Annotated in this window: 100 protein-coding genes, 1 tRNA gene and 4 pseudogenes (2 of these 105 running past the window's edge); 58 read left to right on the top strand and 47 right to left on the bottom strand. The window is 71.1% G+C overall.

All coding sequences use genetic code 11. The features are described 5' to 3' along the window. On the top strand, nt 1-132 hold the end of the coding sequence (locus ACIQCZ_RS28840; protein WP_402286221.1) for a glycerophosphodiester phosphodiesterase. Its footprint begins 552 nt before the window's first position; 132 of the gene's 684 nt are visible here — the last part of the coding sequence; its start codon lies off the left edge, out of view; the stop codon is at nt 130-132. 12 nt (nt 133-144) lie between these two features. Here ACIQCZ_RS28840 and ACIQCZ_RS28835 read toward each other — a convergent pair whose 3' ends face one another. After that, on the bottom strand, nt 145-693 hold the full coding sequence (locus ACIQCZ_RS28835; protein WP_402286218.1) for a GNAT family N-acetyltransferase: 549 nt from the start codon (nt 691-693) through the stop codon (nt 145-147). Between the two features lie 165 nt (nt 694-858). Here ACIQCZ_RS28835 and ACIQCZ_RS28830 point away from each other — a divergent pair, with 165 nt between their 5' ends. After that, nucleotides 859-1245, top strand: coding sequence for a VOC family protein (locus ACIQCZ_RS28830; RefSeq protein ID WP_402286216.1), 387 nt, complete (start codon nt 859-861; stop codon nt 1243-1245). Nucleotides 1246-1283: 38 nt separating this feature from the next. On the opposite strand, the gene ACIQCZ_RS28825 is transcribed toward ACIQCZ_RS28830, so the two are convergent. Continuing rightward, nucleotides 1284-2702, bottom strand: coding sequence for a PLP-dependent aminotransferase family protein (locus tag ACIQCZ_RS28825; RefSeq protein ID WP_402286215.1), 1419 nt, complete (start codon nt 2700-2702; stop codon nt 1284-1286). 104 nt (nt 2703-2806) lie between these two features. On the opposite strand from ACIQCZ_RS28825, the gene ACIQCZ_RS28820 reads away from it, so the two are divergent. The 7 genes from ACIQCZ_RS28820 to ACIQCZ_RS28790 all read left to right on the top strand — a co-directional run bounded on the left by ACIQCZ_RS28820 (nt 2807) and on the right by ACIQCZ_RS28790 (nt 8371). After that, entirely contained in the window at nt 2807-4060 is a 1254-nt protein-coding gene (locus ACIQCZ_RS28820; protein ID WP_402286213.1) for a Tm-1-like ATP-binding domain-containing protein, read from the top strand. A gap of 30 nt (nt 4061-4090) precedes the next feature. Continuing rightward, nucleotides 4091-4915, top strand: a complete 825-nt coding sequence (locus tag ACIQCZ_RS28815; protein WP_402286210.1) for a phosphoenolpyruvate hydrolase family protein — start codon at nt 4091-4093, stop codon at nt 4913-4915. A 139-nt stretch (nt 4916-5054) separates the two neighbouring features. Then, nucleotides 5055-5648, top strand: a complete 594-nt coding sequence (locus ACIQCZ_RS28810; RefSeq protein ID WP_402286208.1) for a DUF5134 domain-containing protein — start codon at nt 5055-5057, stop codon at nt 5646-5648. A gap of 85 nt (nt 5649-5733) precedes the next feature. Next, on the top strand, nt 5734-6669 hold the full coding sequence (locus ACIQCZ_RS28805; RefSeq protein ID WP_402286205.1) for a M56 family metallopeptidase: 936 nt from the start codon (nt 5734-5736) through the stop codon (nt 6667-6669). Nucleotides 6670-6702: 33 nt separating this feature from the next. Further along, nucleotides 6703-7401 (top strand): phosphatase PAP2 family protein, encoded by a 699-nt coding sequence (locus tag ACIQCZ_RS28800; protein ID WP_402286202.1) that lies wholly within the window; start codon nt 6703-6705, stop codon nt 7399-7401. Between the two features lie 19 nt (nt 7402-7420). After that, entirely contained in the window at nt 7421-8122 is a 702-nt protein-coding gene (locus tag ACIQCZ_RS28795; RefSeq protein ID WP_402286196.1) for an HAD family hydrolase, read from the top strand. Nucleotides 8123-8191: 69 nt separating this feature from the next. After that, on the top strand, nt 8192-8371 hold the full coding sequence (locus ACIQCZ_RS28790) for a hypothetical protein (RefSeq protein ID WP_351082413.1): 180 nt from the start codon (nt 8192-8194) through the stop codon (nt 8369-8371). 131 nt (nt 8372-8502) lie between these two features. Here the strand turns inward: ACIQCZ_RS28790 and ACIQCZ_RS28785 are convergent, their stop codons facing one another. Continuing rightward, on the bottom strand, nt 8503-9993 hold the full coding sequence (locus ACIQCZ_RS28785) for an LVIVD repeat-containing protein (RefSeq protein ID WP_402286194.1): 1491 nt from the start codon (nt 9991-9993) through the stop codon (nt 8503-8505). Between the two features lie 157 nt (nt 9994-10150). Between ACIQCZ_RS28785 and ACIQCZ_RS28780 the strand changes: the two genes are divergently transcribed. Together ACIQCZ_RS28780 and ACIQCZ_RS28775 are read left to right on the top strand one after the other, a co-directional pair. Then, nucleotides 10151-10837, top strand: coding sequence for a DUF305 domain-containing protein (locus tag ACIQCZ_RS28780; protein WP_402286192.1), 687 nt, complete (start codon nt 10151-10153; stop codon nt 10835-10837). 77 nt (nt 10838-10914) lie between these two features. Then, nucleotides 10915-12333 (top strand): FAD-dependent oxidoreductase, encoded by a 1419-nt coding sequence (locus ACIQCZ_RS28775; protein WP_402286190.1) that lies wholly within the window; start codon nt 10915-10917, stop codon nt 12331-12333. Nucleotides 12334-12335: 2 nt separating this feature from the next. Here ACIQCZ_RS28775 and ACIQCZ_RS28770 read toward each other — a convergent pair whose 3' ends face one another. The 10 genes and pseudogenes from ACIQCZ_RS28770 to ACIQCZ_RS28725 form a co-directional block, all read right to left on the bottom strand. After that, entirely contained in the window at nt 12336-12716 is a 381-nt protein-coding gene (locus ACIQCZ_RS28770) for an ArsR/SmtB family transcription factor (RefSeq protein WP_376293482.1), read from the bottom strand. A 189-nt stretch (nt 12717-12905) separates the two neighbouring features. After that, nucleotides 12906-13322, bottom strand: coding sequence for an acyl-CoA thioesterase (locus ACIQCZ_RS28765; protein WP_402286267.1), 417 nt, complete (start codon nt 13320-13322; stop codon nt 12906-12908). 139 nt (nt 13323-13461) lie between these two features. Further along, nucleotides 13462-14523 (bottom strand): LacI family DNA-binding transcriptional regulator, encoded by a 1062-nt coding sequence (locus ACIQCZ_RS28760; protein WP_402286188.1) that lies wholly within the window; start codon nt 14521-14523, stop codon nt 13462-13464. Between the two features lie 93 nt (nt 14524-14616). After that, on the bottom strand, nt 14617-15678 hold the full coding sequence (locus ACIQCZ_RS28755; RefSeq protein WP_402286186.1) for an ABC transporter permease: 1062 nt from the start codon (nt 15676-15678) through the stop codon (nt 14617-14619). Then, on the bottom strand, nt 15675-16646 hold the full coding sequence (locus tag ACIQCZ_RS28750) for an ABC transporter permease (RefSeq protein ID WP_402286185.1): 972 nt from the start codon (nt 16644-16646) through the stop codon (nt 15675-15677). The genes ACIQCZ_RS28755 and ACIQCZ_RS28750 overlap by 4 nt, the downstream gene beginning before the upstream one ends. After that, nucleotides 16643-18274 carry a sugar ABC transporter ATP-binding protein gene (locus ACIQCZ_RS28745; RefSeq protein ID WP_402286183.1) on the bottom strand — a complete coding sequence of 544 codons (1632 nt, stop codon included), beginning with the start codon at nt 18272-18274 and terminating at the stop codon, nt 16643-16645. Before ACIQCZ_RS28745 ends, ACIQCZ_RS28750 begins: the two co-directional genes overlap by 4 nt. A 131-nt stretch (nt 18275-18405) precedes the next feature. Beyond that, nucleotides 18406-19491 carry an ABC transporter substrate-binding protein gene (locus ACIQCZ_RS28740; RefSeq protein WP_402286181.1) on the bottom strand — a complete coding sequence of 362 codons (1086 nt, stop codon included), beginning with the start codon at nt 19489-19491 and terminating at the stop codon, nt 18406-18408. A 668-nt stretch (nt 19492-20159) separates the two neighbouring features. Next, entirely contained in the window at nt 20160-21257 is a 1098-nt protein-coding gene (locus ACIQCZ_RS28735; RefSeq protein WP_402286180.1) for an NADH:flavin oxidoreductase/NADH oxidase, read from the bottom strand. Nucleotides 21258-21435: 178 nt separating this feature from the next. Next, entirely contained in the window at nt 21436-21816 is a 381-nt protein-coding gene (locus ACIQCZ_RS28730) for a hypothetical protein (protein WP_402286179.1), read from the bottom strand. Nucleotides 21817-22149: 333 nt separating this feature from the next. Beyond that, nucleotides 22150-22500 (bottom strand): annotated as a pseudogene (locus ACIQCZ_RS28725) (fibronectin type III-like domain-contianing protein); the annotation flags it as partial. Between ACIQCZ_RS28725 and ACIQCZ_RS28720 the strand changes: the two are divergent. Then, nucleotides 22500-22838, top strand: a pseudogene (locus ACIQCZ_RS28720) (substrate-binding domain-containing protein); the annotation flags it as partial. The pseudogenes ACIQCZ_RS28725 and ACIQCZ_RS28720 overlap by 1 nt on opposite strands. Before the next feature lie 11 nt (nt 22839-22849). Next, complete coding sequence (locus ACIQCZ_RS28715) at nt 22850-23392, top strand: GNAT family N-acetyltransferase (protein ID WP_402286177.1); 543 nt, start codon at nt 22850-22852, stop codon at nt 23390-23392. Here the strand turns inward: ACIQCZ_RS28715 and ACIQCZ_RS28710 are convergent. Continuing rightward, nucleotides 23380-24096 (bottom strand): cupin domain-containing protein, encoded by a 717-nt coding sequence (locus ACIQCZ_RS28710; RefSeq protein WP_402286174.1) that lies wholly within the window; start codon nt 24094-24096, stop codon nt 23380-23382. The genes ACIQCZ_RS28715 and ACIQCZ_RS28710 overlap by 13 nt on opposite strands. Nucleotides 24097-24277: 181 nt before the next feature. On the opposite strand from ACIQCZ_RS28710, the gene ACIQCZ_RS28705 reads away from it, so the two are divergent. Beyond that, complete coding sequence (locus ACIQCZ_RS28705) at nt 24278-25366, top strand: WD40/YVTN/BNR-like repeat-containing protein (RefSeq protein WP_402286172.1); 1089 nt, start codon at nt 24278-24280, stop codon at nt 25364-25366. Between the two features lie 263 nt (nt 25367-25629). Here ACIQCZ_RS28705 and ACIQCZ_RS28700 read toward each other — a convergent pair whose 3' ends face one another. Continuing rightward, nucleotides 25630-26307 (bottom strand): uracil-DNA glycosylase, encoded by a 678-nt coding sequence (locus ACIQCZ_RS28700; protein WP_376273633.1) that lies wholly within the window; start codon nt 26305-26307, stop codon nt 25630-25632. Nucleotides 26308-26451: 144 nt separating this feature from the next. Here ACIQCZ_RS28700 and ACIQCZ_RS28695 point away from each other — a divergent pair, with 144 nt between their 5' ends. Both ACIQCZ_RS28695 and ACIQCZ_RS28690 read left to right on the top strand, forming a co-directional pair. Further along, entirely contained in the window at nt 26452-27534 is a 1083-nt protein-coding gene (locus ACIQCZ_RS28695; RefSeq protein ID WP_402286170.1) for an N-acetylglucosamine kinase, read from the top strand. Between the two features lie 112 nt (nt 27535-27646). Then, nucleotides 27647-28570 (top strand): sirohydrochlorin chelatase, encoded by a 924-nt coding sequence (locus ACIQCZ_RS28690; RefSeq protein ID WP_402286168.1) that lies wholly within the window; start codon nt 27647-27649, stop codon nt 28568-28570. Nucleotides 28571-28695: 125 nt separating this feature from the next. Here ACIQCZ_RS28690 and ACIQCZ_RS28685 read toward each other — a convergent pair whose 3' ends face one another. Then, nucleotides 28696-29766, bottom strand: coding sequence for a lactonase family protein (locus ACIQCZ_RS28685; RefSeq protein ID WP_402286264.1), 1071 nt, complete (start codon nt 29764-29766; stop codon nt 28696-28698). 145 nt (nt 29767-29911) lie between these two features. Continuing rightward, complete coding sequence (locus tag ACIQCZ_RS28680) at nt 29912-31417, bottom strand: FUSC family protein (RefSeq protein WP_402286165.1); 1506 nt, start codon at nt 31415-31417, stop codon at nt 29912-29914. A 485-nt stretch (nt 31418-31902) separates the two neighbouring features. Here ACIQCZ_RS28680 and ACIQCZ_RS28675 point away from each other — a divergent pair, with 485 nt between their 5' ends. The 4 genes from ACIQCZ_RS28675 (at nt 31903) to ACIQCZ_RS28660 (ending at nt 38573) form a co-directional block, all read left to right on the top strand. Further along, complete coding sequence (locus tag ACIQCZ_RS28675; protein ID WP_402286164.1) at nt 31903-32388, top strand: Lrp/AsnC family transcriptional regulator; 486 nt, start codon at nt 31903-31905, stop codon at nt 32386-32388. A 293-nt stretch (nt 32389-32681) separates the two neighbouring features. Continuing rightward, nucleotides 32682-34007 carry a protein kinase gene (locus ACIQCZ_RS28670; protein ID WP_402286263.1) on the top strand — a complete coding sequence of 442 codons (1326 nt, stop codon included), beginning with the start codon at nt 32682-32684 and terminating at the stop codon, nt 34005-34007. Nucleotides 34008-34111: 104 nt separating this feature from the next. Beyond that, on the top strand, nt 34112-34675 hold the full coding sequence (locus ACIQCZ_RS28665; protein ID WP_402286162.1) for a hypothetical protein: 564 nt from the start codon (nt 34112-34114) through the stop codon (nt 34673-34675). A gap of 415 nt (nt 34676-35090) precedes the next feature. Continuing rightward, nucleotides 35091-38573, top strand: coding sequence for a M28 family peptidase (locus tag ACIQCZ_RS28660; RefSeq protein ID WP_402286261.1), 3483 nt, complete (start codon nt 35091-35093; stop codon nt 38571-38573). A 58-nt stretch (nt 38574-38631) separates the two neighbouring features. Here ACIQCZ_RS28660 and ACIQCZ_RS28655 read toward each other — a convergent pair whose 3' ends face one another. Further along, the gene (locus ACIQCZ_RS28655) at nt 38632-40086 is read right to left on the bottom strand and encodes a helix-turn-helix domain-containing protein (RefSeq protein ID WP_402286159.1); all 1455 of its coding nucleotides are present in this window, start codon (nt 40084-40086) and stop codon (nt 38632-38634) included. 628 nt (nt 40087-40714) lie between these two features. On the opposite strand from ACIQCZ_RS28655, the gene ACIQCZ_RS28650 reads away from it, so the two are divergent. From ACIQCZ_RS28650 to ACIQCZ_RS28635, 4 genes are all read left to right on the top strand, one after another. After that, a complete protein-coding gene (locus ACIQCZ_RS28650) occupies nt 40715-41419 on the top strand; it encodes a DedA family protein (RefSeq protein ID WP_402286157.1) in 705 nt (234 codons plus the stop codon). A gap of 203 nt (nt 41420-41622) precedes the next feature. Beyond that, the gene (locus ACIQCZ_RS28645; protein WP_402286154.1) at nt 41623-42729 is read left to right on the top strand and encodes a sensor histidine kinase; all 1107 of its coding nucleotides are present in this window, start codon (nt 41623-41625) and stop codon (nt 42727-42729) included. Continuing rightward, entirely contained in the window at nt 42729-43364 is a 636-nt protein-coding gene (locus tag ACIQCZ_RS28640; RefSeq protein ID WP_402286259.1) for a response regulator, read from the top strand. The genes ACIQCZ_RS28645 and ACIQCZ_RS28640 overlap by 1 nt, the downstream gene beginning before the upstream one ends. Before the next feature lie 318 nt (nt 43365-43682). Next, entirely contained in the window at nt 43683-45011 is a 1329-nt protein-coding gene (locus ACIQCZ_RS28635) for a geranylgeranyl reductase family protein (RefSeq protein ID WP_402286151.1), read from the top strand. Nucleotides 45012-45221: 210 nt separating this feature from the next. Here the strand turns inward: ACIQCZ_RS28635 and ACIQCZ_RS28630 are convergent, their stop codons facing one another. Next, complete coding sequence (locus tag ACIQCZ_RS28630; protein WP_402286150.1) at nt 45222-46013, bottom strand: LysR substrate-binding domain-containing protein; 792 nt, start codon at nt 46011-46013, stop codon at nt 45222-45224. A gap of 58 nt (nt 46014-46071) precedes the next feature. Here ACIQCZ_RS28630 and ACIQCZ_RS28625 point away from each other — a divergent pair, with 58 nt between their 5' ends. Both ACIQCZ_RS28625 and ACIQCZ_RS28620 read left to right on the top strand, forming a co-directional pair. Further along, entirely contained in the window at nt 46072-46476 is a 405-nt protein-coding gene (locus ACIQCZ_RS28625; protein ID WP_376214659.1) for a DUF5997 family protein, read from the top strand. A gap of 44 nt (nt 46477-46520) precedes the next feature. Next, nucleotides 46521-46868 (top strand): hypothetical protein, encoded by a 348-nt coding sequence (locus ACIQCZ_RS28620; RefSeq protein ID WP_402286147.1) that lies wholly within the window; start codon nt 46521-46523, stop codon nt 46866-46868. 153 nt (nt 46869-47021) lie between these two features. Here the strand turns inward: ACIQCZ_RS28620 and ACIQCZ_RS28615 are convergent, their stop codons facing one another. Next, a complete protein-coding gene (locus ACIQCZ_RS28615; RefSeq protein WP_402286146.1) occupies nt 47022-48200 on the bottom strand; it encodes a PucR family transcriptional regulator in 1179 nt (392 codons plus the stop codon). A gap of 194 nt (nt 48201-48394) precedes the next feature. Between ACIQCZ_RS28615 and ACIQCZ_RS28610 the strand changes: the two genes are divergently transcribed. After that, complete coding sequence (locus ACIQCZ_RS28610) at nt 48395-50122, top strand: aldehyde dehydrogenase family protein (protein WP_402286145.1); 1728 nt, start codon at nt 48395-48397, stop codon at nt 50120-50122. 183 nt (nt 50123-50305) lie between these two features. Here ACIQCZ_RS28610 and ACIQCZ_RS28605 read toward each other — a convergent pair whose 3' ends face one another. The 5 genes from ACIQCZ_RS28605 to ACIQCZ_RS28585 form a co-directional block, all read right to left on the bottom strand. Beyond that, complete coding sequence (locus ACIQCZ_RS28605) at nt 50306-51457, bottom strand: glycosyltransferase family 4 protein (protein ID WP_402286142.1); 1152 nt, start codon at nt 51455-51457, stop codon at nt 50306-50308. A gap of 16 nt (nt 51458-51473) precedes the next feature. Beyond that, nucleotides 51474-52214 carry an FkbM family methyltransferase gene (locus ACIQCZ_RS28600; protein WP_402286140.1) on the bottom strand — a complete coding sequence of 247 codons (741 nt, stop codon included), beginning with the start codon at nt 52212-52214 and terminating at the stop codon, nt 51474-51476. Between the two features lie 382 nt (nt 52215-52596). After that, nucleotides 52597-53562 carry an aldo/keto reductase gene (locus tag ACIQCZ_RS28595; protein ID WP_402286256.1) on the bottom strand — a complete coding sequence of 322 codons (966 nt, stop codon included), beginning with the start codon at nt 53560-53562 and terminating at the stop codon, nt 52597-52599. 734 nt (nt 53563-54296) lie between these two features. Continuing rightward, on the bottom strand, nt 54297-56174 hold the full coding sequence (locus ACIQCZ_RS28590; RefSeq protein ID WP_402286138.1) for a transketolase: 1878 nt from the start codon (nt 56172-56174) through the stop codon (nt 54297-54299). A gap of 156 nt (nt 56175-56330) precedes the next feature. Beyond that, a complete protein-coding gene (locus ACIQCZ_RS28585; RefSeq protein ID WP_402286135.1) occupies nt 56331-57101 on the bottom strand; it encodes a dienelactone hydrolase family protein in 771 nt (256 codons plus the stop codon). Nucleotides 57102-57384: 283 nt separating this feature from the next. Between ACIQCZ_RS28585 and ACIQCZ_RS28580 the strand changes: the two genes are divergently transcribed. Next, nucleotides 57385-57783 (top strand): DUF6221 family protein, encoded by a 399-nt coding sequence (locus ACIQCZ_RS28580; RefSeq protein WP_351080680.1) that lies wholly within the window; start codon nt 57385-57387, stop codon nt 57781-57783. Nucleotides 57784-57925: 142 nt separating this feature from the next. Here the strand turns inward: ACIQCZ_RS28580 and ACIQCZ_RS28575 are convergent, their stop codons facing one another. The 5 genes from ACIQCZ_RS28575 to ACIQCZ_RS28555 form a co-directional block, all read right to left on the bottom strand. Then, nucleotides 57926-58192 (bottom strand): metal-sensitive transcriptional regulator, encoded by a 267-nt coding sequence (locus tag ACIQCZ_RS28575; protein WP_402286132.1) that lies wholly within the window; start codon nt 58190-58192, stop codon nt 57926-57928. 46 nt (nt 58193-58238) lie between these two features. Next, the gene (locus ACIQCZ_RS28570; protein WP_402286130.1) at nt 58239-59159 is read right to left on the bottom strand and encodes a sulfite exporter TauE/SafE family protein; all 921 of its coding nucleotides are present in this window, start codon (nt 59157-59159) and stop codon (nt 58239-58241) included. Further along, nucleotides 59156-59740, bottom strand: a complete 585-nt coding sequence (locus tag ACIQCZ_RS28565) for a rhodanese-like domain-containing protein (protein WP_402286128.1) — start codon at nt 59738-59740, stop codon at nt 59156-59158. The genes ACIQCZ_RS28570 and ACIQCZ_RS28565 overlap by 4 nt, the downstream gene beginning before the upstream one ends. 116 nt (nt 59741-59856) lie before the next feature. Beyond that, nucleotides 59857-61245 carry a rhodanese-like domain-containing protein gene (locus tag ACIQCZ_RS28560; protein WP_402286125.1) on the bottom strand — a complete coding sequence of 463 codons (1389 nt, stop codon included), beginning with the start codon at nt 61243-61245 and terminating at the stop codon, nt 59857-59859. A 96-nt stretch (nt 61246-61341) separates the two neighbouring features. Beyond that, a complete protein-coding gene (locus tag ACIQCZ_RS28555) occupies nt 61342-61668 on the bottom strand; it encodes a rhodanese-like domain-containing protein (RefSeq protein ID WP_402286123.1) in 327 nt (108 codons plus the stop codon). Nucleotides 61669-61838: 170 nt separating this feature from the next. On the opposite strand from ACIQCZ_RS28555, the gene ACIQCZ_RS28550 reads away from it, so the two are divergent. After that, nucleotides 61839-62054 carry a hypothetical protein gene (locus ACIQCZ_RS28550; RefSeq protein WP_402286121.1) on the top strand — a complete coding sequence of 72 codons (216 nt, stop codon included), beginning with the start codon at nt 61839-61841 and terminating at the stop codon, nt 62052-62054. Between the two features lie 132 nt (nt 62055-62186). On the opposite strand, the gene ACIQCZ_RS28545 is transcribed toward ACIQCZ_RS28550, so the two are convergent. Then, nucleotides 62187-62915 carry a tetratricopeptide repeat protein gene (locus ACIQCZ_RS28545; protein WP_402286120.1) on the bottom strand — a complete coding sequence of 243 codons (729 nt, stop codon included), beginning with the start codon at nt 62913-62915 and terminating at the stop codon, nt 62187-62189. Nucleotides 62916-63092: 177 nt separating this feature from the next. Continuing rightward, a complete protein-coding gene (locus ACIQCZ_RS28540; RefSeq protein ID WP_402286118.1) occupies nt 63093-66467 on the bottom strand; it encodes a CHAT domain-containing protein in 3375 nt (1124 codons plus the stop codon). An 81-nt stretch (nt 66468-66548) separates the two neighbouring features. Here ACIQCZ_RS28540 and ACIQCZ_RS28535 point away from each other — a divergent pair, with 81 nt between their 5' ends. Further along, nucleotides 66549-66920: a hypothetical protein gene (locus tag ACIQCZ_RS28535; protein WP_402286116.1), complete on the top strand. Its 372-nt coding sequence runs from the start codon at nt 66549-66551 to the stop codon at nt 66918-66920. After that, a complete protein-coding gene (locus ACIQCZ_RS28530; protein ID WP_402286114.1) occupies nt 66917-67723 on the top strand; it encodes a hypothetical protein in 807 nt (268 codons plus the stop codon). The genes ACIQCZ_RS28535 and ACIQCZ_RS28530 overlap by 4 nt, the downstream gene beginning before the upstream one ends. A 225-nt stretch (nt 67724-67948) precedes the next feature. Here ACIQCZ_RS28530 and ACIQCZ_RS28525 read toward each other — a convergent pair whose 3' ends face one another. Next, on the bottom strand, nt 67949-70180 hold the full coding sequence (locus ACIQCZ_RS28525; RefSeq protein WP_402286111.1) for a serine/threonine-protein kinase: 2232 nt from the start codon (nt 70178-70180) through the stop codon (nt 67949-67951). Between the two features lie 902 nt (nt 70181-71082). Between ACIQCZ_RS28525 and ACIQCZ_RS28520 the strand changes: the two genes are divergently transcribed. Beyond that, nucleotides 71083-72180 (top strand): hypothetical protein, encoded by a 1098-nt coding sequence (locus ACIQCZ_RS28520; protein WP_402286110.1) that lies wholly within the window; start codon nt 71083-71085, stop codon nt 72178-72180. 359 nt (nt 72181-72539) lie between these two features. After that, nucleotides 72540-73184 carry a protein-L-isoaspartate(D-aspartate) O-methyltransferase gene (locus ACIQCZ_RS28515; protein ID WP_402286109.1) on the top strand — a complete coding sequence of 215 codons (645 nt, stop codon included), beginning with the start codon at nt 72540-72542 and terminating at the stop codon, nt 73182-73184. Between the two features lie 4 nt (nt 73185-73188). Here the strand turns inward: ACIQCZ_RS28515 and ACIQCZ_RS28510 are convergent, their stop codons facing one another. Then, nucleotides 73189-73641, bottom strand: coding sequence for a YbhB/YbcL family Raf kinase inhibitor-like protein (locus ACIQCZ_RS28510; RefSeq protein ID WP_376214618.1), 453 nt, complete (start codon nt 73639-73641; stop codon nt 73189-73191). A gap of 110 nt (nt 73642-73751) precedes the next feature. On the opposite strand from ACIQCZ_RS28510, the gene ACIQCZ_RS28505 reads away from it, so the two are divergent. After that, complete coding sequence (locus tag ACIQCZ_RS28505; protein ID WP_402286107.1) at nt 73752-74312, top strand: nucleoside-triphosphatase; 561 nt, start codon at nt 73752-73754, stop codon at nt 74310-74312. Nucleotides 74313-74921: 609 nt separating this feature from the next. On the opposite strand, the gene ACIQCZ_RS28500 is transcribed toward ACIQCZ_RS28505, so the two are convergent. Further along, the gene (locus ACIQCZ_RS28500; RefSeq protein WP_402286105.1) at nt 74922-75827 is read right to left on the bottom strand and encodes a hypothetical protein; all 906 of its coding nucleotides are present in this window, start codon (nt 75825-75827) and stop codon (nt 74922-74924) included. A gap of 93 nt (nt 75828-75920) precedes the next feature. Here ACIQCZ_RS28500 and ACIQCZ_RS28495 point away from each other — a divergent pair, with 93 nt between their 5' ends. Then, nucleotides 75921-79061, top strand: coding sequence for a tetratricopeptide repeat protein (locus ACIQCZ_RS28495; RefSeq protein WP_402286102.1), 3141 nt, complete (start codon nt 75921-75923; stop codon nt 79059-79061). Between the two features lie 535 nt (nt 79062-79596). Here the strand turns inward: ACIQCZ_RS28495 and ACIQCZ_RS28490 are convergent. Next, nucleotides 79597-80019: a secondary thiamine-phosphate synthase enzyme YjbQ gene (locus ACIQCZ_RS28490; protein ID WP_402286099.1), complete on the bottom strand. Its 423-nt coding sequence runs from the start codon at nt 80017-80019 to the stop codon at nt 79597-79599. Nucleotides 80020-80111: 92 nt separating this feature from the next. Here ACIQCZ_RS28490 and ACIQCZ_RS28485 point away from each other — a divergent pair, with 92 nt between their 5' ends. From ACIQCZ_RS28485 to ACIQCZ_RS28460, 6 genes and pseudogenes are all read left to right on the top strand, one after another. Continuing rightward, nucleotides 80112-80195, top strand: coding sequence for a putative leader peptide (locus ACIQCZ_RS28485; RefSeq protein WP_350692898.1), 84 nt, complete (start codon nt 80112-80114; stop codon nt 80193-80195). Nucleotides 80196-80448: 253 nt separating this feature from the next. Then, nucleotides 80449-80771: pseudogene (locus tag ACIQCZ_RS28480) on the top strand (ABC transporter permease subunit); the annotation flags it as partial. After that, nucleotides 80744-81514, top strand: coding sequence for an ABC transporter ATP-binding protein (locus tag ACIQCZ_RS28475; RefSeq protein WP_402286096.1), 771 nt, complete (start codon nt 80744-80746; stop codon nt 81512-81514). The pseudogene ACIQCZ_RS28480 and the gene ACIQCZ_RS28475, both read left to right, overlap by 28 nt. Nucleotides 81515-81571: 57 nt before the next feature. Next, the gene (locus tag ACIQCZ_RS28470; protein ID WP_402286094.1) at nt 81572-82207 is read left to right on the top strand and encodes a hypothetical protein; all 636 of its coding nucleotides are present in this window, start codon (nt 81572-81574) and stop codon (nt 82205-82207) included. Beyond that, nucleotides 82204-83412, top strand: a complete 1209-nt coding sequence (locus tag ACIQCZ_RS28465) for an LLM class flavin-dependent oxidoreductase (protein WP_402286091.1) — start codon at nt 82204-82206, stop codon at nt 83410-83412. Before ACIQCZ_RS28470 ends, ACIQCZ_RS28465 begins: the two co-directional genes overlap by 4 nt. 368 nt (nt 83413-83780) lie before the next feature. After that, nucleotides 83781-84902, top strand: coding sequence for an NAD(P)-binding domain-containing protein (locus ACIQCZ_RS28460; RefSeq protein WP_402286254.1), 1122 nt, complete (start codon nt 83781-83783; stop codon nt 84900-84902). Between the two features lie 124 nt (nt 84903-85026). On the opposite strand, the gene mltG is transcribed toward ACIQCZ_RS28460, so the two are convergent. Next, nucleotides 85027-85875: an endolytic transglycosylase MltG gene (gene mltG / locus ACIQCZ_RS28455; RefSeq protein ID WP_402286089.1), complete on the bottom strand. Its 849-nt coding sequence runs from the start codon at nt 85873-85875 to the stop codon at nt 85027-85029. A 386-nt stretch (nt 85876-86261) separates the two neighbouring features. Further along, nucleotides 86262-88067 carry an ABC transporter ATP-binding protein gene (locus tag ACIQCZ_RS28450; protein WP_402286086.1) on the bottom strand — a complete coding sequence of 602 codons (1806 nt, stop codon included), beginning with the start codon at nt 88065-88067 and terminating at the stop codon, nt 86262-86264. Nucleotides 88068-88209: 142 nt separating this feature from the next. Between ACIQCZ_RS28450 and ACIQCZ_RS28445 the strand changes: the two genes are divergently transcribed. From ACIQCZ_RS28445 to ACIQCZ_RS28425, 5 genes are all read left to right on the top strand, one after another. Beyond that, nucleotides 88210-88653, top strand: coding sequence for a MarR family winged helix-turn-helix transcriptional regulator (locus tag ACIQCZ_RS28445; protein WP_376214604.1), 444 nt, complete (start codon nt 88210-88212; stop codon nt 88651-88653). An 81-nt stretch (nt 88654-88734) separates the two neighbouring features. Further along, nucleotides 88735-91686, top strand: coding sequence for an FAD-binding and (Fe-S)-binding domain-containing protein (locus ACIQCZ_RS28440; RefSeq protein ID WP_402286083.1), 2952 nt, complete (start codon nt 88735-88737; stop codon nt 91684-91686). Between the two features lie 236 nt (nt 91687-91922). After that, complete coding sequence (locus ACIQCZ_RS28435; protein WP_402286080.1) at nt 91923-93377, top strand: Gfo/Idh/MocA family protein; 1455 nt, start codon at nt 91923-91925, stop codon at nt 93375-93377. A 181-nt stretch (nt 93378-93558) separates the two neighbouring features. Next, nucleotides 93559-95454: an ABC transporter transmembrane domain-containing protein gene (locus tag ACIQCZ_RS28430; protein WP_402286077.1), complete on the top strand. Its 1896-nt coding sequence runs from the start codon at nt 93559-93561 to the stop codon at nt 95452-95454. Continuing rightward, on the top strand, nt 95451-97232 hold the full coding sequence (locus ACIQCZ_RS28425; protein ID WP_402286075.1) for an ABC transporter ATP-binding protein: 1782 nt from the start codon (nt 95451-95453) through the stop codon (nt 97230-97232). The genes ACIQCZ_RS28430 and ACIQCZ_RS28425 overlap by 4 nt, the downstream gene beginning before the upstream one ends. 310 nt (nt 97233-97542) lie before the next feature. On the opposite strand, the gene ACIQCZ_RS28420 is transcribed toward ACIQCZ_RS28425, so the two are convergent. After that, nucleotides 97543-98217: an ABC transporter substrate-binding protein gene (locus tag ACIQCZ_RS28420; protein ID WP_402286073.1), complete on the bottom strand. Its 675-nt coding sequence runs from the start codon at nt 98215-98217 to the stop codon at nt 97543-97545. Between the two features lie 115 nt (nt 98218-98332). Here ACIQCZ_RS28420 and ACIQCZ_RS28415 point away from each other — a divergent pair, with 115 nt between their 5' ends. Further along, a complete protein-coding gene (locus ACIQCZ_RS28415) occupies nt 98333-99391 on the top strand; it encodes a LacI family DNA-binding transcriptional regulator (RefSeq protein WP_402286070.1) in 1059 nt (352 codons plus the stop codon). Between the two features lie 28 nt (nt 99392-99419). On the opposite strand, the gene ACIQCZ_RS28410 is transcribed toward ACIQCZ_RS28415, so the two are convergent. Continuing rightward, nucleotides 99420-100211, bottom strand: coding sequence for a metal-dependent hydrolase (locus tag ACIQCZ_RS28410; protein ID WP_351084779.1), 792 nt, complete (start codon nt 100209-100211; stop codon nt 99420-99422). Nucleotides 100212-100289: 78 nt separating this feature from the next. Here ACIQCZ_RS28410 and ACIQCZ_RS28405 point away from each other — a divergent pair, with 78 nt between their 5' ends. Together ACIQCZ_RS28405 and ACIQCZ_RS28400 are read left to right on the top strand one after the other, a co-directional pair. Further along, nucleotides 100290-102863, top strand: coding sequence for a DEAD/DEAH box helicase (locus ACIQCZ_RS28405; RefSeq protein ID WP_402286068.1), 2574 nt, complete (start codon nt 100290-100292; stop codon nt 102861-102863). Nucleotides 102864-102913: 50 nt separating this feature from the next. Then, complete coding sequence (locus ACIQCZ_RS28400; RefSeq protein WP_402286066.1) at nt 102914-103117, top strand: hypothetical protein; 204 nt, start codon at nt 102914-102916, stop codon at nt 103115-103117. A gap of 80 nt (nt 103118-103197) precedes the next feature. Here ACIQCZ_RS28400 and ACIQCZ_RS28395 read toward each other — a convergent pair. Further along, nucleotides 103198-103271 (bottom strand) — tRNA-Gln (locus ACIQCZ_RS28395). A 116-nt stretch (nt 103272-103387) separates the two neighbouring features. Here ACIQCZ_RS28395 and ACIQCZ_RS28390 point away from each other — a divergent pair. After that, a pseudogene (locus ACIQCZ_RS28390) lies at nt 103388-103556 on the top strand (acyl-CoA thioesterase); the annotation flags it as partial. A 12-nt stretch (nt 103557-103568) separates the two neighbouring features. Here ACIQCZ_RS28390 and ACIQCZ_RS28385 read toward each other — a convergent pair. Further along, nucleotides 103569-103808 (bottom strand): DUF6011 domain-containing protein, encoded by a 240-nt coding sequence (locus ACIQCZ_RS28385; RefSeq protein ID WP_402286064.1) that lies wholly within the window; start codon nt 103806-103808, stop codon nt 103569-103571. Nucleotides 103809-103877: 69 nt separating this feature from the next. Here ACIQCZ_RS28385 and ACIQCZ_RS28380 point away from each other — a divergent pair, with 69 nt between their 5' ends. Next, nucleotides 103878-104585 (top strand): hypothetical protein, encoded by a 708-nt coding sequence (locus tag ACIQCZ_RS28380; RefSeq protein WP_402286062.1) that lies wholly within the window; start codon nt 103878-103880, stop codon nt 104583-104585. Between the two features lie 34 nt (nt 104586-104619). Here the strand turns inward: ACIQCZ_RS28380 and ACIQCZ_RS28375 are convergent, their stop codons facing one another. From ACIQCZ_RS28375 to ACIQCZ_RS28365, 3 genes are all read right to left on the bottom strand, one after another. Beyond that, nucleotides 104620-104916 (bottom strand): SHOCT domain-containing protein, encoded by a 297-nt coding sequence (locus ACIQCZ_RS28375; RefSeq protein ID WP_402286060.1) that lies wholly within the window; start codon nt 104914-104916, stop codon nt 104620-104622. A gap of 87 nt (nt 104917-105003) precedes the next feature. After that, complete coding sequence (locus ACIQCZ_RS28370) at nt 105004-105381, bottom strand: DUF6325 family protein (RefSeq protein ID WP_376285463.1); 378 nt, start codon at nt 105379-105381, stop codon at nt 105004-105006. 556 nt (nt 105382-105937) lie between these two features. Beyond that, nucleotides 105938-106375, bottom strand: a complete 438-nt coding sequence (locus ACIQCZ_RS28365; protein ID WP_402286058.1) for a hypothetical protein — start codon at nt 106373-106375, stop codon at nt 105938-105940. A gap of 157 nt (nt 106376-106532) precedes the next feature. On the opposite strand from ACIQCZ_RS28365, the gene ACIQCZ_RS28360 reads away from it, so the two are divergent. The 3 genes from ACIQCZ_RS28360 to ACIQCZ_RS28350 all read left to right on the top strand — a co-directional run bounded on the left by ACIQCZ_RS28360 (nt 106533) and on the right by ACIQCZ_RS28350 (nt 108399). Next, nucleotides 106533-107114 (top strand): helix-turn-helix domain-containing protein, encoded by a 582-nt coding sequence (locus tag ACIQCZ_RS28360; protein ID WP_402286057.1) that lies wholly within the window; start codon nt 106533-106535, stop codon nt 107112-107114. Between the two features lie 40 nt (nt 107115-107154). Further along, nucleotides 107155-107733 carry a GNAT family N-acetyltransferase gene (locus ACIQCZ_RS28355; protein WP_402286055.1) on the top strand — a complete coding sequence of 193 codons (579 nt, stop codon included), beginning with the start codon at nt 107155-107157 and terminating at the stop codon, nt 107731-107733. Nucleotides 107734-107910: 177 nt separating this feature from the next. After that, nucleotides 107911-108399, top strand: coding sequence for a glutathione peroxidase (locus ACIQCZ_RS28350; RefSeq protein WP_402286053.1), 489 nt, complete (start codon nt 107911-107913; stop codon nt 108397-108399). A gap of 47 nt (nt 108400-108446) precedes the next feature. On the opposite strand, the gene ACIQCZ_RS28345 is transcribed toward ACIQCZ_RS28350, so the two are convergent. After that, nucleotides 108447-109673, bottom strand: a complete 1227-nt coding sequence (locus ACIQCZ_RS28345; protein WP_402286051.1) for an acyl-CoA dehydrogenase family protein — start codon at nt 109671-109673, stop codon at nt 108447-108449. A 175-nt stretch (nt 109674-109848) separates the two neighbouring features. Between ACIQCZ_RS28345 and ACIQCZ_RS28340 the strand changes: the two genes are divergently transcribed. Beyond that, complete coding sequence (locus ACIQCZ_RS28340) at nt 109849-110499, top strand: TetR family transcriptional regulator (RefSeq protein WP_376221062.1); 651 nt, start codon at nt 109849-109851, stop codon at nt 110497-110499. Nucleotides 110500-110511: 12 nt separating this feature from the next. On the opposite strand, the gene def is transcribed toward ACIQCZ_RS28340, so the two are convergent. Next, the gene (def, locus tag ACIQCZ_RS28335; protein WP_402286049.1) at nt 110512-111057 is read right to left on the bottom strand and encodes a peptide deformylase; all 546 of its coding nucleotides are present in this window, start codon (nt 111055-111057) and stop codon (nt 110512-110514) included. 114 nt (nt 111058-111171) lie between these two features. On the opposite strand from def, the gene ACIQCZ_RS28330 reads away from it, so the two are divergent. The 3 genes from ACIQCZ_RS28330 to ACIQCZ_RS28320 form a co-directional block, all read left to right on the top strand. Next, nucleotides 111172-112410 (top strand): MurT ligase domain-containing protein, encoded by a 1239-nt coding sequence (locus ACIQCZ_RS28330; RefSeq protein ID WP_351084807.1) that lies wholly within the window; start codon nt 111172-111174, stop codon nt 112408-112410. Between the two features lie 34 nt (nt 112411-112444). After that, entirely contained in the window at nt 112445-113173 is a 729-nt protein-coding gene (locus ACIQCZ_RS28325) for a type 1 glutamine amidotransferase (protein ID WP_402286047.1), read from the top strand. A 131-nt stretch (nt 113174-113304) separates the two neighbouring features. Further along, nucleotides 113305-113531, top strand: the start of a protein-coding gene (locus ACIQCZ_RS28320) for a 6-phosphofructokinase (RefSeq protein ID WP_402286045.1). Its footprint extends 799 nt past the window's final position; only the first 227 of its 1026 coding nucleotides appear in the window; it begins with the start codon at nt 113305-113307; the stop codon falls past the right edge of the window.

The raw sequence follows: 113531 nt of genomic DNA, 5'->3' as shown, positions 1-113531 counted from the left end.
GCCGAAGGACTGAAGGTCATCGGCTGGGTGGTGAACACCCAGGATCATCTGCGGCTGGTACGCGCCCTGCGGCTGGACGGCGCGACCACCGACTACCCGGAGATCCGCCGCGCCGGCCGCTTCACCGCTTGATCGCCGCCCCGGTCAGACCAGCTCCTTGACCAGGAGTTCGAAGGCGAGATCGTCACGCTGCGGGATGCCGAAGCGCTCATCGCCGTACGGGAACGGGCTGAGCCTGCCCGTACGGCGGTAGCCGCGGCGCTCGTACCAGGCGATCAGTTCCTCGCGCACCGAGATCACGGTCATGTGCATCTCCGTCACCCCCCAGCCGTCCCGGACGGTGCGCTCGGCCTCGGCGATGATCACCTTGCCGAGGCCGGCCCCCTGCAGCTCGGGACGGACCGCGAACATCCCGAAGTAGGCGGCGTCGCCGCGGTGTTCGAGCTGGCAGCAGGCGATGAGCGCGCCATCGCGCTCCACCACGAGCAGTCGGCTGCCGGGCGCTTCGACGACCTGGCGGACGCCGTCCGGGTCGGTCCGCTGCCCCTGCAGGAGGTCCGCCTCGGTGGTCCATCCGGCCCGGCTGGAGTCCCCGCGGTAGGCCGACTCGATCAGCGTCACGAGTGCGGGCACATCGGCGTCGGCCGCATCGCGGAAGGTCAGCTGCGAGTCCTGGGCGGGGGCTATGTCCATGGCGATGGCTCTCCGTTTCTCTGCTGTGGCCGTGCCGGAGCAGCGTAACGCGCATGTTCCGGCCCCAGGGCGGCTCGTTCGGGTCACGCCCGGCTCTCGTGCCCCGGCGCCCATGACGCCGGGAGCCCGCTCGCCATCGTGCACCAGGCCGTTAGAGTGCGGCGCATGGTTCATGTGCTGAGCAGCCGGATCCTGTTGCGTCCGGTCGATCCCGAGCGGTCACGGGCCTTCTACGGGGAGTCCCTCGGGCTGCCCGTCTACCGGGAGTTCGGCACCGGCCCCGAGCGGGGCACGGTCTACTTCCTCGGCGGCGGTTTCCTGGAGGTCTCCGGGCGCGCCGCCGCACCGCCGGTGCCCGGTCTCGAACTCTGGATGCAGGTCGCCGACGTCCGGGCGGCGCACGAGGAGCTGTCGGCCCGCGGCGTCGAGGTGCTGCGACCGCCGGTGCGCGAGCCGTGGGGGCTCGTCGAGATGTGGATCCGTGACCCGGACGGGCACCGGATCGTCATGGTGGAAGTGCCGGCGGACCATCCGTTGCGCCACCGCCCCTGACGGGGCCGCCCGTACAAGGGGCCGCCCGTACAAGGCCGTCAGTGCGGGGCGCGACTGCGCTCCGCACAGTCGACGAGCACGGGCAGGGCCCTTTCCAGGCTGCCGTCGTGGTCCGCGAACGGCAGGCGCAGATGGTGACGGAAGCCGTCCACGGCGGAGAACGCGGGGCCGGGCACGATCAGTACGCCCGCGCGGCGGGCCAACTGGGCGGTGGCCTCGGCATCGGCGCCGGGCATCTCCACCCAGAGGGCGGAACCTCCCGCGGGCCGCTCCCATCGCCATCCGGTGCGCTGGGCACGCAGGAGCCGTTCGGTCTCCGTCAGGCGTTCACGCAGCCGGGCACGGCGCGTGGCGCGCGCCTCCGGGAGTTGCCGGAGCAGCTGCACGGCCAGCATCTGGTCCACCACCGGGCACGAGAGGTCGACGGACTTCTTGATGTCGGCCAGACGGCGGACGACGGTGGAGGAGGCGCGTATCCAGCCCAGTCGCAGGCCGCCCCAGAAGAGCTTGGACAGGGTGCCGACGGTGGCGGTGGCGGCGGGCGGAAGCCGGGCGGCCAGCGAGACCGGTGCGTCGTCGTGGCACAGGGACAGTTCCGCGTAGGCGTTGTCCTCCACGGTGTACAGGCCCTGTTCGGCCAGCACGGCGGCCCAGGCACGGCGGGTGTGCTCGGCCATACCGCGTCCGGTGGGGTTGTGGACGGACGGCTGGAGATAGACGAGGCGCGGGCGGATGTGGCCGGCCAGCCGTGCGAGTGCGGCGGCGTTGTCGCCGTGGGCGGTATCGGCGGGCAGCGGGACCAGCCGCGCACCGCGGGCCCGCAGCGCTTCGAGGGCGCCGCGATAGGTCGGGTCCTCCACGATCACGGTGTCGCCGGGCTGGACCAGCCCCTGGGTGATCAGCCAGACGGCCTGCTGGGACCCGGCCGTCACCAGGATCTGTTCCGGCGAGGTCGGCAGGCCCGCCGAGCGGTGGTACTCGGCGATCCCCTCGCGCAGTTCGGGCAAGCCGTACGGCTGGTACCCGTCACCGGCCAGCGCGGCGGTGAGATCCCGCGCGGACAGCGCGCCGACCGCCTCCGCGACCGCGGGCAGGCCGTCCAGCGCACCGCTGGACAGGTCGATGACCCCCTCTCGGGTCCCGAAACTGGCCAGGCGCCCCTCGGTCGCCGGCCCGCCCACCGCGCCCGAACCCCGTAGCCGGGAGCCGCTCCCCTGCCGGCTGTCCAGCCACCCTTCCGCCTCCAGCAGCCCGTACGCCGCCGTCACCGTGCTCCGGCTGACACCGAGCGCCGCCGCGAGGGCGCGCTGCGAGGGCAGCACCGTGCCCGGGACGACGTCTCCCCGTTGCGCCAGCTCGCGCAGCGCCTCCGCCAGCAGCAGCGGCATCGCACCGGCACCGCCCTTGGACCACCCGGTCAGCAGGCGCGACAGGCGGGTGGGAGGAATGCGGTCCATGCCCCCATCATCACCCGCCGCAGGCCAATTGCCGCCAAGTGGTCTTTGCCGCTCTCCGGCGCCCGGCACATGATCGGGCGAACGCCGTTGCAAAGGAGCAGAACATGGCGACCGTGGTGCTCGTCGGGACACTGGACACCAAGGGGGCGGAGTACGCATGGCTCTCGGCGCGCCTGCGTGAATCGGGATGCGATGTCGTCCTCGTCGACGCCGGTGTGATGCCACCACCGGTCGGTGCCCCCGCGGGGGACGTCGACGCCGCCGCCGTCGCACACCGCGCGGGGCATGATCTGGAGGCGCTGCGCGCCGCCGGGGACCGCGGGGCGGCCGTGACCGCGATGGCCGAGGGCGTCGAACTGGTCGTCGGCGATCTGCACCGGGAGGGCCGGCTGCACGCGGTGCTGGCGGTGGCCGGCAGCGGCGGGTCGTTCATCGCCGCGCGTGCCATGCAGGCGCTGCCCGTCGGCGTCCCGAAGCTGCTGGTGTCCACCATGGCCGGCGGGGACGTGTCGCCGTACGTGGGCAGCAGCGACATCACCATGATGTACAGCGTGGTAGACGTCGCGGGCATCAACTCGGTGTCGTCCCGGATCCTGGGCAACGCGGTGGCCGCGGCGGCCGGCATGGCCGCCCACCACGAGCGGAGCGTCGACCGGCCGGACCCCGGCGGGCGGCCGCTGATCGGTGCCAGCATGTTCGGCGTCACCACGCCGGCGGTCGACGCCGCCCGGCGGCGTCTGGACGAACTGGGTTACGAGGTCCTGGTCTTCCACGCCACGGGCGCGGGCGGCCGGGCGCTGGAGAAGCTCGCCGGGGGCGGGTTCCTCGCCGGTGTCCTGGACCTGACCACCACCGAACTCGCGGACGAACTGGTCGGCGGCGTACTGAGCGCCGGACCGGACCGGCTGACCGCGGCCGGGCGGGCGGGCATCGCGCAGGTCGTCGCACCGGGCGCCCTGGACATGGTCAACTTCGGGGCCGCTCGGACGGTTCCGGAGCGCTTCGCCGAACGCCGCCTCCTGGTGCACAACCCCACCGTCACCCTGATGCGCACCACGGCCGACGAGATGGCGGAGCTGGGCACCCTCATGGGGCGGAAGCTGGCCTCGGCACGCGGCCCGGCAGCGGTCCTCTGGCCGCTCGGCGGCGTCTCCGCCGTCGATGCCCCGGACGGCCCCTTTCACGATCCGGAAGCCGACGCGGCGGGGCTGGCGTCCCTGCGTGCGGCTCTCCGGGGCAGCGCCGTCGAGCTGCGCGAGATCGACGCGCAGCTGAACGACCCGTCCTTCGCCGTGGCGGCCGCCGACCGTCTCCACGAGCTGATCACCGCTCAGGACCGTTCGTCCGCGAGCGTCTGACTCACACGATTGCCGAAGAGGAGCCCTTCCATGAACCGTAACCAAGCCCTGGCACGCCTGACCGACCAGGTCGGCGCGGGCAAGGCAGTCATCGGCGCAGGCGCGGGCACCGGTCTGTCCGCCAAGTGCGCGGAGGCCGGTGGTGTCGACCTGCTGATCATCTACAACTCGGGGCGCTACCGGATGGCCGGCCGGGGTTCGCTGGCGGGCCTACTGCCCTACGGCGACGCCAACGCGATCGTGCTGGACATGGCCGGCGAGGTCCTCCCCGTGGTGCGGGACGTCCCCGTGCTCGCCGGTGTGTGCGGAACCGACCCGTTCCGGATCATGGGCAACTTCCTCGACCAGCTGAAGGCCATCGGCTTCACCGGTGTGCAGAACTTCCCCACGGTCGGTCTGTACGACGGGAAATTCCGCGAGAACCTGGAAGAGACCGGCATGGGTTTCGGTCTGGAGGTCGACATGATCCGCCAGGCACACGAGCGCGACCTGCTCACCGCCCCCTACGTCTTCGACCCCGAGCAGGCCGCCGACATGGCGCGGGCCGGTGCGGACGTGCTCGTACCGCATGTCGGGCTGACCACCAAGGGTTCCATCGGCGCCTCGACCGCGCTCACGCTCGATCAGGCCGCCGCCGCCGTGCAGGACATGCACGACGCCGCCAAGCGCGTCAACCCCGACATCATCGTGCTCTGCCACGGCGGCCCGATCGCCGAGCCGGAGGACGCCCGTTACGTCCTGGAGCACACGTCCGGAATCGTCGGCTTCTTCGGTGCGTCGTCCATGGAACGGCTTCCCACCGAGCGGGCCATCACCGACCAGGCACGTGCCTTCAAGTCCCTCACCCTCGGCTGACCCGGCCGGGTGAGTACGGCGCGCGGCGGGGAACACCCCCTCCGCGCGCTCCCCGTGCACCTCAGTGCGCCGCGTACGACGTTCCCGGTCCGGGCATCGACTAGGAAGACCGAGTCGTACGTCCTGGGGGAGGTGCGCCGTGCACGGACCGGCGATGTCCGGCTGGCTGCTCATGGCGTTGTGCGCAACGACGGGCGTGTACTGCCTGTTGCGCACACACAGCGAGACCGCGGAGGAGCGCAGGACCGCGCGTGCGGAGGCCTTGATGGGCTTCGGCATGGCGGCCATGGCGATGCCGGCCGCCGTCGTCACACCACCCGGGTGGGGGTGGGCGGTGTACGCGGTGCTGTTCGGCGCGGCCGCGTTGCGCGCGCTGTGGTTCTCCCGGCGCAGCGGGCACCATCTCCACCACCTGGTCGGGTCGTCGGCGATGGTCTACATGGCGTTGACGATGGCGCCCGGCGACGGAGGGGGACACGGCGGGCACACGGGCCATGGCGGCATGGAGACGGCCGGGGGCATACCCCTGCTGACCGGACTGCTGCTGGCCTACTACGCGGTGTACGTACTGCGGTCGGGGGCCCGGCTGATACCGGTGGCCGCCACGGCGGGAGGCGGCGGACCGGTCGGGGAGGTGCCGGTCGGGGGCGGCTGGGGCACACGGCCCGAGCTCGCGCTCGCCTGCCGGCTGACAATGGGGATCGCCATGTTCGCGATGCTGCTCACTCTGTGAGACAGGGGGGCGAGCAAACCGTGGCGTACGTCACTTGCCGTGCACAGCCATACCGTGGCCACCGCGCCGCTCATAGGCTGACGCCATGTTGGTCTCCCTGGCCCTGCTGCTGCTCGGCGCACTGACCGCCGTCGTGACCCCGCGTCTGATGGCGCGGGCGCAGTGGCCGGAACGCGAGCCGGTCGTCGCGCTGTGGTTGTGGCAGTGCGTGGTGGCCGGAGTGCTGGTCTCCTTCGCGCTCTCCATGACCTTCAGCGCGGCAGCGGCCTGGCAGGCGGTACGCGGGCATGTCTTCGCACCGGCGCCGCGCGGCGTGGTGGAGGCGTACGCGCTGAGCGGGCACGGACAGTGGTCCGCGGCCATGGCGGTGCTGCTGGCGCTCGGCGGGGTGTGGACGGCAGCGATGCTGACCCGGGAGATCCACCGGGCTCAGGTGCGCCGCAGGCAACGCCGGGCGGAATTGCTGGTGCGTTCCCCGCTGATGCCCGGGGAGGAGCCCGGCAGCGGTCGGCTCGTCGTCCTGGAGGGAGAGCGCCCGGGTGCCTGGTGGCTGCCTGGTGCGGCGCCTCAACTGGTCATCACCACCGCGGCACTCGGCCGCCTGAAGGGCCGTCAGCTGGATGCGGTGCTGGCCCATGAGCAGGGGCACGCGAAGGCCCGGCACGACTGGTTGCTGCACTGTTCCGGCGCTCTCGCGACCGGGTTTCCTCAGGTTCCGGTGTTCGCCGCCTTCCGTGACGAGATGCACCGGCTGGTCGAACTGGCGGCGGACGATGTGGCGTCGAGACGCTTCGGACGGTTGACGATCGCCCTGGCCCTCGTCGAACTCAACGAGGATCGGGGGGTGTTCGGCCCGTGCCCGTCGCCGGACGCGCAGTTGCCGCGGCGGGTGAACCGGCTGCTGACCCCGGTGGAGCGGCTCACCGCGGCCCGTCGGCTCCGGCTCACCGCGGCTGGCGCCCTGGTACCGGTGGTTCCGCTTCTGGTGGCCTTCCTTCCAGGACTCAGCGCACTGGGATAGGCGGATGCGCGGATCTTCCGGGAAGATCGCCCCATGCCCTCCCCGCCCCTCGCACCGTCGGGCCGCACCCGTTTCCGCGCCACGCCGTTCGGCACGGCCACGGTCTGCGCCGCCCTCGCGCTGATCCTGCTGATCCTGGTCGCCGTGCGCTGGTCGCCACTGATGTCGGTCGACCGCACGGTCGCGGACGCCCTGCACCGCAGGGCGGTCACCGAGCCCGGTCTCGTCCACGTGAACCGGATCCTGACCGACTGGGTGTGGGATCCGTGGACCATGCGCGCGCTGATCGCGGTGGCCGTGGTGGCGGTGTGGTGGCGTGGGGCGCAGGCCCTCGCGGTGTGGGTGGCGGTGACGAGCGTGCTGTCGGCCCTCCTGCAACAGGGACTGAAGTCCGCGGTCGGCCGGGAACGGCCGCGATGGCCGGATCCGGTGGACTCCGCCCACTACGCCGCGTTCCCCTCCGGCCACGCGATGACGGCGACGGTGAGCTGCGCCCTGTTGCTCTGGCTGCTGCACCGGCACGGCACGGGGCCCCTGGTGTGGCGGACGGCTCTGGTGGTGGGCTGGGTGTCGGTGATCGGGGTCGGTGCCACCCGGCTCTATCTGGGGGTGCACTGGCCGAGTGACGTGCTCGGCGGCTGGCTGCTGGGGGCGGCCCTGGTCGGGTTCTCCGTCGCCGGCTTCGCCCGGTACGAGGGACGCGGCGGCCCGGCCTTGCCTCGGCGTTCCTGATCCGGGGAGGATCGCACCCATGCAGATCAAGGGTGTGCTCTTCGACTTCTCCGGGACGCTGTTCCGCATCGAGCCGATCCGGTCCTGGCTGCGCGCGGTCCTCGCCGAACGGGGGGTGACGGTCGACGGGGCCGACTTCGAGCGGTACGCGCGGGGACTGGAGGACGCCGGGGCACTGCCGGGCGGTCCGCCTCCACGGCAGGTGCCCACCCGGCTCGCCGCCTTGTGGGCCACCCGTGACGAGAGCGCGGAACTCCACCGGGCGGCGTACACCGGGCTGGCCCGGCAGGTGGCCCTGCCGGATCCGGGTCTGTACGACGCGCTGTACGAGCGGCACCGGTCCCCCGCTGCCTGGCAGCCGTACCCGGACGCGGCGGAGGTGCTCGGCGCACTGCGCGAGCGCGGCACCCGCGTCGGCGTGGTCAGCAACATCGGCTGGGACCTCCGGCCGGTGTTCCGGGCGCACGGGCTGGACGCCCTCGTGGACACCTACGTCCTGTCGTACGAGCACGGCGTCCAGAAGCCGGACGCACGGCTCTTCCACAGAGCCTGCACACTCCTCGGACAGGATCCGGCACATGTGGTGATGGTCGGCGACGATCCGCACGCGGACGGTGGGGCGGCAGCACTGGGCTGTGACGTGCGGTTCGTACGGCATCTACCGGTGGAGGAGCGGCCCGACGGGCTGCGGACGCTCGGACTGCTGCCAAGCGTTGCCTGATGAACATGTGAGAGATGTCCCTGACGCGCAATGGGTCCGATTGTCACATCGGGGCCTTAGCCTGTACGCATGTCCCGTTCTCCGTGCTCCTCCGATTCCGTGCGTACCCCCGCCGTGGTGAACAAAGAGATTCGTGACCTGTGGCAGCGCTCCGGCGGCTGCCTGTCCCCCGAGGACGAGGAGCATTACCAGCGACTGCTGGTGGAGTGGGCGGCGGCGACCGGCGGGAGCGCCAGGCCCGCCGCCTGACGCGGCTGCCGTCCCCGAGCGGCTCCTGGATGCGCCGTGCCTCCCGCCGGGCGGGGAATCCGCCCGGCGGGAGGCACGGGTGCGCGCCGGGGCCGACCGGCGCAGGTATGGTGGGGCGACCCGGGGCCGTATCAGCGGTCGAAGTAGTCCGGCTGCGTCTGCACATTGAGCTCGTCCAGTCGCACCTGCTTCGCCGGGTCGGTCCGCCGGTCGTCGAGCTTCAGGACGTCGAAGCCCTTGGCGATGTCGTTGGAGTAGATGTAGCCGTTGTAGTAGTACGCCGACCAGGAGCCGGCCGTGGTGACCGCGTCGGTGCTGACGGGGCCGCGCTCGAAGTAGCCGATCTCCTTCGGCTTGGAGGAGTCGGTGAAGTCCCAGACCGAGACTCCGCCCTGGTACCAGGCCTGCACCATCACGTCACGGCCCTTGACCGGGACGATCGAACCGTTGTGGGCGACGCAGACCTCCGTGTCGGCCTGCGGGCGGTCGATCTTGAAGTAGCTGCGGAAGACCAGCTTGCGGTGGTCTCCCTTGCCGACGATGTCGTAGATGCCGTCGGCACCGCGGTTCGGGCCGACCTCCTCGTTGCAGGTGGCCGCGCCGCCGCCGCCGAGTTCATCGGTGAAGACGACCTTGTCGGCCTTCTGGTTGAACGTCGCGGAGTGCCAGAACGCGAAGTTCACGTTGTCCTGCACCTGGTCGATGATCTTCGGGTGCTCCGGGTCCTTGATGGAGAACAGCAGACCGTCGCCCATACAGGCTCCGGCGGCCAGATCCTTCGAGGGCAGCACCGTGATGTCGTGGCAGCCGCTGGTCTTGGAGACGCCCGGGTTGGTCGGGGCGCCCGGGTTGCCGCCGTCCGGGAAGAGGACCGGGAAGTTCACCACGGCGGCCTTCTCGGGTGCGTTGCGCGGCACCTTGATGATGGAGATCCCGTCGTGCGGCGGCTGGCAGTCGGGGAACGCCTCGCTCGGCGCGTACGAGGAGACGTACACGTATACGTTCTTGCGTTCGGGGACCAGCGTGTGGGTGTGCGATCCGCAGGCGGTCTCGACGGCGGCGACGTACTTCGGGTTCCGCTTGTCGCTGATGTCGAAAACCTTCATGCCCTCCCAGGAGGACTTCTCCGTGGCGGGCTGGGTGGTGCTGGTGCAGGAGTTGTCACTGCGCGAGGAGTCGGTGGACAGGAAGAGCAGGTTCCCCGAGACCGAGATGTCGTTCTGCGAACCGGGGCAGAGGACCTGTGCGACGGTCTTGGGGGACTTGGGATTGCTGATGTCATAGATCCGGAAGCCGTCGTAGTTTCCCGCGAAGGCGTACTTCCCCTGGAAGGCCAGGTCCGTGTTCAGCCCCTTGAGCGCGTCCTTCGGGACGTTGGCCAGATGGGTGATGTTGCCGCTGTGGACCACCTCGTCCACGCCGGGTATCTCACCGCTCCTGATGGCGGCCGCGGCTTCGGCTTCCTGGGCGGCGGAGACATCGGTACGGGCGGCGGCCGCGTCACCGGGGTCGGGCGTCGCGGCCGCGGGACCGGCCAGGAACAGCGTGGCCAGCAGCCCGGCGACCGCCGCGGCGGCCCCGAGGCGTCTGCGCCGCACCGGGCTCGTGTGCAACGAAATCACTGCGTCCTCCCATGTATCCGAACGTAGTTGAACGGTTCACGGACCTCGGCAGTATCGTCCTTCCCATGGCCATCCCAACAGATGGCAACAGAGACGTAATGAAAGTTTCTGATCACTGTCGCGCGGAAGCGTGTTAGGACGGTGGGCAACCACCCATATGGCAATGGAGGTCCACTTGTTGATCCGCCGTCAGACCATGTGTGTCCGCCGCTTCGTGTTCGTCGCGGCCGTCATGTCCGTCGCTCTCACCCTGGGCGCATGTGACGCGGGGAGCGGTGACAGCGGTACGAAGGCGCAGGCGGACGGAGGCCCTTCGGTGGTGGCGCCCGGAAAACCGGGAGAGCCGGCGCGGACCCTCTCCGCCGAGGAGGCGCTGAAGGCCGCCGGGGACGACACCCCCAATTCCGCCGACTTCCGGTACGTGCAGATGATGATCCAGCACCACGCACAGGCACTGGAGATGACCGAACTCGTTCCCGGCCGCTCCGGCTCCGCCGCCGTCGAGCGGCTCGCCGAACGCATCACCGCGGGCCAGAAGCCGGAGATCGGCGCCATGCAGGGCTGGCTCGAGCACAACGGCGGATCCGGGCGCGCGAGCGGCCACGACCACGCGGCGATGCCCGGCATGGCGACCCCGGCGCAGCTCGAAGAGCTGCGTGCGGCGAACGGCGCGGCCTTCGACAAGCTCTTCCTGAGGCTGATGACCACCCACCACCGGGGCGCGATCACGATGGCGACCGAGGTGCTCTCGCAGGGGAACAATGTGCAGGTCGAGGAGATGGCCGGGGACGTCGTCGCCCAGCAGACGGTGGAGATCGACCGGATGCGCACACTGTCGTCCTGACCGCGCCCCGGGCGCGCCTCCCCTGCGTCCCGGCCGCCGGTGTCATGCTGGAGGCATCCCGCGGGAAGAGGTACGCCGTGCTCCGTGTCGCCGTCGTCGGCTCCGGCCCGAGCGGGGTCTACACCGCGCAGGCCCTGGTCGAGCAGGACCGGGTGCCCGGTGTCCGGGTCGATGTGCTGGACCGGCTCCCCTGTCCGTACGGCCTGGTGCGCTACGGCGTGGCCCCCGATCACGAGAAGATCAAATCGCTCCAGAACAGCCTGCGGACCGTCCTGGAGCACGAACGGATCACCTTCCTCGGCAATGTCGAGGTGGGCGGCGGCGGGGTCCCGCCCGAGCGGATCGGTGAGCTCTACCAGGCGGTCGTGTACTGCGTCGGGGCCGCGACCGACCGGGCCCTCGCCGTCCCCGGCGAGGACCTGCCCGGCAGCTTCTCCGCGACCGAGTTCGTCTCGTGGTACAGCGCGCACCCGGACGCCGCCGCCAACGGCTTCGCGCTGCGGGCCCGTTCGGTCGTGGTGATCGGTGTCGGCAATGTGGCGGTGGACGTGACACGGATTCTCGCGCGGGGCGGGGAGGAGCTGCGCCCCACCGACGTACCGCACGGAGCGCTCGGCGCGCTGGCCGGCAGCCGGGTCCGCGAGGTCCACATGGCCGGCAGGCGTGGGCCCTCGCAGGCCAGGTTCACCACCAAGGAGCTGCGGGAACTGGGCGGGCTGCCGCACGCCCGGGTGGTGGTGGACGAGGCGGAGCTGGCCCTCGATCCGGCCTACGTCGATCCGTCCGCCGGGCCGGCGACGGCCGTGTCCGCTCCACCCGACGTGCCGCCCCTGACGGCGGCGGCGCGGCGCAACGTCGAGGTGCTGCGCGGATGGGCCTCGGCCGGCGCCCTGGGCGCGGGCCCGGGAGCAGATCCGGCGCGCACCATACACCTGCGGTTCTTTCTGCGGCCCGTCGAACTGCTGGAGCGGGACGGCCGGGTGGCCGGGGTGCGGTTCGCCCGTACCGTGCCGGACGGCAACGGAGGTGTACGCGACTCCGGGGCGTACGAGGACATCGGCGCCCAGCTCGTGCTGCGGGCCGTCGGCTACCGGGGGCTGCCCCTGCCCGGCCTCCCGTTCGACACGGCGCGCGGGACGGTGCCGCATCTGGCGGGACGGGTGCTGCGCGACGGCGTGCCGTCGCCCGGGGAGTACGTCGCCGGGTGGATCAAGCGTGGGCCGACCGGGGTGATCGGCTCGAACCGGTCGTGCGCCAAGGAGACGGTGGCGTCCTTGCTGGACGACGCCCCGCTGCTCACCGGGCGCCCGTCCGTGCCCGATCCGGTGACCGCTCTGCGGGCGTGGGGGCTGCGGCCGGTGGAATGGAAGGGCTGGCTGTCCATCGAGCGGGCGGAGGCGACGCTGGGCCGGTCACTGGGCCGGGGGCCGGTGAAGATCCCGGACTGGGCGGGGCTGCTGGACGCCGCGGAGGGTGCCGAGCGGGGCGGATCGTGAGGCTATCGGTCCTCGCCGATGCGCTGCACCTGCCGGTTGGCAGCGTCGAGGACGGTGTCGAGGAGCCCGGGGAACAGTGCTTCCAGATCGTCCCGGCGCAGCCCGTTCATCTTGGCCGTTCCGCGGTAGAACTGCTGGACGATGCCGCTCTCGCGCAGCACCCGGAAGTGGTGCGTGGACGTCGACTTGGACACCGGCAGGTCGAAACGGGAGCAGGTGAGCTCGGAGTCGGCGACGGCCAGCTCACGGACCACGCGCAGCCGCATCGGGTCGGAGAGCGCGTGCAGCACCGTCTCGATGCGGATCTCGTCCCGCGTGGGATGGTCGAGCGCGCGGCCACCGACCGCAGCGACGCTTTCGGCGGGGGCGCTGGCTGGGGTCACGATGGCTCCATTCCCTGGCTTCGTCCGGCCTCCCATAATACGAGACTCTTCGTAGTTCAAGGTGCGCCGTAGGACGAGTGCGGCCGCGCATCACCCGCTGCGATCGGCGCGCGATACCGCTCCACGGGCGTCGGTGGGCTCCTCCATGCGGAGCGCCGCGCGGGCGCGCACCGGTCGCGGCGCGGCCGGTCAGCCGCTGAGCAGGTCCGGGTTCCCGGCGAGTGAGGCGAGATGCCCGGCCGGATCGGCGATCAGCCTGCGGGCCGTCAGATCGAGCAACCCCGCCACGCCCGTGACCTGCGCCGCGACCGTGCCGTCCTCCTTGAGGATCTCCTGCGCCACCGCGAACGTCTTTCCCTCGCCGTATTCGAACCGGCAGGTCACCCGAACCCGGTCACCACCCCTCAGTTCGCGCAGGAACTTCACCGTTGTTTCGAGCGCCACCGGCCCGACCCCACTGGCCAGCAGCTTCTCCTGCGGCAGGCCGGCGGCGCGCAGCAGTTCCCAGCGCGCGTGCTCGGCGTACTGCAGGTAGACGGCCTGGTTCAGATGTCCCTGCGTGTCGAGTTCGTAGCCCCGGACGGTCACGTCCACAGAAAAGGTCATGGACATCCCAACATCGTGACGCATTCCGTCATTCCCCGTTCCCGGGATCCGCGCGACTGCCCACGCCACAGCCCCTTGCGCACCTGTCATGCCCCGGTGAACGCGGCGCCGGGCAGGATCGGCGCCGCGGGCCCGTACCTCAAGCAGCGGGACCGGAGGCGGGGGCCCGGTCCTCGCGTGGGGCGGGCCCCCGCCGGGGCACGGTGGACTCGCGGACGACGAGGGCGTAGCCGGGGCGGGGCCGGCGCGGTTCGGGAACCGGGTTGCCGGAGAGGCGTTCGACGAGGCTGTCGACGGCGAGCCGCGCGATGGCTTCCTTGTCGGGGGCGATGGTGGTGAGGGTGGTGGCTCCGTACAGGCTCTCCTCGATGTTGTCGAAGCCGACGACGGCGACGTCCTCGGGAATGCGCAGGCCGCGTGCGGTGAGGGTGCGCATCGCGCCGATGGCGATGAGGTCGTTGTACGCGAAGACCGCGTCGGGCCGTTCTCCCCGGTCCAGGAGTGCGGCCATGGCTGTGGCTCCGTCCTCGCGCCCGTAGCCGTCGGTGACGACCACCAGTGACTCGTCGGGCTCGATGCCGGCCGCGGCCAGTTCCTCGCGCCAGCCCCGCAGCCGCAGGTGGGCGGGCTGCCGTTCGCGTCCGGTGCGGGAGCCGAGGAAGGCGATCCGCCGGTGGCCGCGGTCGATGAGATGGCGTACGGCGTCACGGGCGGCGGCCACGTTGTCGATGGCGATGTGGTCGTACGGGGCCTCGTACTCCCGCTCGCCGAGCAGGACCAGGGGCGCGGTCTCGGTGCGGGCCATGAGGTCCTCGGTCTCCAGATGGATGGGACTGAGGATGAGGCCGTCGATGACATGGGAGCGGAAGCCCTGGCTGACCAGGAGTTCCTTCTCCCTGAGGCCGGCGGTGTGGTCGACCAGCACGGTGTAGTCGTGCCGGGCGGCCGCGTCGACGACCGCGCCGGCCAGTTCGGCGAAGTACGGGTTGCCGAACTCGGGCACCGCCAGGGCGATGATGCCGGTACGGCCCTTGCGCAGATGGCGGGCGGTGAGGTTCGGCCGGTAGCCGAGTTCGTCGATGGCCCGTTGCACCTTGGCGCGCATCTGCGGTGTGACGTGCTGATAGTTGTTCACCACGTTGGACACGGTCTTGATGGACACGCCCGCCCGTTGCGCAACGTCCTTGAGGCTGACGCCCACGGCACTCCCTGACTCGGCTCGGTGCGCACCGGTGCGCACTGGATCGGCTTGGCTCGCGCTTCGAGGGCCGGGGGCTGCCCCGTCCGGCACGGCTCAGCTGGTTCTGCGGCCGCGCGCAAGCCAGCGCTGGGCCACCACGACAACGATAAGGAAACCTCCGCTGACCACCGACTGGTAGGAGGAGTTCAGCGAACCGATCTGGTTGATGAGGTTCTGGATGACGGCCAGCAGCAGAACGCCCCAGAGGGTGCCGCTGATCGAGCCGGCGCCACCGACGAGGAGGGTGCCGCCGATGACGACGGCGGAGATGGCGTCGAGTTCCATGCCCGCACCGACGATCGTGACGCCGGAGGACAGTCTGGCCGCGTTCAGCGCGCCGGCGAGTCCGGCGAGCAGCCCGCTGAGCGTGTAGACCAGGAGTTTCGTACGGGCCACGGGCAGGCCCATCAGGGCGGCCGCGTCGCTGCTGCCGCCGATGGCGAAGAGGGACTGGCCGAACGAGGTGCGCTGCAGAAGCAGTCCGCCGGCGCCGAACAGCACCAGGGCGATCAGGACCGGGTGTCCAAAACCTCCTATGCTGCCCTGGCCCAGTTCGGCGAAGGCGGAACCCTTGGGGACGAGATAGGTGGTGGCGCCCTCGTCGGTGAGGGCGAGGAGAATGCCACGGGCGGCCAGCAGGGTGGCGAGAGTGACGATGAAGGGGGCCATCGAGGCACGGGCGATCAGGAGGCCGTTGAGCAGACCGATCGCGCCGCACATCCCCAGCGGCACGAGCAGCGCGGGCAGGAGGCCCCCCTGCGAGGCCCAGGCGGCGAGCACACCGCCGAGGGCGAAGACGGAACCGACGGACAGGTCGATGCCGCCGGTGATGACGACCATCGTCATCCCCAGGGCGACCACGGCGAGGAACGACGCCTGCACGGTCACACCGCGGGCGTTGTCCAGCGTCGCGAACGTCGGGTAGACGAACGAGGCGGTGATCACGACCGTCAGCAGAACGGCGAGCACGCCCTGGCCCTGCAGGAGTTCGGCGAGCCGCCGTGTGATCGTCGGCGCGGGACCGGATGCCGGTCGGGGCTCGCCGTCCCCCGGCACCCCTGGGCTCCTTCGTGGTGCCGGGGACTGGGCGATCGCGGCAGGTGTGGTTTCGTTCATCGGGACCGACGCTCCCGGGCGACGTAGACGGCGGCGATGATGATGGCCGCCTGGGCGATCTGTGCGGTGGAGTCGGGCAGGTCGTGCTTGACCAGAGTGGCGCGCAGCAGCTGCATCAGCAGGGCGCCCGCGACGGTGCCGAGCACGCGGACGGAGCCGCCGTTCAGCGGGGTGCCGCCGACCACGACCGCCGTGATGGCGGAGAGTTCCATGAGGGTGCCGAGCGAGGAGGGATCGCTGGCGGTCAGCCTGGCGGTGGCGAGGATGCCGGCCAGGGCGGCCAGTACGCCGCAGAGCACGTATACGCCGATGAGCACGCGTCGTACGGGCAGGCCGGCGAGGGCCGCGGCCGAGCGGTTGCCACCGACGGCGACGACCTGACGGCCGAACGTGGTGCGCTGCACGAGGAAGGCGACGGCCGCGGCGAGGACCGCGGCGATCAGGACGACCAGCGGGACGCCGAGGAGGGAGCCGGTGCCGAGCGAGAGCAGATCCGGGTTGGCGATCTGCTTGAGCTGCCCGTCGGCCATGACGAGGGCCAGGCCCCGGCCTCCGACGAAGAGCGCGAGTGTGGCGACGATCGGCTGCAGCCCGATGAGCGAGACCAGTGCGCCGTTGACCGCGCCGACGACGGCGCCGGCGAGCAGCGCCACGACGAGCGCGGGCACGAGCCCGTATCCGAGGTAGAGCGGCAGGAGCGCGGTGGCGAGCGCCATCGTCGAGCCGACGGACAGGTCGACGCCCTCGGTGCCGATGACCAGGGCCATGCCCAGGGCGACGATGACGACGGGGGCGACCTGGACGAGCTGGGTGCGCAGATTGTCGGCGGTCATGAAGTGCTCGGTGAACAGGGCGTTGAAGACGAGCACCACCGCCACGGCGACGTACACGCCGTACTCCTGGTACCAGGCGGGGTCGCGCAGTCGCGCCAGGGGGCGGGCGGAGGTGGCGAGGGCGGCCTGGGTCATCGGGGATCCTCCTGGGCGGCCGGGGTCTTTCCGGCGGGCGCTGGCACGTGGTCGGCGAGCACTTCGAGCAGATGGCTCTCGGTCACCTCGTCGCCCGTGAGTTCGCCCGCCACCGAGCCGCCGCGCAGCACGACGACGCGGTCGGCGCCCTCGACGAGTTCCTCGATGTCGGAGGAGATGAGCAGGACGGCGAGGCCCTCGCGGGCGAGCTCGTCGACGAGACCCTGGACCTCGGCCTTGGCGCCGACGTCGATGCCCCGGGTCGGTTCGTCGAGCAGCAGCACCCTGGGTTCCAGACAGAGCCAGCGGGCGAGAAGGACCTTCTGCTGGTTGCCTCCGGAGAGTTCGCCGACCTTCTGCTCGGGGCTCGCCGCCTTGATCCTCAGCCGCTTCATGAAGATGTCGACGACGCGGTCCTGCTTACGGCGGGAGACCACCCCGAATCGGGAGAGCCGGGGCATGGCGGCCAGCACGATGTTCTCGCGCACGGAGAGACCGGGCACGATGCCATCGGCCTTGCGGTCCTCCGGCAGCAGGCTGATTCCGCGGCGGATGGCACCGGCCGTGCCGATCCTGCGCAGCTTCCTTCCCCCGATGACGAGTTCGCCGGAATCCAGGCTCAGCGCACCCGCGAGGGCCTTCGCCGTCTCGCTGCGGCCGGAGCCGAGGAGGCCACCGAGCCCGAGCACCTCGCCGCCGTACAACGACAGCGATACGTCGTGGAGTTGATGGCGGCGGTGGAGGCCGGTCGCGGTGAGTACGGGGGTACGTGCCGCGTCGTGTCCGCCGTTGCCGAAACCGGTGAGGCCGGTGCGGCGGACCTCGGACAGATCGCGGCCGAGCATCATGGAGACGAGCCGCATCCGGTCGAGGCCGGCGAGGTCGCCGGTGTGGATGTGGCGGCCGTCGCGCAGCACGGTGACGCGGTCGCAGATCCGGTAGAGCTCGTCCATGCGGTGGCTGACGTAGAGAACGGCGATGCCCCGGCCGCGCAGGTCGTCGATGACCCGGAAGAGGGTCTCCACCTCGCGCGGCTCCAGCGAGGAGGTGGGCTCGTCCATGATGACGACCTGGGCGTCGACCGAGACGGCACGGGCCAGGGCGACCATCTGCTGCGTGCCGATGCCCAGTGTGTGCAGGGGCGTTCGGGGGTCGACACGTACGCCGAAGCCCTCCAGCAGTCCCCTGGTCTCGCGGTGCATCCGGGAGAAGTCGATGAGGCCGAGGCGGTTGTTGGGCTCACGGCCGAGGAAGATGTTGCGCGCCACGCTCATCAGCGGGACGAGATTCACCTCCTGGTAGATCGTGGAGATCCCGGCCTGCTGCGCCTCGAACGGCCGGGCGAACGCCACGGGGCGACCGCTCAGCCGCAGTTCGCCCTCGTCGGGGCGGTGGACGCCCGTCAGCACCTTGATCAGGGTGGATTTGCCCGCGCCGTTCTCCCCCACCAGGGCGTGGGTCTCCCCGGCGCGCAGGGCGAAGGAGACGCCGTCGAGGGCGACGACGCCGGGGAACCGCTTGCTCACCGAGCGGGCTTCGAGGACGGTGCCGGCGTCGGGGTGGACGGTCACGTCCGCCGGGTGGACGGCGGGATCCGGCACCTGCGGTACTGCTTCGGGTGATGCCATGGACGGTATCGGCCTTCCGCTGCTCCAGGGGGTGGGCCCGTGCCGCCGCGACGGGGCGGGGGGCGGCAGCGAAGGGCTTCGCCGCCGCGGCGGTGGACCAGGACGTTGCGGGTCCCTGCGGACCGCCACGGTCAGAACGCGCCGCCGAGCGAGGCCTTGGCGTTGGACTCGTCGTACGCCCGGTCGGAGATGATGACGTTCTCCGGGATCTCCTCGCCGCTGTAGAACTTCTGAGCGGTCGCGAAGGCGAGCGGCCCGAAGCGCGGGTTCGACTCGATGACGGCGTTGTACTCGCCGTCGACCAGGGCCTGCACGGCATTCCGGGTGCCGTCCACGGACACGATCTTGATGTCCTTGCCCGGCTTCTTCCCGGCCGCCTTCAGCGCGGTGACCGCGCCGAGCCCCATCTCGTCGTTCTCCGCGTAGACGGCGGTGATGTCGGGCTTGGACTGGATCAGCTGCTCCATGACCTGCTGCCCCTTGTCACGTGCGAACTCGCCGGTCTGCTGGGCGACGATCTCCAGGCCGGGGGCCTGCGCCTCGAGTCGGTCGACGAAGCCCTTGGTGCGGTCGGTGGTGACGTTGTTGCCCGAGGCGCCGAGGAGGACGGCGACCTTGCCCTTGCCGCCGGTCGCCTTGATCATCGCGTCCGCTGCTCGCCTGCCCTGCTCCACGAAGTCGGACCCGAGGAAGGCCACATAGTCCTTGCACGCGGTGGAGTTGACCTTGCGGTCGATGGTCAGGACGGGGACCTTCTTGGCCGCGGCCGCCTTGAACGCCGGCTCCAGCCCGTCGGAGTTCAGCGGGGCGACGATGAGGAACTGGGCACCCTGCGACAGCATGTCCTGGATGTCGCTGATCTGCTTGGAGAGTTGCGACTGCGCGTTGGTGGTGAGCAGCTTCCTCACACCGACCTTCTCGGCCTCGTCCTTGATGGACCGTGTTTCGGCGATACGGAACGGGTTGGCCTCCTTCTCCGACTGGGAGAAGCCGACCACCGCGTCCTTGAGGTCCAGCTTCGGCGCGCCGTAGGCCCGCAGCGAACAGCCCGAACCGGAGCTGCTGTCCGGGGACTTGGCGGTCTGAGCCCCTTGGCCGCTGTCACTCCCCGCGTTGTCCGAGGTTTCCGACTTGGCGCAGCCGGAGGCGGCCAGCGTGACGCTTGCCACGAGCAGGCAGGCAACGGCGAGGGGACGGGATCGGCGCTGGATCATCATGCGCGGGACGCTCCTTGGCGGGGTGACGGCACGCTGCGAGGCGTGCGGTCGGGGCATGACCGGACGATGCATCAACCGCCGGGCCGCCGATGCCGCCGCATTCCTCACGATCCCGCTCCGAGCTGCCTGAACAGCCGTGGAAACGGTGGTCATGAGCGCCTGCGCGGCCTGTCGGCTGCTCGGTTTACAACGTTATATAGGCGGTGTGGCGCGGGCGGCAAGAGTGCGTACGGCGGGATTCCGAAATGTGCCGGAGGGCTTCCTGCCGGCATCGCACCGTTGCCGCGCCGATACCGCCGGGAGCTCTCGGTTTCACCCAAGTCGCCCTGTACGGAGCGAAGTTCATGGCCCTCCACAGGGCTACGACCCGGCGTTCGGGAGTCACACCGCGTCCGCCCCCGATCCACCGGGCCGCATCGCCACATCGCCGCATCAGGAACTGCCGCACCACGGCGCCGAGATCGCTCCACCACGCGGCCCCTTCCGCGCCGGGCAGCGGCGACGGCGCCCGGCGCACCCCCTCCCCCGCGAGGGAACGCACCACCGGGCCTCCACCGGAAGTACGGCGGAGGCCCGGATGCATACGGTGCCCGACACGACGTCAGCAACGACGGTGGACAGGGTGCCCGGTTCGAGGCGAGGTCCGGGGCCGAAGCGGAGTCGTACGGTCAGACCGCGCGGAGGTACTGGTCCGGTGTGCGGAGTTCGCCGCCCAGTTCACGGGCCGCGTGCTGGGCCCACGACGGGCTCCGCAGCAGCTCGCGTCCGAGGAGGACCGCGTCGGCCCGGCCCTCGGTGATGATCTTCTCGGCCTGCTGCGGCTCGGTGATCAGACCCACGGCCGCCACCGGGAGCGAGGTCTCCGCCTTGACCCGCTCGGCGAAGGGAACCTGGTAGCCGGGCCCGGTCCCGATACGGGCGCGCGGGGCGTTCCCGCCGCTGGAGACGTCCAGCAGGTCGACGCCATGGGCCTGGAGCTCCTTGGCCAGCCGCACGGTCTCGTCGACGGTCCAGCCCTCGCGCTCGTCCTCGTCGTTCTCCGTGAGCCAGTCCGTCGCGGAGATCCGGAAGAGGACGGGCAGTTCCTCCGGCCAGACCTCACGCACCGCGTCCACGACCTGAAGCGCGAAGCGGACGCGGTTCTCGAAGCTGCCGCCGTACTCGTCCTCACGCCGGTTGCTGTGCGGGGAGAGGAACTGCCCGATGAGGTATCCGTGGGCTCCGTGCACCTCGGCGACCTCGAAGCCCGCGTCGAGCGCACGGCGGGCGGCTTCACGGAACTGGTCGACGACGCCCCGGATCTCGTCCACCGTCAGCTCGTGCGGCACGGGGTGGCCGTCGTCGAACGGCAGCGGGCTGGGGGCGACGGGCGTCCAGCCGTGCGCGTCCGGGCCGACGGGGTCGCCGCCCAGCCAAGGGGCCGCCGTCGACGCCTTGCGACCGGCGTGCGCGAGCTGGACGCCGGGAACCGACCCCTGCCCCTTGAGGAAGTCCGTGATCCGGCGGAAGGCGGCCACCTGGGTGTCGTTCCAGATGCCGAGGTCCGCCGGGCTGATCCGGCCCTCGGGGCTGACGGCCGTCGCCTCGGTGAGGATGAGCCCCGTTCCGCCGATGGCGCGCGCCGCGAGGTGGGCGAAGTGCCAGTCGGTCGCGACGCCCGCGTTCGGCCCCACCGGTTCGGCGCTGTACTGGCACATGGGCGCCATCCACACCCGGTTGGGAATGACGAGCGACCGCAGGGTGTAGGGCTCGAAGAGGGCACTCACGTCGGACTCCGTTTCGACGGTACGAAAGACTCGCTAGTACGATACATACCGTACTACGAGACCTGTCAAATTACGAAGCCTCTCGTACAAAGGCATGGATGTGCGTGGGGCCCGTTCCCTGCCGGAATCCGGCAGGGAACGGGCCCCACGCGCCGCTCGGGGTTCGCGCGCACGCGGCCTATCCGCGACGTCTGAGTGTGATGACCGCCTCCGCGTCGTACCCCTGGGTCCAGCTGCGTCCGGCACCCGACTTCCAGGTCACATGAGCGGTGGCGCCGTCGACCCTGACGCTCTCCACCGTCATGGCCCGGTCGCCGTCCCGCACGTCCCCCCGGCGCAGCTCGCGCGCCCGGACGGTGACGGGCTCCGCCGACTCCGCACTCTCGGCCCCGTCCGCCGCCAGGGCGAGGGCGGCCGCCAGTTCCCGGGCGCGGCCGGGCGTACAGACCAGCACGAACTCGCCCGCCGGCGCCGTGACCCTGACCTCGACCCCCGAGCCGACGGGGACCACTTCCAGGTCCACACCACGCCCCTCGCGGTCCTCGATCCCACGCGTCACAGCTCCGCCTGTCCTCATGCCCGTCGCACCCCTCGGCCGGGTGCGGCCTCAGGCTCTCCGGCGGACGCGGACCACTGAGCCCCCGGCCACCGGCGCCGACCACCGGGTCCAGGACAGCACCACCGGGTCGGCCACCCAGAATTTCAGCACACGCCCCGACCCGTCGGAGGGCGGGTCATCAGTGCGCGCCGACCGGCACGAACGACCACCGGCCGGTCGGGGCGCCCCCCTTCGAAAGTTTCGGAACCTGCCCCGGACGGGCGGCAACAGGGACGGACCTCCACACCGGACTCCCCGGAGCGGGGAGGCTCTCGGAGGGACGAGGACGGGGTGTCAGTTCCCGGACGGGGCCCGCGTGACCTCCTCGACAAAGCTGTCGCAGACCAGCCGACGCCGGTGGTCGACCGTGCGCTCGGGGCCGGTCGGCCTCAGCCGCACCGTCCGGCGGACGTCGCGCTCCGCACTCGACGCGGCGAGCCGCAGCTCCAGATCGCCGGGCTCGACGACGCGTCGGCCGCCGATACCGGCGAAGGACACCAGATCGGCATGGAATCGGAAGCGACCCTTCCGAGCCTCTCCGGCGGCGAGCTCCACCCTGGCGTAGCCGATGAGCCATGCCCGCGGACGAGTGGTCTGGGCGACCGGGTCATGGACGTACAGCTGTACGACCTCGGCCCCTTCGCGACGATCTCCAGGCCCTGGATGCCTACGAGGCCGCCCGCGAACTGGGGCCGCGCATCCCCGAGGACCTCAGTGTCGTCGGCTTCGACGACCTGCCGCTCGCCCGGTGGATCGGGCCGCCGCTCACCACGGTGCGGCAACCGCTCATCGAGATGGCCGAGACCGCCGCCCGTCCGGTCCTCGATCTCGCACGGGGCGAGCGCCCGGCGACCACCCGCGTCGACCTGGCCACCAGGCCGGTGGTCCGCAGCAGCCCCGCCGCTGATCCCTTCCGCCGGGCCCCGCTCACCCGGGCCGGCCCGCACTCCTATTCCATTGCGGCCCGGACCGGCGCCACGTAGCGTCCCGCCTCATGACGACCCCCACCCTGCGCACCGGGCGGCTGACGCTGGAGCCGTACACGCCCGCGGACGAGGACGACTTCGTGGCGCTCTTCCAGGACAGCCGGGTCTCCCGGTGGATGGGCGACGGACCGCAGACCGAGGCCGAGGACCGCGCCCTGTTCGGGCGGGTCTTCAGCAAGGTGTACGCGCGGTCCCTCTTCGACGTGTGGGCCGTGCGGCTCGGCGATCGCCTGGTCGGCCACGCGGAGATCAAGCCCTCCCCGTCCCCGGAGGTGGACGGCCACGAGATCGTCTACGCGCTGGCTCCGGCCGAGTGGGGGCTGGGGTTCGGTACCGAGATCGCGCGGACACTGACCTCGTACGGATTCGACTCCCTCGGGCTCAACGAGGTGTACGCGACGGTGGCCGCCGAGAACGCGGCGTCGCTGGCGCTGCTGGACCGGATCGGCTTCCGGCACGTCGGGGACGCTCGGGAGGACGACGGCCGCATGATCCGGATCCTGGTGCGCCCGGCGGGCGGTGACGGCCCGCGGGCCGGTCAGCCGCGGTAGACGTCCAGACGCCCGCACATCCCGAACCTGCCGTGCGCGGAGGGGTGTTCGGCGTGCACACAGGCGTCGGCGAGATATCCGGCGTCGCCGCGCGCCAGAGCGTCGAGCCGGCCGCCGGTCGCCTCGGACGCGGCGGCGGCCCCCTTCCGCCAGCGCTCCCGCCAGTCCTCGGTTCTCGGACGCACGAGTGCGGCGGCGGCCCGGTGGAAGGCGGCGAGCGGTTCGGGGTCGCCCGCCTCGGTGGCCCGGCGCAGCGCGAGAAACCCCTCGACGGCGAGGTCACGGCGGGCGCGTGCGGCCCGTTCCTGTGCCGCCTCGGATCCGTCGACGGGGAGGGCGACCGCCGCCCGGTAGGCGTCGGGGTCCGCCAGGTGACGGGGCGGCAGGGTGAGGACGGCGTCACCGGCCTCGGGCAGTCCGCTGTTCTCCATGAGGACGACGATGCGCAGTCCGTCCTCGTTGACGAGGCGGTGGATCGTGCCGGGCGTGAACCGGACAAGGGCGCCCGGCGCCAGCGGTGTCCGCCGGAACCCCGACGCGGTGAGGGTCTGCACCGAGCCCGTGCCCGCGACCACCACATACCCCTCGGAGCAGGCGAGATGGACGTGGGGCGTCCCGCCGCGCAGGCCGTCCTCGGCGGGCCAGTCGTATACCCGCAGATGGGAGACGGCGACGGAGCCGGGCAGCCCTTCGAAGGTCGGCACTGGTGCTCCTCGGTCTCTCCGTCACGGTGCGGGGCAAGCGCTTTCCACGTCTGCTGCACCGTACTTCACCGGCCGTGGAAGCAACAGGGCTTGGTGTCCGGGGCCGCCCTGCGGGCCTCTGTCAGTGGCGGGGTGCAGACTTTCCCATATCCGACACAACGGCGTTTCGGGAGGTTCGGCCATGACCGACGTACTGCTCACCGTGGGCACCCGCAAGGGACTCTTCATCGCCCACCGGCGCGGTGGCGCATGGGAGTTCGACGGCCCGCATTTCAATGCCCAGGCGGTCTGTTCGATCGCCATCGACACCCGCAGGCACGTCCCCCGGCTGCTCGTCGGCGGGGACAGCGCGCACTGGGGCCCCTCGGTGTTCCATTCCGACGATCTGGGTGGTACCTGGGTCGAGCCGCAGCAACCGGCCGTGAAGTTCCCGCGGTTCATCGAGGCATCGCTGGAGCGGGTCTGGCAGTTGCACCCCGCGGGCCCCGAAGCGCCCGATGTCGTCTACGCCGGGACGGAGCCCGCCGCGTTGTTCCGTTCCCAGGACGGCGGGGCGTCCTTCGAGCTGGTCCGGCCGCTGTGGGAGCATCCGACGCGTTCGAAGTGGGTGCCGGGCGGGGGCGGCGAGGGTCTGCACACCATCCTCACGGACCCGAGGGACGCCCGCGCCGTGACGGTCGCGGTCTCCACGGCCGGGGTGTTCCGCACCAAGGACGGCGGCGCGAGCTGGGCTCCGTCGAACAAGGGGGTGTCGGCGGTCTTCCTCCCCGACCCTGAACCCGAGTTCGGCCAATGCGTCCACAAGGTGGCCCGGGACGCCGTCGATCCGGACCGGCTCTACCTCCAGAACCACTGGGGGGTGTTCCGGAGCGACGACTCGGGAGACCACTGGACGGACATCGGCCGGGGCCTGCCGTCCGATTTCGGCTTCGCCGCTGCCGCGCACCCGCACCGCGCGGACACGGCGTACGTCTTCCCGATCAACGCCGACATCGACCGCGTACCGGCCGAGCACCGCTGCCGGGTGTTCCGCACCGGCGACGCGGGCAGCACCTGGGAGCCGTTGTCGGCGGGCCTTCCCGAGGAGACGCATTACGGCACGGTGCTGCGCGACGCGCTCTGTACGGACGACGCCGACCCGGCGGGCGTCTACTTCGGCAATCGCAACGGCGAGGTGTACGCGAGCGCGGACGACGGGGACACCTGGCAGCAACTCGCCTCGCATCTGCCGGATGTCCTCTGTGTCCGGGCCGCGGTCGTCGGTCCCTGACCACCAAAGGGCGCTTCGTCGCCACCATCGGCCGCCCGCGCCGGCTCATGACGGGTTCCGCCCCGGCTTCGCGACAGGGATGCGTGTACCCGGACGCGATCCCCGCCGGGGGCGGATCCGTCACGTACTCCCTGCCGCCCGAGCACGGCTCCGGAACGCCACGTCACTCCCCCGCACGCCCGGGGTGACGGGGCATCGGCGCGGCCCGTGCACACGTCGGTGCCACGCCACCTCCGGCGCAACGCCCCTGCGACCGCCCCGGACTACGGCAGTTGCCAGTCGACCGGCTGGGCCCCCTGGCGGAGCAACGCCTCATTGGTGCGGCTGAACGGGCGCGAGCCGAAGAAGCCGCGGTCCGCCGACATGGGCGAGGGGTGTGCGGACTCGATGGCCGGAAAGCCGTCGAGGAACGGCCGCAGATTGCGCGCGTCACGACCCCACAGCACGGACACCAGCGGCTTGCCGCGTGCGGCCAGAGCCCGGATCGCCTGCTCGGTCACTTCCTCCCAGCCCTTGCCGCGGTGCGCGCCGGGTTTGCGGGGCGCCGTGGTGAGCGCCCTGTTCAGCAGCAGCACGCCCTGCCGTGTCCAAGGCGTCAGATCCCCGTTGGACGGCCGCGGAAGGCCCAAGTCCGTATGCAGTTCCCGGAAGATGTTCTCCAGACTGCCGGGCAGCTGACGCACCTCGGGGGCCACCGAGAAGCTCAGTCCCATCGCCATCCCGGGTGTCGGATAGGGGTCCTGACCGACGATCAGGACGCGTACGTCGTCAAAGGGCTGCTGGAACGCGCGCAGCACGTTCGCTCCGGACGGCAGGTAGGTGCGACGTGCCGCTACCTCCGCACGCAGGAAATCGCCCATTGCGGCGATCTGTCCGGCCACGGGGGCGAGCGCGTCGGCCCAGCCGGACTCGACTACTTCGTTCAACGGTCGTGGTGCCACGAAACATCACTCTACCGGCGTACACGACCACCTTCCCGCCACGGAGCCACCGCATGGAGGCCGATCAGCCACGCCCCCGGTCACGGCTCGCGGCACCGGGGGTAGGCTGCCGCCGTCCTTTTCTCTTCTTCCTGGAGCCGGTCCATGAGCTCAACCGGGCGTTCGCCGGAGAACAGCGCCGCCGGCGCGGGTCGGGACGGGTCGACCGGCGCGACGGGTCCGTACGTGCTCGGCGTGGATTCGGGCGGCTCCGGGCTGCGGGTGGCGCTCGGCACCGTCGGCTCGTCCGCCCCGGTGGGCACGACGGTCTGCGCCGAGCCGGTACGCACCGGAGCCACGGGGATCGACGCGGGCCATCTGCTGGAGCAACTGCTGCCCGCCGCCCGTCAACTGCTGGAACGGCACGGCGCGGGCACCGGCTCCCGGATCGCCGCCGTGGCGGTCGGAGCCGCCGGTATGGCGACACTCGGCGGACAGTTGCGCGCCGAGCTGCCCTCGGCTCTGGAGCACGCGCTCGGGGTGCGCCGACTGGCTCTGGCCGCCGACGCGGTCACCGCGTACGCGGGTGCGGTCGGTCAGCGCCCGGGGGCGGTCGTCGCGGGTGGCACCGGCATGATCGCGCTGGGCACGGATCTGACCGGCTGGCACCGGGCCGACGGCTGGGGGCATCTGCTGGGTGACAGCGGCGGCGGCGCCTGGATCGGGCGGGCGGGCCTCGACGCGGCCATGCGCGCCCATGACGGGCGGCGCGGCGGCTCCGTCGCGTTGCTGGCCCGGCTGGAGGCGGTGTTCGGACCGGCGCCGGAACTGCCCGGACTGCTCTATCCGCGCACCGACCGCCCTGCCGTGCTGGCCTCGTTCGCGCCCGAGGTCGCCGCGTGCGCCGGGCACGATCCGGTGGCCGCGGGCATTCTGCGCGAAGCCGCGGGGCACATCGCGGAGGCCGCCGCGGCCGTGTGTCCGAAGGCCGGAGCCGACGACGAACGGTACGAAGTGGCCTTGACGGGTGGCCTGTTCCGGATGGGCGATCCGCTGCTCGTACCGCTGCGCGAGGAACTGTCCCGACAGGTCCCGCAGGCACGGGCGGTCCCCGGTTCGGGTGATCCGTTGACCGGTGCGCTGTCCATCGCCCAGGCGTTGGCCACCGGGGATCTGCGGCTGCCGCACCATCCGACGCTGCTCCGCGTACTCGGTGACGATCCTGGGCAGGGCCTGAACAGCCACTGACAGAGCGGGACAGTCGACCAGTAAGCCTCTCATCGGATAAAAGCGGACAGATAACACCCGACTGGGCCCTCCCCGAACGGAGGCGTACCCAAAACCAGTAGCATGCGGCGCCATGAGCACCCCCACTGGGCCCGCTTCCGGCCTGCCTGTACGAATGCCGCGACCTCGCCAGTCCGGACGGCACCGCCGCCCGGAGCCCGTGGTCGCACCCGAGGGCGCCGCCGCGCTCGTTCTCGCCGTTCCCGGCACCCCCTCCTCGGCCACGCGCGGCCTGGCCGAGGAGGTGATCAGCATCGCCCGTTCCGAGCTGCCCGGCCTCAATGCCCGGATCGGCTATCTCGACGGTGACGACGACGAGTACCCCACGCTCTCGTCCGTACTCACCCACAGCGCCGCCGAGCGCGTCGCGCGCTTCGAGCAGGCGCAGGCCGCCGGCCGCGAGGTCGCCGAGCCCGAGGGCCCCTCCGCCGTCGTGGTGCCGTTGCTCGCGGGGCCGGACAGCGCCCTGCTCCGGCGGATACGGCAGGCCGTGATGGACAGCGGTACGCAGGTCGAGCTGACCGATGTGCTCGGGCCGCACCCGCTGCTCGCCGAGGCGCTCCACGTACGCCTTTCGGAGGCCGGGCTGGCCCGCGCCGACCGGGCCAGGCTCTTCACCGTGGCGACGGCCGCCGACGGCATCGTGCTGGCCACGGTGGGGGGCGAGGAGGCCGTGCAGGCCGCCGGGATCACCGGCATGCTGCTCGCGGCCCGGCTCGCGGTACCCGTGATGGCCGCCGCACTCGATGTGGAGGGTTCCGTCGCGTCGATCGCCGAGCAGCTGACGGGCTCCGGCTCGGCGCAGCTCGCACTGGCGCCGTACCTCGTCGGCCCCGAGGTGCCCGAGGGGCTGCTGGACGCCGCCGCGAAGGAGGCGGGCTGCGCGACGGCCGAGCCGCTCGGCGCCTATCCCGCGATCGGCAAGCTCGTGCTGTCGATGTACACGACGGCGCTCGGCATCGCGCCGACGACGGCGCAGGGTGCTCAGGCACACTGACCCGATGCCGGGCACGCCCGGCAGGATGTGCGTCCCCGATCGCCGGACGGCCCTGGTTTCCCGGGCCCGTCCGGCGATCGCGTCATGCGTGGCGTGGTCTCGTGACGCCATGTCGTGCCGTGCTCTCAGACGAAGATCACGCAGGACGCGGCGGGGGCGTCCAGGGAGCCCGCGTGACGCGGAACGCCGGTCGCCGGGTCGATCGTGAACCAACTGACGTCGCCGGACCGCTCGTTGGCCGCGTACAGCCGTCGGCCGGTGGGGTCGAGGGCGAGGTCGCGCGGCCAGTGCCCGCCGCAGCCCACGGTCGTGACCAGGGACGCCTTCGCGCCCGCCGCGTCGAGCGCGAGGACGGATATGCTGTCGTGGCCCCGGTTGGCGGTCCAGAGGAACCGTCCGTCGTGCGAGACGACCACCTCGGACGGGTATGTCACCGTGCCCCCGTCCCCCGTCGCCGCCTCGGGCAGCACGGATGTCTCACCGACCGGTTCCAGGATCCCGGTGGTGGCGTCCCACACGCATACGGTCACGGTCGGTTCGAGTTCGTTCAGGACGTAGGCGTGAGCGCCCGCGGGATGGAAGGCCAGATGACGCGGGCCCGTGCCCGGCCGCAGAGCCGTCTCCCCGTGCAGCCGCAGCGCCCCCGTGGCCGCGTCGAGTGCGCAGATCCGTACGGAGTCGGTCCCGAGGTCCACGCTGAGCACCCAGTTCCCCGAGGGGTCCGGGAGCACCTGGTGGGCGTGCGGGGCCTGTTGACGGTCGGTGTTCGGACCGCTGCCCTCGTGCCTGAGCACGGAGGCGGCGGCGCCGAGGGAACCGTCCGCCCGCACGGACAGTGCGGTGACGCTGCCGGAACCGTAGTTGGCGGTGAGCAGATGACCGCCCGCGAGTGCGAGATGGGTCGGGCCGTCGCCCTCCACCGGCCGGATCCGGCCGATCGGCTCCGGCACCTCACCGGTGACGTCGAGGGCGGCGGCCGCCCCGTGCTCCGTCTCGCTGACGGCGTAGAGCACGCGGCCGTCCGGACCCGGGCCATGGCCCAGGGCCAGGTACGAGGGGTCGGGAACGGCGTCCGTCGCGCCGAGGACGGTCAGCGCCCCGGTCTCCCGGTCCACGGCGGCGACGGTGATCCCCCGTCCGCCCGCCGAGGTGAAGGACCCGATGAATGCCCGCCCCGCGCTGTCGTCGCAGTCCATCGCACTGCTCGTCACCACAACCGCCCCCTCTTCGCCGACTGACCACGGCCGTTCCCGCCGTCGCGATCTTCCGGGGCGACGGTAGCAGCCACCCTCTCAGGTCCAGACCAGACGTCGGTGACCCGTAGGCTCCGTGGCAGCCGCTTCACACACCGATCGACGGGGCGCGCGGATCGCTGCGCAGCGGTGCGGCGAGTTCGGCGAGGGCCCGCTCCAGACCGTGCAGATGGGCGAGCGCGGGTTCCGCGACGGCCGGGTGCGGCGGGATGCCCGGCACGCGGTCCCTGCGCGGCAGGTCCGGGGCCGTCAGTTCCTCCACGGCGGCCTCCACCCGCCAGCAGGCGGCCGCGAGGCGCGCGTCGTGGGAGGCTTCCGGGTCCGCCGCGACACCGGCCAGCCCGCGCACCTCCCGTGCGCACGTGTCCAGCAGACCGAGCACCTGTCGGGCACGGGCCTTGCGGGCGCGCAGCGGGCTCAGCGGATGCACCAGCGGAGCCAGGGACAGCCTCACCCGCCCCAGCAGCGCCTCCAGCTCGGCGATCCGGGGCGCGGGGTCGGCGGTCGCCGAGCCCGCGAGTCGCGCCGCCGCTTCCGCCGTGCAGGTGTGCACGCAGCGCAGGGCCCGCTGGATCCACGCGTCGGTCGTGGCGTGCGTGGTGACCGGCAGCACCAGAAGCACCGCGAGCATCGCGGCGAGCGCTCCCGCGACGGTCTCGGTGAGCCGCAGCACGAGCAGGGCGGGATCCAGTACGCCGAGCAGTCCGTAGAGCGCCCCGGCCAGGACCGTCACCGAGAACACCATCCAGGTGTACGAGACCGCCGCGGTGTAGAAGATCCCGAAGACGCCGAGCGCGACGAGGACCGCGCTGGGCACGGCCGAGCCGTGCAGCGGCACGACGACGGCCAGGCCCACGGGGACGGCGATCAGTGTTCCCAGGATCCTGCGGTAGCCGCGCACCAGCGTCTCGCCGCGCGAGGCGGTGTTCACGAAGACCCACCAGGTGGCACCCACGGCCCAGTACCAGCGCTGCTCGGAGAGGAGCAGTCCCGCGGCCAGGGCCACGGCTCCGCCGACGGTCGCCTGGATCGCCTGGCGTGTGGTCGCGCGGGCCAGCCCCTCACCGGTCGTCGGGACGGGCGGGGCGGCGACGGGCAGCCGTCGCTCATAGCACCAGAGCCCGAAGCGGACGGTCGACGAGGCGAGCAGGGAGAGAGCGACCGCGGAGTACAGCTCCGGCAGTTGTCCGGGCAGTGTGTGGAGGAACTGGGTGGTGAAGAAGGCCATGAACGCGAAGACGCCCAGCGAGTGACCGCGCGGCCCCCATCGCCGGGCGTACACGCCCAGTCCCATGACCGCGAGAAAGGCCGCGTCCCGCGCCGGCGGACAGTCGTGCAGCAGCGCGGCGAGGGCGAGCACGGGGAAACCGACGGCGGGCAGCAGCGCGGTGGTGATCGCCTGGTCCCGCACCGTGGTGTCGAGCACCGTGAACAGGGCCAGCAGCGCGGCGAGACCGCCGGTGACGGCCGCGACGAGCGAATGACCGGCCAGGCCGCACACGGTGACGGCCGAGCCGATACCGAGGACGGCCCGGACGGCGCTGCGCAGCCGCGATCGGCCCGGGTCCGGGGAAACGAACATCCTCTTCAGCACGGCTTGCTCCCGCTTCTGCACACCGGCCCTGCGCACCGGCATGAAAAAGGCGCCGCGGGAATCCGCAGCGCCATCGACGGATCCATCACAACATCTTTGCGACTCATGGCTCAACCGAAAGGCGAACCAGTGAGCCATTGGCCCAGTCAATGAAAGATGGAAGGTGCCATCATTGGGCCAACGGACGGCGATCGAGCCCAACCGGCCCGAATCCCGCCCCGCGCCACCTCAGGGTCACCCGCCGGGCGGGCGGGCGGCAGCACCCGGCGCGGAACGGCCGGGCCGGACCCGCGGAGCCCGCGGCGCGCCCGCACGCGCGCTGCCGGGCAGTGCGCGCGGAACCGTCGCGGGCCGCCCCTCCCCCACCGCCCCCACGGGTACGGGACGCGGGCCGGGCTGTGCGGAATCCGTCCGGAAGGGCCGCCGACCCGGCCATTGGTACAGTCGCAGCCCGGATCGGCCTACCAGGAAGAGACCAACGGACCATGGCGGTGGACGCCCTCGACACCCGCATCCTGCGCCTGCTCATCGAGCAGCCGCGTACCAGCGTCCGTGAGTACGCGCGCCTTCTCTCCGTCGCCCGGGGCACCCTCCAGGCCCGTATCGACCGACTGGAGAGAGACGGCGTGATCACCGGCACGGGGCCGGTCCTGTCCCCTGCCGCCCTGGGTCACCCGGTGCTGGCCTTCGTTCATCTGGAAGTCACCCAGGGGCATTTGGACGAGGTCGGCGAGGCGCTCGGCGCGGTGCCGGAGATCGTCGAGGCCTTCTCGACCACGGGTGGCGGCGATCTGCTGGCCCGGGTGGTGGCCCGTGACAACGGGCATCTGGAGGACGTGATCCAGCGGTTGATCCGGTTGCCCGGTGTGGTCAGGACGCGTACCGAGGTGGCGCTGCGCGAGCGGGTGCCGCACAGATTGCTGCCGCTGGTCGAATCGCTGGGCCGCACGGCCGTCGGCAACTCCGGGTGACCGGCGGCTCGGCACACCGGATGTCCTGACTTCCCGGCACATTCCCCACCCACCTGGTGAGGAATCCGCGGCGCCTCCTTCTCCTGGCCGGCGCCGGTGGACGGCGGGGAGGGTGATCGGCGTGCCGTCGAGCTCCGGGGCCCGATATCCTGATCTTGCCGCGCGCCCCCCACCCGTCCCGATCCCGGTCGGGACGCCGCCGTGGCAGTCGAAGCGGCCCACAATTCGAGATTGGTGTACAGGTGCTGGTAGCAGGTCGGTACCGCTTGGTGTCCTCCATCGGCCGAGGCGGCATGGGCGAGGTGTGGCGCGCCACCGACGAAGTGCTCGGCCGGGCGGTGGCCGTGAAGCTGCTGCTGGGCGACCAGGCGGACGAGTCGGCCACGGCCCGATTCCGTCTGGAGGCACAGACCGCGGCCCGCCTGAGCCACCCTCACCTGGTGGCGGTCTTCGACTTCGGTGCCTGGGAGGACCGCTTCTTCCTCGTGATGGAGCTCGTCGAGGGCAGAAGCCTGGGCGATCTGCTGGCGGCCGAGGAGCGGCTCGGCGCCGAGCAGGTCGCCAGGATCGCGGGACAGGCCGCGGCAGGGCTCGCCGCCGCCCATCGGCAGGGCATCGTGCACCGTGACATCAAGCCCGGGAACCTGATGCTGGATTCCCAAGGATCCGTCAAGATAGGCGACTTCGGCATCGCCCAGTTCGTCGACGACCCCTCCGCCGCCCTGACCACCGCCGGGCAGATCGTCGGCACCAGTCTCTATCTCGCCCCGGAACGCGCCCTGGGCCATACGGCCGGTGCGGCGTCCGACATGTACTCCCTGGGCTGCGTGATCTACCAGTTGCTGCTGGGCGATCCACCGTTCCGTTCGGACACGGCGACCGCCACGCTCTATCAACATGTCGATACGGCACCCGTGCCGCTGAGACAGCGGGGTGTCGACCTCTCCCCGGCCTTCGACTCCTATCTGCTGGGGCTGCTCGCGAAGCAGCCCGAGGACCGGCCCACCGCCCAGCAGGTCGCCGACTGGTTCCAGAGCGACGCGTGGCGGGGGCAGCCGGAGCCCCTGCCGCTGTACGCCCCCATGCCCCCTCCCGCTTCCGCTTCCGCTTCCGCGGCAGCCGGCGTTCCCTATGCCTCGTCGTCCACTCCCGCGTTCAGCCCCACCCCGACGCCCGCTTCCACGCCGCAGGCCGACGGCATGACGTACCGTCTGCCACAGACCGGCGGGCACAGGCGACGTGCGGCGGAACGCCCCGCGCCCGTCAGGCGGCGTACCAGCGCCCGCGAGGCGATCAGGCGTCGCCCCAGGGTGGCCAGCGCCATAGCCGGCACGGTGGCCTTCATCGCGGCCGTCTATCTGGGGATGAGCCTGTTCTCGCCGGATTCCAGCTCGGCCGGCACCCCGGACACCGGTGCCACCACGACCACCGGACCCGAGGCACCGGCCCCCGACGGGCCGACGCCGGACAGCGGAAACAGCGAGAACGGCGAGAACGGCGAGAACAACGGGAACGGCCGGAACAACGGCAACGGGAACGGGAACGGGAACAACGGGAACGGCTGGGGCAACGGGAACAACAGGGACCACGGAGACGACGGCGACGACGAACAGGACTGAGGCGCGGCCCCGACCGTCAAGCAGCCGTCAGGACCGGCGGTCGGGGCGTCAGCGCTTCATCAACGAATGCCGACGGGCCGGCCGGCTTCCCTAACGTCGCAGCCATGGATCGACGTGACATCCGGGCCGTACCCGGCGCTCGCACCGGTCGGGCACAGCCTCCCGGCGACACGACCGCGCACGACCACGGCTGGGCAGGGGACCTGCGATTCGCGGTCCACTGCGCCGTGACGCTCCTCGGGCTGCTGCTGGCCGTCGACGTGGCGGCCGGCCGCTTCACCTGGCCGCGCGCACTGTTGTGGACGAGCTTGGCCGCCCTGCTGTTCGTGGTGCTGGTGCCGCCGCGGATCCGTGCGGGTGCGGGGTGGTTCTCCCGCCGGGGCCTGGTGCGCGAACACATCGTGCGCACCGACCGGCTGGTGTCGGTGCACTGGTCGGACGGTGTCTCCCAGCGCCTGGTGCTCCGTGACGCGGACGGCCGCCGAGTCGAGCTCGACCCCCAGGTGCTGCTGGACAATCCGGCGCTGTGGCACCGGCTGGACGAGGACGCACGCGGCTGTGTGAAGCGCGGGACACTGCGCTGCGGGGTGACGGCGCTGCGGCAGCTGGCCGACCGTATCGACCGCCGGACCGCGCGTACGGTGTTCACGATCTCCGGTCTGGAATAACGGCCTGGTGCACGACAGCGAGCGGGCTCCCGGCGCCGTGCGACTTCTCCTCCGGCATTGACGTCGGTCGACGACGCTCCGCGTCGCCTCCCTCCTCCGCCTCGGATCCGAAGCCGCATGACACCGCTCCCTGATCCACTCTCCCTCGTGCGCCAGGCCGTAACCTCCCCGCCTTGCACGGCAGTTGTGCGATCCCACCACCGCCGCTTGACCAAACTTGCCAAGTCCCGCCGCACCGTTCGCAGTTCGTTGACGCGGCCATGGCGGCATGTGAGTGTTCGGTCGCTCGATCACGGACGACGGCGACGCGGACGACGGGGCCGGTCCTCGACGGCCGGAACAGAGGTGCCGCCGTATGCCACCGCCCGTGATCGAGACCCCCCCGACTCAAGGAGCCTCGATGAAACGCAGACCGATGACGGCCGGGACGACCCTGGCCGTCCTCGCCGGAATGCTCGTCGCCACCAGCGGCCAGTCGGCTTCCGCCGAACCCTCTCCACCGGCCCCGACCGCCCTCTCGGCTGCTGTGTCGGCGGCCGACCGGGCGGCGGCCGGCGGTCTGGACGCCCTGGCCAAGGGGCCCGACGAGCGCTACGAGCGGCAGATGGTGACCCCTTGGGTCAAGGGCATGTACTCCGTCGCGTATCAGCGCACCTACCGCGGTTTGCCGGTCGTCGGCGGGGACGCCGTGGTGGTGGCGGACTCCAAGGGGCGGGTACGCGGCTCCCAGTCGGCCGTGTCCCGGCGGATCAACGTGCCGACCACACCGACCGTTTCCGCCAAGGCGGCCGAAACCGCCTCGCGCAAGAAGCTCACTACGGTCAAGAGGGTCGACTCGCACCGCCTGGTGGTCCGCGCCATGGGCAGGACCTCCAGGCTGGCCTGGGAGACGGTACTCACCGGGCGCACTGCCAAGGCGCCCAGCCATCTGCACGTCTTCGTCGACGCGGGCACCGGCAAGGTGCTCGACAGCTACGACGACGTCAAGGCGGGTACCGGCAACAGCCAGTGGAACGGCCCCTCCCCGTTGGCCATCGACACCACTGCCTCCGGCAGCAGCTACTCGCTGCGCGACCCGAACCGGCCCGGTCTGAGCTGTGCCGACTACAGCACCGGCAGTGTGTTCAGCAAGTCGAGCGACTCCTGGGGCACCGGCAACGCCTCCAGCAAGGAGACCGGCTGCGTCGACGTCATGTGGGCGGCGCAGCACGAGTGGAACATGCTCAAGGACTGGCTGGGCCGCAACGGACACGACGGCAACGGCCGCAGCTGGCCCGTCAAGGTCGGACTCAACGACGTCAACGCCTACTGGGACGGGGCCACGGTCTCGATCGGCCACAACAACGCCAACCAGTGGATCGGCGCGATGGACGTGGTGGGCCACGAGTTCGGCCACGGCATCGACCAGTACACGCCGGGCGGCGCGAACAACGAGTCCGGGCTCGGCGAGGCCACCGGCGACATCATGGGCGCCCTCACCGAGGCGTACACCAATGAGCCGGCCCCGTACGACGACCCCGACTACACCGTCGGCGAGAAGATCGACCTGGTCGGCAACGGGCCGATCCGGATCATGTACAACCCGGGACAGACCGGCGACCCGAACTGTTACAGCTCCTCGATACCCAACACCGAGGAGCACGCGGCGGCCGGTCCGCTGAACCACTGGTTCTATCTGCTGGCCGAGGGTTCGAACCCGGGCGGCGGCAAGCCGTCCAGCCCGACGTGCAACAACTCCTCGGTCACCGGCGTCGGCATCCAGAGCGCCGGCAAGGTCTTCTACGGCGGCATGCTGCTCAAGACGAGCGGGATGACCTACAAGCGCTACCGCACGGCCACGCTCACCGCCGCCAAGAACCTCGACTCCGGTTGTGTGCTCTTCGACCGGACCAAGGCCGCGTGGGACGCCATCGGCGTCACCGCCCAGAGCGGCGACCCGACGTGCACGTCCGGCGGCACCAACGACTTCACGATGTCCCTGGACCCGGCGTCCGGCTCGGTGAAGCCGGGCAGCTCGGTGACGGCCGCGGTCCGGACCGCGGTCAGCTCCGGGAACGCGCAGACGGTGAACCTGACGGCGAGCGGTCTGCCCAGCGGTGTCACCGCGTCGTTCAGCCCGTCGTCGGTGCAGTCCGGGGCGTCCTCGACGATGACCGTGTCCGCGTCGTCGGGCGTCGCGCCCGGCGCGTACACCTTCACGGTGAAGGGTGACGGCACGCAGAGCCACACCGCGCAGTACACCCTGACGGTGGACAACGGCGGCGGCAACCCGGGCGGCGGCGCACCCGACATCAGCGTCGCCAATGTGCAGGCCCACCTGACGCAGCTGAACACCATCGCCACCCAGAACGGCGGCAACCGCCGGGCGGGCAGCGCCGGTTACACGGCCTCGCTCGCCTATGTGAAGGGCAAGCTGCAGGCAGCCGGATACACGGTCAGCGAGCAGACCTGCACCAGTTGCACCTACCGCGGCAACAATCTGATCGCCGACTGGCCGGGCGGCCCGTCCGACCAGACCGTCATGTTCGGCGCCCATCTGGACGGTGTCGCGGCCGGCCCCGGCATCAACGACAACGGTTCGGGCTCCGCCACCCTGCTGGAGAACGCGCTCGCCCTGGCCCAGCGGAACCCCACGATGACCAAGCACGTCCGCTTCGCCTGGTGGAACGGCGAGGAGCAGGGCCTCCAGGGTTCCCAGTACTACGTCGGCCAGCTCACCGCCGCCCAGCGCGGCACCATCAAGGCGTACTACAACTTCGACATGATCGCCTCGACCAACGCCGGGTACTTCATCAACAACGTCAACTCGGCCGCCTCGGCCCCGATGAAGGAGTACTGGGACTCGCTGAACCTCGCGCCGGAGGAGAACGTCGAGGGCCAGGGCCGGTCCGACGACTACTCCTTCCAGCAGGGCGGCATCCCCACGTCGGGTTACGCCACCGGTGCCGGCGACACCAAGTCGTCGGCGCAGGCCGCCAAGTGGGGCGGTACGGCGGGCAGGTCCTACGACTCCTGCTACCACCAGTCCTGCGACACCACGGCCAACATCAACGCGACCGCGCTCGACCGCAGCGCCGACGGTGTCGCCTACACGGTGTGGAAGACCTCCGTCGGTACCACCGCCCCGGTCGATGACTTCTCCGTCACGGTGAAGCCGGTGTCCGGAAACGTCCAGCCGGGCGGCTCGGTCACCGCGAGCGTGTCGACGGCGACCACCAGCGGCTCCGCGCAGACCGTGAACCTGTCCGCCTCCGGGGCGCCGAGCGGTGTCACGGTCTCGTTCGCCCCGGCCTCCGTGCAGTCGGGTGCCTCGTCGACCATGACCGTCTCCGCCGGGAACGGGACCGCGCCGGGTACGTACACCCTCACGGTGACCGGAACCGGCACGGCCACCCACGCCACCACGTACTCGCTCGTCGTCGGTGGCAGCGGCACCTGCCAGTCCCGGCAGGTCGTCGCCAACGGCGGTTTCGAGGAGGGCGTCGCACCGTGGACCCAGACGGACGGCGTGATCAACAACCGGACGTCGGAGAAGCCGGCGCACAGCGGCGCGTACACGGCCTGGCTGGGTGGCTGGGGATCCACGCACTCCGACACCCTCGCGCAGTCGCTGACCGTTCCGGCGGGCTGCTCGACGTACAAGCTGTCGTTCCATCTGCGCACCGACACCGACGAGTCGGCGGGCGACCCGACCGCGTACGACACGTTCACCGTCAAGCTGGGCACCAAGACGCTCGCGACGTACTCCAACACGGACGCCACGGGCTCCTACGTCCAGAAGACCTTCGACGTCGGCGACCTGGCCGGCCAGACGGTCGGCCTCACGTTCACCAGCAATGAGGACGCCTATCTGCAGACCAGCTTCGTCGTGGACGACGTGACGCTGAACGTCGGCTGATCGGGCATCAGGAACGGGCCGGGCGGGGCGTGTACGCACACGCCCCGCCTCCGGTGTGTCAACGCACGACGGCCGCGAGCCTGCGGGTGAACTCGTCGGTCTCGGGCCGGCCGCCGTGTGCGGCCGTCAACCTGGCGTGCAGACCGCGCAGTTCCTGGCCGAGGAGGGTCGACGCGGTCACCTCGGTGGTGTCCAGTACGGGTCCTGCGATGTCGATGGCCGCCTGCGGGTCCCGGGCACAGGCGTGGGCGTCGGCCATCCGCACCAGGAACAGCATCCGTGCCGAGTGCATCCCCGGCGGGAGCAGGCCCAGGGCGGTACGTGCCGCCGCGACCGCGCGCAGCGCCAGTCGACGGTCCCCGGTCGCCGCGGCGAGGTCCCGCAGCGCCCCGGCGGCGCCTGATTCCACCCGCAGGCGCACGGAGGCGACGGAGAGCCAGGGTGCCTCCGTCTCGTCCCGCTCGCCGACGCGGTCCATCTGCGACCAGGCACGGTCGATGTGCCCCAGGGTCCGAGGCGCGTCGCCCCGTACCGCGTGTCCGCGTGCCTGGTAGAGATCGCTCATGGCGCCCGCCCAGTACCGGCCGACGGCCGCCTGCCGGATCGCGCCACCGTAGGAGAGGGCGGAGGGCCCGTCGCCCTCCAGCCGCGCCAGTGTGCTCATGTCGCTGAGCGCCGCCACCTCCGTGCCGACATGACCGGCCATGCCGGCCCAGAGCAGCGACCGGTCGAGCCAGGCCATCGCTGTGGCGTTACGTCCCCAGAGCAGCCTCAGGCAGCCGGCCGACTGCGCGTACTCGGCCGCCAGCGGGGCGAGTTGGAGCTGGTACGGCGCCGCGGGCAGAGCCATCCAGCGGAGCATCGCATGCAGGGTGCGCTCGACCACCGCGGTCGCTCCGGGCCAGGCACGCTCCTCGTCGGCCCGCAGGCAGACGGCGAGCAGTGCCGTCAGGGCGTGCACGGTATCGATGTCCAGCGGCGGGCACGAGACGGTGGCCGGGCCCAGGGCGCAGAAGGCCGAGTGCAGCGCGATGACATCGGCGCGTGCGGGAACGGCGCAGCCGTCGCGGCCGTGCACCGGGCACACCAGACCGTAGGTGGGCAGGCTCGTGGGCAGGACGGTGTCCGGTGGCAGCATCGAGAGCAGGGCGCCCCCCGGGGGCTCACCGGGCAGCGGTCCTGTCCGAGCGGTGGTCGGCGCGGGAGGTGCGGTGGCCGGTGCGGGACGTACGTCCTCGCCCATTTCGCCCGTACCGACCGGCCCTTGGGCCTCCGCCGCCTCGCAGGCGTCGACGAGGTCGCCGCCGGCCGTCAGCAGGTCGTCCAGCCTGCGGGCGAGCGGCAAGGGGGTCTTGCGGGTGCCGTGCTCCAGCTTGCTGATGGCGGTGTGGTCGTACCCGACGCGGGTGCCCACCTGGGCCTGGGTGAGCCCGGCGCGCCTGCGCCACTGACGCAACCGGGTCCCGAAGTCTCTCCACGCCTCTGCGGTACGGACATCCGGCGAAGGACGCATAGCCGGGAGGATAGCGAGCACGTGTGCGCGCTGTCCCGGTGCGGCGGGAAGATGGCGCCTTCCCGCGCCTCGGCGCGGCCTCCCGTGCCGCCGCGCCGTCCTGTCGTCACACCTGTGCGCAATCGGCCGGTCGGACGGAGGGATCCGCATGAAGGGGCGACCCGCCGGGCATATGACGATTACCCGTCAGGAGGTGGTGCCGTGGGCCGCATCAAGATCGTCCGACGTCCCCAGTTGCCTTCGCGGCCTCCGCCCCTCGATCTGCGCACTCCGTCCGGCCGGCCGCTGCCGTACTGAGCGCGCCTTCCGTGACCACGCACACCCGGGCCGCGCCTCGCCTCCCGGCCGCCAGGGGGCAGGCGTCTCACCGGGCACGGCGCGCGGTGCGGACGGGGGCACGGACGCGAAGGAACACAACACCGGTGCGTGGTGCGGTGTCCGGTCGCGGGGCAGACCATGAAGGCCTGCGGCGCCGGGTCATTACGGGAAACCGCAGGGTGGCGGGTGCGGAGAACATCATCCGGTTCGAAGGAAATCCTCGTACCGGCTCCGGTCGGCGCTTTCTAGCGTTGCCGGTGAGGCGCGACGGACTTCTCGCGTCTCTCCGCCACCGGCCAGGAGCCAGTTCATGGATTTCGTCACTCTGGGCCTCCCCCAGGAACCCGCGGGCGGTGTCGCGGGCTGGGCGGCCGACCTCGTCGACACCATGGGAGGTCCGGGCGCCGGCCTCGCCATCGCCCTGGAGAATCTCTTCCCGCCGCTGCCCAGCGAGGTCATTCTCCCGCTGACCGGGTTCGCGGCGGGGCGGGGCGTCATCAGCCTGGCCTCCGCGCTCTTGTGGACCACGCTCGGTTCGGTGGCGGGGGCGGTGGCTCTGTACTGGATCGGAATGCTCTTCGGCCGTGACCGGGTGCATGCGATCTGGGCGAAGCTGCCGCTGGTCAAGACCTCCGATCTGGAGCGCACGGAGCAGTGGTTCGCCAAGCACGGCACCAAGGCCGTCCTCCTCGGCCGCATGGTGCCGATCTTCCGGAGTCTCATCTCCGTGCCGGCCGGTGTGGAGCGCATGCCGCTGCCGCTCTTCACGGCCCTGACCGCACTGGGCAGTCTGCTGTGGAACTCGGTGCTGGTGATGGCCGGATACTGGCTCGGCGACCGGTGGGACCTGGTGGAGACGTATGTCGGGGTCCTCTCCGAAGCCGTTCTGGTCGTGGTGCTGGCGGCCGTCGCCGTGTACGTGGTCCTTCGCTTCCGATCCCGGTCCCGTTCCCTGAACCGGCCCAGGGCCCGCTCTCGTTCCCGTGGCCGGGCGCAGCACCGCCGCACCTCATGAACCCCTTGCCGCCCCGTACCCCGCCGGTCTCCCCCGCGCGAGCGGAACGATCTTGCCGAGACCGTGGAGCGCGGCTAGCCTCGACACCCGTGCAGGCGGACTCCACAGACAGCGCGGCCGACCGCCTTCCGGAGCCGTCGCCCGGCCCGGGGCACGATGCGGGAGGCACCCCCGTCGCGCATCCGACCCCTCGTTCCCGCAGAGTGACGGGCGCCCTGCTCAGTTGCTTCACCGGTCTGTTGGGACTGCTGTATTTCGCCGTGCCGGGCACGTTGTCGGGCCCGTTCGTCCTGTGGCCCCGTACCCGGCGGCGCGCCCTGGCCGTGCTGAGCGCCGGAGCCCGTCGGATCACGGAGCTGGAGCGGATCCGCCGGAGTGTCTTCTTCGGTGACGTGTTCCCCGCGCACGACACCTCGGACCGGGAAGTCCTTCGCTATCTGGCCGTACGCGCCTACGCGGGAACGCTGTTCGGTCTCGTGGTGGCGCTGCTGGGCGTCGGGGTGGTCCTGGCCGGGCTCCTGATGGTCGGGGTGGCCCGTGCCACCACGAGCTGGCAGGAGCTGCTGACCCAAGGGGTGCTCGGCGGTGTCCTCCTCTTCCTCGACCTCCAGGGAATCCACTCGCTGGGCGTCCTCGACGCACGGTCGGCACGCGAGCACTTCGGCCCGTCCGAGCGGGAGTTGCTGGAGCGGCGCATCGCGGAAATGGCCGCCAGCCGTGCCGGGGTGCTCCGGGCGGTGGACGTGGAGCGCAGACGCATCGAGCGGGATCTGCACGACGGCGTGCAGCAGCGGCTCGTCGCGCTGGCCATGCTGCTGGGCCGGGCCCGCCGCAACCGGACGCCCGAGCAGGTCGATCTGCTGCTCCGGCAGGCGCACCAGGAGTCCCAGGAGGTCCTCACCGAGCTGCGGGAAGTGGCCTGGCGCGTCTATCCGTCGGCGCTCGACGATCTGGGGCTGGAGGAGGCGCTCGGCGGCGTGGCCCAGCGTTGCGGCATTCCCCTGAGGGTCGAGTTCGATCTGCCGGTGCGGTTGTCGCGACCCGTGGAGACTGCCGCCTACTTCATCGTGTCGGAGGCCGTGACCAACGCTGCCAAGCACTCCGGCGCCACCCACATCTCCGTCAGCGTCAAGGGCGACGCGAGAGGGGTTTCGCTGTGTGTCCGGGACAACGGCACCGGTGGCGCGGATCCCGCCGGCAGCGGGCTCACCGGGCTGCGCGGCCGGGTGGACGCGCTCGACGGCCGACTCCACATCGACAGCCCTTCCGGGGGCCCCACCACCATCATCGCGGAGCTGCTGTGCGCGTAATGCTCGCCGAGGACTCGACCCTGCTCAGGGAGGGACTGGTACGCCTGCTCGCCGAGGAGGGGCACGAGGTCCTCGCCGCGGTGGGTGACGGGACGGCACTCGTCCGGGCGGTCGAGGCGGACCCGCCGGACCTCGTCGTCGTCGACATCCGGATGCCGCCCACCCACACCGACGAGGGGCTGCGGGCCGCGCTGGAGATCCGCGAGCGCTGGCCACTGGTCGGTGTGCTGGTCCTCTCCCAGCACGTGGAGCGCAACTACGCGGTCCGGCTGCTGTCCGCCAACGCCGAACGGGTCGGGTATCTGCTCAAGGACCGGGTGGCGCAGGTCGACGAGTTCCTGGACTCGCTGGAGCGGATCCACGCGGGCGGCGCGTCCATCGACGCCGAAGTCGTACGGCAGTTGGTGATCCGGACCTCGCACGTCGACCCCCTGGCCGGGCTGACCCCCCGGGAGCGCGCCGTCCTGCAGGAACTGGCCCAGGGCCGCACCAACGCGGCCATCGCGCAGCAGCTGCACATCTCGCTGAGTTCGGTCGAGAAGCATCTCAACTCCGTCTTCGAGAAGCTCGATCTGGCACGGGACACGGGTTACAGCAGACGGGTGCTGGCGGTCCTGCGCTACCTGGAGTCCTGAACGCCTCGACCTCTCAGTCCTTCGGCCTCTCATCCACTCGGCTCTCCGGCTCTCGGCGTCGCGGCGTACCGACGACCCGTTCGTCCGGGTGAGCCGTCGTCGGGCCGGGGCGTGCGCCCGGCGCCTCCGCTGTCGGAGTTGTCTGCCCGCACGATGATTGACGCGGTGTCAGGCGAGTGCCGGACATCGGGTTCCGTACCGGCTGTCCTTGATCGATGATGATGCACAGGGCTGCCGTCCTCGGTACGGCGCCGGCTGTCGGGCGACGCGGCCGGGGGCTCCCGGTGTGTCTGTCCCAGGAACAGGAAGGGGTTCCCCATGAGGGAAACGACGCCAGACCGGTCCGGGTCGGACGATCGGACCGTCCACGGCCCTGACGAGGAAGCTCAGGTGATCGTGGTGGGAGCGGGTCCGGCGGGCTCGGCCGCGGCCTTCCATCTCGCCAGGGCGGGCGTCGACGTCCTGCTGCTGGAGAAGTCCCACTTCCCCCGGGAGAAGGTGTGCGGGGACGGCCTGACGCCTCGGGCGGTGCACCAGCTCATCAGAATGGGCGTCGACATCAAGGCTCCCGGGTGGACGCGTTCACGCGGTATGCGATGGGTGGCCGGGGACCACCAGGTGCACATCGACTGGCCCGCGCTCGGGCGCTACCCGGATTTCGGGCTCTCCCGGAGCCGGCACGACTTCGACGACGTCCTGGCCCGGCACGCCGTCGCGGCCGGAGCCCGGCTGCGCAGCGGCGTCAAGGTGACCGAGCCCGTGACCGACCGTGCCGGCCGCATCACCGGTGTCACCGCCACGACCGGCACGAAGGAGCGGTTGGCCTTCCACGCACCGATCGTCATCGCCGCCGACGGCGCCTCCGCCCGGCTCGCACTCGCGATGGGGCTGCAGCGGGACACGAGCAGGCAGATCGCGACGGCTGCCCGCCGCTACTACCGCAGCCCGGAGCGATCGCGGGAGGAGTATCTGGAACTGTGGGCCGACCTCCGCTTCCCGGGCAGCGATCACTACCTGCCCGGATACGGCTGGATCTTCCCCATGGGCGACGGCCGCGTCAACGTCGGTCTGGGTGCGCTGCCTCATCGGAGGCACGGAAAAGCGGATCTGCGCGCCACGTTGGACGAATGGCTGGCCCGCACCCCGCACGCGTGGGGGCTGCGCGAGGAGAACGCGGAGGGCCCCGTCCGCAGCGCGGCTCTTCCGCTGGGCTTCAACCGCCATCCCCTCTACACCCGCGGGCTCCTCCTCGTCGGAGACTCCGGAGGCATGATCAGCCCCTGGAACGGCGAGGGCATCGCCCAGGCCATGGAGGCGGGCGAGGTCGCGGCCGAGACCGCCACGCTCGCCCTCGCTCTCCCCCGGGGGCCCGGACGGGAAAGGGTGCTGCACCGCTATCCGGTCGAGATGAACCGCCGCTGGGGGCGCCACTACCGTCTCGGCAACACCGCCGCCGACCTCGTCTTCAGCCGTTCGGGATTCCAGCCGGTCCTCAACCGCTACGTGATGGGGTCGCCGTTCCTGCTCAACACCCTGGCCCGACTGCTCACCGATCTCACGGACAAGCCCTCGCGCGACCTGATCGACCACCTGCTCAACGGTGCCGTCCGCCTCGTTCCCGCACCGAAGGTGCGACGCAGGGGCTGAGTGCCGGGGCCCGGTCGCCCGGATCGAGCGGCGATGACCGCGGCGCGACGGGCACCGGCCCCCGTCGTGCCCCTGTCGCGCCGAGTCCGCGACGCCGGCCGGAAACGGACATCATCGCCCCCGTGCGAGGAGGGCGGCGCGCGTACGAGGAGGGCGGCGCGCTCTTCCCGTACCGGAGCCGATCGGCACCGCGGGTGATGCGGGGCCCGGTTACGGCCGGCGGCGCGGCTTTCCGCGCTTGCCGCCCTTGGGGCCGCCGGAACCGCTCCGCGCGGTGCGGCCGCCGGAGCCGCCTCGCACGCTCTTCCCGGTCGCCTTCTTGGCGGCCGTGGGCTTGCGTCCGGCGCCGCCCGTCCCGGAGCGCTTGCTCTCCGGCTGCACGGGGGTCTTCGGACGCCCCCGTGAGCTGTTCACGGTCCGCCCGCGGACGATCCCGATGAAGTCCTCCACCAGGTCGGTGGTCTCGTCCTCCGGCCACGACAGCGCGACGCGTGACTCGGGGGCGTCCGAGACCGGTCGGTACGTGAGGTCCTTGCGATGGTGCAGCCGGGCGAGCGACTGCGGGACGACGAGCACGCCCACGCCTGCCGCCACCAGCGCGATGGCGTCCGCCGTCGTGGCGGGACGCTCGATCGCGGGGCGTCCCGGCCGGTGCTCCCATTCGAGGGTGTCGTCGAGCGGATGCAGCACGATGTCGTCGGCGAGATCCTCTGCGGAGATCTCGTCGACCGCCGCGATGACATGGTCCTTCGGGATCACGACGACCGTGGTCTCGGTGTAGAGCGGGATCGCGCTGAGGCCCGTCCGGTCGATGGGCAGCCTCACCAGTCCGGCGTCGGCGCCGCGGTCCCGCAACACGTCGGACGCCTCGGCGGCCGACACCCCGACGAGGGTCAGCGGAACGTCGGGCAGCCGCTCGTTCCAGATCCGCACCCACTTGGTGGGGGTCACCCCCGGTACGTACGCGAGCCGGAACGACGGGGTTTCTTCCGAGCTTGTCACTCCGCCAGGTTACCGGCCCTGGTCAGAGGTAGTGCACATGCTCGATACCCTTGACATCATGACGTCGCACAAGACCACCCAGACAATGAAGCCCGCGACCGCGGCGAAGAAGCTGGGTGTGTACCTAGAGGCCACCCCCGCCGAGTTCCAGGAGGGTGTCGTCTCACGCACCGAGCTGAACGCGCTGCAGTCCGACCCGCCCGAGTGGCTGCAGGAGCTGCGACGCAACGGCCCGCACCCCCGGCCGGTGGTCGCGGCGAAGCTGGGTGTCTCCATCTCGGGGCTCGCCCGTGGCGGAGTCACGGACGCCCTCACCACGGAGCAGATCGAAGCACTGAAGAAGGAAAGCCCCGACTGGCTGCAGCAGGAACGCGCCACCCAGGCCGAGGTCCGGAAGGAAGCGGCGCGCATCAAGGAGAGGAACGCGGCCCGCGACGATCAGTCCCGCGCACCTCGTTCCTGACCTCCAGGGCCTCTCGTCCGGATCACACCGGGCTCGCGTGCCCCGTGTTCTGCTCAGCGCCGCTCCTCGCCCCCGCTCGGGTCGGCATCGCGTACCGGGACGCCGGAGCTGTCGGCGCGGGCGTGGCCCCCGCGTTCTCCCGTGAGCCCGGCACACGCCGGACTTGCCCGAAAATCGCCGCGTACAGCGCGGGGGTGCTCACCCTGCCGGCCTGGACCACCGCAGTGGAGGCGCTGACGAGCTGCCTCCCGACCGAAGGTCCCTGCCGACCGCTCCCCGACTACGACCACATCCGTCTGGCGATCACCGTGGCGGCCCCGGGGGCCGTCGCGGCCTGGCCGCTGCACGCGACGCTTCTCGCGCTCGCCCGGCGCCCGAAGCGGTACCTCTGACCTTGCGAGCGGTGCACATGACACCATGCCCGCACCACTCCCCCGACCACCGGACGGGCGGCCCGAAACGCTTCCGGAAGAGGTGCGCCGCCTCGGTGGGCGGCCCGGCGACCGGGGCGGTGCCCCGCCCCGATGCCCGGGTGTCGCCGACCTCTACCGTCCCTCGCCCGCGATCCGTCGTGCCCGCAGCGCGACATAGAGCTCGGCGGCGTCCACCGGCCGCGTCGGGGAGCGGCCCGTCAGCTCCGCGATACGTGCGATCCGGTACAGCACGGTGTTGCGGTGGCAGTGGAGCCGCCGCGCCGCCTCGGCGGTCGAACCGTTCGCGGCGAACCACGCGTCGAGCGTGTCGAGCAGGACCGCGTCGCCGCCCTCACCCGACAGCAGTGGCCCCAGCACGTTCCCGCCGAGTTCGGCCGCGGATTCGGCGTGCGCCGCTACGAGGGTGTCGATGGGGGCGGTGCCGTAGCAGTGGACGCCCGCCCCGGCCGGGGTCACGCATTCCAGGGCGATGCGTGCCTGCCGTACCGCCTCCGGCGCGGCGGCGAGTGAGGTGAACGGCCGGCTCACGCCCACCCGTGCGGTCGCCGCCCGTCTCACGGCCCCGAGCGCCGTGGCGGACTGCGCGTCGCCGGTCGGGGCGACAAGGCCCAGGCGCTCGCCCAGCTCGGTGGTCCAGACGGATGCCACGTCGACGCTCGTCAACCGGGCGGTGATACCGGGCAGCGGGTCCTCACCGTTCCGTCCGACCTCACCCGCCACCACGTGGTACGAGGCCCGTTCCGGCAGGCCCAGTGCGCGCTGGACGCCCGCGGCGCTCCCGAACCGGACATCGCTCGCTCCCTCGAAGACGCCGAGCAGGGTGACCCGCCTCGACACCCGCTCCTGCTGTTCCCGGTCGTCGGCGACCAGCCGGTACGCCTCCGTGGCGGCCGTGGAGAAACGGTCGAGCTCACCCCAGAAGTGCGACGACCGGCGCAGCAGTGCGTCGGCCTGCTCGCCCGTCGTGGCGCGGGCGATCGCCCACTCCCAGATCTCCAGCCCGCCGAGCCGGAAGGCGTGCAGCAGCGCCGGCAGCGGGATGCCGTGCTCGGCCTTGATCCGCCCCGCCCATCGGGCCGTCTCGTCGCCGACGTCCGGACCTCCGCTCTCCATGCGCAGGAGTGCCTCGATGTTGGCACGGACGATGTCGCGGAGTACATCGGGAGGCAGCCGGCTCCGTGTGTAGAACGACTCGTCCTCGGTGATCTTCCGGACGGTCACTTCGGTGAGTTCACCGAGCGAAGCAAGGATCTCTGCGAAGACGTGCTCGCATCCCGTGGAGTCGTTCATCCCGTCACCGTACCCGCGCGCCCTTCCAACGGGATTGTGCTGCCGCACAAAGCAGTTCGGGGAAACTCGCGGTGCTCGCCCATGGCAACGAGCTCCGCAGTCCGCCATCTTGGTGTGGCCCGGAGAACCTTGTGCCATGAACCAAGTCCGCGGCACCACGCCCGCCCGTGCCGTCGCGACCGAGGGAGATCACCATGACCGCCGCAGCCCCCACGGACAGCACCCGGAGCATGCCCGAACTCGACGCGGTCCTCCGCGAGCTCTCCGAGGGCGAGCGGCGCTGGGCGGCGACCTCATCGGCCGAACGCGCTGCCCTTCTCGACCGGGTGCATGCCGCCGTCTCGGCCGAGGCCGAGACCTGGGTGCGGATCGCGAGCCGGATCAAGCTGCTGCCGGACGGCTCCCCGCTCGTCGGTGAGGAGTGGCTCTCCGGCCCCTATGCGCTGCTCACCTCTCTGGAGGTGCTCACCCGCACGCTCCGGACGCTCGCTTCGGGGCGCGGGCCGCTCGACGGTGCGAAGTTCGGGCGGGCACCGGGGGGACGGGTGAGCGTCCCCGTGCTCCCGCTCACCGCCTACGACCGCCTCCTCCTGAACGGCTTCAGCGCCGAGGCGTGGATGCCGCCGCGGGTCGACGCGGACACCGTACGGCGCCGGGCGGGCCTCGGCGCGCGCCACCCGGAGCGCACCGCGGGCATCGGGCTCGTCCTGGGCGCCGGCAATGTCACGTCCATCGCACCGCTCGACGTGCTGTACGAACTGATCGCGCACAACCGGGTCGTCGTGCTCAAGCTCAACCCCGTCCTGGGCGACCTGGAGCCGGTCTACCGGCGCGCTCTCGCACCGCTGCTGGAGCACGGCGCCCTGCGCATCGTCCCGGGCGGCGGCGACGTCGGCGGATACCTCGCCCATCATCCCGATGTCGCGCACGTCCACATCACCGGCAGCCTCGCCACCCACGACAGCGTCGCCTTCGGGCCCGGCGAGGAGGGCCGCGCCCGCAAGGCCGCCGGCACCCCGCTCCTCGACAAGCCGATGACGAGCGAACTCGGCGGCGTCTCCCCGGTGATCGTGGTCCCGGGTGCCTGGAGCGCGGCCGACCTCCGCTACCAGGCCGAGCACATCGCGACCCAGCGTCTGCACAACAGCGGCCACAACTGCATCGCCGCGCAGGTGGTCCTGGTCAGTGGCGACTGGCCGCAACGCGAGGCCTTCCTCGGCCATCTCCGCGACGCCCTGCGGACGGCCCCGGCTCGACGTGCCTGGTATCCGGGCAGTGCGGAAAGGCTCGGCGACGCGACGCACAGCTATCCGCGCGCCGAGTGGCAGGGCTCCGAGGGCTCACGCCTGCTGGTCGAGCCCGGCGACGGCGACGACGTGTCGGAGCTGGCGACGACCGAGTACTTCGCGCCCGTGCTCGGCGTGCTCACGCTGCCCGGCAGGGGCGCCGAGTTCCTGGACCGGGCCGTCGAGACGGCCAACCGTGATCTCTTCGGCACCCTCGGGGCGAACATCGTCGTCGACCCCGCCACCCTGAAGCGGCTCGGCCGGGCGTTCGACCACGCGTTGGCCGCGCTGCGCTACGGCACGATCGCCGTCAACGCCTGGACCGCGGTCGGCTTCCTCACCGCGAGCGCCCCGTGGGGTGCCTTCCCCGGCCACACCGTCGCGGACGCCCGGAGCGGGATCGGTGTCGTACACAACGCCCTGCTCATCGACGCCCCGGAGCGGACCGTCGTCCGGGGGCCGTTCCGGCCCTTCCCGAGGTCGGTCGTGGGGGGCGAACTCGCGCTCTTCCCGAAGCCGCCGTGGTTCGTCACCACACGCAGCGCCGCCGTGACGGGCCGTCGCCTCACCGAGCTGGCGCAGCGGCCGTCCTGGGCGCGGGTACCGGCCGTGTTCGCCTCGGCCTTCCGCGCCTGAGGAACACTTGCGGGCCGGGTCCGGTGCCGAGCAGGCGGTCGAAGAACGAGCGGTGGCGCTGATGCGCCACCTGCCGCCTGCTTCGGAACACGTCAAGGGGCCACTCGGGGACCGGACTTCGCGGCCGGTGCGAGATCCGGGCCCCGTGTCGCCTTCGCTCTCCCGGCTCGCCCGCCCCCGGGCCTACTCCCGCGGTGCGACTGCCGGGACGCTCTCGGGATTCAGCAGCTGCGTCAGATGGCGGGCCGACGCGTCCCAGGACCAGGACTCCCGGGCCCACTCGCGGCCCGCGGCGCCCATCTCGGCCGCCCGCTCCCCGTCGAGCAGTATCCGGGTCAGCGCGCCGGTGACGGCCGCGACGTCGGTGCCGTCCACAACGTGTCCGGTGCGGCCGTCGAGCACCGTGTCCGGGGCCCCGCCCGAATCACCGACGACGACCGGCAGACCGCTCGCCGCCGCCTCCAGGAACACGATGCCCAGCCCCTCCGCCTCCAGACCGCCCTTCCGGGTACGGCACGGCATCGCGAAGACGTCCGCCGCCGCGTAGTAGGCCGATGTCTCGGTGTGCGACTTCCCGCCCACGAAGCGGACCGCACTCCCGTCCAGGGGTCCCGCCAACTTACGCAGCCGGGCCTCGTCCGGCCCCCGGCCGACCACGACCAGCACCGCGTCGGGCACCTCCCGCCGGATCAGCGGCAGGGCGCGGATCAGCATGTCCTGGCCCTTGCGCGGGACCAGCCGGGCCACGCACAGGATCACGCGCTCACCGTTCAGGCCGAGTTCGGTCCGCAGGGCGAGTCCGGCATCGGCGTCGGGCCGGTACACCTCCGCGTCCACCCCCGGCACCAGGCGGCTCATCCGGGCACGTGGGCCGAGAGCGGGCTCGATCCGGGCGCGCGTGTACTGGCCGAGGTACGTGACGACGTCCACGCCCTCCCCGATACGACGCATCATCCGCCGCGCACCAGGCGTTCTGGCCCACCAGATCTCATGACCGTGGGTGGTCGCGACCATACGCCGGATGCCGCTGCGGCGCAGGGCCGGAGCCATCAGGGCCAGCGGCGCGGCGGCCCCGAACCAGACCCGGTCGCACCCGTGCGCCTCGGCGATCTCGACAGCCCTGCGGGTGACCCGCCGGGTCGGCAGCAGCATGCCGCTGGAGTCGCGTACGACGGAAAACGGGAGAGACGCGTCGTACGCGGCATCGCCCGGCTCGCGCGAGGTGTAGACCACCACGTCGTCGTCGGGTATTCGGGTGGCCATGGCGTGGACGAACGTCTCTATGCCCCCCTGACGCGGCGGGAAGTCGTTCGTGATGACAAGGGTGGAACCCATGAATGTGTCGGATCCTTCAGCTGGATGCGGTCGAACGGGCCGTGAAGAGGTAGTTGCGGCAGTCTTCGGTCACGTCGGTCACGCGCGTCCAACCCCGGTTCCACCAGCGGTACATGTCGTAGCCGAGAGCGCCCAGCCGGCCGACGAGCTCGTCCGGCGTCATGGCGTACTTCTGCAGGTGACGGTCCTCGATCTCCAGCAGGAGGGCCGGCCGGTGGCGCAACAGTGTGCGTCGGGCGCCCGACATCACGGCCGCCTCCGCCCCTTCGACATCGGCCTTGATGAAGTCGACCCGGTCCAGTCCCATGTGGTGACACAGCCCGTCCACCGTCCGCACGGGTGTGGTCACCGGGCGGGAGGTGGCGAACTCCGCGTTGGGGCCGGGCCCGGAGGCACCCTCGGTGAGATAGGCACGCCCGTGGACGGGCAGCAGCCGACGCCGGGGCAGGCTCATCGTGCCTTCGTGCGCCCGCTCGCCGAGGGCCATGCGGTGCACGGTGACGTTGTCGCAGCCCAGGGCGGCTGCCGCGGCCCTCAACCATTGCGCGGGGCCATGCAGCGGTTCGACGCAGTGCACCTTCCCCGCCGGTCCGGCCAGCGCGGAGAGACTCCAGGTGTAGAGGCCGTACTCGGCCCCGATGTCGAGACAGACGGCTCCCGGCCTCACCAACGGCCGCAGCCCCGCCACCTCCTCTTCCACGAAGTGCCAACGCGAGGCCGCCCAGCGCAGTGTGAGCGCGACCGATGTCACACGCACCCCGGGGTACCGACGGCCGCCGGTACGAAGGCCCGGTTCCGGGCGACGTGCCGGACTGCCACTCATCGAACACCTTTCGGCCTGCGGGATGTACGGGTGCTGCTGCCGAGCTGCACCGCACGCGATCGGCCTACCATCGCATCATCGGATGCGCTGTGATCCCATCCTTCTTCAGGAGCAGATCGACCGGCAAGTCAGACCTGGGACGTACCCCTCAGGGCGAACCCACAGCAGCTGAAATCGGCCTGAAAGAAGGCGAATCGGAGCATGGCGGCGTTCTGACGAGGGCGGTCGGGCCTTTCGTCCGGATCCGGCCCGATCCGAACGAAAGGCCCCGGGGAGCGGCCCCGGCCCGCCTGCTCGCCGGTGACGGTTCCCTGGGTCAGGAGTAGAAGTTGCGCTGCCACCGGTGCTTGGCCAGCACGGCGAGCTGGTCGGCGGTGAGCGGACGCCCGTCGCTCAGGGCCGTGTTGCGCTCGACGTTGCGAACCGTGCGCATGCCGGGGATGACGGTGGAGACCGCCGTCGAACTCAGTACGAACCGCAACGCGTGCTCAGCGAGCTCATCGCGGGTGATGCCCAGGTCGGCGACGATCGCGGCCACCCTCCGTCCGACCTGTGCCGGGCGGTCGTCGCGGAAGTACCGGTTGCGCCAGTCGCCTTCGGGGAACGTCGTCCCGGCGTCGATCCGGCCGGTCAGGCCGCCCTCGTCCAGCGCCACACGCACGATGACACCGACGCCGTGCTCCGCACAGGCCGGCAGCAGTTCCTCGGCGGGTGCCTGGTCGAAGATGTTGTAGATGACCTGCACACTGTCCACGGCACCGCTGCGCACGAGTGCCAGCGCGGTCTCGGGCCGGTGGTCGTTGACGGAGACGCCGAAGGAACGGATCTTTCCCGACTGCTTCAGTTCGGCGACGGTCTCCAGCCAGTCCCCGCGGCCGACCCAGTCGTCGCTCCAGACATGGAACTGCAACACGTCGAAGTGGTCCAGACCGCTCACGCGCGGGCTGGTCTCCAGACTCTCGCGGATGTGCTCGCCCGGGAACGTCGCGGCCGGGTCCAGCCCTTCGGGCGCGGGCCACATTCCGTTCTTCGGCGGCACCTTGGTCGCGACGAGTACCTCTTCACCGACCCGCTCGCGGACGACCCGGCCGACGATTCGTTCGCTCTCCCCGTAGCCGCGGGCGGTGTCGACGAAGTTCACCCCGAGGTCGACGGCGCGGTGAAGAGCGCGTACGGAATCGTCCTCCGTGGCACCCACCCAGCTGGACTCACCGATGCCCCAGGCGCCGTATCCGATCTCGGATACGGACAATCCGCTGAGTCCCAGCTCGCGGTAGCGCACAGTCGTCCTCCACGTCATGGCTCCTCGCCCTGGCCGAACGAGGTCTCCGTCAGGAATCACGTCGACGATAAAGGAGTTGGGCCGCGAGGTCAGGCGAGATTTGGCGACGGCCACCGGCGTGGTCCCGGGTGAGGGGTTGGGGTGTACCGTTCGCCGGACGTCGCGGACACGGGCGGACGAGAAGTCCGCACCCCGCGCACATCGACTTCGCAGAACCTCCGCCCGAGGTGGCCTGAACAGATCCTGCCCTCTCGACTCCCCGCGCATCAAAGCGGGTTGGGCACCTGTGCATCAGGAGTCGGAAGCGGACTGCTTGCTCCGGACGGCCAACCGCCCGGGGGCTGACGGGGAAAGCTGATGAAGCACGTGCGACCGAGACGCCCGGGGGCTGCGGGGCCCGAGCTATCGCGCATGCCGTAGCGGGTGGGACCCGCTATCACGCATGCCGCAGCGGGTGGGAACCGCTGACGAACCGTCTCCTTCTGCCGTCTCCTGGCGCCTTCACCCGGAGCGCCCGTCGTCGGGCGGTGCGAACGCGGACGGGCCTGCCATGACCCGGCGCACCGTGCCGCTCGCGGTCGCGGCCCTGGACCGTCTGGGGGCAAGCGCCTGGTCGCGGAGGGCTACGGCCGTTACGAGCGGAGCCCGGGGCCCGAACGACCGCGGCCGGGACGACTGCCTCCGGGCCCGATGCCGCCGTCACCCGGTACGGGGGCCGTGGCGGGGCACGGTGCTCAGCGGGCAGCGAGGTCGCGGGCGGTCCGGGCGATGTGGGTGCGTGAGATGCCCGCGATGTCGAGGAGCTCGGAGGAGGTGCCGGAGCCCGGCAGGTTGCGCACGGCGAGGTGGACGACGGCGGGCGCGAGTCGCTGTGTGGCGAGTGCGGACAGCACGGCCTCACCGATGCCGCCCTCCGGGTGGTGGTCCTCGACGACGACCAGCGCACCGGTCTCCCGGGCCGCGTGGGCGAGTGTGTCGAGGTCCAATGGCTTGACGGAGTACAGGTCGATGACCCGGACGGGAATGCCCTCGTCGGCCAGCCGGTCGGCGGCGGCCAGGCATTCGTGGAGGGTGACACCCGCACCGATGAGGGTGACCCGGTCGCCGTCGCTCGCACGCAGGGTCTTGGACCCGCCGACGGGGAAGGTCTCGTCGGCGGCGTAGAGGACGGGGTAGGCGCCCCGGGTGGTGCGCAGGTAGGAAATGCCGTCCAGGTAGGCCATGGCGGCGGTCAGGGCCGCGGCGGAGGTGGCGTCGCTGGGGTAGAGCACGGTGGAGTCGTGGACGGCCCGCATCATGGAGAGGTCTTCCAGGCCCATCTGGGAGGGGCCGTCGGCGCCGATCTCGGTACCGCAGTGGGTCCCGCACAGACTCATGGAGATCTGTGAGACGGCGGCCATGCGGATGAAGTCATGGGCTCGGGTGAGGAAGGCGGCGAAGGTGGTGGCGTAGGGGCGGTAGCCGCGTACGGCCATGCCGACCGCGCTCGCGATCATCTGCTGTTCGGCGATGTAGGTCTGGAAGTACCGCTCGGGATGCGCCTTGCCGAAGTCCTCCGCGTGGGTGGAGTTGCCCACCTCGGCGTCCAGGGCCACGATGTCGGGCCGGGCACCGATCGCGGCGAGTGCCTTGCCGAAGGCGACGCGGGTGGCCACGGTGTCACCGACCCGGAATTGCGGCAGCGTCACCGGTACGGGAAGGGCCTGGGCGGCGGCGGGCGCCGCGGGCGGACGGGGTCCGCGTACGGTGAGGTGACGTACGCCGCCCAGTTCGTCGACTGCGCGCGCGGCGAGGTCGGCGGGCAGCGGTTTGCCGTGCCAGCCCTCGGCGTCGGCGACCTCCCGGACGCCCTGCCCCTTGACGGTCTTCGCGACGACGACGGTGGGGGCCTGCCCGTCGGCCGCGACGGCCAGGGCCTTTTCGACGGCGGCGAGATCGTGGCCGTCGACCACGAGGGCGCGGCAGCCGAAGGCTTCGGCTCGGCGGGCGTAGGCACCGGTGTCCCAGCCCAGCTCCGTGGGGCCGCTCTGGCCGAGACGGTTCACGTCGATGATCGCGACGAAGTTGGCCAAGCGGTGACGGCCCGCCTTGTCCAGGGCTTCCCAGACCGATCCCTCGGTCATTTCGCTGTCGCCGCACAGCACCCACACCCGGTACGACTCGTGTTCCAGGTCGCGTCCGGCCAGGGCGATGCCGACACCGTAGGCGATGCCCTGGCCCAGAGAGCCGGTGGCCACGTCCACCCAGGGCAGCACCGGGGTGGGGTGGCCCTGCAGACGGGCGCCGTCGCGGCGGTAGGTGGTCATCAGCTCTTCTTCGCCGATCGCACCGGCCGCGAGGAACATCGCGTACAGCAGCGGGGAGGCGTGCCCCTTGGAGAAGATCAGGTGGTCATTGCCCGGGTTCTTCGGGTCCTGCCAGTCGTAGCGCAACTGGCGTGTCATGAGAACGGCCATCAGATCTGCGGCGGACAGGCTGGAAGTGGGGTGCCCGGACCCGGCGGCGGTGCTGGCACGCACGGAGTCCACGCGCAGTTGTTGAGCCAGCTGGAAAACCTGGTCCAGGCCGCTGTCGGGCCCGAGGGAGACAGTAGTGGTGTTCTCGGCCGACATCGCGGCCTCCTCTCTCGTCCTGCCTTCCGATCCAGTCGTTCCTGTCCCGACTGCTGATCCGGCCGTTCGGCAGCTGCGGTGCGCGAGCCGCGCACCGGGCTGTGCGTGGCGCCTGTGCCCCTGCCGACCGTATGTCCGTGGCGCGAGCACCGCGATTCAAGCGCGTGCGGGTCCGATGGTGCGGTCCAGCAGCGCCGTCAGCGCCGTCCAGTGGCGTTCGTCCGCCGTGCTGTCGTACGCGGCGGTGTCGGCCTGTGTGAAACCGTGGTGCGCCCCCGGGTAGACCTCGCTGTGGTGGCGTACACCCGCTGCGGTGAGGGCCTCGTCGAGGCGGTCGATCTGTTCGGGGGGCAGCGAGGAGTCCTGGTCGGCGTGGCCGAAGTACAGCTCGGCGGTGATCCGGCCGGCGAGCAGGTGCGGGCTGTCGGGGGAGTCGGTGGCCAGGCGCCCGCCGTGGAAACCGGCCGCGGCCGCGACCCGATCCGGGTACGTGCCCGCGGTGCGCAGGGCGAGTCCGGCGCCCATGCAGTAGCCCGTGACGCCGACCGGCCCGTCGGTGGTCAGGGACGATTCGGCCAGCCAGGTCAGGTAGGCGTCCGCGTCGCGCATCGCCGCATCGGGTGTCAGCGACTGCATCATCGGGCCGATGCGCTCGAAGAGCTCGGGGCGTGCGGCCGGGTCGATGAAGTCGGGAAGTTCGACCACCGGCGCTCGCCCGTGGCGGTAGAAGACATTGGGGACCAGAACGGCGTAGCCGGCCCCGGCCAGACGGTCGGCCGACTTCTTCAGCCGCGGACGGAGCCCGAAGGCATCCGAGTAGACCAGCACGGCGGGGTGGGGACCGCTGTCGTCGGGGTGGGCCAGGTAGGCGTCGGCGACACCGTCCTGTGTGGGAATGTCCACGGATGTTCCGCGCACGGAGGTCATGGGCGGCTCTCCTCTCCTGTCGCGGTCAGTGATCGTAGACGGCCGGTGATCGCTCGGCCGGTCACCGGGCCGCGACCGGGCGCGTTGCCGGGCCGCGACGGGGCGCGTTGCCGGGCTGCGACGGGCGGCGGAACTCGGGCAGGAACCGTCACGTCGTAGGTGCTGTGCCGGGCTTCCGACTCGGTATCGTCGTCCGGCGGCCCGGGTGAGCGAACAGGGACCGAGCAGGCAGCAGGCGCCGTTCCCGGCAGGGAGCCAAGACGGTGAAGGATCCGTAGCCCCGATGACAGACAACTCCGAGATGATCGACTTCGTTCGGGCGCGCCTCGCCGAGGAGGAACAGATCGCACAGGCGGCGGGCGGCGAGAGCTGGCGGTGCCCGGCCGACGTGACCGGCGAGGTCCACGACCGCTCCGGCGGCATCGCGTTCGTCCTGCGCGGTCGCGGCTTCGACCGGCATATCGCTTTCCAGGATCCGGCGCGTACGTCCCGGCGCATCGAGACGAGCAGGGTTCTTCTCGATGAATACGCGGAGATCGCCGACAGGGACACCGACCGGCCCGAGCACGACTTCCCGTCCGGCCGCGCCGTCGGCCTCGGTTTCGCCGTCCGGCAGATGGCGGCGGAGCACGCCGGCCACCCGGACTACCGGGCCAAGTGGCTGCCACGGTTCATGCAGTAGTCACCGTCGCCGCCGGCCGGTGCCCTCGCCGGTGGCGTGCACGCCGCTGTGCCGCCGCCGGTCGTTCATGCACCCCGCGGCCCGGCCCCGGGCCACCGGCGTCGCGATGCCCCGCCCGGCTCTCCGGTCGGTCCGGTGGCGGTCAGGCCAGGGTGAGGAAGAGCTTTTCGAGTTCCTCTTCCGACATGGGCGGGGCGTCGGCGGCGGTCTCCGCCAGGCATTGACGCATCCCGCCTGCCACGATCTTGAACCCCGCCCGGTCCAGGGCCCGGGACACCGCGGCGAGCTGGGTGACGACGTCCTTGCAGTCGCGTCCGGCCTCCACCATCGCGATGACAGCCGCCAACTGCCCCTGGGCTCGCCTGAGTCGGTTCAGGACGGGTCGTACGGTCTCTTCTTCCACCTGCACGGAGTCCCTCCTCCAGTCGCTGACCAAATACCCCAGGGGGTATATCTTACTTCCTTCCGGCCGTCTCGTGGCGTCCTGCCACGGCGGTCGGACGCGTCCCGGACGTCTCGGCGGAGCGTCGGTGCGGTGCGCGTCCGGCCTGCCGTATCCGGATGGCTGCGGCGGCGAGAAGCGCGGTGCCGAGTCCGGCCCACGTGACGGGGTGGGTCCAGATGGCGGTGTCGAGCTGCTGGGCGAGGACGAAGACGCCCATGACGACGACGAACCATCCGAAGGCCGTGCGCAGGGTGTCCTGCGGAATGCGACCGGCGAGGCGCGCGCCGAGGAGGCTGCCGACGACGGCCGTCGCGGTGACGGCCAGGGCGAGGCCCCAGTCGATCTGCACGTCCGAGAGGTGTCCGGCCAGTCCGGCGAAGGATTTCATGGCGATGACGAGAAGCGAGGTGCCCACCGCGATGCTCATGGGCAGCCCGCCGAGGATCGCGAGCGCGGGCACGACGAGGAAGCCGCCACCGGAACCCACCAGGCCCGTGACGGCGCCGACGACCAGACCCTCGACAGCGATGTGCTTCAGAGGGAGGTCGCGGTGCCGGGGCTTCGGTTCGGCGCCTGCGCGCGGCTTGCGAAGCATCGCCACCGCCGTGGCAAGCATCATCAGGGCGAACGCGACGAGAAGAGCGGTACCGGGGACGTACTCGGCGACCCGGCCGCCGCCGTAGGCGCCGACCATGCTGAAGGCACCGAAGAGCAGGCCGGTCCTCCACCGCACCCGGTGGGCACGCGCATGGGGGATCAGGGCGACCACGCTGGTCACACCGACGACGAACAGAGAGGTGGCGATGGCCTCCTTGGTGCCCTGTCCGGCCAGGTAGACGAGGATCGGCACGGTCAGGATCGAGCCTCCACCGCCGAGAACGCCGAGGCTGACTCCGACGAACAGCGACGCCGCGACGACCAGGGCGGTCATGACGCGCCCCGCAGTTCCGTGATCACCTTGCGGATGTCGGTGCGCGGCCCGCGGTTGTAGGGAAGTTTGGACAACAGGACGCCCATGGCACAGGAGTTGCTCAGAGCCGCGTACGTCAGGCCGGCGCCGACCGCGGTTCCGATGAGGTGCGCGCCGGGAACGAAGAGTCCCACCACGCCGGTGGTGAGGACGATCGAACCGGCGACGAGCCGGACCTGGCGCTCCATGTCCCAGCGGTCGGCGCCGCGGTCCGTGGGAGCGCCCGCCATCTCCCAGGCACTGATGCCACCCTCCAGCACACGGAGGTTCGGCAGGCCGGCCTCGGCCAGAGCCTTTTCGGCCTGGGCGGCACGGGCCCCGGAGCGGCAGACCAGGACGACGTCCTCGTCGAGGTGGTCCAGCAGTTCGTTCCGGTGCTCACGCAGGGTGTCGAGGGGCACGTTGCAGGCGCCGGGGATATGGACCGTGCGGAACTCACCGGACGTGCGCACGTCGAGGATGCGTGGCGCGCGTTCCTCCTGCACGAGGCGGTGCAGGACGGCGGGGGTGATCGAGGAGGTCCGGGCGGACTTCTCAGTCATGAGGGGCTCCGTTCGAAGAGTTCATATGCGTGGGTGGTGGTCGATGTCCCGATCGACCGCCCTGGGCAGGGGTTCCCCCGCCCAGGGCGCGCCGGGAGACTGCGAAAGCAGAGCGGTCAGACGTCGGCGGGTTCCGCCGACAGGGCCCAGGCGGAGTAGCCGCCGAGGATGTCGGAGACGTCCTCGAAGCCGCGTCGGCGCAGGAGACTGGCCGCGATCGAGGAGCGGTGGCCACCGGCGCAGTGCAGGACGAGGGGGCGGTCGGCGGGGATCTCGCCCAGGCGCTCGGGCAGTTCGCTCAGGGCCATGTGCAGGGCGCCCTCGATGAAGCCGTTCGCGCTGCGCTCTCCGCAGGTGCGTACGTCGATGACGAGCGGAGGGTTCTCTCCTCGTAGGGCGGTGCGCAGTTGCGCGGCGGCCAGGCGGCTCGCGGGAGCGACCTCCCCGGCCAGCGCCTCGAGGGCGTCCTCGGGGTTGCGCAGGTAGCCCACCGCACGGTCGAAGCCGATACGGGCGAGGCGGGTGACGACTTCCTCCTCCCGGTTCTCCGGAGCCATGACGACCAGCTCGTCGGCCGGATCGAGGACGGTGCCGGCCTGTTCCGCGAACCGGCCCTCGACGGGGACGTTGACCGCCCCACGCAGGTGGCCGTTGGCGAATTCCTGCGGGGAACGGGCGTCGACCACGACCGCCCCCGCCCTGCGCAGTTCGGTGAACTCGTCCAACGACAGCGGCCGTGGCGCCGCGGCCGGGTCGAACAGGAGACGGTCCTTGCGGTTGAGTTCCGCGTCGAAGGCGAAGTAGCCGGGCGCGGCGGACTGGCCGGCGGTGACGAGCGCGACGAAATCCTCACGACTCATCGGCACGCAGGCGTAGTTGGTGGCGCGCTGCTCCCCGATGGTGGACTGCTTCTCGGTGGAGAGGTTCTTGCCGCAGGAGGAGCCGGCGCCGTGGGCGGGAAAGACCCGGACCGCGTCGGGCAGTGCCATCAGCTTGTTCTGGACACTGTCGTGGAGCATCGCACCGAGTTCGTCGGCGGTCACGCCCACGGAGGCGAGCAGATCGGGGCGGCCGACGTCGCCGATGAACAAGGCGTCGCCGGTCAGCACCCCGTAGGGAACCGTGTCATCGGCGTGCTCGTACACGAGGACGCTGATCGACTCGGGGGTGTGCCCCGGGGTCTCCATGATCTGCAGCGTGACATCGCCGAGGGAGACACGTTCGCCGTCGGCGAGCTTGCGGATGGGGTACTCGGTCTCGGCGCGGCGGCCGTAGCCGATCCAGGCGCCGGTGCGGTCGGCCATCTCCAGGTGCCCGGCGACGAAGTCGGCGTGGAAGTGGGTGTTGATGACGCCCACGACGGTGAATCCGTGCGCCTGGGCATCGGCCAGATACTCCGAGACGTCTCTGCGTGGGTCGACGACCACGGCCTGGCCGGTCGTCTCGTCGGCGATCATGTACGACGCCTGCGACAGGCAGTCGAGGTAGTACTGGGTGAAGAGCACGGTGGAACCTCCGTCGGGGGACGCGCACCCTGCCGGGTGCGGAGAGTTGACCGAAGGCGCGACAGCGCCTTCCGAATGGGTCCGGGGGCCGGGGCTTCAGGCCGACTCGGCGGCCGCAGCGCCGTGGTCGAGGGGGTGACCTGCCCGCGCCCCCGCGGCGGTACCGCCTGCGACCGGGACGGCGTCCGCACCGAGAGCCTCGACGCGCTCGGCGGCCCGGCCGCTGCGGCTGCCGCTCGCGCAGATCACGGAGACGGTCCGGTCCCCGGGCAGAGCACTCACGACGGCGCCGAGCGCGGACGGCGGCGCGGGGCGTGCGCCGGGCACATGGCCGGCCCGGCACTCGTCGGGCTCCGGGACATCGATCACGAACGCGCCGTTCGCGAGCCCCGCCGCGAGGACGGTCAGATCCGCTTCACGCATGACGATCTCCTGTTCTCGGATACCCCCATAGGTATTGATTGCTCCGACCGTAGGCAGTCCCGCAGCGGAAAGTCAAATACCCCCAGGGGTATCCTGGCTCACATGCGAAAAATACCCATAGGGGTATCCTGGCCTGTGGGTTTTCTGATCTTGATCAGCGTGGAGGAGCGATGGAACAGCGGACCGGCCTGGTCTCGCCCACGCCTGGGGTGCGGCTGGGCCTCCGGGCCCGCCGCCACCGCCCGTCCGAGGGCACGGCCGGCCCCGCGGACGGGAACGTCCTCCTCGCCGGGCCTCCCCCGCGTGACGTAAGAGCCCCGAGCCGCCGCATGCACCTGGGACTCGCCACTTTCGCGGACTTCCACCGGAACCGGGCCCGGCCCTGACACATCGTCAGGCGTACTCGGTCCCGAGGTCATTCTCCGGTGATGCGCTGGTCCCGCCCTGCCGTGAAGGCGGCGTCCGGTGGCTGGCCGAGCACGTCCCCCGAGCACCGTGCCGCAACCGTCGTCCGGACCTCATTCCGACTGCACGTCGATGTTGATGTACCAGCCCATGCGCCTGAGACGCTCCTGAGTGCCCAGGGTCAGCGAATGGTCCGGGCCGAGGGTGCGGACGTAACCCGACAGGACGACGACGAGAAGCCGGGCGGCTTCTTCGGTATGCCCGAGGGTGCGCACCGCGGCCGCCAGGTTTCCGCCGGCGGCGAGGGTCCGGAGGTCGTGCTCGCCCAAGGTCGTCCGGTAGCCCGTGTACGCCCGTTCCAGCAGGGCGAAACCGTGTTCCCGAGCGCCCGACTCGAACAGGACGGCTCCGAGGACGGAGGCGGTCTCCAGTGTGGTGGTGTGGTCCGGGCCGTGAACGCTCTCCTTGCACTCCATGGTCCGCTTGAGAAGTGCGAGGCCCTCCGCGCGTCCGGCGCCCATCACCATGGCCGTGGCGAGGTTGTGGGCATAGGCCAGAGTGTCCGGGTCGTCGGCTCCGTTGCGGCGTTCGCTGCGGGAGTGCGCCTCGCGGTGCATGGCTTCGGCTTCCGGCGTCAGCCCCAGTTGGTAGAGCGTGTGGCCCAGGGCGTCGTAGAGGGAGATGGTGGCAGGATCGTCCGGGCCGAGGAAGCGTTCGTAGTCGGCCAGGAGGGCGCGCATCACCGGCTCGGCCGGCGCGTGGAGGTCATGGCCGAGCAACTCGGCGAGAAGCTCCTCCCGGTCGGCGGTCGACGCGGGAAGCGAGTTCACCTCCTCTTCCACGGGCAGTACGGGAGGTTCCGCGGGTGGTTCGGGAGGCGTTGTGGCCGGCGGCTCGGGGTGCGTCCTGCCTTCCGGCTCGGAGGGTGACGTCTTCCTGCTCCTGCGGCGTCCGAAGCGCATCTGGAACCTCTTTCCCGCCGTGATGGATCCGGGGTTCTCCGTTGGGCGGCTCAAGGCTCAGCCGCCGACGTGTGCGAACGGCGCCCAGACGAAGGGTGGGTGGCCGGCCGCGCGCAGTCTGCGGACGGCGTCGTTCAGGGCTGTGGCGGTTCCTTCGGCTCGCAGGGTTCCACTCCTGACGAGCGTACGGTAGAGGTCCGCGCTGAGTTCCTCGGTTGCGATGGTCCCCACCGACCACAGGGTGCCGATGACGTGTTGCCAGCCGGCGTACTGGAACGCCCCGGCGAGGTTGATCGCTTCATCGGGTACCGCAGCACCGCCGAGGGCCGTCTTGCAGGCGGAGAGGAAGGCGAACTCGCCGTGGGCGTGGCGGTCGGCCCGGAGATCGGCGATGGTCAGCACCTCATCGTGCAGGACGAGCCCTCCCTCCGAAGGGCGAAGCAGTTGCTGACCGCCGTGGCAGCTCAGGTGCACCCATCGGTGGGTACGCAGTGCGTCGCGCACGGCCTCGCGCGTCGCCCGCTCCCCCTGCAGCACCGTGGCCCGGGGGATCGCTTCGCGCAGGGCGGTCAGTTCCCCTGCCACCTGCGGCAGGGGGAGGTGGCCCGGGGTGACGGGCATCCCCACCACCAGCATCCGGTCCGCCGTCCCGGGACTTGGCGTGGCCTGCCGGTTGGCGAGAAGGGCACGCACCGTCGGGGTGTACGAGGGGGTGACCCGGTCAAGGACACAGGCGTCGGCCGTATCGCCCGGCGACGCGGAGTCCGGAAGGCCGGCGGCGTGCAGGGGCAGCAGCGCCAGTGGGCCGGTCGGACACCACCACAGCCGGGGCCGGGGCCGTCCGGCGGGAGGAGCCCCGGTGTGTCCCAGAGTTGTCAGCACAGGCTCCGCGATGTCGTGCCACAGCCACTTCAGCGTGCTGGTGACCAGGAGGTTCAGCTTGACCCGGGCGACGGCGTCGCGCGGGCCTTCCTCGTACTGGGCGAGCGCGTCGAGATAGCGCGCGCTCCGCTCCAGCATGCGCGGGTACGTGAGGCGGCCCAGCCGGACAGCCCGGACGGCGGTGGTCGTGACGATCAATGCGTCGGTGCGCCACTGGCTGGAGACGACCATGACGACCGGCCCCCGGGTCGCGGCCCCGCGCAGTTCGGCTCCTGTGGCGGGTCTCCGGAAGTCGGCAAGCCCCGGCAGACGTCTGATGTGCGCGAGGAGTTCGTCGCGTTCCGCGACCAGCGCGAGCCGCCGGTCGGCGATGCGGTCCCACCACGGATCGGCCGAGGCCGTCCGGGGTGGTGCGTTCAACCCGCGTTCCAGGCGGGTGAGTCGGTCGGCCAGTTCCCTGTCCACGGAGTCGAGAGCGTCCAGCCCGTCGCGCAGGTCGAGCAGTTGTGCCCAGAGGACGGACCGGCCACGTTCCAGCAGTTCCACCGCGCGCTCCGGGTCGCCCGCGGCCACCGCGCAGCTCGCGGCCTCGGCCGACAGGCCGCTCCAGGCGGTGAGTTCGTCCTCCTGCGCCGCCCGTTCCTTGGCCGACGAGACAAGGGACGGCAGAAATCCGAGCGCCTGCGCGTACTGATCGGTGGCCGCGCCCCAGGCACCGCTCCGGGCCAGGCACCGCGCCGCGTACGCCGCCGCCGAGGCCCGTGCCCAAGGCGGCGCCGTCAGGTCGGAGGCGAGCCCCTGCCAGAGAGACAGAGCACGGCCGGCGCCCGGGTGCCCGCGGAGATCCGTCAGGAGACGAGCGAGGTGAAGCACGACCGAGGCATGGTCGGCGTGCTGCGCGGGAGTGCTCTGCAATGACCGCTCGGCGAGTTCGACGGCCCCGTCCGCGTCGCTCTCCTCGCCGAGGAGGCGGTATCGGCTGTACAAGACGCTGCTCAGCTCCCGCAGGTGGATGCCCAGGTCCGGATCCCTGGGGCCGGCGCCCGCCACGGCGCGCAGGCACGCCGCATGGGCTTCTGCGAGATCCTGCAGTCCGCCGAGTTCCGCGGAAAACAGCTCTGGCCCCTGAGCGTTCCGTATCTGCTCCCATTGGAGCCGCGCCGCATCCGCGCGCAGCTCGCTGACGCCGAAGGGCGTGATGTCGTCCCGCAGGCGGAACTGCCGGGCCATCAGTGCCCGCCCGAGGCTCGCTTCATAGGACGCCCGCCTCGGATCGTCCCGCCCCAGCCCGTCCAGAGCCAGGCGGAAGGCGTCGATGGCCTCGTCGAGGACCCGCGGCTCGTGGTTGTGCGCGTAGGTGGCACGCAGCACCCACCCCCATGTGTGCAGCCGCCCGGAGCGCCGTGGATCCCCGGTCCCTGTCTCCTTGACGGATTCTTCGCCACAGTGGACGGCGTGGTCCAGGTCCTGCCGGCTGCCGGTCTCCTGGAAGCGGCTGAGCAGGACGGCACTGAGGTCGGACAGAGCGTCGAGCCGGACACCCGGAAATGAACTCCTGTCGGCCGCCCGGGTCAGCAGCTCGACCGCCTGCCCCAGCTGGTGCGGGTCACGGGTGAGCACAAAGAGTTCGTGCAGCGCACCGCCGAGCCTGGCCCTGCGTCGTGCGAGGTCCGGGTCGCTGCCCGGGGTCGATGCCACCACCGCGCGTAACTCGTCGACGGCGAGCGCGAGTTCGTCGCGGTCACCGGTCAGACGGAACCGGGTCAGACGCGCGGCGGCGAGGTTCTCCTCGAACAGCAGGCGGCGACGACCCGTCGACGGGGTGGCCCTGACTGCCCGCGAGCTGAGTCCGGCCGCCTCGGCGGCGGCGACGAAGTCGCCGCCGCGGTTGGCCTGTGCCTGCAGTGCGGTACTGAGGTTGTCGAGGCGATTGGGCAGATCCGCGTCGGCCGGATCGGTGGCTCGGAGAGCGGCTCGTGCGGTCACGGTGGCCCGGTCGAGGTCCGACGGGTCGCCGCAGCGGTCGTACCGCATACGCAGCGCCAGACTCAGATTGGACATGTCTCCGGGCCAGAATCCGTGCTCCGGCGGGTAGGCCTCGACCGTCCCGCCGAACAGCTCGATCGCTGCGTCCAGCTCCGTCCGGCCCTCTGTGACCTGGCCCTCCTTGAGCAGCCGGATGGCCAGGCGGCCCCAGTGCTCGGGACCGAGGAAGCGGTGATCGATCCGTACCCCTGCGGCGAGCAACTGACGCGGCCCTTCGGGCACCAGAGACGGATCGACGTTGCCGACCCGGGCGTAGAACAGGAGTGCCTCCCACAGATCGGAACCGTTCTTGCTGTCGTCGGCTCCGTCGCGGGCCCAATGCAGCCGGGCGAGCGTGTGCCCGATCTCGACGCTGCAGCCGCTGGGCGAGAGCGCGGTGCGCCAGAGTCGGCCCGCCTGGGCCATCACCCCGGGTCCCAGTACCGCCTCCCCGTCCCCCGTCCGCTCGTACCGTTCGATCCGCTCCTTCAGAACCGTCAGCGCCTCGTCCTGCGACAAGCTCACAACGACCCCCGTATGCAGGCTTGTTCGTCTACCGTATGGGATTTGCGCCACTACAGATCCGCCTCGGCGAAGGAGTTCCCCTTGTCCACCGCTGACAATCGTGCCGCTGCGGCGTGGCTGTGCGCCGCGGTACCGGATCTGCTGGTCGGCGCCTTGGCGGACGAGCAGGTGCTGACCTGGATCGATCAGGCCACGCAGGCCGTCCGGGACGGCGAGTCGGCCGTCGCCGTATGCCGACGGCTGGGCTATTCGACACGCACCGACCCCGACAAGCACGCCGACGACATGGTCGGTCTCGACGACTTCGGACTCGATCCCGTGCGGGTCGAGGGTGACTACCATTGCCCGACCGGGCGTTGTTCACGCCGCGCCCGCCCGGACGAGAGAGGCCGGGAACCGCACTGCGCCGTCGATGACGCCCCGATGGTCCTGCGCGCCCGGCCCCGTCCGTGAACACGCTGCTCGCGGAAATGGGCAAGAAGGTCGCGGACCGCTGGCTGAGCGCACTGCTGCTGCCCGGACTGCTACTGGTGGCGGCGTCCGTCTGCGGAGTCCTGCTCGGTCACGCCTCGGCACTCGATCCGGCGGAGCTCACCACCGAACTGGGCCGACTGGGCCGCCGACTCGACTCCCGGCCTGCGGCGACGGCTCTCGCGGTCGTCGGCGCCCTGCTGGCCGCCACCGCCGCCGGGCTGGCGGCCCAGGGAGTGGCGGCGGGAGTCCGGAGGACGTGGATCGCGCACCGGCCGCGCCGCTGGGTGGCACGCCGCCGGGAGAGGGCGAGGGCCGCACGGGAGCGGGCCGGGGGGCAAGGGCCGGACCGCTATCTTCCCGTACGCGCAACGGACATCGGGGACCGCTTCCGCCTGGTCGACGAGCGGGTCGACGCCCAGTACGGCCTGTCGGTGGCCCTGGTCTGGCCCCGTCTCTGGCTGCTCCTCCCGGAGACGGTGCGGCCCGTGATCAGTGATGCGTCCAGCCGGTACCGGCGCGCGGCGGAGACCGCCGCCTGGGGGCTGCTGACGGTGGCGCTGGGCGTGGTCTGGTGGCCGGCGCTCCCCGTGGGGCTGGCCATCTTGCTGATCGGCTGCCGCAGAGGCCGGGCGGCGGGTGCGGCCCTGGCGGACCTGGTCGAGGCTGCCGTCGACACACAGCAGCGTCAGCTCGCCGAGGCCCTGGGGATCGAGCTCCCGCACGGCCGCGTCACCCCTGCGGAAGGATTGCGGATCAACGACGTTCTCAACAAGCGCGCGTGACCTCGGCGGAAAGCTGTGCGAGGACGCGGGACTCCGCCTCCACGCTCACCCGTGGGGACCGGGGAGTTCAGTCACGAGGACGGGACGCCACGGCCCGGAGCCAGGCGGGATCACCGCCTGCGCCACGGGCGCGGCGCGCTCGCACAGGACGCGACCTCGCTGCGTAGGCGACCGAGCAAGCCGCTGAAGTGTCCGCACGGCAGGGAAGGCGGCCGGTTCCGCCGGTCAGCCCGACTTCGGCGGCTTCTGCGCGTCGAAGGCGAAGACAGTGTTCTTGGCCGCGGTCACGATCACCGCACGCCCCGCGACGGTCACGCGCGGGCTTGCGCCCTGCTCGCCCGTCAAACCATCGGCCTGCGGATCTGTTGCCCACAGGGGTTTGCCATCGTGCGGCGACAGCGCGGCCACCCGGCCGGTGGCCGAGCTGAAGTACAGCGCGCCGGCTCCCGCCACGGGCCCCGACGCACCCTCCACGCCCGTCTGCCGGAACCACTTCGTCCGGCCGGTCGCGGGGTCGAGCGCCGTGACGAGACCGGTCTGGCTGCTCACGTAGAGGCTGCCGTCCGTCATTCCGGGCGTCCCCGAATATGTCTCGGCCAGCCGGGAGTACGTGACCTTCCGCGAGGACGGGTGGACCCGTGCCACCCCGTCGTAGCCGGCCAGCGCCGTTCCCTCCATGTGCACCTGAAGGAGTACGAGCCTGCCGTCGGCGACGCCCATCGGCACGGCGGGGCCGTCGACCGCGATGGGCCTGCCCAGTGTCCCCGTGGCGCGGTCGACCGGGTACAGGGAGGGGTGGCGCACTTCCAAGGCATCCACTTCCGCGTCCGTCGCGCACATCGCGAAGAGCTGCGGGCCCACCGGGACGGGAGCGCACTGGGTGCCCGCGGGGAACGGCGTCTTCCAGGCGACCGTACCGCTGTGCGCGTCCCGGGCCTCGAAGCGGGAGTTGGAGGCGTCGACCGTCACGACGTCGGAGCCGACCACGAGGGCGTCCTGAGTCCGACCCGTGACGGCCTTCGACTGGGCGCCGGACGGCACGGACCACAGCTCCCGGCCATTGTTCGCGTCGACGGCCACCACCTCACTGGGAGGGTCCTGCGGGGCGTCCTGGGCGGCGAAGCGGTAACCGAGCACCGTGTCGTCGGTGGCGCCCACCAGGTGCATGCCCTGGACGGGGACGCCCGGACTCTTCACCGTCCACGCCCGCGAGCCGTCCGAGGCCCTGATACGGGTCGCGACAACGCCGCCGCCCCCGCAGAACAGCGCGTCGCCGTGTGCGACGCAACGCAGTTCGTCGGGGATGTCCTCGCGACCGCCCAGCACGGTCTTGCGCCATGGCCCGAAGCCGTCCGGAAGTGCGGCACCCGGCGCCGCGACGCTGTTGCCCTTGTGGCCGCCGCTGTTCCCCCCGAAGCCGCCCGCCTTCAGCGTGGCGACTCCCCCGCCGATCGCTGCCACCGCGACCGCGGCCGCGAGCACGGGGCGCCATCGGCGGCGCAGGCGGCGGCCGATGGGAGTGCCGGTGCTCCCGGTGTCGGGACCGGCCGGGGCAGTCGGCGCCGGGGTGGCCCGCATCGCGAAGTGATGCTGGGTGATCACGTCGCGGGTGCGGCCCGCGCCAACCCCGTTCGCGTCGGTCCCGCCGAGGTCGGCCGGCAGGTCCCGCAGCAGCACGAGGAGTTCGTCCGCCGAGGGGCGCCCCTCGGGCTCCTTGTCCAGGCACGACTCGACGACCCCGCGCAAGGCCGGCGGAACGGCACCCAGCGACGGCTCCTCGTGCACCACCTGATACGCCGTCATGTAGGGGCTGTCCGCGTCGAAGGGCCCGTGGCCCGTCGCCGCGTACACCAGCAGCGTCCCCAGCGAGAAGACATCGGACCGCGGCCCCACACCACGCGGCGCCCGCAACTGCTCCGGCGACATGAAGGGCGGCGTACCGATGACCCGCCCTGTCATCGTCAGCGTCTGCTGGTCCACGGCGCGCGAAATACCGAAGTCGATGACGCGCGGGCCCTCGGGCGAGAGCACGACGTTCGAGGGCTTCAGGTCACGGTGGACGACCCCCACCCGGTGGATGTCGCGCAGCGCCTCCGCCAGCCCGATGGCGAGCCTCTTCAGCTCCGCTCCGTTCAGCGGGCCTTTCGCCGCGATGTGCTGGGCGAGCGTGTCCCCCTCGATATAGGTCGTCGCCATCCACGGCTGCTCGGCCTCAGGGGCTGCGTCGACCACGGCGGCGGTGAACGCGCCGCTCACCCGCCTCGCCGCCGCCACCTCCTGCCGGAAACGGATACGGAACTCGTCGTCCCCCGCGAACTGCTGGTGGATCAGTTTGATCGCGACAGGTCGCCCCGAGCTCGTACGGGCCAGAAACACCGTGCCCATGCCCCCCGAGCCGAGTCGCGCCTCAAGCGGATAGCCGCCGATCTCGGCTGGATCACCTCCGCGCAGCGACACTCTTCCCGACCTCCCGTCCCCCGTGCACCTCTGTCGCCACGGGCCTGCGTACCTGTTCTGCACACAAACTAGCCGCAGGGCGGTACGGCAGAGCAAAGCGGGTGACGAACAGGGAGCCCAGGGCTGCTCCCTTGTCGCCCACGACGAAGCCCCGTCAAGAGGAGCAGGACGGGCTTCGTCGTGTCGTGGAGCACCGCACGGTGCGGCCCATGGCCACACGTCAGCGGATCGAGATCCGGGCCATTCCCGGACCATCGCCGCGCCACATGCCCGGAGGCCGCCGTTCTGCCCGGCCGGCAGGGCAATGCCCCGTGCACCACCAGCGGACGAAGAGCCTGCCGGCCGCCTTCGCCCACCGTTCTGCACCCACGGGCGCTGTTCATTCGATGCCGCCGGGCCTCCCCTCAGCCGTCCCACCGAGGCGACCGGCCAACCAATGAAGACCCGGCCGCGTCTGACGGCCTGTATTGCTGATGTCCGTATCCACCAACCTCCGTCAAGACAGCCCCGCCCCTGCCGATCGGCCCGCCGCAGCCCCGATGGCTGATTCATGGCAACGATCGGCGGCCGCGGTCCCGGGGCCAAAGGCCGCTGGGTGCTCAGGTGGTTGCCGGGGCGGATGGAGCGCCGACTGGTCATGGCGCTGTGGCCGAGCACCCAGGTACTCGCGGGACGGGATGGGCCCGGCCCGAGCCGCCATCGCCGCGACTGCCCAGCACCCTGCTGTCCCTGTCCGCGGCCCGGCGGTGCTGGACGGCCTGGTCACCGCCACCATGCTCACGATGGGCCGGCGTCCGACGCCCGATCGCCCCGCGTTCCGCACCGCTTTGCGCTGGTCGAGCTCCATCGTCCCCGGGGGCGCGCATCATCGAAGGAGGGGAGACCATCGACGAGGAGTGGCGATGAGGTTGTCGTTTCTTGAACCCCTCTACGCGGAGCCGGGCCCGTTCGCCTCCGTGTATCTGGATACCTCCCGAGACGTCGAGCATCCCGAGCGGGCGATCGCGCTGCGCTGGCGGCGACTGCGCGAGAGTCTGTCCCGTCAGGGCTCGGACCGGGCACTGCTGAACGTACTGGAGGAGGCGGTCGGTGCCGACACAGAGGTGCCGGGGACGCACGGTCAGGCCATCTTCGCCGCCCACGGCACACTCGTCCTGGACGGGGAGCTGCCCAGGCCGCCCGAACGCGACTCCGCGCGCTACAGCACGCTGCCGGACGCGATGCCCCTGGTCACCCAGCACGTTCCGGAGATTCCCTACATGGCCGTGGTCGTCCACTACGGCGGCCTTCCGACCGCCGAGACCCACGGCTGGGTGACTCTGGAGGCGGAGACCGGCATCTGGCCCGCGTCCACCGTCACCCCGGGTGAGCGGCTGCACCGCAGGGTCGCGGTGGCGACCTGGCACCGCACCTCCCTCCGGCTCGGGCACCGGCTGGACGAACGGGCGCGGCGCGCCCATGCCGACGCCGTCGTCGTGGGCGGGGACGAGTGGGCGTGCAACGTATTGATCCGCCGCCTGCCGCACGCCCTGCGGGACAAGGTCGTACGCGTGGGCGGCCGGACCCCCACCGACACCGGACGCGCCCTGCTGGAGCCGCAGCTCGACGGCGTCTTCCGCGGCCGCATGGCCGCGCACGACCGGGAACTCGTGGACATCTTCATCGGCCGACGGGCCCTGGACGGACCCATGACGGAGGGGCTGGCCGCGACCGTCGCCGCCCTCCAGCGCGGCCAGGTCGCGGCACTGCTGCTGAACCGGCCGCCAGGGTCTTCGCTGCGGCTCTGGGCGGGCTCCCGGCCCACTCAGCTCGCCCTGACCGAGGCGGAGCTGATGTCCTTCGGCGTTCGGGCCCCACGCGAGGAACGCGCCGACGAGGCCCTCGTCCGGGCCCTCGTCGGCACCGGTGCCGAACTGGTCGTCGTACCGGAGAACGAGCTGAGGCTGCACGAGGGCGTGGGCGCCCTGCTGCGGTACACCGACCCGGGGACCCCGTCCTGACGCCGGCGCGCTGCGCCCCCGGTTCACGGGTCGCCCCTTGCGCCCGACCGCCCCGGATCGCGCCGCGCGCGGAACGTGCCGACACTGGGCCGGAGCGGCAGCGCGGCGGATGAACGGTGGGTGGGACGCATGGACAGGAGCAGGAGCGGTGCAATGGAGACGGACGTGCTGATCACCCCGCCCAGGACCTGGGCGGTAGCGCTGCCGGCGTCGGCCGATGTGCCGGGGTGCTCCCTGGATCGGACGACGGTCCGCCGCCCGGTGGCTCGGCCAGCAGGGCCGGTTCACCGAGCCGATGGCCGAGCGGCCCGGCCCGGACCACTACGAACCCATCGGCTGTGACGTGGCCCCACGGTCCGATGCCCCATGAAAGGACCCCCGAGGACCTGGTCCGTGCGGCCCACGCCATGGGCGTGACCGACGGCCGTGTCCTGGAGGCCGTACGGAGCATCCCCCGGGCGGATTTCGTCCCCGCGGACGAGGTGGCATCCGCGTACCGGGACACGCCCGTGCCGCTCCCCCACGGGCAGGTGACCACCCAGCCCTCGCTGATCGCCATGATGGTCTCCGCTCTCGGCCTCACCGGCGACGAACAGGTCCTGGAGGTCGGGACCGGATACGGCTGGCAGACCGCGCTGCTGGCCCGCTTGGCCGCGTACGTCGTCAGCGTCGAGCGCCGGCCCGACCTGGTCGACGAGGCCCGCTCGCGGCTGGCCCGGCAGGGCGTCGGCAATGCCGAAGTCGTACTCGGCGACGGGACCCTCGGGGTGCCGGCCCGTGCCCCGTACGACGCCGTCATCGTCTGCGCGGCCTTCCCGCGAGTGCCTGAGCCGCTCGTGGATCAGCTCCGCATCGGTGGCCGGCTCGTCCAGCCGATCGGGCACGGTGGGCAGGAGCACGTCCAGCTGTACGAGCGGCGGGCCCGCGGCCTGGTGCATCGCAGAATGGTCACCGCGGCCCGGTTCGTCCGGCTGTACGGCGCCCATGGCTACGACCAGCACTGACGCGTCAGCGCTGATAGGTCCCGACCAGGGTGCCGGAGGCCAGCTCCCTGCCCTTCAAGGCACGGTGCACGTCCTCGGCGCCCGGGTGGTCGTGCAGCGGCAGCGGCTCGGACAGGGCGTACAGGCGGAAGAAGTAGCGGTGCGGCCCGTGCCCCGGTGGAGGCATCGGTCCTCCCCAGCCGACGCGGCCGAAGCCATTGGGCCACGGAAGGCCCCCCTGGGGCTTCTGGCCCTCCGCCGCCCCGGTGGTCCTCGGATCGATGCCGGTCACCAGCCAGTGCAGGAAGGTCGTCCCCGGCGCGTCCGGGTCCTCGCACAGGAGCACCAGCTCCATGGCCTCGTGGGGCACCCCCGACCAGGTCAGAGGCGGTGAGATGTTCTCACCCTCCCCGCTGTACCGACGGGGGATCACCGTTCTGTCGTCGAACGCGGTGCTGCTGAGTTCAATTCCGCTCATGCGCGCCGCCTTACCCGCAACGGCGGCACCGGCACCGGTCCGCACCCCGAATCCCCCGTTCGGCCGAGCCCACCCGGGCCGCTACCGGAAGCGGGAGCGAGGATGGCACCGTGCCGACAAGGATCCTGCTCGAGGGCCGCCCCGGCGCGGGCAAGACGACCGCCCTCCGCCGGCTGGCCGCACTGCTGCCCGCCGACGCGGCCACCGGCTTCACCACGGAGGAGATCCGGCAGTCCGGCGCCCGCGTCGGTTTCGCCCTGGAGACCCTGGCAGGCCGGCGGGAGGTGCTCGCCCATGTCGACCTGCCCGGTCCGCCACTGGTAGGGAAATACGGCGTCGACCTGGGCGTCATGGAAGGACTGGCGCTGGCGTCGCTTCGACCGGCAGCAACCGAGGAGGCAACAGGGCGGCTGGTGCTCATCGACGAACTGGGGCGGATGGAACTGGCGTGTACGGCGTTCCGGCACGCGGTCGGCGCGCTGTTCGTCGCAGAGGTCGACGTCGTCGCCACGGTCCACACGCACCGCGATCCGTTCACCGACGCCCTCAAGCGGCGCGCCGACATCGAGGTCGTCCGGCTCACTGCGGCGAACCGGGACGTCCTGCCGGGGGAGCTCGCGGCCCGACTCCAGCAGCCCCGGACGCACGGGAGCCCTCGCTCCCACGGATGAGGGATCGGCCTGCGACGCCATCCTCGGTCGTGCGGGTCACGGTGGCCCGGTACTCGGCGACGCGCTCGGCGAAGAGGGCTGCGGGATCGTTTCCGGCGTGACCGCTCCGGTAGTCGCGGAGGACGGGGACGCTACCGGGTATCCCGGTCGCGGGTACGTCGGCCGGTGCGACTGTGTGATCCGTGCGAAGAAGGTCTCCCGGGTGCTCATTTCGCCGCTCCCTTCCCGGGTGCGTCGCCACCGGGCCCGGAAGGACTCGCGGGGCGGTGCGGGTGCGTCATGGGTATCCGAACAACGGCTCAGCGGGCCCGGCGGCCGGCCGCTGGTGCGGCCCGCGCCGGAACCCCGGACGGGCGGCGAGCGCACCGGCCCGCTGCACGGGGGCGAGGCGTGCAGGCAGGCCGGACACGCGCCCACCGTGCCGCTACCCGAGGAACGACAGCCGGACCTGACGCTCCGGATTGTCCGTGTTCGTATCCACCGAACTCCGTTAAGACAACCCCGGGCCATCCGGCTCCGGAGATGTACCAGCCGGCGCCGTGGACGCCCTTTCCCGACACGACGACGCCGGATGGAGCGCCAGCCCTGCGAGCAGAACCCGACCATGGCTCAGAGCAGCTCGGCGAGCGGCTCCACCGTCTCCCAGCGGCTGAGGTACTCCGTCGCCGCGTGCGGGTCGAAGTCGCGGTTGCTGACCCGCCGGGTGCGTTCGAGCACGGCGTCGTCCTCGGGAAAGAGCTTCCGCAGCCTCAGCGTGGCGACGATGAAGTCGTCGCGGTCGGCGACGTTCACCCAGCGCTTGAGGTGGGCCGGCGAACGCAGCGGCTGCGGGCGCAGCCGGCCGCGGATGATCGAGCGCAGCCCGAGCGGCGATCCGAAAGTGACGAGCAACGGCAGTGGCTGGTCGAGCCGGTGCAGCGCCTCGTAGGCGACGACGGTGCCGAGCGAGTGGGCCAGGACCGCCTTGGTGTCGGGGGTCACTCGGGACAGCACGGCCTCGATCGCGCCTTCCCGGACCCACTCGTCGTCCAGGTAGGCGGCCACCTGCCCGAGGTGGAACGCGCCGGTGCTGCTGAGCGCGGCGAATCCGGAGCGGGCGATGGGGCCGAGCCGTCCCATCATCGAAACGAGCATGCGCAGCGGCTCCAACGGCCCCTGTTCCGGGCCGACATCGACGGTCAGCTCCTCCAGGGCCTCGGCGGCCTCGTCCCTGTCGTCGGGGTCGGAGGCGTGTCGGCGGATGTTGTCGATGATGTCCCAGGCGACCTCCCCGCCGGTGGCCGCGACCGGGGCGGGCAGCCGTACGTCGGAGTCGCCGTGGGGCGCATAGTCCTGGTACAGGCGGCGATAGTAGGCCATGTCGGCCGTCACCACCCCGCCCTCGATGCGGTCAGCCGCCTCGGCGCGGCCGTTATCCCGCAGCGTGCGCGCGAGGGTCCGCGTCCAGTCCTCCCGCAGCCGCTGCTCGGTCTCGTCCTCGGGTCCGATGCCGTGCACCATGACCAGCTCTGCCATGCCTCCCCCAGCCGCGCGTTGTCGTCGTTCCCACCCCAACGCGTGGGGCCTGGGCGATGGTTCCCCGTGCCCGGGCACGCCCATAATGCGCGCATGGCAGCTGAGCGCAGAACGCTGGTGATCGCTTCCCACTGGGACGTCCACGAGAAGAAGGAGGAGGACCGGCTGGTCCGACTGGAGCCGTACGCACGCGAGTTGACGAGGCTGTTACTGGACCCGAAGCGTGGTTCGTACGCTCCCGCGTACGGTGACGGGCTGCTGATGAACCCACGAACGGTGTCCGAGGTGACCGATGCCGTGGAGGAGGCGTTCCGGGAGGCGCAGGCGGCGCGTGCCTCCCTGCTGCTCGGGTTCCTCGGCCACGGGTTTCACCCCGAGGGGGGCGATTTCCTCTTCCCGATCAGCTCCACACCGGCCGCGCCCGGCCCCGAGACGGCTCTCGACCTGCCCGGCGAGGTCGGCCGGATGGCCCAGCGGTACGGGGGCGTGCCGGACCTGACCCTCGTGGTCGACGGATGCTTCTCCGGCCACGCCCTCCTGGCCGCGGCCGAGGGCTGGCTCAGGTCCGCCATGCAGGCCGGCCGCACGGTCGAGGTGCTGACCTCCTCCAACGACCGGGTCTCCTACGACCTGCAGTTCTCGCGGATCCTCACCCAGCTCGTCCGCCACGGGGACATCCGGCTCGACTCGTTCCTGGAGACGAAGGCGGTACGCCTGAGGGTCCAGACGCTGCTGCGGCGTCAGATTCCGCAGGCGGTCTCGTTCGACGGGGGCACGGGTTCGCGCAAGGCCCCGTCGGAGACGTGGATCACCCGCAACGTGGCGCACGACCAGAAGCTGAGCGTGCTGGCCGGTTCTCCCGACCAACAGATCCTGGTGCCCGCCCTGCGTCACTTCCAGCCGCCCGCTGAACTGGCCCGGATCGCCCGGCTCGTCCGCCTGAACCGGCTCGTGGCCGTGGTCGGCGCCATGGGCACGGGCAAGACGACGATCGCGACCGCGCTCGCCCGTCCCGAGCTGCTGCCCGAGGACGAGGCGGACACCGCCGCGACGGTCTGCGCCGTCGTGCGGCTCAGCGACGCAGCGTGGGCGTCTGGGACCACCGTCGAGCAGATGGGCCGTCAGCTCCGCATGTACCTGCCGGGTTTCGACACCGCGCGTAGGGCGTACCAAGCACGGGTTCCCGAGGCGAAGAGCACGCTGCTGCCGAGCATGGTCGCGGAGGTGGCAGGACCGCTCGGCCTGATGGAGGCACGCGAGGCGGTGCGAGTCGTCGTGGACGGCCTCGACCAGGTGAAGGACCCGACGAGCCGCTCCGCACTGTTCACGGAGCTCGCGGCACTGCGGGACGCGGCACCGGAGTGGTTCGGCGTGGTGACCACAGTCCAGGAGTGGGTGGCACTGCCCGAGGACTGGCATCAGCTGCCGGTCCCGGTGCCCGACGACCGGAACCTGCGCGCCTTCCTTCGGGCCCGGCGGGTACCGGAGGACGCCCAGCGGGTGATCCTCGCCCGGCGGGACGGGAACTGGCAGCTCACGAAGGTCCTGGCCGATTTCGGCCCGTCCGTGGCAGCCGAGGTCGGTGAGGGACTGGCGGACGCCTACTACAAGGCGCTGATCCCGCTGCGGAACCATGCCTCCTCGTACGGCGCCTCCGCCTGGCTCAACCCGGTCCTGCTCGTCGTCGCCGCCTCCGGCCCCGGCATGACCCTGCCCCGGCCTCTGCTCGCCCGGGCGGCCGGGGAACTGGGCGGCCCGGCCGACGAGGAGGCGGTCGGCCTGGTGCTGCGTCTCCTCGATGGCCTCCTGGTCCGTTCACCCGGCCCGTCGGGCACCGAACTGCTCGGCGTGTACCACCCGTCCCTCCTCGAGTACGTGGCGGTGGAGCAGGACCTGGTGAAGGGGCATCGCGCGCTCTGCGACGCGCTGGAGATCATGGCTCCCATGGAACAGCACACGTCCGACGACGCTCTGCACCGCTACGCCGAGCAGGCCGAGCCCGAGCACCTGTGGCAGGTGGCTCTCGCCGCGCCCGACGAGAACGCCACCGCGGCGCTGTATGAGCGGCTCCTGGCAAGCCTGGAGCTGCGCGCCGCACCGGAGGCGCCGGTGAACCGGGCCCGCTGGGCGAGCTGGGCCGAGCGCCTCGGGGAGCGCCTCGGCGCGGACGCACCGGCGACCCTGCGCGCCCGGGCCCGCACGGCGTACTGGACGAGCAAGTCGGGGGCGTACGGGCGTGCCCGCGAGCTGTACCGGGAGCTGCTGCCGGACCAGCTGCGGGTGCTCGACGCGGACGATCCCGAGCTGCTCGAGACCCGCTCCCGCATCGCGTACGCGACCGGCGAGACGGGTGACTTCGCCGAGGCCGTGGCCTTGCACCGGGAGGTGCTCGCCGAACAGGAGCGCCTCCTCGGCCCCGACGACCCGCGCACCCTGGACACCCGGCACCACATCGCGTACTGGACGGGTCGCGGCGGCGCCCGGGAGGAGGGGCTGCGGCTGCACGAGGAGCTGCTGCCGGACCTCGAACGCGTGCTGAGCCCGACGGACGCGGCCGTCCTGGAGGAGCGGCACTACATCGCGTACTGGCACGGCATGCTGGGCCGCTATGACCAGGCCCTGGAACTGCACGCCGAGCTCCTTCGGGACCGGATCGAGGCGTTCGGCGAGGAGCACGAGCAAGTGGTATTCAGCCGGATGAACATCTGCAGGTTCCTGGGCGAGTCGGGGCGCCTCCAGGAGACGCTTGACGGCTACGGCGAGCTGCTGCCCCTCGTCACCCGGGTCCGCGGCGCGTACCACCCGAACACCTTCCTGGTCCGGCTGAACACCGCACGGTTCACGTGGGAGCTGGGAGACGCCGCGGGCGCGCTGCCGCTGCACGAGGAGGTGCTCCGCGACCAGCGGGAGGTGCTCGGCGACACCCACCCGGCCGTCATGATCACCCGCTACAACATCGCCATGCTGAAGGCCGAGCTTGGCGACCCGGTCACGGCGCTCGCCGAACTGGACATCCTGCTGGAGCAGCGGCTGGCGCGCTACGCCAACCCCGAGCACCCGGAGGTCATCACGACGAGGCTCGGTCGGGCCCGGACCCTGGCACGGCTAGGAGAGGTCGAGTCGGCGGTGGCCCTGCTCCGCGAGGTCGTCGCCGACCGTGCGCGGATCCTGGGCGAAGAGCACCGGGACACGCGCAGGGCACGGAAGGAATTGGACGGGCTGCTGGGCGGCTGACCGGGCGGAACCGGACCGGGTTACCGGAATGCGATCACAGCCGGCTATACGAAGCGCTGGCCGCGGGCCGGGTGGAGGTGGCCCGGCTTCGGCGGGCGCCGACCGCGATGCCGCTGCCCCGGGCGGTGGACGGCCGGTGGTGCTGGCCGCCAGCATCACCGGCCGGCTGCGCCCCGACGTACACACCTCACCGCAGCGGACGCGATCAGCGTCCCGAAATCGCAGGTTACTGACCTTGACTGGGCGATATCGTCATGGTGGTTTGCGTAGGCGGGTGCCGATGAGCGGTACCGTTCGCGTGGAGCAGCGCTGAGCGGCGCACCAGTCACGGGAAACAAACGCCACGGTTGGCAATGTGAGGGCCGCCGCCGCGGCGGGCGAGCGGCTTGCCAAAGCTCCCCCGTCGTGGCTTTCTGTGGGTTTGGGGCGGCTTCCCGGTGCCGGACGGGGGTGTATCGGTGCCGACCCTATCGACCGGCGGCGTCTCATTTGGTGCGGCCGGAAGTCGCTCCTACAGTGACGGCGGACGTTACCCCTACCCGAGGAACGACAACCGCACCTGACGGTCGCGGTTCGAGACGTTCGTGTCGACCAGGCACACCGACTGCCACGTCCCCAGTTCCAGCCTGCCCCCGATCACCGGCAGTGTCGCGTGCGGTGGGACGAGGGCGGGCAGTACGTGATCGCGGCCGTGACCGGGGGTGCCGTGGCGGTGCTGCCAGCGCTCGTCGGCGGGGAGCAGGGTGTGGAGGGTGGCCAGCAGGTCTTCGTCGCTGCCCGATCCGATTTCGAGGAGGGCGATGCCGGCGGTTGCGTGCGGTACGAAGATATTGAGCAGACCGTCCCTGTCTGCGGCGGTCCGGGCGAGGAACTGCTCGCAGTCGTGCGTGAGGTCGGTGACGGCCTCCGTCGCTCCGGTGGTGATGTGCAGGACGCTCGTCGTGAAGGCGTGGGGCATGGCTCCATCTTCTCGCTCTGGCGGCGAGACCGCGCGTCCACGTGCCGAGACACCATTGACCGTCTCAGTCATGGATCGCTACGTTCGGCGCCATGTTCCGTTCAGCCCTGCTCACTTCGCGCGGTCACATCGACCTGCTGCGGGTGGCCTCCGCCGCCTGTCGCCGCGGTTGCTGACGTTCTTTCGGCTCCTCCTTCTTCGGTGACCGGCCGCACCGGCCGCCCGTCCCCTCCGCTGTACGTGCTTGTTCGCACGTGCCCCGGCACAAGCCGCACCACCGACCGCGAGCCGTAGCCGCTGTGCCGTGATCACGGCAGTGGTTCACATACGCGTGCGGCCGAGTGCGGCTCCCCCGTCCGCGGACTGCTCGATGGAGCCCCCATGACCACCGGCCATGCTCTCGTCCCACCGGACATGTCCTCAGAATTCCGGCTCGTCGAAGCCGGTGAGTCGTCGGGGCTCGGCCGATGGGGGCTCATCCGGCACGTGGTGCTGCCGGGCGCACTGCCCGGGGCGATGACGGGGCCGCGCTGTTCACTCGCCACGGCATGGCCGGCCCTGGTCTTCGGCGGTTCCCTCAACGCCGATGCCGGCGGCGGCTTCCTGATGAATCAGGCCCGGGAGTTCTTCCGCACCGATGTCATCGTCGTCTGCCTGGTCGTCCGTGCGTTCCTCGGCCTCGCTGCCGATGTCACGTCCGCGTTCTCGAAAGGCTGCTGTTGCAATGGCGACCGACGTTCACCGGCCAGTGAGCTCGCCCGCTCCGGCCACCAGCCCGAAGATCGCCGTGCGGGTCGAGGGGCTGACCCGTTCCTTCGACGGCCGGGCCGTCATCGACGGGCTCGATCTCAGCCTGCACGCAGGTGAGTTCACCGCGCTCCTCGGCCGCAGCGGCTGCGGGAAGTCCACTCTGCTGCGGGTACTGGCAGGGCTGGACAGGGAGATCGAGGGCACCGTGCTCGTACCGAGGCGGCGGGCGGTCGCCTTCCAGTCACCTCGGCTGACGCCGTGGAAGCGGGTGTGGCGCAATGTGCTGCTCGGGCTGCCCGGAAGGCCCGAACGGGCTCCGGCGGAACGTGTGTCGATGGAAGTCGGACTCTCGAAGCGGTCCGGAGCGTGGCCCAGGACGCTCTCCGGGGGCGAGGCGCAACGCGGCTCGCCGGCCCGGGCGCTGGTCCACGAGCCCGATCTGATGCTGCTCGACGAACCGTTCGGCGCGCTGGACGCGTCGACCCGGATCAGGGCTCAGCGACTGGTGGCCGAACTCTGGCAGCGGCGCGGCTGCGCCGTCCTGCTGGTCACGCATGACGTGGACGAGGCACTGCTGCTGGCCGACCGTGCGCTGGTGATGCGGGACGGAGCCATCGCGTACGAGACGCCCGTCGCCCTGGGCCGACCGCGCGCCGTGGGCGGCCCGGCGTTCGGTGCGCTGCGCTCCCGGCTGCTGGCCGAGCTGGGCGTCGACAGCGCGACCGGCCCCGCCGAGCCCGGCTGAACGGCGAATCAGGCGTTGCCCGCCGGTCTCCGGCCCGCCCCGAGGAAGGAGAAGCCGATGCGAATCCGTACCCTGTCCGCCCCGCTCCTGCCCCTCATCCTGCTGCTGACCACCTGCGACGGAGCCATGTCCGCCTCGACCACGGGCAACACCGACGGGACGGGCGGTGTCATCCTCGACGTCGGTGACCAGAAGGGTGGTTGCGAGGCGATCCGGCATGCGTCCGGCGAGCTGGACGGCCTCGGCCGCCGGATCACATGGTCGACCTCCACCTCGGGGCCACCCCTTCTGGAGGCGGTGAACGCCGAGGCGGTGGACATCGGGGGCGTCGGCAACACCCCTCCGGAGGACGCCACGAAGTCCGAGGTCATCGGCGGCCTGCTGCTCCGCCTGCAGCGTGCGCAGGACTGGGTGTTCACACACCCAAAGGCGTGGGCGAAGGTCTGGGCGAAGGAGACCGGGCTGCCCTACGAGGTGGCCCCGGACGCGGTCGAGCGCAGTCACGGGACGAGGGTGCCCGTTGCTGTCGATCCTGACGCGATCGCTTGCGCGCAGGCGATCGCCGACACCTTCTTCGATATGAAACTCGTTCCTAGGCGCTTCTCCTTCAAGGACTACGTCGACACCCGCTTCAACCGTGATCTGCCCCCGTCCTCCACGATTCCCCGCCCGTACCGAAAGGCCTCGTCATGAATGTTCATCTGCACTGGTTCCTGCCCACCGGGGGTGACGGCCGTACGCTCGTCGACCGGCACGCATACACCAACGGCGGGATCAAGCGGAACCGGACCAACCCGGTGAGCGGGGTGCGCGCGCCCGACATCGAGTATCTGGCGCAGATCGCCAAGGCCGCCGAACAGCTGGGATTCGAGGCTGTGCTGACACCCACGGGAACCTGGTGCGAGGACGCCTGGCTGACGACGGTCGCCCTGGCTCAGCACACCGACCGGCTCAAGTTCCTGGTGGCGTTCCGTCCGGGTGTGATCTCGCCGGTGCTCGCCGCGCAGATGGCGGCGACGTATCAGCGGATCACCAGGGGACGGTTGCTGCTCAATGTGGTCACGGGTGGCGACTCGACGGAGCAGCGGCGCTTCGGCGACCATCTGGACCACGACCGGCGCTATGCGCGGACCGCGGAGTTCCTCTCGGTGGTGCGGGGTGCGTGGAGCGGACGGCCCTTTGATTTCGACGGTGAGCACTACCGGGTGGACGGCGGACTGACCGCGCTGCCGCCGGACCCGCTCCCGGACATCTTCTTCGGTGGGTCGTCGGCGGCTGCGGGGCCGGTGGCCGCCGCGCACGCCGATGTCTATCTGACCTGGGGCGAGCCCCCGGCGGCGGTGAAGGAGAAGATCGACTGGATCCGTGGACTGGCGCAGGAACAGGGCCGAACGGTCCGTTTCGGTATCCGGCTGCACACCATCTCCCGCGACTCCTCGCGCGAGGCGTGGGCGACGGCGAACCGGCTTCTGGACGATCTCGATGCCGAGACGATCGCCGCCGCTCAGCAGGCGTTGGGGCGGAGCGAGTCGGTCGGGCAGCAGCGGATGCTGGCGCTGCACGGCGGCTCACGCGACAAGCTGGAGATCGCGCCGAATCTGTGGGCGGGTGTCGGCCTGGTACGGGGCGGTGCGGGCACCGCGCTGGTCGGAAGTCATGCGGAGGTCGCCGACCGCATCGAGGAGTACCACGCGCTGGGTGTGGAGCACTTCGTGCTGTCCGGTTACCCGCATCTGGAGGAGGCGTACTGGTTCGGCGAGGGCGTGACACCCGAGCTGGCAGCGCGCGGCCTGCTCTCCACCGTCCCGGCGTCGCCGCTGCTCGGGATGCCCGCCGCGAACGGCCGCCCCGCGTCCGCGCCGGGCGGGGCTCCGCTGCTGATCGCCGACGGCCGCTGAGCCCGGTCGGGGAGTTCGTCGGAGCGGCGAGCCGGGCTGTCTGGGCAGTCGGCCGGCCGGAGCGGTCGAGGAGGTGACGGCCTGGTGCACGACAGGGGGTGGATCGGCGAGCCGCGTCATGCGGCTTCGGATCCGAGGCGGAGGAGGGAGGCGACGCGGGGCGTCGTCGACCGACGACAACGCCGGAGGCGGAGCCGCATGACGCCGGGAGCCCGCTCGCTGTCGTGCACCAGGCCGTGAGCCGGTCGGGCGGCGTCTCCGCGTCCCCGTCGACCGGCCGGGCCGTCGAGGGGCCGGTGAGAATCGCGGCCGCTCCAGGGAAGATCCGCACCCCCGGACAAGTTGGTAGAAGCGTGAACAACTTCGGGGTGGCCTCAGCACGGACGGTCGATGTCGTCGTAGTGGGCGCCGGACAGGCGGGATTGTCCGGCGCCTACCACCTGCGACGCGTCGGCCTGGAACCCGACCGTGACTTCGTCGTGCTCGATCACGCCCCCCGCCCCGGCGGGGCCTGGCAGTTCCGCTGGCCCTCACTGACATACGGCAAGGTCCATGGAATGCACGCCCTACCGGGCATGGAACTCACCGGAGCCGATGACGGCCGACCCTCGTCCGAGGTGATCGGCGAGTACTTCGACGCCTATGAACACACCTTCGATCTGCGGGTCCACCGGCCGGTCGAGGTGAGCGCGGTGCGTGAGGGCGACGGCGGGCGGCTGCTCGTCGAGACGTCCGAGGGTACGTATGCCACCCGCGCCCTCATCAACGCCACCGGCACCTGGGACCGGCCGTTCTGGCCGCGCTACCCGGGCCAGGAGACCTTCCGGGGGCGGCAGCTGCACACCGCGAACTACCCGGGGCCCGACGAGTTCGCGGGGCAGCGCGTGGTGGTGGTCGGTGGCGGAGCCTCCGGTACGCAGCATCTGATGGAGATCGCCGAGGTGGCGGCGGAGACGTACTGGGTGACCCGTCGGCCGCCGGTCTTCCGGGACGGGCCGTTCGACGCGGACCGGGGACGGGCCGCCGTGGCGATGGTGGAGGAACGAGTACGGCGCGGGCTGCCTCCGCAGAGTGTGGTGAGCGTGACCGGGCTGCCGCTCACCGACGCGATCCGACGCGCCCGCGAGAAGGGCGTCCTCGACCGGTTGCCGATGTTCGACCGGATCACGTCGACCGGGGTCGCCTGGGACGACGGCCGCACGGTCGAGGCCGATGTCATCCTCTGGGCGACCGGATTCCGGGCGGCCATCGATCATCTCGCGCCGTTGAAGCTGCGGGAGCCGGGCGGCGGCATCCGGGTCGAGGGCACGCGGGCGGTGCGGGACGGACGGATCCACCTCGTCGGGTACGGGCCGTCCGCCAGCACGATCGGCGCCAACCGGGCCGGGCGGGCAGCGGTGCGTGCGATCACACGGCTGCTGGACGAGCCGGAGGCGGGGAGGGGAACGGGGAGAGGGACGGACGAAGAGTTCGCCCCTGCCGTGGTGTGACGGCACGGGTGCCGACAGCGCCGACGTGACGGACGGGTGCCGACCGGACGTGGTCGGCAGCGGTGGGTATCGACGGCCAGGGTGCTCAGGTACTGAGTTGCTCGGCGCTCAGGCCCTTCGGCGCTCAGCCGCTGGACGCGCTGCGGCGGTTGCGGTTGAACTCCTCCACGTTCCTCCGCTGTTCCGCGTAGCTGCTGGTGAAGCGCGTGTCCCCCGGCGCGACCGTGACGAAGTACAGCCATGGTCCGGGTGCGGGGGTGATCGCCGCCGTCGTCGCCTGCTCCCCCGGATTCCCGATGGGGGTGGGCGGCAGCCCCTTGCGCTCATAGCTGTTGTACGGGCTGTCGATCTTCGTGTCGCCGGTGGTGGTGTCCAGGGAGCTGCGGTTCAGGGCGTAGTTGAGCGTGGAGTCCATCTGGAGCGGCATGCCCCGGTGCAGCCGGTTGTAGATGACTCTGGCGACCTTGCCCATGTCGTGGTCGGTGTCCGCTTCGGCCTGCACGATGCTGGCGATCGTCACCGTCCGGTAGACGGAGACCCCATTGCGCCGCGCACCCGTGCTGATGTGGTCCGCGCCGAATCGCTCGACCGCCGTGTCGACCATGTACCTGAGCAGGCCCTTCACGGTGGTGCGGGAGGTGATGGGGTAGGTCGCCGGGAAGAGGTAGCCCTCGGGGTTGCCGTTCGCCTCGGCCGGCAGCGGCAGATCCGCCGCTGCGGCGGCCTTCTCCGTGGTGCCGGACGCGACGGACAGGGCCCGGTCGACCGCGGCGTACACCTGGGACGCCCGCCGGCCTTCGGGGACCACGAGTGGGCGGGCCTGCTCGACCTCGGGCCCCCGCGTCAGCAACGGTACGAGGATCGCTGCCGCCACGACGAGAACGAGGACGACACCGATCAACAGCGCCAGGCGCCCGCGGCGCGGGGCACGGTGCGTGTGGTGCGGCGGCATGTCCGGGGACTCGTTCACCATGCGGGCACGCTATCCCGCCGCCCGGAATCCGGAACCGGTCGACACTGACCCCGCCACCCGCGACAGAACACACGAACAGGGGATCGGATGTTCGCTGGAACGCGTGATCGTTTCGCTATTCGTTGCTCAACTCCCCCGCGAAAGATGATGATTACGGGGCGCAAGCAACGGGCTGCAGACCGCGACTGCGCTGTCCCACAGATTGCACCACGTACAAGGAGAAACACCGGATGAACCTCATCACCAACCTGCTCGCCGGCATCGTCCACTTCGTGGGTTGGCTCGTCTGACCATTCCTCCGCACGACGCCGTCGCTCCCCGTCCCACGGGAGCGGCGGCGTCGCCGCGTGTTCAGGCCTCGGCCGAGGCGTGTCCGGGGCCGCCGATCAGCTTGCCGCGGGAGCCAGTTGGGTGTCCCGCCGCACCAGGGCGGCGTAGCGGCCGTCCTGCTCGAGGAGTTCGTCGTGACTGCCCCGCTCCGCCGTACGGCCGCCGTCCAGCACGATGATCTGTTCGGCGTCACGGACGGTGGAGAGCCTGTGCGCGATGGTGATGGTGGTGCGCCCTGCGGAGAGGGCGTCGATCGCCTCCTGCACGGCGAACTCCGTGCGGGTGTCGAGGGCGCTCGTCGCCTCGTCGAGCACCAGGACGGGAGGGTCGCGCAGGATCGTGCGGGCGATGGCGAGACGCTGCTTCTCACCACCGGAGAAGCGGTAGCCGCGTTCACCGACCAGGGTGTCGTAGCCGTCGGGCAGTGAGGCGATGTGGTCGTGGATCTGCGCCGCACGGGCGGCCGTCTCGATCTCGGCGTCGGTCGCATCGGGTTTGGCGAAGCGCAGGTTGTCGGCGACCGAGGCGTGGAAGAGGTAGGTCTCCTGGGAGACCACGCCCACGGCCCGTGCCAGGGTGTCGAAGTCGAGGTCGCGCACGTCGACCCCGTCGAGCGTGACCCGGCCGCCGGTGACGTCGTAGAGCCTGGGAACCAGGTAGCTGAGCGTGGACTTTCCGGAACCGGTGGGCCCGACGACCGCCAGGCTGCCGCCGGCCGGCACGGTCACATCGATGCCGCTGAGCGTCGGGCCGCTCTTCTCGTCGTAGCTGAAGTCGACGTCCTCGAAGCGGATCTCACCGCGGATCTCTTCCAGCCGGACGGGGTTCTCCGGCTCGGTGATGTCCACATCGAGATCGAGGTACTCGAAGATCCGCTGGAAGAGCGCGAGGGACGTCTGCATCTGCACCCCGGTGGAGAGCAGGCTCACGGCGGGACGGAAGAGGCCCTGCTGGAGCGAGACGAAGGCGACGAGCGTGCCGATGGAGACGGCGGGACCACCGGACTGCAGGGCGAGCCCCGCCGCCCAGTAGATGACGGCGGGCATGGCGGCCATGACGATGCCGATCGTCGACATCCGCCACCGCCCGGCCATGCTGGAACGCACTTCGAGGTCGACCAGCTTCTCGGACTCCTCGGCGAAGCCCTTGGTGAGGGAATCCGCCCGGCCCATCGTCCGGCCGAGCAGGATGCCGCTGACGGAGAGCGACTCGGTGACCGTGGCCGCCATGGCGGCCATCTGCTTCTGACGGCGGGTGGTGATCTTCTTGCGTTCGCGGCCGACCCGGCGGCTGATCCAGACGAAGACCGGCAGCAGGAGCAACGAGACCAGGGTGAGCCGCCAGTCGAGCGCCAGCATGGCGACGACCGTGGCGACGACCGCGGTGAGATTGGAGACCAGCGACGTCGCCGTCGACGTGACGGTCGCCTGCATGCCGCCGATGTCATTGGCGATGCGGGACTGCACCTCGCCGGTGCGGGTCCTGGTGAAGAAGGCCAGCGGCATCCGCTGCAGCTGGGCGTAGACCGCGGTGCGCAGGTCGTGCATGACGCGCTGGCCGACCGTGGTGGAGATCAGGGTCTGCAGGACGCCGAAGACGCTGTTCATCACGGCGGTGAGGATCATGCCGAGGGCGAGCAGCGACAGCAGTCCCGTACGACCCTGCGGGATGGCGGTGTCCAGGATCTCGCGCAGCAGGAACGGCGAGGCGACCGACACCAGCGACGAGGCGCCGACGAGCAGCCCGACCAGGGCGAGCCGGCCTCGGTAGGGACGGAAGAGAAGCAGGATGCGGCGCAGCTCGGCGGGCGGGCGGCGCTCGTCCCGAGGCGGTGGTGTCCAGGTGATTTCGTCGGGTTTCATGGGCTCCTTCGTCGGGCTCGGCAGTGCGGCCTCAATGCCGGGTGATCGGATCCCGCGACGCGGATCCGGCCACTCGGATTTTGAGAGCATAGCTCATTGTTACCTATGCTCACAATGCACAAGATCCTGATATTGTTCCTCCATGGACTCCTCCGACGCCGAGGGCGTGCTCGCCGAGCAGCTGCTGCGGGTGACCCGCAGGCTCCAGCGGATTCAGAGCCGCCAGCTGGAGCCGATCGGTATCACTCCCGCGCAGTTCCGGCTGCTGCGCACCGTCGCCCATTACGACGGTCCGCCCCGGATGGCGGATCTCGCGCAGCGCCTGGATGTCGTCCCGCGCGCCGTGACCAGCCTGGTCGACGGCCTGGAAGCGAGCGGACGGGTCCGTCGCGCCCCCGATCCGGACAGCCGCCGGGTGGTCCGGATCGAGATCACCGAAGAGGGCCTCGCCACGCTCCGGTCACTGCGCGACGCGCGCCGGGCCGCCGCAGAGGAGATCCTGGCTCCATTGACCGCCGATCAGCGTGAGGTGCTCGGCGGGCTGTTGTCCGCCCTGGTCGACGGGATGCCGCAACGCCGCTGCTGAACCGCGCGCCCGCGCGCCCGAGGGGCGTCGCGCGCGCCGCCGCTGTACCGAACCGAACAGAACAGCCGAGGAGAGCCCGACATGCCACTGCTGGAGCCGAAGCCGGAAGCACTCCGCCCCGGTGCGGTGCGTACTCCGTCCCCGGACCGGGTCCCCGACCGACAGGCTCCGGGTACGCCGGAACCGCTGCGCGGCGAGCTGATCGACCTGCTGGGGCCGGAGAAGGTGCTGTGGAAGATCTCCGACCTGGTGAAGTACGCCTCCGACGCCAGCCCCTACCGGTTCGTCCCCCAGGTCGTCGTGGTCCCGGAGGACATCGACGACATCTCGGCGATCCTGTCGTACGCGCACGGCAGGGGGCGCGAGGTCGTCTTCCGGGCGGCCGGCACCAGTCTGAACGGCCAGGCCCAGGGTGAGGACATCCTCGTCGACGTGCGCCACCACTGGGCGGGCATCGAGGTGCTGGACGACGGCGCGCGGGCCCGCATCCGGCCGGGGACGACGGTCCTGCGGGCCAACGCCGCCCTCGCCCGGCACGGACGGCTGCTGGGGCCCGACCCGGCCAGCGCGATCGCCTGCACGATCGGCGGAGTCGTCGCCAACAACGCCTCCGGAATGACCGCGGGAACGACCCGCAATTCATACCGAACCGTCTCCTCCCTCACCTTCGTGCTGCCGAGCGGCACGGTCGTCGACACGGGTGACCCCGCGGCGGACGAGAACCTGGCCCGTGCCGAACCGCGGCTGTGCGAGGAGCTGCTGGCGCTGAAGGCGGAGATCGAGGCCGACGCCGGGCTCACCGCCCGGATCCGCGCCAAGTACGAGATCAAGAACACCAACGGCTACCGGCTCGACGCCTTCCTGGACGGCTCGACGCCCGTGCAGATCCTGCGCGGTCTGATGGTCGGCTCCGAGGGCACCTTCGGCTTCATCTCCGAGGTCGTGTTCGACACCCTGCCCCTGGACCGCCGTGTCTCCACCGCACTGCTCTTCTTCCCCTCCCTCACCGCGGCGGCGGCCGCTGTGCCCCGGTTCAACGAGGCAGGGGCGATCGCCGTCGAACTGATGGACGGCAACACGCTCCGCGCGTCGGTGAGCGTCCAGGGTGTGCCCGCGGACTGGGCCGAGCTGCCCAAGGAGACCGCGGCGCTGCTGGTGGAGTTCCGTGCTCCCGACGAGGCGGGGCAGGAGGCGTACGAGCGGGCGGCGGCAGGCGTGGTCGAGGGGCTCGACCTGGTCGCCCCCGTGGCCTCGGTGACCAATGGCTTCACCCGCGACGCCAAGGTCATCTCGGGCTACTGGAAGGCCCGCAAGGCGTTCGTCACCGCGGTGGGCGGCTCCCGTCCCTCGGGCACGACGCTGATCACGGAGGACTTCGCGGTGCCGCCCTCCCGGCTGGCCGACGCCTGCGAAGCCCTGCTCGCGCTCCAGGCGCAGCACGGCTTCGACGCGGCCGTGGCCGGTCACGCGGCGCACGGCAATCTCCACTTCCTGCTCGCCTTCGACGCGGCGAAGCCGTCCGACGTCGATCGGTACGCCGCGTTCATGGACGACTTCTGCCGGCTGACGGTGGAACGCTTCGACGGCTCCTTGAAGGCGGAGCACGCCACCGGCCGCAATATCGCCCCCTTCCTGGAGCTGGAGTGGGGCCCGAAGGCCACCGAGCTGATGTGGCGCACGAAGCAGATCATCGACCCCGACGGGGTTCTGGCACCCCGGATCGTCCTGGACCGCGACCCGAAGGCCCATCTGCGGGGGCTGAAGACGATCCCCGAGGTCGAGCTGATCGCCGACCCCTGCATCGAGTGCGGCTTCTGCGAGCCCACCTGCCCCAGTCATGACCTGACCACCTCACCGCGGCAGCGGATCGTGCTGCGCCGGGAGATGATGCGACAGCCCGGCGGTTCACCGGTGGAGGAGCGGCTGCTGGACGCGTACGGCTACGACGCCGTCGACACCTGTGCGGGCGACTCGACGTGCAAGCTCGCCTGTCCGGTCGGCATCGACACCGGCGCCATGATGAAGGACTTCCGTCACCAGCGGCACTCCCCGCGCGAGGAGCGGATCGCGGCACTCACGGCGAAGAACTTCAAGGCGGTCGAGGCGGCGGCACGGCTCGCCGTCGCCGCCGCCGACCGGATCGGCGACCGGATCGGCGACGGGCCGCTGGAGACCATCACCGGGCTCGCCCGTAAGGCCGTACGCCCGGACCTCGTGCCCGAGTGGCTGCCCGAGATCCCCGGCGCCGCCGCGCGGAAGCTGCCCCGCACCTCCCGCGTCGGGGCGAGCGCCGTCTACTACCCGGCGTGTGTCAACCGCATCTTCGGCGGTCCCGAGGGCCATCGTGGCCCGTCGCTGCCGCAGGCCGTCGTCGCCGTCTCCGCTCGTGCCGGAAAGCCGGTATGGATCCCGGACGACGTCGCGGGGACCTGTTGCGCAACGATCTGGCACTCCAAGGGCTACGACGAGGGCAACACCGTGATGGCCAACCGCATCGTGGAGGCGGCCTGGGGCTGGACTGCGGGTGGAAGGCTGCCGCTGGTCGTCGACGCCTCGTCGTGCACATTGGGCATCGCGCATGAGGTGGTGCCCTATCTCACCGACGAAAACCGCGAGTTGCACCGGGAGCTGACCATCGTCGACTCCCTTGTCTGGGCGGCCGACGAACTGCTTCCGAAGCTGACAGTTCTCCGCAAAATCGATTCGGCAGTCCTGCACCCGACGTGTTCCATGCAGCATCTGAACGACGTGGAGCAGTTGCGCACGGTCGCGGAGGCCTGCGCCGAGGAGGTCGTGATCCCCGACGACGCCGGGTGCTGCGCCTTCGCGGGTGACCGGGGCATGCTGCACAAGGAACTGACGGCCTCCGCGACGGCGAAGGAGTCGGCCGAGGTCAACACTCGGGAGTACGACGCGTATCTTTCGGCCAACCGCATGTGCGAGATCGGTATGGACCGGGCCACCGGGCACTCGTACTACTCGGTGCTGATGGAGTTGGAGCGGGCCACGCGGCCGGGGGCCGTCGTTCGCTGATCACCGTGGTCGTCCGGTCGACCGGCCCGTCCACGGTCGGCTGCCGGCTGACGAAGTCCGCAAGCGCCGGGTGGCTCGGATTCCGAGCCACCCGGCGCTTGCGTGTGCACGAAAGTCCATGGTTTCGGAGCAGGAGTCCAATCACTCCCCTTGCGCATCAGCAGCCTCGACTACCAAGGTCCTTGGCGAGGTTCATTCACCAGCCGCGCACGTCAGACCCCCCTTCTGGAGGATCGATGAACGACGCAGCACAGCAGAACGACGGTACGCAGGACGGCGACGAAGGCTCGATGAGCCGCCGCTCGGTCCTGTGGACGACCGCCTCGGTGGCCGGCGCCGGGCTCGGGCTCGGCGCTCTCGGCAGCGGCACCGCAGCCGCCACCACGCCCGGTCGGGACCCGGAAGCCGCCGTCACGGAACAGGCGGCCGCTCCGAAACGCCAGGGGCGCACCATGGTGGGAGTGCCGTTCGTGCGGCGGTCCACCGTCCGGGTCGGTATGGTCGGCCTCGGCAATCGCGGCGGCAGCATGATCGACCTTTTTCTCGCCGTCGGCGGCGTACAGGTCGTCGCCGTCTGCGACCCGGTCAGGGCCAAGGCCGAAAGAGCGGCGGCGAAGGTGACCGCCGCCGGTCAGCCGGCCCCCGCCGTCTACACCAACGGCGAGGACGACTACGAGAATCTCTGCAAGCGCGGGGACATCGACTTCGTCTATGTGGCGACGCCCTGGGACTTCCACTTCGAGATGGCGAAGACCGCCATGCTCAACGGCAAGCATGTCGGCGTGGAGTGTCCGATCGCCCTCCGGCTCGACCAGCTCTGGGAGTTGGTCGATCTCTCCGAACGCACCAGACGCCACTGCATGCAGTTGGAGAACTGCTGTTACGGGCAGAACGAGATGCGGGTGCTCCGCATGGCGCACGCCGGGCTCTTCGGTGATCTGCTGCACGGCGCGGGCGCGTACAACCACGATCTGCGTGGCCTGATGTTCGACCCGAAGTACTACGAAGGTCCCTGGCGCAGGCTGTGGCACACCAGGTTGCGGGGCGATCTCTACCCCAACCACGGCTTCGGTCCGGTCGCCAACTACATGGACCTCAACCGCGGCGACCGTGCGGTGAGCATCACCAGCGTCGGTTCACCGTCCCTGGGGCTCGCCGAGTACCGCGAGAAGAACATGCCGCCCGGCGATCCGAGCTGGAAGGAGACCTATATCGAGAGCGACCGGACGATCAGCCTCGTCCAGACCGCCAAGGGACGGGTCATCCGTCTGGAGCACGACGTGTCCACTCCGCATCCGTACTCGCGGATCAACAGCCTCGGCGGTACGAAGGGGGTCTTCGAGGACTACCCGGCCCGCATCTACATCGAGCCCGACCACACGAACGACAGTTGGGGCGACTTCTCCAAGTACGCCCAGTGGGACCACTGGCTGTGGAAGGAGCACGCCAACCCGCCCGGCGGACACGGCGGCATGGACTACATGCTGGTGTTCCGGCTGATGCAGTGCATGCGGCTCGGCCTCGTTCCCGATTTCGACGTGTACGACGCGGCGACGTGGACGTCGCCCGTGCCGCTCAGTCATCAGTCCATCAAGGCGAAGGGCGCCCCTCAGCAGATCCCGGACTTCACGCGCGGTGAGTGGAAGAAGGCGCGCTCCGGCATGGATTCGGAGAATCCGGAGAAGGGCTGACCGGCCGGCACCACGGGCTGTACGGCCCGGCTCCACCGAGCCGGGCCCACATCCCGACGGTCTCACGGCCATGGCGCGATTCACGCCGTTCGTGGAGAAAATCAATTGCTCCGACGGACGTCCCGGAGAGAGCCTTGCACGGTTTGAGTCATTCAACGAACAAACCGACACATGGGACGTCATGCACATTCGCGATCTTCCGTACTCGGATCCTGGCGATCCCGACGTCCGGTCGGGGCCACGCTTCCTGCTCTGGCTCGGCCGCAGCCAGCTCGGCGGTCAGCTCAAGGCCATGTCCTGGGGCCTGTTGCACCAGTGTTCCCTGGCCGGGCTGCCACCTGCCGTCGGCTTCGCCGTGCAGGCCGTCGTCGACCGGTCGGGCAGCCGGCTCGCGTGGGCGGGCGGCCTGATCGCCGTCCTGGGTGTGCTGATCGCAGTGGGCGACACCATGCTCCACCGGACCGCCATCACCAACTGGATCACCGCGGCCGCGCGTGTTCAGCAACTGCTGGCCCGCAAGACCGCGGAACTCGGCTCGGCGTTGACCCGCCGGGTCGCCGCGGGTGAGGTCGTCGCGGTCTCCACCGGCGACGTCGAGAAGATCGGCTGGTTCGTCGAGGCGCTGTCCCGCTTCGCCGCGGCCGCGGCCGCCCTGGTGCTGATCTGTGTGGGGCTCATCCTCTATCTGCCGTCGCTGGGCATCCTGGTGACCCTCGCCATGCCGCTGCTGGCCCTCGCGGTGCTGCCGCTGCTGCCCCGGGCCACCCGGCGCGCCGACCTCCAGCGGGAGAAGGCGGGCAAGGCGACCGAGCTGGCCTCGGACACCGTCGCCGGGCTGCGGGTGCTCCGCGGGATCGGAGGCGAGGAGCTGTTCCTCGGCCGCTACCGACGCGCTTCCCAGGAGGTCCGCAAGGCCGCGGTGCGCAGTGCCCGGATGTGGTCACTGATCTCCGCGATCCAGGTGCTCCTGCCCGGCGTGCTGCTCATCTCGCTGGTCGTGTACGGGGCGACGCTGGCCCGCGACGGCAGGATCCAGGTCGGTCAGCTGGTCACGGTGTACAGCGCGGCGACGCTGTTGCTTTTCCCGCTGCGCCACTTCGAGGAGATCGCGATGGCGTACTCCTTCTCGCGGCCCTCCGCCAAGCGTGCGGTACGAGTGCTCTCGCTGCACCGCACTCACCGGCCGTCGACCCTCGACGCCACTCCGGTCGGCGATCTGTACGACCCGGTCACCGGGCTGATGGCCCCGGCCGGTCTGTTCACCGCGGTGGTCTGTGGCGATCCGGACGAAGCGGGACGGCTGGCCGAACGGCTGGGCGGACACGCTCACGCGGAAGCGGACCGGGGCACGGACGTGGCCACGACGGAGGACGGAACGCGGAGCGGGCCGGCTGGCGGAACGGCCGGCGCCGAGGACGACATGGTGGCGGCGCAGCACCCCCCGTCCGTCCTTCTCGGTGGCGTGCCGCTGGACGAACTCCCGCTGGCTTCCGCCCGGACGGCGGTGCTGGTCCAGGACAAGGACCCGGTCCTGCTCTCCGGCACACTGCGTGAGCTGCTCGATGTTCCCTCGTCCGGCCGGGTGAGCGCCGAGGACGCGCTGTCCGCCGCCCAGTGCGGTGACGTGCTGGACTCGTTGGCACAGGCGTCCGCGACCACGGACGGCGGCCCGATGACGACACGCATCACCGAGCGCGGGCGTTCGCTCTCGGGCGGTCAGCGCCAGCGGCTCGCCCTGGCCCGTTCGCTGGTGACCGACCCGGAGGCGCTGATTCTCGACGAGCCGACCTCCGCCGTCGATTCGCACACGGAGGCCCGGGTCGCCGCCGGAATCAAGGCACTGCGCCAGGGGCGTACCACAGTGGCCTTCGCCTCGTCGCCCCTGCTGCTCGACCTCGCGGACCGGGTGGTACTGGTGCACGGGGGCGTGGTCGCCGCGGTCGGCGCACACCGTGAACTGCTGCACACGGACGCCCGCTACCGGGCGGTCGTGACGCGCGAGACGGACGACGAGATCGCGGCCCTGGCCTCCCAGGGCACGCTCAGGACGATCGAGGAAGTCGAGGAACGGGCATGATCGGCGTCGCAGAACCGACGTACGACCCGGCCGCGCCGGAGTCGGCGACGACCCTGCCGGTCGGCACTCCCGCGACCGTACGAAGCTATGTACGGGATCTGCTGGGGCGTCATCGCGGGCCGTTCGCCGTGCTGGTCACGTTCAACGCCATCGCGGTGATCGCCTCGATCGTCGGCCCGTATCTGCTGGGCGGACTGGTCGAGGACCTCTCCGACGGCGTCACCGACCTCCATCTGGAGCGCACCGCCGGAGTGTTCGCGCTCGCGCTGATCGTGCAGACCGTCTTCACCCGGATGATGCGTCTGCGCAGCGCGATGCTCGGCGAGGAGATGCTGGCCGATCTGCGCGAGGACTTCCTCGTACGGTCGGTGGGTCTGCCACCGGGTGTGCTTGAGCGGGCCGGGACGGGGGATCTGCTCTCCAGGATCACCACGGACATCGACCGGCTGGCCAACGCGATGCGCGAGGCCGTGCCGCAACTGGCGATCGGCGTGGTGTGGGCGGGGCTGCTGCTGGCCGCGCTGACGGCGACGGCTCCGCCGCTGGCCCTGTCGGTGCTGATCGCCCTGCCCGTCCTGGTCATCGGCTGCCGCTGGTACTTCAGACGGGCGCCGTCCGCGTACCGTTCGGAGGCCGCGGGGTACGCGGCGGTCGCGGCGATGCTCGCGGAGACCGTGGACGCCGGGCGGACCGTGGAGGCGCACCGTCTGGGTGCGCGCAGGGTGATGCTGTCGGACCGGCGGATCAAGGAGTGGACGGCTTGGGAGCGGTACACACTGTTCCTGCGTTCCGTTCTCTTCCCCGTCATCAACACCACCTACGTGACGATTCTCGGTGCGGTGCTGATGCTCGGCGGCTGGTTCGTCATCGAGGGCTGGCTGACCGTGGGGCAGTTGACGACGGGTGCGCTGCTGGCGCAGATGATGGTCGATCCGATCGGCCTGATCCTGCGGTGGTACGACGAGTTGCAGGTCGCTCAGGTGTCACTGGCGCGGCTGGTCGGCGTGCGGGACATCGAACCGGACGCGGGCGACGCGGAGGTGATCCCGGACGGCCGGGACGTTCGGGCCGACCAGGTGCGCTTCGGCTACCGCGCCGGGGTCGACGTTCTGCACCGCGTCTCGCTGGACGTGGCACCGGGTACACGCCTCGCGCTGGTCGGCCCGTCCGGGGCCGGCAAGTCCACGCTGGGCCGGCTGCTGGCCGGAATCTACGCGCCACGGACCGGTGAAGTGAAGCTCGGCGGTGCGGAGTTGTCGCACATGAAGGCCGAGCACGTACGTACGCATGTGGCACTGGTCAACCAGGAGCACCATGTGTTCGTCGGTTCGCTGCGGGACAACCTCCTGCTGGCCCGAGCCGGCGCCGAGGACGCCAAGCTGTGGGCGTCGCTCGCGGCGGTCGACGCGGACGGCTGGGCGAAGGCGCTGGAGAAGGGGCTGGACTCCGAGGTCGGCTCCGGCGGCCTGGCGCTGACGCCCGCTCAGGCACAGCAGATCGCACTGGCCCGGCTGGTGCTGGCCGATCCGCACACCTTGGTACTGGACGAGGCGACGTCGCTGCTGGACCCGCGGGCCGCCCGGCACCTGGAGCGGTCGCTGGCCCGGGTGCTGGACGGCCGTACGGTCGTGGCGATCGCCCACCGGCTGCACACGGCGCACGACGCGGATGTGATCGCGGTGGTGGAGGGCGGCCGGATCAGTGAACTGGGCAGCCATGACGAGCTGGTGGCGGCGGACGGAGCCTACGCGGCGCTGTGGCGGTCCTGGCACGGCTGAGAGCCTGCCGGGTGGCCTCCGACCGGCTCTGAGGCGCGATCACGTCCGGTGTGCCGTACGGAGCCCCGCCCGCAGACCGGTCCCGGCGGTCGGCCGGTCCCGCGTGCCCGGTGACCTCGTCGCCGTGGCCGTCGGACGCGTGCGACCCCGCCGACGAGGTCCTCGTCGGCGGGGTCGCGCACCGGTTGCCACGGGTGGCCCGGTCGCTGTCCTGCGCGGTGCGAACGGCCGGGGCCGTACCACCGGGAGCAGCGGTCGAACCGGCCGCGGCCGCATCGCTGCCGGTTCCGCCGCCCCCGGCGGCTGGTGTTCAGTCGCGCCGGGAGGCCCGGACGATGCGGGCGACGATCTCCTCCGCGACGGCCTCCATGTCGGCGTCCACGACGAGGTCACGTGGATCCGCAGGAAGATGCCCCACCAGCCGAGCCCGTCCATCCGGGCGGCCTCGACGAGTTCGCGCGGGATCGCGAGGAAGCACTGGCGCAGCAGGAAGATCGCGAGGCCCGCCGGCCCTGGTCAGCAGGTCCGCGTTGCAGAAGAGGTACTGGGTGGACGTCCGGATCGGCAGCGAGCGGAGCCTGCCCTGCCAGGAGCTGACCCCGTACTGCTCGTGGGTGACGGCGGCCCTGGCCCGGCCGGCGATCGGAGTGAGGTCGGTGAGGAAGCCGCGCGCGCTGAGTGCCGGTACGCGGGGCTGGTCGACGGCGTACACGTCGATCGCGTCGTCCTTCGCGGAGAGCCGCAGCTGGAGGACGTCACCGAGTTGGTCCGGCGGTACGGGGGTGTAGTCGATCCGCAGGTCGGGATTGGCCCGCTCGAAGCCTCGGACGACCGCCCGGAACGTCTCGGGGGTCTCCGGGCCGAGGAACCGTACCGCTGTTCCGCCGTCCGCCGGACGACCGCCCGAGCAACCCGCCAGGACCGCGGCCGACGCCGCGCCGAGCGCGGCACCGAGCACGGTTCTGCGGCTTGGAGAGCTCGTCATAAGGCTCTCCGGCCTGCGACGGACATCAAGTCTCCAAATCGTTTTGCATCCCTGACACGGCGCATGTGCGGCGCGATCGCAAGCACCATACAAAACGTTTTGCACAATGGATAGAGTGACCTCGAACACCGGGACAACATTCCCGGACGACAGCGGGAGGCCGATGGTGCAGGGCGGGAGCCGGGTCAAGATCGTGGATGTCGCGTCCGAGGCGGGCGTCAGCGTCACCACGGTCTCCCATGTGCTGAGCGGTCGACGCCCCGTGTCGGCCACCACCCGTGCCCGGGTCGAGGACGTCATACAGCGCCTCGGCTACCAGGCCGACCCGTCGGCGCGCGGCCTGCGCACCCAGCGCACCCGCACCCTGGGGCTGGTCGTCCCGGACATCACCAACCCGTTCAACACCTCGATCGCCGCGGGCATGCAGGAGATCGCCCTGGCCCACGAGTACCTGACGGTGGTCTGCGAGGCCCCCATGGACGGCCCGCACCTGCCCGCGGTGATCCGGCAGCTGGTGGCGCGCCGCATCGACGGCATCGTGATCGGCCGGTACGGCGCCACCAAGCGCGACCTGGACCGCGTCGTGGCGTCGGGATCCAAGCTCGTGCGGCTCGGAGGGCGGCTGGAGCCGGCGCTCGGCGATGTGGTCAGGGCCGCCGAGACCGAGGGAATGCACGACCTGGTCAGCCATCTGGTGGGCCGCGGCTACCGGCGGATCGCGTTCATCGGCGGCACACCGGGGGTGGAGCCGGGCGGCGAGCGGTTCACGGGCTACCGCAAGGCCCTGGAATCGGCCGGGCTGCCGGTCACGGACGAGCTCGTCGTCTGGACCGGCTTCACCCGCGAGGGCGGGCGGGCCGGGGCCGCGGCCGTGCTGAACGCGGCGGAGCGCCCGGACGCCGTGGTGTGCGCCAACGACTTGATCGCGATCGGCGCACTGGACACGGCACGGGCCGCGGGGCTGCGCGTGCCGCACGACGTGGCGATCACCGGGTACGACGACATCGAGGCGGCCTCACTGGTCTCCCCCGCGCTCACCACCGTGCTCAACCCGGCCCGCGAGATCGGGCGTTCGGCCGCACAGCTGCTGGTCGACCGCCTCGACGGGGACGTCGCGGGGGCGGCCAGGGAGATCGTCCTGGCCCACCGGCTGGTACCGCGCGAGTCCGCCTGAGCGCACGGGGAGGTGCCGGGTACGGCGGTCAGATGAAGTTCAGCGCCGCCGCTCCGCCCAGCCCCCCGAGCACCATGAAGGCCGGCATCAGTACCTTCAGCTCCACCCAGCTGCCGGCCCTGAACCGCATGCCCTTCGGCGGCCCGATCGGGTACCAGCGCTTGCGGCCCAGCGGGATGGGCCACAGGATCGGGCAGCCGGAGACGGTCAGCGCGTCACCGATGTCGTGGACGAGCGCCCCGAGCACGATCGGCAGCCCGAGCCACAGGTACTCCTGGCCGGGGGCGCTGAACAGCCAGTCCGAGCCGTTGCCCGGCTTGTCCAGGACACCCGCCAGTATCCAGGCGCTGGTCGCGCCGAGCAGCCACACCAGGACGTCGCTGGACATCCGGGCGGCCCGCCACAGCAGCCCTTCGACGGCGAGCACCAGGTGGACGAAGAGAATCGCCAGAACTGCCCACCGACCGCCGGTGATCGCCGCGCCGGAGGCCCCGGCACCGATCAGGACCGCCCAGAGCCAGGTATGGGTCAGCGTCCGGTGACCGCCGTTGCGACGCGGATCGCCGGAGCCCCGGGTCGCCTTGTAGACCGCGTGCGAAAGCTTGTCGACGATCTCGCAGAGACCCCTGGAGACCGGCCCGAAGGCGCGCGAGATGGTGGCGGACTTGTGGTCGAGGTCCGGGGCGAGCGCGGCCCCGGCGGTGATCAGGGCGCCGACGACCAGAACGGGCCACGGCATCGCGTGACCGGCGGCCGCCGCCGCCGCGCCCACCCCCAGCCAGGCCGCTGCCCCTGACAGAGAATGTGCCGGTCCCATCATGGTTCTTCCCGCCCCCAAAGTCGTCCTGCCGCCATTGCCGCCCAGGCACGGCCGAGTTGAGTGGGCAGCGTATCGTCCGTGATCTTCGTGCGGTCGTCCGGTTCCCTCATCCGGACGGAAGACAGGCAAGATGGGGGCGTGACCCTTATCGATCAGCTGCCCCCGACCGACGACCCCGACGCCCTCTTCGAGGCTTTCTCGTCCTGGACCGAGACACGGGGCATCACCCTCTATCCCGCTCAGGAGGAGGCGCTGATCGAGGTGGTCTCCGGCGCGAATGTGATCCTTTCCACCCCGACCGGCTCCGGGAAGAGCCTGGTCGCGGCCGCTGCGCACTTCACGGCGCTGGCCCAGGACAAGGTCACCTTCTACACCGCGCCGATCAAGGCACTGGTCTCGGAGAAGTTCTTCGACCTGTGCAAGCTGTTCGGTACGGAGAACGTCGGCATGCTCACCGGCGACGCCTCCGTCAACGCCGATGCCCCGGTGATCTGCTGCACGGCCGAGGTGCTGGCCTCCATCGCGCTGCGTGACGGAAAGTACGCCGACATCGGCCAGGTAGTGATGGACGAGTTCCATTTCTACGCCGAACCGGACCGCGGCTGGGCCTGGCAGATCCCGCTCCTGGAGCTCCCGCAGGCCCAGTTCGTCCTGATGTCGGCCACGCTCGGCGACGTCAGGATGTTCGAGGAGGACCTGACCCGCCGCACCGGCCGCCCCACCTCCGTGGTGCGCTCCGCGACCCGGCCGGTGCCGCTCAGTTACGAGTACCGGCTGACCCCGATCACCGAGACCCTCACCGAGCTGCTGGAGACCAGGCAGTCGCCGGTGTACATCGTGCACTTCACCCAGGCCGCGGCCGTCGAGCGGGCACAGTCGCTCATGAGCATCAACATGTGCACCAAGGAGGAGAAGGAGAAGATCGCCGATCTGATCGGCAACTTCCGCTTCACCACCAAGTTCGGCCAGAACCTTTCCCGCTACGTGCGCCACGGCATCGGGGTGCACCACGCGGGCATGCTGCCGAAGTACCGGCGTCTGGTGGAGAAACTCGCCCAGGCGGGCCTGCTGAAGGTGATCTGCGGTACGGACACCCTCGGCGTCGGGGTCAACGTACCCATCCGCACCGTGCTGTTCACCGCGCTCACCAAGTACGACGGCAATCGCGTCCGCACGCTGCGCGCCCGGGAGTTCCACCAGATCGCGGGCCGCGCGGGCCGGGCCGGATTCGACACGGCGGGCTTCGTCGTGGCACAGGCACCCGAGCACGTCATCGAGAACGAGAAGGCCGTCAAGAAGGCGGGCGACGACCCCAAGAAGAAGCGCAAGGTGGTCCGCAAGAAGGCCCCCGAGGGCTTCGTCGCCTGGTCGGAGACCACCTTCGACAAGCTGATCCAGTCCGATCCGGAGCCGCTGACCTCCCGCTTCCGCGTCACGCACACGATGCTGCTGTCCGTGATCGCGCGTCCCGGCAACGCCTTCGAGGCGATGCGGCGCCTGCTGGAGGACAACCACGAACCGCGCAGGGCCCAGCTGCGTCACATCCGCCGGGCCATCGCGATCTACCGCTCGCTGCTGGACGGCGGTGTCGTGGAGCAGCTCGACGAGCCGGACGCGGAGGGCCGGATCGTCCGGCTCACCGTCGATCTCCAGCAGGACTTCGCGCTCAACCAGCCGTTGTCCACCTTCGCGTTGGCCGCATTCGACCTGCTGGACCCCGACTCCCCCTCGTACGCCCTGGACATGGTCTCCGTCGTCGAGTCGACGCTCGACGACCCGCGGCAGATCCTCGCCGCCCAGCAGAACAAGGCACGCGGCGAAGCGGTCGGGCAGATGAAGGCCGACGGCGTCGAGTACGAAGAACGCATGGAGCTGCTCCAGGACGTCACGTACCCGAAGCCGCTGAGCGAGCTGCTGTGGCACGCGTACGACGTGTACCGCAGGAGCCACCCGTGGGTGGGCGACCATCCGGTGTCGCCGAAGTCCGTGATCCGTGACATGTACGAACGCGCCATGACGTTCACGGAGTTCACCTCCCACTACGAGCTGGCCCGCACCGAGGGCATCGTGCTGCGCTATCTCGCGAGCGCGTACAAGGCCCTGGAACACACCATCCCGGACGACATCAAGTCCGAGGACCTCCAGGACCTGATCGCCTGGCTCGGCGAGATGGTCCGCCAGGTGGACTCCAGCCTGCTCGACGAATGGGAGCAGCTCGCCAACCCGGAGGTGGAGACCGCCGAGGAGGCGCAGGAGCGGGCCGACGAGGTCAAGCCGGTCACGGCCAACGCCCGCGCCTTCCGGGTGCTGGTCCGCAACGCGATGTTCCGCCGGGTGGAGCTGGCCGCGCTGGACAAGGTCGGTGAACTCGGCGAGCTGGACGGCGACGCGGGCTGGGACGAGGACGCCTGGGGCGATGCGATGGACGCCTACTGGGACGAGTACGACGATCTGGGCACGGGTCCGGATGCCCGCGGGCCGAAGCTGCTGAAGATCGACGAGGACGCCGCGCACGGTCTGTGGCGGGTCCGGCAGACCTTCGCCGACCCGAACGGCGACCACGACTGGGGCATCAGCGCGGAGGTCGATCTGGCCGCGTCCGACGAGGAGGGCCGGGCCGTGGTCCGCGTCACCTCCGTCGGTCAGCTGTGAGGGCGTATCGCTGTGGGGGCCGCGCCGCTGCGAGAGTGGAGACGAACCACATGACGAACCCGGCCGAGCGCCTGGTCGATCTGCTCGACCTGGAGCGGATCGAGGTCAACAAGTTCCGTGGGCGCAGCCCCCAGGAGTCCCTGCAGCGGGTCTTCGGCGGACAGGTGGCCGGGCAGGCCCCGCGCGGTCGGCCCGCTGGGCGACGACCCGCCGCCCGTGGAGTGGACGCTGATCGACCGGCAGTCGGAGGGTGAAGGGCTGCAGCGGTTCGTCAGCCTGACGTTCCGCCGTACCGGCGCCTGAAGTTGCTCAGCCCCGTTCACGGGTGCGCGTCGTCACCGTGGCGGGGCCTCGAACCTCGACTTCCTGGTCCAGGGCCAGGCGTGCTGCCAGTTGCACCAACAGGGAAAGCACTGTCCGAACGGGACTATGAAACCCTGACGCCGGTCGGAGTGTCACCGGGTTTTCTCCGGGCGCAGAGATTTCGCCCCGCGGCTTCGGGGTCCTCTTCCGGCCGGTACGTGTCGCCCGACCACGCGATGCAGTTCCACCGCGGAATGGTTCCTCTACGACCAGGAGTCGCCGGTCGCCACGGGCGGACGGGGGCTGGCGCGCGGCCGGATCTACGACCGCGGGGGGAATCTGCTGGTCTCCGTGGTTCAGGAGGGGCTTTTCCGCCGCCTGGGCGCGTAGCCGGGCGGGGGCTCAGATGCCGGGGAGCGGGTCCTGCTCGACCTCGTGGCGGCGGGTGCGGATGTCCGGGGACGCCGGGTGCAGTTTGGCGTCGCAGGCGGGGCCGAGGCCGGTGCGGCGTGAATCCGTGCCGGTGAGCGGGCGGCCGCACATGCGGCAGCGCACCACCCGGCGACGGGTGGTGCGGTCGGCCGGGCCGTCGTCGGGCAGGGGATCGATCCCGGATCCGGGGAGGGGTTCGGCAGAGTCCACGGATCGATCTTCGCAGGACGCCCGTCTACTGTGCGACTTCCGAACAGCACACGACGGAGGAGTTCACGGGTGAGCAGCGTGCTGACACTGGAGTCGGTCCCCCGGCCGAAGAAGGACAGGAAGGCGGAACAGGACGGCGTTCCGGACGCGGTCGATCCCATCGGTCATGTCGTCAGGTTCGCCGACGAGGTCGGTGGCGAGTCCCGGGTGGTCGCCCATGTGGAGCGCGAACTGCCGCCCGGCGGGATACCGGCGTACCTCGCGGCCCGCAAGACGGGTGCGCGTTCCTTCGTCCTGTGGGCCGATCCGGAGCGCCGGACCAGGCTGGCCACCCTGTCCACCGCGTCCGCGGCCGACGGCGTCGCCACGTATCAGGTGTGGGGCGCGCAGGGCGAGCTCATCGGCACGCTGGTCCGTGAGAAGGCCCTCTGCGGCAAGGGGCTGCGGACCCGCTGGACGGTCGCCCAGCCCGGTTGCCCGGAGGCCGTCGGCCTCAAGGGACGGATCTTCTGGTGGTACGTGTGGTGGCTGCTGTTCCCCGTCCAGGTGGCCATCGGCGTGGGCAGTGTCCTGAGCGGCGGCGGCGATGTGGCGCGCGGGCCGCGGCGCATCGTCTGGCGGGCCGGCGAGGAGATCCCACTGGAGTTCTGGTCGGACGGCGACGAGATCCACGTCCACGCGCCATGGGTCGACCGTCGGCTCGCAGCCGCGCTGACGGCGCTGATCCGCACCTTCGACAGCTGGCTGGGTACTCCGTGGGACGACGGGCAGAAGTGAGCCGGGCGCGGCCCCGGTCCTGCGGCCCGCCCGGTCAGAGGGCGAGGACTCTGGCCTTCTGGGCCTCGAACTCGCTGTCGCTCAGCACTCCTTGGCTCTTGAGGTCACCCAGCACCTTGAGCTGAGCGATCTTGTTGCTCATCTCGTCCTCCTGCGCGAGGGACGTGGGCACGGGGGACGGGGGCGTTGTGGGGGCGGGCCGGGCCTGCGCCCGCACGGCGTCCTGCTGCGCCCAGCGGCCCGCCTGTCGCCGGGAGACCCGGTTGGAGACCGAGGTGGCGGTTCCGGCGATCACCGCTGTACGGGCGACACCGCGAAGAAGGCCTGGCATGGTGGATCTCCTTTGACTGGCTCCACGGGAACGGTCGGCAGGTCCGAGCCGCGCGGGGACGGTCGGTCCGACGGGACCGTGGACGGCTCAGGTCCTGGCCTCGGCCGCGTCGAGCGAGGCCAGGACCTCCTGGATCGGAATACGGCCGTCGGCGACCACTCGGCCTCCGGAGCGGCGCAGGGCGGCCGCGAACGGTCCCGCCCACACGTTCTCGTAGATGAGGATTCCGGCGGCGCTGCCCGGTTCGAGGATCGCGCTCGCCTCGTCGATGTCCTCCTGGCCGAGCAGGCCCGAGGACGCTCCTTGGAACACGGTGAGTGCGTCGCCGCCGTCCCCGGTCAGTTCGGAGAGCTCCACTCCGTCGACCGTGCCGTCCTGGTTCTTCCTGACGAAGGTCAGATCCAGGATGCGGATGATGCCCCGGTCGACGAGGTCGACCAGCATCGGCAGTCCTTCTCCCGTCATCCGTCTGCCCGCCGGGAACTCGACCACCAGGTAGTCGATCGGTCCCGTCTCGTCGCTCTCGCCGCTCACGCCAGCTCCTCAGCATCTCGACTGTCCCGGGTCCGCCGCAGACCACGGCCTCCGCCATTGCACCAGCGGGTGGGCCGGAACGCATCTCGGTCCCGGACGCGGGTGGGCGAGGGACCCGGGTGCGCCATCGGGCGGACAGCGGCTCGCCCCGATGGGCGAGCGGGGCGAGCCCTGACCCCTTCTGTCCCCCGCCGCCACGGCTGGTTGTCGCGCCCGGACGGCCTGCCGGGCGGGCCCGGATTCCGTCCGCCGGGGCGTCCTCCTCTGTGTCGACGCGGCCCCTGGCTCGGATCCTGCCGGTCCCGCTCCGCCGGGCGGGTGAAGGGCGACGTCGCGGGAGCCGCGCGCGGGCGCGCGCTTCGCGGTAACGAGTGCTGACAGGACGGGAGGCCTGCCCGTCGGTCCTGCTGAGTCACCTGTGACGTACGTGAGCGTCTCGTCGAAGGTGTGGCGGGCGGGGCATCGACGACGGCAGGCCGGGCGCGGCTCAGACCGCCTTCTTCTCCTGCGGACTCGCGCACAGCGCCCAGAGGATGAAGACATTGATCGCGATGAGCACGATCGACCACAACGGGTAGAAGGGCAGCCACACGAAGTTGGCGAGTGCGCCCAGGCCTGCCAGCACGATGCCGACGACGCGTGCCCACGCGGCCCCGGTGAACAGCGCACAGCCGGCGAGGAGGATGACGATGCCCAGAATGAGGTGGATCCAGCCCCAGCCGGTGAGGCTGAACCGGAAAATGTAGTTGTGCGTGGCGAAGAACACTCTGTCCCTGCTGATGGCGGCGATCCCTTCGAAGATCGCCATCGCCCCGCCGAAGATCATCAGAATTCCGGCGAAAGCGGTCCAGCCGTACTGGAAGGGATGGTGCGAACTCGGGACGGTGTCACGCGCCACACTCGGCCCGCTGCTGGTACTGGCCATATCGGCCTCCTCGGGTAGCAGAGCCATCCGGCGGACCCGAGTGGGCCCGCCCGAGCGTCTCCGCACCAGCGTGGCACGTCCGTACCGGGTCAGCAGAACGACCACGTCCGGCCGACTCCCCGCCAGGAATTCTCCAATCAGAGATATCCTCTCCATTATGAGAGAATCTGGTGCGGCAGAGCCCGGCTCCGTCGATGCCCGGCTCGCCGCGCGGCTGGGCGAACTGCGCACCGAACGCGGCTGGTCGCTGGACGAGCTGTCCCGGCACAGCGGGGTGAGCCGCTCCACGCTGTCCCGTCTGGAACGGGGCGAGTTGAGCCCGACCGCCGCTCTGCTCGGCACGTTGTGCACGGTCTACGAGCGGACCATGTCGCGGCTGCTGATGGAAGTGGAGGCGGAGCCACCGCAACTCGTTCCCGCCGCGCGGCAACCGGTGTGGCGGGACGAGGCGTCGGGCTTCGTACGCCGCTCCATCTCGCCTCCGCACACCGGCCTGCGCGCGGAGATCATCGAGGGCACCCTCGACGCGGGGGCCGCCATCGCGTACGAGAACGCACCCGTGCCCGGCGTGGAGCAGCACGTCTGGGTGCTGGCGGGGATGGTCGAGATCACCGTCGACGGCATCGTGCACACCGTGCGCCGCGGTGACTGTCTGCGCTTCCGGCTGGCCGGCCCTTCGCACTTCCACTGCCCGGGACCCGAGCAGGTCCGCTACGCACTGGTGATCGTCCTGCCATGAGAACCGCAGGAACCGTGAACGCCGCGAGAGGACTCACTTCATGATCGAGATCGTCCCGGTCTCCGGACCCGAACTGGTCACCTGCGCCGACGAGTTGGCCGCCCTGCTGGTGGAGACCGTGAACGGCGGATCGTCGGTGGGGTTCCTCGCTCCGCTGGAGCGCGACACGGCCGCCGCCTGGTGGCGGGAGAGGGCCGGGGCGGTCGACGCCGGACACCTCCGGGTGTGGATCGCCCGGGACGCGGAACGGGTGACCGGAACCATCGGCCTGGTCCGGGCTCCGTTGCCGAACGCCCGCCACCGCGCCGAGGTGGCCAAGCTGATGGTCCGTCCGTCGGCCCGCGGCCAGGGGGTGGGCCGGTCGCTGCTCGCCACCGCCGAACAGTCGGCCGCGGAGTCGGGGATCACGCTGCTGGTCCTGGACACCGAGAGCGGCAGCCCCGCCGAACGGCTCTACCGTTCGGCGGACTGGACGGAGTGCGGATCGATTCCGGACTACGCCGCCGATCCGGCGGGGGTCCTGAAGCCGACGACCCTCTACTGCAAGGCGGTCGGATCCGTCCGGGAGACATCCGGTCGCGCGGCAGGCCGGACCGCGCCCATGCCCTCGCGTTCGTAGGCGACGACACCCCCCTCACCGGCAGGGATGCCCACGGCCCGCGATGGCCTGGATCTCCTGGGCGAGGCACAGGAGTTCGGTGGCCTCACTCGTACCGGCGCTCGGGACCGCCCCTCGGGATCGACGGTGCGCGCGGGCGGGACAATGGCCCTGGAAGTCCGACTACGAGGAGACCTCATGGCGCTGTACGACATTCCCCTGCGCACGCTCACCGGCGAGCCCACCTCCCTGGCCGACTACCGCGGCCGGGCGGTCCTGTTGGTGAACGTCGCGTCGAAGTGCGGACTCACCCCGCAGTACGCCGGCCTGGAACGGCTCCAGAACGCGTACGGGGACCGCGGCTTCACGGTGCTCGGCGTGCCGTGCAACCAGTTCGCGGGGCAGGAGCCGGGGACGCCGGAGGAGATCCGGACGTTCTGCTCGACGACGTACGGTGTCAGCTTCCCGCTGCTGGAGAAGACCGACGTCAACGGGGAGGGACGCCACCCGTTGTACGCCGAGCTGACCGGCCTCGCGGACGAGGACGGCGAGGCCGGTGACGTCCAGTGGAACTTCGAGAAGTTCCTCATCTCGCCGACGGGTGAGCCGGTCGCGCGACTGCGCCCGCGCACGGAGCCGGAGGACCCGGAGCTCATCGCCGCCATCGAGTCCCAGCTGCCCGCCTGACCGTTGCCGGTGCCGCGGCCGGAAGGTGAACCCTTCCGGTCGCGGCACTAACGGATCGGCATGCCCGAGAGGGTGCGGGCGATGACCAGGCGCTGGATCTCGCTCGTGCCCTCGAAGATCGTGTAGATCGCCGCGTCGCGGTGCATCCGCTCCACCGGGTACTCACGGGTGAAACCGTTGCCGCCGAGGATCTGGACGGCCTGCGCGGTGACCTTCTTCGCCGTCTCGCTCGCGTACAGCTTGGACATGGAGCCCTCGGCCGAGGTGAACGGCTTGCCGGTGGTCGCCATCCAGGAGGCGCGCCAGACCAGCAGGCGGGCCGCGTCGATCCGGGTGCGCATGTCGGCGAGCTGGAAGGCGACGCCCTGGTTGTCGATGATCGGCCGGCCGAACTGGGTGCGGGTCTTCGCGTAGTCCAGCGCGACCTCGTACGCCGCGCGGGCGGTGCCGACCGCCATGGCGCCGACCGCGGGGCGGGATGCCTCGAAGGTGGCCATCGCCGCGTTCTTCACCCGCTCGCCACCGGACGCGGCGCACTCACGGGCCCGCGCCAGGCGCTGGTCGAGCTTCTCCTTGCCGCCGAGCAGGCAGTGACCGGGAACCCGGACGTCCTCCAGGACCACCTCGGCGGTGTGCGAGGCACGGATGCCGTGCTTCTTGAACTTCTGCCCCTGGGAGAGACCGGGGGTGTTCGGCGGCACGATGAACGAGGCGTGTCCCTTGGAGCCGAGCTCGGGGTCCACCACGGCGACCACGACATGGACGTTGGCGATGCCGCCGTTGGTCGCCCAGGTCTTCGTGCCGTTCAGCACCCACTCGTCCTTCGCCTGGTCGTACACCGCGCGGGTGCGCATCGAGGCGACGTCGGAGCCCGCGTCCGGCTCGGAGGAGCAGAAGGCCGCGACCTTGACATCGTCCGCGTCGCCGTACATCTGCGGGATCCAGGTGCCGATCTGCTCCTCGGTGCCGTTGGCGAGGACGCCCACGGCCGCCAGGCCCGTACCGACGATCGACAGGGCGATGCCCGCGTCGCCCCAGAAGAGCTCCTCCATCGCCATCGGGATGCCGAGGCCCGTCGGGTCGAAGAACTGCTGGGCGTAGAAGTCGAGGGAGTAGATGCCGACCTTGGCCGCCTCCTGGATGACGGGCCAGGGTGTCTCCTCACGCTCGTCCCACTCGGAGGCCGCCGGACGGATCACATCCGCGGCGAAGCCGTGAAGCCAGTCACGGACCTGCTTCTGGTCGTCGTTGAGTTCGAGCGTGAACTCGGCCATGTTCCCCTCCACGTACTGCCCTGAAAGAACCACTCGTTACTTGCGGTAACCGCAGTCTGTTACCGACAAGTAGCCCATGTCAACCGCCCGGGTGCCGATCCGCACACCACAGGGCAGGGTGTTACGTTGCGCAGGCAGGACGCAATGTGCACGGCAGGGGCGGGGAGAGGGCGACATGGAGACCACACGACAGGCCGAGCGGCAGCGGACAGCGGCCGAGAGCCGCCGCCGCGAGCTGCTGGAGGCCGCCGACCGCGTGGTGCTCAGGGACGGGCCGGGGGCCTCGATGAACGCCATCGCGGCGGAGGCCGGAATCACCAAGCCCATTCTCTACCGGCACTTCGGCGACAAGGGCGGCCTCTACCGCGCTCTGGCCAAGCGCCACACCGACGCCCTCCTGATCGCCCTGCGGGCCGCGCTCGACGCACCCGCCGAGCGCCGCAGACGCGTGGAGTCCACGCTCGACACCTATCTCGCGGCGATCGAGGCCCGACCTCAGGTCTACCGGTTCCTGATGCACCCGTCCGACGACTCGGCCCCCTCGACCGAGCAGGGCTTCGATGTCGGCCGGCACTCCGCGCCGCTGCTGCGGCGGCTCGGCGAGGAGCTCGCCCTGGTGATCGCCGAGCGGGTGGACCTGGGTCCCGACAGCGAGGCGATGGCCCGCATCTGGGGCCATGGCATCGTCGGCATGATGCATGCCGCAGGTGACTGGTGGCTGGGTGAACGCCCTTGTTCGCGCGAGCAGTTGGTACGCAGCCTGGCGGATCTGCTGTGGGGCAGGCTGGCCGCCGCGGGCGACCGGCCCGGGGGCCCCGGGTTCTGAGCGGGCGTGCGGTCAGCGGCCGGGAGCCCAGGGCGCCCGGCGGACCGCGCGCTGCGCTCTCGCCCGGCGCAGCCCGGTCAGCCGGTCCGTGTAGACCGTGCCTTCGAGGTGGTCGCACTCGTGCTGCAGACAACGGGCGAAGAAGCCGGTCCCGGTGACCCGCACCGGCTCGCCCGCCACGTTCACGCCCTCGACGACGGCGCGGTCGAAGCGCGGGGTGCCGGCCTCGATGCCGGGCAGCGAGAGGCAGCCCTCCGGGCCGCGCACGGTGATGCCGTCCGCCTCGACCAGCTTCGGATTGACGAGATGTCCGAGATGTCGGACGTCGTCGTCGTCCGGGCAGTCGTAGACGAACACCCGCAGCGGAACGCCGACCTGATTGGCCGCGAGCCCGACCCCCTGGGCCGCGTACATGGTGGCGTACATGTCCTCGACGAGGCGGGCGAGCGAGGGACCGAAGTCCGTGACGGGTTCGCAGGCATCGTGCAGGACCGGATCACCGAGCAGACTCATGGCACGAATCAGTCCGGAACTGCCGGGGATCGGGCGGTTTCGCATGGCGGCAATCGTACGTTCCACGTGACCTCAGCGTTCCCGACGGTGCCGCCGTGCGGTCACCGTGCCGGACATCGATAGGCTGGGCGTGGACCGATGCAAGGAGGATCTAGGACGATGGCAGGCAACACGGAGCCGTTGTCGCCGCGGGCCAAGCTGGCCGTGACGGCGGGTAAGGCCGCGGCGGCGGTGTCGCGCGCCGCGGGGCGCGGCAGCGGATCGGTGATCGGCGGCCGGGTGGCGCTCAAGCTCGACCCCGACCTGCTGGGGCGGCTGGCGCAGCACCTGGACGTGATCCTCGTGTCGGCGACGAACGGCAAGACGACGACGACGCGGCTGATCGCCGAGGCGCTGAGGGCCGCGGGCCCGGTCGTGTCGAACGCGCTCGGCGCGAACATGCCGGCGGGCATCACCTCGGCACTGGCGGGCGGCTCGGACGCGAAGTACGGCGTCATAGAGGTCGACGAGAAGTATCTCGCCGGGGTCGCACGCGACACGACGCCGAAGGTGATCGCGCTGCTCAACCTCTCCCGCGACCAGCTGGACCGCGCCGCGGAGACCCGGATGCTCGCGGAGAAGTGGCGCGAGGGGCTGTCCGGCTCGAAGGCAGTGATCGTCGCGAACGCCGACGATCCGCTGATCGTGTGGGCGGCGTCCTCCTCCCCCAATGTGGTGTGGGTGGCGGCCGGCCAGGCGTGGAAGGACGACGCCTGGTCCTGCCCGTCCTGCGGCGGTGTGATGCAGCGCCCCGGCGACGACTGGTTCTGCGGCGAGTGCGGATTCCGTCGCCCCGCCCCCAGCTGGGTGCTGCACGGCGACTACGTGCTGGACCCGCACGGCTCGGCGTGGCCGATCCATCTCCAGCTGCCCGGCCGCGCCAACAAGGCCAACGCCACCAGCTCCGCCGCCGTGGCCGCCGTCTTCGGTGTGCCGCCGCAGGTGGCGCTGGAGCGCATGTATCAGGTGCAGGCCGTCGCGGGCCGCTACGACGTGGTCGGATTCCTCGGCCGTGAGCTGCGGCTGCTGCTGGCGAAGAACCCGGCGGGCTGGCTGGAGACGTTCTCCCTGATCGACCCGCCGCCCACCCCGGTGATCCTCTCCGTCAACGCCCGCGGCGCCGACGGCACGGACACGTCGTGGCTGTGGGACGTGGACTACACCCAGCTGGCCGGTCACCCGATCTTCGTGCTCGGCGACCGCAAGCTGGACCTCGCGGTCCGTCTCGAAGTGGCCGGTCTCGACTTCCGGGTCTGCGAGAACCTCGACGAGGCCGTTCAGCAGGCACCGCCCGGCCGTATCGAGGTCATCGCCAACTACACCGCCTTCCAGGACCTGCGCCGTCGTGTCGGCAACTGAACCCGGCCCCGGCCGCCTCCGGAGAGGACGAAGCATGAGCAACAACGGTCTGCGTCTGGTCTGGGTCTACCCCGACCTGCTCAGCACCTACGGCGACCAGGGCAACGCGCTCGTGGTGGAGCGCCGGGCCCGGCAGCGCGGTCTCGACGTGCAGCGCGTCGACGTCCGCAGCGACCAGCCGGTGCCGACGTCCGGCGACATCTATCTGATCGGCGGCGGTGAGGACCGGCCGCAGCGTCTCGCCGCGGAGCGACTGCGCCGCGACGGCGGGCTCAGCCGGGCCGCGTCCAACGGCGCGATCATCTTCTCGGTCTGCGCCGGGTACCAGATCCTCGGCCACGAGTTCATCAACGACCTCGGGGAGCGCGAGCCCGGTCTCGGGCTGCTCGACGTGATCTCCACCCGTGGCGAAGGGGCCCGGTGCGTCGGTGACGTACTGGCCGACATCGACCCGAACCTCGGCCTGCCGCCGCTGACCGGTTTCGAGAACCACCAGGGCATCACCCATCTCGGCCCGACGGCACGGCCGTTCGCCCGGGTGCAGCTCGGCCGGGGCAACGGCACCGGAGACGGCACCGAGGGCGCGTACAACGACACCGTCTTCGGCACGTACATGCACGGGCCCGTGATGGCACGCAACCCGCTGATCGCGGATCTGCTGCTGAAGCTGGCGCTCGATGTCAACGCACTGCCCCCGACGGACGACCGCTGGTACGAGGCACTGCGCTCCGAGCGCATCGCCTCGGCGACCCAGCCCGCCTGATGCTCAGCTGAGCGACGTCCAGCAGGCGGACGGCCGGTTCGGTCCCGCCACCCTGCGCCGGTAGGGTGGCGGGGAACCAACCGGACGACGTGGTCCGGTCGTCGGCCCACGTTGCAAAGGTTTCCCGGGCAATGCGAATTGGTGTGCTCACCTCCGGCGGCGACTGCCCCGGCCTCAACGCCGTCATCCGATCCGTCGTCCATCGCGCGGTGGTCGACCACGGCGACGAGGTCATCGGCTTCCACGACGGGTGGAAGGGGCTCCTCGACTGCGACTACCGCAAGCTCGACCTCGACGCGGTCGGCGGCATCCTCGCCCGCGGCGGTACGATCCTCGGCTCCTCCCGGGTCCAGCCCGC

This window comes from Streptomyces sp. NPDC093149 (genome assembly GCF_044754145.1).
Classification (GTDB): domain Bacteria; phylum Actinomycetota; class Actinomycetes; order Streptomycetales; family Streptomycetaceae; genus Streptomyces.
The sequence above is the reverse complement of the archived record's forward strand: the minus strand, read 5'-3'. Positions and strand labels throughout refer to the sequence as shown.

Bases quoted from the DNA above. Each gene is read 5' to 3' on its own strand.
- ACIQCZ_RS28835 (WP_402286218.1), bottom strand. From the start codon at position 693: ATGGACATAGCCCCCGCCCAGGACTCGCAGCTGACCTTCCGCGATGCG.
- ACIQCZ_RS28830 (WP_402286216.1), top strand. From the start codon at position 859: ATGGTTCATGTGCTGAGCAGCCGGATCCTGTTGCGTCCGGTCGATCCC.
- ACIQCZ_RS28825 (WP_402286215.1), bottom strand. From the start codon at position 2,702: ATGGACCGCATTCCTCCCACCCGCCTGTCGCGCCTGCTGACCGGGTGG.
- ACIQCZ_RS28820 (WP_402286213.1), top strand. From the start codon at position 2,807: ATGGCGACCGTGGTGCTCGTCGGGACACTGGACACCAAGGGGGCGGAG.
- ACIQCZ_RS28815 (WP_402286210.1), top strand. From the start codon at position 4,091: ATGAACCGTAACCAAGCCCTGGCACGCCTGACCGACCAGGTCGGCGCG.
- ACIQCZ_RS28805 (WP_402286205.1), top strand. From the start codon at position 5,734: ATGTTGGTCTCCCTGGCCCTGCTGCTGCTCGGCGCACTGACCGCCGTC.
- ACIQCZ_RS28800 (WP_402286202.1), top strand. From the start codon at position 6,703: ATGCCCTCCCCGCCCCTCGCACCGTCGGGCCGCACCCGTTTCCGCGCC.
- ACIQCZ_RS28795 (WP_402286196.1), top strand. From the start codon at position 7,421: ATGCAGATCAAGGGTGTGCTCTTCGACTTCTCCGGGACGCTGTTCCGC.
- ACIQCZ_RS28790 (WP_351082413.1), top strand. From the start codon at position 8,192: ATGTCCCGTTCTCCGTGCTCCTCCGATTCCGTGCGTACCCCCGCCGTG.
- ACIQCZ_RS28780 (WP_402286192.1), top strand. From the start codon at position 10,151: ATGGCAATGGAGGTCCACTTGTTGATCCGCCGTCAGACCATGTGTGTC.
- ACIQCZ_RS28765 (WP_402286267.1), bottom strand. From the start codon at position 13,322: ATGACCTTTTCTGTGGACGTGACCGTCCGGGGCTACGAACTCGACACG.
- ACIQCZ_RS28755 (WP_402286186.1), bottom strand. From the start codon at position 15,678: ATGAACGAAACCACACCTGCCGCGATCGCCCAGTCCCCGGCACCACGA.
- ACIQCZ_RS28750 (WP_402286185.1), bottom strand. From the start codon at position 16,646: ATGACCCAGGCCGCCCTCGCCACCTCCGCCCGCCCCCTGGCGCGACTG.
- ACIQCZ_RS28745 (WP_402286183.1), bottom strand. From the start codon at position 18,274: ATGGCATCACCCGAAGCAGTACCGCAGGTGCCGGATCCCGCCGTCCAC.
- ACIQCZ_RS28740 (WP_402286181.1), bottom strand. From the start codon at position 19,491: ATGATGATCCAGCGCCGATCCCGTCCCCTCGCCGTTGCCTGCCTGCTC.
- ACIQCZ_RS28715 (WP_402286177.1), top strand. From the start codon at position 22,850: ATGACGACCCCCACCCTGCGCACCGGGCGGCTGACGCTGGAGCCGTAC.
- ACIQCZ_RS28705 (WP_402286172.1), top strand. From the start codon at position 24,278: ATGACCGACGTACTGCTCACCGTGGGCACCCGCAAGGGACTCTTCATC.
- ACIQCZ_RS28695 (WP_402286170.1), top strand. From the start codon at position 26,452: ATGAGCTCAACCGGGCGTTCGCCGGAGAACAGCGCCGCCGGCGCGGGT.
- ACIQCZ_RS28690 (WP_402286168.1), top strand. From the start codon at position 27,647: ATGAGCACCCCCACTGGGCCCGCTTCCGGCCTGCCTGTACGAATGCCG.
- ACIQCZ_RS28685 (WP_402286264.1), bottom strand. From the start codon at position 29,766: ATGGACTGCGACGACAGCGCGGGGCGGGCATTCATCGGGTCCTTCACC.
- ACIQCZ_RS28675 (WP_402286164.1), top strand. From the start codon at position 31,903: ATGGCGGTGGACGCCCTCGACACCCGCATCCTGCGCCTGCTCATCGAG.
- ACIQCZ_RS28670 (WP_402286263.1), top strand. From the start codon at position 32,682: ATGGGCGAGGTGTGGCGCGCCACCGACGAAGTGCTCGGCCGGGCGGTG.
- ACIQCZ_RS28665 (WP_402286162.1), top strand. From the start codon at position 34,112: ATGGATCGACGTGACATCCGGGCCGTACCCGGCGCTCGCACCGGTCGG.
- ACIQCZ_RS28660 (WP_402286261.1), top strand. From the start codon at position 35,091: ATGACGGCCGGGACGACCCTGGCCGTCCTCGCCGGAATGCTCGTCGCC.
- ACIQCZ_RS28655 (WP_402286159.1), bottom strand. From the start codon at position 40,086: ATGCGTCCTTCGCCGGATGTCCGTACCGCAGAGGCGTGGAGAGACTTC.
- ACIQCZ_RS28650 (WP_402286157.1), top strand. From the start codon at position 40,715: ATGGATTTCGTCACTCTGGGCCTCCCCCAGGAACCCGCGGGCGGTGTC.
- ACIQCZ_RS28640 (WP_402286259.1), top strand. From the start codon at position 42,729: ATGCTCGCCGAGGACTCGACCCTGCTCAGGGAGGGACTGGTACGCCTG.
- ACIQCZ_RS28635 (WP_402286151.1), top strand. From the start codon at position 43,683: ATGAGGGAAACGACGCCAGACCGGTCCGGGTCGGACGATCGGACCGTC.
- ACIQCZ_RS28625 (WP_376214659.1), top strand. From the start codon at position 46,072: ATGACGTCGCACAAGACCACCCAGACAATGAAGCCCGCGACCGCGGCG.
- ACIQCZ_RS28615 (WP_402286146.1), bottom strand. From the start codon at position 48,200: ATGAACGACTCCACGGGATGCGAGCACGTCTTCGCAGAGATCCTTGCT.
- ACIQCZ_RS28610 (WP_402286145.1), top strand. From the start codon at position 48,395: ATGACCGCCGCAGCCCCCACGGACAGCACCCGGAGCATGCCCGAACTC.
- ACIQCZ_RS28605 (WP_402286142.1), bottom strand. From the start codon at position 51,457: ATGGGTTCCACCCTTGTCATCACGAACGACTTCCCGCCGCGTCAGGGG.
- ACIQCZ_RS28590 (WP_402286138.1), bottom strand. From the start codon at position 56,174: ATGTCGGCCGAGAACACCACTACTGTCTCCCTCGGGCCCGACAGCGGC.
- ACIQCZ_RS28585 (WP_402286135.1), bottom strand. From the start codon at position 57,101: ATGACCTCCGTGCGCGGAACATCCGTGGACATTCCCACACAGGACGGT.
- ACIQCZ_RS28580 (WP_351080680.1), top strand. From the start codon at position 57,385: ATGACAGACAACTCCGAGATGATCGACTTCGTTCGGGCGCGCCTCGCC.
- ACIQCZ_RS28570 (WP_402286130.1), bottom strand. From the start codon at position 59,159: ATGACCGCCCTGGTCGTCGCGGCGTCGCTGTTCGTCGGAGTCAGCCTC.
- ACIQCZ_RS28565 (WP_402286128.1), bottom strand. From the start codon at position 59,740: ATGACTGAGAAGTCCGCCCGGACCTCCTCGATCACCCCCGCCGTCCTG.
- ACIQCZ_RS28555 (WP_402286123.1), bottom strand. From the start codon at position 61,668: ATGCGTGAAGCGGATCTGACCGTCCTCGCGGCGGGGCTCGCGAACGGC.
- ACIQCZ_RS28550 (WP_402286121.1), top strand. From the start codon at position 61,839: ATGGAACAGCGGACCGGCCTGGTCTCGCCCACGCCTGGGGTGCGGCTG.
- ACIQCZ_RS28520 (WP_402286110.1), top strand. From the start codon at position 71,083: ATGAGGTTGTCGTTTCTTGAACCCCTCTACGCGGAGCCGGGCCCGTTC.
- ACIQCZ_RS28515 (WP_402286109.1), top strand. From the start codon at position 72,540: ATGCCCCATGAAAGGACCCCCGAGGACCTGGTCCGTGCGGCCCACGCC.
- ACIQCZ_RS28510 (WP_376214618.1), bottom strand. From the start codon at position 73,641: ATGAGCGGAATTGAACTCAGCAGCACCGCGTTCGACGACAGAACGGTG.
- ACIQCZ_RS28500 (WP_402286105.1), bottom strand. From the start codon at position 75,827: ATGGCAGAGCTGGTCATGGTGCACGGCATCGGACCCGAGGACGAGACC.
- ACIQCZ_RS28495 (WP_402286102.1), top strand. From the start codon at position 75,921: ATGGCAGCTGAGCGCAGAACGCTGGTGATCGCTTCCCACTGGGACGTC.
- ACIQCZ_RS28490 (WP_402286099.1), bottom strand. From the start codon at position 80,019: ATGCCCCACGCCTTCACGACGAGCGTCCTGCACATCACCACCGGAGCG.
- ACIQCZ_RS28485 (WP_350692898.1), top strand. From the start codon at position 80,112: ATGTTCCGTTCAGCCCTGCTCACTTCGCGCGGTCACATCGACCTGCTG.
- ACIQCZ_RS28475 (WP_402286096.1), top strand. From the start codon at position 80,744: ATGGCGACCGACGTTCACCGGCCAGTGAGCTCGCCCGCTCCGGCCACC.
- ACIQCZ_RS28470 (WP_402286094.1), top strand. From the start codon at position 81,572: ATGCGAATCCGTACCCTGTCCGCCCCGCTCCTGCCCCTCATCCTGCTG.
- ACIQCZ_RS28465 (WP_402286091.1), top strand. From the start codon at position 82,204: ATGAATGTTCATCTGCACTGGTTCCTGCCCACCGGGGGTGACGGCCGT.
- mltG (WP_402286089.1), bottom strand. From the start codon at position 85,875: ATGGTGAACGAGTCCCCGGACATGCCGCCGCACCACACGCACCGTGCC.
- ACIQCZ_RS28450 (WP_402286086.1), bottom strand. From the start codon at position 88,067: ATGAAACCCGACGAAATCACCTGGACACCACCGCCTCGGGACGAGCGC.
- ACIQCZ_RS28445 (WP_376214604.1), top strand. From the start codon at position 88,210: ATGGACTCCTCCGACGCCGAGGGCGTGCTCGCCGAGCAGCTGCTGCGG.
- ACIQCZ_RS28440 (WP_402286083.1), top strand. From the start codon at position 88,735: ATGCCACTGCTGGAGCCGAAGCCGGAAGCACTCCGCCCCGGTGCGGTG.
- ACIQCZ_RS28435 (WP_402286080.1), top strand. From the start codon at position 91,923: ATGAACGACGCAGCACAGCAGAACGACGGTACGCAGGACGGCGACGAA.
- ACIQCZ_RS28430 (WP_402286077.1), top strand. From the start codon at position 93,559: ATGCACATTCGCGATCTTCCGTACTCGGATCCTGGCGATCCCGACGTC.
- ACIQCZ_RS28425 (WP_402286075.1), top strand. From the start codon at position 95,451: ATGATCGGCGTCGCAGAACCGACGTACGACCCGGCCGCGCCGGAGTCG.
- ACIQCZ_RS28420 (WP_402286073.1), bottom strand. From the start codon at position 98,217: ATGACGAGCTCTCCAAGCCGCAGAACCGTGCTCGGTGCCGCGCTCGGC.
- ACIQCZ_RS28410 (WP_351084779.1), bottom strand. From the start codon at position 100,211: ATGATGGGACCGGCACATTCTCTGTCAGGGGCAGCGGCCTGGCTGGGG.
- ACIQCZ_RS28400 (WP_402286066.1), top strand. From the start codon at position 102,914: ATGACGAACCCGGCCGAGCGCCTGGTCGATCTGCTCGACCTGGAGCGG.
- ACIQCZ_RS28375 (WP_402286060.1), bottom strand. From the start codon at position 104,916: ATGCCAGGCCTTCTTCGCGGTGTCGCCCGTACAGCGGTGATCGCCGGA.
- ACIQCZ_RS28370 (WP_376285463.1), bottom strand. From the start codon at position 105,381: ATGACGGGAGAAGGACTGCCGATGCTGGTCGACCTCGTCGACCGGGGC.
- ACIQCZ_RS28365 (WP_402286058.1), bottom strand. From the start codon at position 106,375: ATGGCCAGTACCAGCAGCGGGCCGAGTGTGGCGCGTGACACCGTCCCG.
- ACIQCZ_RS28360 (WP_402286057.1), top strand. From the start codon at position 106,533: ATGAGAGAATCTGGTGCGGCAGAGCCCGGCTCCGTCGATGCCCGGCTC.
- ACIQCZ_RS28355 (WP_402286055.1), top strand. From the start codon at position 107,155: ATGATCGAGATCGTCCCGGTCTCCGGACCCGAACTGGTCACCTGCGCC.
- ACIQCZ_RS28350 (WP_402286053.1), top strand. From the start codon at position 107,911: ATGGCGCTGTACGACATTCCCCTGCGCACGCTCACCGGCGAGCCCACC.
- ACIQCZ_RS28345 (WP_402286051.1), bottom strand. From the start codon at position 109,673: ATGGCCGAGTTCACGCTCGAACTCAACGACGACCAGAAGCAGGTCCGT.
- ACIQCZ_RS28340 (WP_376221062.1), top strand. From the start codon at position 109,849: ATGGAGACCACACGACAGGCCGAGCGGCAGCGGACAGCGGCCGAGAGC.
- def (WP_402286049.1), bottom strand. From the start codon at position 111,057: ATGCGAAACCGCCCGATCCCCGGCAGTTCCGGACTGATTCGTGCCATG.
- ACIQCZ_RS28330 (WP_351084807.1), top strand. From the start codon at position 111,172: ATGGCAGGCAACACGGAGCCGTTGTCGCCGCGGGCCAAGCTGGCCGTG.
- ACIQCZ_RS28325 (WP_402286047.1), top strand. From the start codon at position 112,445: ATGAGCAACAACGGTCTGCGTCTGGTCTGGGTCTACCCCGACCTGCTC.